Annotated in this window: 111 protein-coding genes (2 of these 111 only partly in view); 60 read left to right on the top strand and 51 right to left on the bottom strand. The window is 28.8% G+C overall.

Annotation, left to right across the window (positions count from 1 at the left end):
- The 3 genes in view from modA to QML81_RS02900 are tightly spaced (at most 8 nt apart) and all read left to right on the top strand, a layout consistent with a single transcriptional unit that may run on beyond the window.
- Positions 1 to 473 carry the 3' portion of a molybdate ABC transporter substrate-binding protein gene (gene modA, locus QML81_RS02910; RefSeq protein ID WP_281951699.1) on the top strand. It extends 268 nt beyond the left edge of the window, so the window shows 473 of its 741 coding nt (coding positions 269–741); the start codon falls outside the window, past its left edge; its stop codon occupies positions 471 to 473.
- On the top strand, positions 466 to 1155 hold the full coding sequence (gene modB, locus QML81_RS02905; protein ID WP_281951698.1) for a molybdate ABC transporter permease subunit: 690 nt from the start codon (positions 466 to 468) through the stop codon (positions 1153 to 1155). Before modA ends, modB begins: the two co-directional genes overlap by 8 nt.
- An 8-nt stretch (positions 1156 to 1163) precedes the next feature.
- Entirely contained in the window at positions 1164 to 1970 is an 807-nt protein-coding gene (locus QML81_RS02900) for a sulfate/molybdate ABC transporter ATP-binding protein (protein ID WP_281951697.1), read from the top strand.
- Between the two features lie 2 nt (positions 1971 to 1972).
- Here QML81_RS02900 and QML81_RS02895 read toward each other — a convergent pair whose 3' ends face one another.
- The 3 genes from QML81_RS02895 to QML81_RS02885 are packed head-to-tail and all read right to left on the bottom strand — an operon-like array spanning position 1973 to position 3945.
- Positions 1973 to 3004 (bottom strand): Mrp/NBP35 family ATP-binding protein, encoded by a 1032-nt coding sequence (locus QML81_RS02895; RefSeq protein ID WP_281951696.1) that lies wholly within the window; start codon positions 3002 to 3004, stop codon positions 1973 to 1975.
- Between the two features lie 10 nt (positions 3005 to 3014).
- Positions 3015 to 3383 (bottom strand): hypothetical protein, encoded by a 369-nt coding sequence (locus QML81_RS02890; protein ID WP_281951695.1) that lies wholly within the window; start codon positions 3381 to 3383, stop codon positions 3015 to 3017.
- Positions 3370 to 3945: a hypothetical protein gene (locus QML81_RS02885; protein ID WP_281951694.1), complete on the bottom strand. Its 576-nt coding sequence runs from the start codon at positions 3943 to 3945 to the stop codon at positions 3370 to 3372. The genes QML81_RS02890 and QML81_RS02885 overlap by 14 nt, the downstream gene beginning before the upstream one ends.
- 284 nt (positions 3946 to 4229) lie before the next feature.
- Between QML81_RS02885 and QML81_RS02880 the strand changes: the two genes are divergently transcribed.
- The 22 genes from QML81_RS02880 to QML81_RS02775 all read left to right on the top strand — a co-directional run bounded on the left by QML81_RS02880 (position 4230) and on the right by QML81_RS02775 (position 30613).
- Positions 4230 to 5357 carry a sulfurtransferase gene (locus QML81_RS02880; protein WP_281951693.1) on the top strand — a complete coding sequence of 376 codons (1128 nt, stop codon included), beginning with the start codon at positions 4230 to 4232 and terminating at the stop codon, positions 5355 to 5357.
- Between the two features lie 12 nt (positions 5358 to 5369).
- A complete protein-coding gene (locus QML81_RS02875) occupies positions 5370 to 8279 on the top strand; it encodes a molybdopterin-dependent oxidoreductase (RefSeq protein WP_281951692.1) in 2910 nt (969 codons plus the stop codon).
- A 12-nt stretch (positions 8280 to 8291) separates the two neighbouring features.
- Positions 8292 to 9410: a 4Fe-4S dicluster domain-containing protein gene (locus tag QML81_RS02870; protein WP_281951691.1), complete on the top strand. Its 1119-nt coding sequence runs from the start codon at positions 8292 to 8294 to the stop codon at positions 9408 to 9410.
- Positions 9407 to 10624, top strand: coding sequence for an ethylbenzene dehydrogenase-related protein (locus tag QML81_RS02865; RefSeq protein ID WP_281951690.1), 1218 nt, complete (start codon positions 9407 to 9409; stop codon positions 10622 to 10624). The genes QML81_RS02870 and QML81_RS02865 overlap by 4 nt, the downstream gene beginning before the upstream one ends.
- Positions 10621 to 11037 carry a hypothetical protein gene (locus QML81_RS02860; RefSeq protein WP_281951689.1) on the top strand — a complete coding sequence of 139 codons (417 nt, stop codon included), beginning with the start codon at positions 10621 to 10623 and terminating at the stop codon, positions 11035 to 11037. Before QML81_RS02865 ends, QML81_RS02860 begins: the two co-directional genes overlap by 4 nt.
- 135 nt (positions 11038 to 11172) lie before the next feature.
- Positions 11173 to 11745: a TorD/DmsD family molecular chaperone gene (locus QML81_RS02855; RefSeq protein ID WP_281951688.1), complete on the top strand. Its 573-nt coding sequence runs from the start codon at positions 11173 to 11175 to the stop codon at positions 11743 to 11745.
- A 17-nt stretch (positions 11746 to 11762) separates the two neighbouring features.
- The gene (locus QML81_RS02850; RefSeq protein ID WP_281951687.1) at positions 11763 to 12818 is read left to right on the top strand and encodes a 4Fe-4S dicluster domain-containing protein; all 1056 of its coding nucleotides are present in this window, start codon (positions 11763 to 11765) and stop codon (positions 12816 to 12818) included.
- A 6-nt stretch (positions 12819 to 12824) separates the two neighbouring features.
- A complete protein-coding gene (locus QML81_RS02845) occupies positions 12825 to 13694 on the top strand; it encodes a vWA domain-containing protein (protein ID WP_281951686.1) in 870 nt (289 codons plus the stop codon).
- Entirely contained in the window at positions 13691 to 15208 is a 1518-nt protein-coding gene (locus QML81_RS02840; RefSeq protein ID WP_281951685.1) for a VWA domain-containing protein, read from the top strand. Before QML81_RS02845 ends, QML81_RS02840 begins: the two co-directional genes overlap by 4 nt.
- On the top strand, positions 15189 to 16274 hold the full coding sequence (locus QML81_RS02835; protein ID WP_281951684.1) for a hypothetical protein: 1086 nt from the start codon (positions 15189 to 15191) through the stop codon (positions 16272 to 16274). The genes QML81_RS02840 and QML81_RS02835 overlap by 20 nt, the downstream gene beginning before the upstream one ends.
- Entirely contained in the window at positions 16271 to 17185 is a 915-nt protein-coding gene (locus tag QML81_RS02830) for an AAA family ATPase (RefSeq protein ID WP_281951683.1), read from the top strand. Before QML81_RS02835 ends, QML81_RS02830 begins: the two co-directional genes overlap by 4 nt.
- A gap of 7 nt (positions 17186 to 17192) precedes the next feature.
- Positions 17193 to 18002 carry a DUF58 domain-containing protein gene (locus QML81_RS02825; protein ID WP_281951682.1) on the top strand — a complete coding sequence of 270 codons (810 nt, stop codon included), beginning with the start codon at positions 17193 to 17195 and terminating at the stop codon, positions 18000 to 18002.
- Positions 18002 to 18370 (top strand): hypothetical protein, encoded by a 369-nt coding sequence (locus QML81_RS02820; protein ID WP_281951681.1) that lies wholly within the window; start codon positions 18002 to 18004, stop codon positions 18368 to 18370. The genes QML81_RS02825 and QML81_RS02820 overlap by 1 nt, the downstream gene beginning before the upstream one ends.
- A gap of 117 nt (positions 18371 to 18487) precedes the next feature.
- Entirely contained in the window at positions 18488 to 21958 is a 3471-nt protein-coding gene (locus QML81_RS02815; RefSeq protein ID WP_281951680.1) for a hydantoinase B/oxoprolinase family protein, read from the top strand.
- A 73-nt stretch (positions 21959 to 22031) separates the two neighbouring features.
- A complete protein-coding gene (locus tag QML81_RS02810) occupies positions 22032 to 22919 on the top strand; it encodes a KaiC domain-containing protein (protein WP_281951679.1) in 888 nt (295 codons plus the stop codon).
- A complete protein-coding gene (locus QML81_RS02805; RefSeq protein WP_281951678.1) occupies positions 22920 to 23588 on the top strand; it encodes a bacterio-opsin activator in 669 nt (222 codons plus the stop codon).
- On the top strand, positions 23585 to 26953 hold the full coding sequence (gene rgy, locus QML81_RS02800) for a reverse gyrase (protein ID WP_281951677.1): 3369 nt from the start codon (positions 23585 to 23587) through the stop codon (positions 26951 to 26953). Before QML81_RS02805 ends, rgy begins: the two co-directional genes overlap by 4 nt.
- A 147-nt stretch (positions 26954 to 27100) precedes the next feature.
- Positions 27101 to 28012 carry a polyphosphate kinase 2 gene (gene ppk2, locus QML81_RS02795; RefSeq protein ID WP_281951676.1) on the top strand — a complete coding sequence of 304 codons (912 nt, stop codon included), beginning with the start codon at positions 27101 to 27103 and terminating at the stop codon, positions 28010 to 28012.
- Positions 28013 to 28020: 8 nt separating this feature from the next.
- Positions 28021 to 28707 carry an SDR family NAD(P)-dependent oxidoreductase gene (locus QML81_RS02790; RefSeq protein WP_281951675.1) on the top strand — a complete coding sequence of 229 codons (687 nt, stop codon included), beginning with the start codon at positions 28021 to 28023 and terminating at the stop codon, positions 28705 to 28707.
- 14 nt (positions 28708 to 28721) lie between these two features.
- Positions 28722 to 29474: an aspartate dehydrogenase gene (gene nadX, locus QML81_RS02785; protein ID WP_281951674.1), complete on the top strand. Its 753-nt coding sequence runs from the start codon at positions 28722 to 28724 to the stop codon at positions 29472 to 29474.
- On the top strand, positions 29474 to 30157 hold the full coding sequence (locus QML81_RS02780) for a DUF434 domain-containing protein (RefSeq protein WP_281951673.1): 684 nt from the start codon (positions 29474 to 29476) through the stop codon (positions 30155 to 30157). The genes nadX and QML81_RS02780 overlap by 1 nt, the downstream gene beginning before the upstream one ends.
- The gene (locus QML81_RS02775; RefSeq protein ID WP_281951672.1) at positions 30158 to 30613 is read left to right on the top strand and encodes a heme-binding domain-containing protein; all 456 of its coding nucleotides are present in this window, start codon (positions 30158 to 30160) and stop codon (positions 30611 to 30613) included.
- A 30-nt stretch (positions 30614 to 30643) separates the two neighbouring features.
- On the opposite strand, the gene QML81_RS02770 is transcribed toward QML81_RS02775, so the two are convergent.
- The 5 genes from QML81_RS02770 to ppk2 (QML81_RS02750) are packed head-to-tail and all read right to left on the bottom strand — an operon-like array spanning position 30644 to position 33962.
- Complete coding sequence (locus QML81_RS02770) at positions 30644 to 31204, bottom strand: hypothetical protein (protein WP_281951671.1); 561 nt, start codon at positions 31202 to 31204, stop codon at positions 30644 to 30646.
- Between the two features lies 1 nt (position 31205).
- Positions 31206 to 32231, bottom strand: a complete 1026-nt coding sequence (gene amrS, locus QML81_RS02765) for an AmmeMemoRadiSam system radical SAM enzyme (protein WP_281951670.1) — start codon at positions 32229 to 32231, stop codon at positions 31206 to 31208.
- A 57-nt stretch (positions 32232 to 32288) separates the two neighbouring features.
- The gene (locus QML81_RS02760; RefSeq protein WP_281951669.1) at positions 32289 to 32879 is read right to left on the bottom strand and encodes a flavin reductase family protein; all 591 of its coding nucleotides are present in this window, start codon (positions 32877 to 32879) and stop codon (positions 32289 to 32291) included.
- Positions 32879 to 33193 carry a hypothetical protein gene (locus QML81_RS02755; protein WP_281951668.1) on the bottom strand — a complete coding sequence of 105 codons (315 nt, stop codon included), beginning with the start codon at positions 33191 to 33193 and terminating at the stop codon, positions 32879 to 32881. Before QML81_RS02755 ends, QML81_RS02760 begins: the two co-directional genes overlap by 1 nt.
- Before the next feature lie 10 nt (positions 33194 to 33203).
- A complete protein-coding gene (gene ppk2, locus QML81_RS02750; protein WP_281951667.1) occupies positions 33204 to 33962 on the bottom strand; it encodes a polyphosphate kinase 2 in 759 nt (252 codons plus the stop codon).
- Positions 33963 to 34026: 64 nt separating this feature from the next.
- On the opposite strand from ppk2 (QML81_RS02750), the gene QML81_RS02745 reads away from it, so the two are divergent.
- Complete coding sequence (locus tag QML81_RS02745; RefSeq protein ID WP_281951666.1) at positions 34027 to 34347, top strand: hypothetical protein; 321 nt, start codon at positions 34027 to 34029, stop codon at positions 34345 to 34347.
- A 6-nt stretch (positions 34348 to 34353) separates the two neighbouring features.
- Here the strand turns inward: QML81_RS02745 and QML81_RS02740 are convergent, their stop codons facing one another.
- The 12 genes from QML81_RS02740 to QML81_RS02685 all read right to left on the bottom strand — a co-directional run bounded on the left by QML81_RS02740 (position 34354) and on the right by QML81_RS02685 (position 47277).
- Positions 34354 to 35808 carry a TrkH family potassium uptake protein gene (locus QML81_RS02740; RefSeq protein WP_281951665.1) on the bottom strand — a complete coding sequence of 485 codons (1455 nt, stop codon included), beginning with the start codon at positions 35806 to 35808 and terminating at the stop codon, positions 34354 to 34356.
- A complete protein-coding gene (locus QML81_RS02735) occupies positions 35790 to 37109 on the bottom strand; it encodes an NAD-binding protein (RefSeq protein ID WP_281951664.1) in 1320 nt (439 codons plus the stop codon). The genes QML81_RS02740 and QML81_RS02735 overlap by 19 nt, the downstream gene beginning before the upstream one ends.
- 60 nt (positions 37110 to 37169) lie before the next feature.
- On the bottom strand, positions 37170 to 37817 hold the full coding sequence (locus QML81_RS02730; RefSeq protein WP_281951663.1) for a MarC family protein: 648 nt from the start codon (positions 37815 to 37817) through the stop codon (positions 37170 to 37172).
- A gap of 25 nt (positions 37818 to 37842) precedes the next feature.
- Entirely contained in the window at positions 37843 to 38922 is a 1080-nt protein-coding gene (locus tag QML81_RS02725; protein ID WP_281951662.1) for an ABC transporter permease, read from the bottom strand.
- Positions 38919 to 40034 carry an ABC transporter permease gene (locus QML81_RS02720; protein ID WP_281951661.1) on the bottom strand — a complete coding sequence of 372 codons (1116 nt, stop codon included), beginning with the start codon at positions 40032 to 40034 and terminating at the stop codon, positions 38919 to 38921. Before QML81_RS02720 ends, QML81_RS02725 begins: the two co-directional genes overlap by 4 nt.
- Complete coding sequence (locus tag QML81_RS02715) at positions 40034 to 41650, bottom strand: ATP-binding cassette domain-containing protein (RefSeq protein ID WP_281951660.1); 1617 nt, start codon at positions 41648 to 41650, stop codon at positions 40034 to 40036. Before QML81_RS02715 ends, QML81_RS02720 begins: the two co-directional genes overlap by 1 nt.
- Positions 41631 to 42851: an MFS transporter gene (locus tag QML81_RS02710; protein WP_281951659.1), complete on the bottom strand. Its 1221-nt coding sequence runs from the start codon at positions 42849 to 42851 to the stop codon at positions 41631 to 41633. Before QML81_RS02710 ends, QML81_RS02715 begins: the two co-directional genes overlap by 20 nt.
- 39 nt (positions 42852 to 42890) lie before the next feature.
- The gene (locus tag QML81_RS02705; protein ID WP_281951658.1) at positions 42891 to 44048 is read right to left on the bottom strand and encodes an HlyD family secretion protein; all 1158 of its coding nucleotides are present in this window, start codon (positions 44046 to 44048) and stop codon (positions 42891 to 42893) included.
- Complete coding sequence (locus QML81_RS02700; protein ID WP_281951657.1) at positions 44045 to 45700, bottom strand: ABC1 kinase family protein; 1656 nt, start codon at positions 45698 to 45700, stop codon at positions 44045 to 44047. The genes QML81_RS02705 and QML81_RS02700 overlap by 4 nt, the downstream gene beginning before the upstream one ends.
- Positions 45700 to 46002, bottom strand: a complete 303-nt coding sequence (locus QML81_RS02695) for a phasin family protein (protein ID WP_281951656.1) — start codon at positions 46000 to 46002, stop codon at positions 45700 to 45702. Before QML81_RS02695 ends, QML81_RS02700 begins: the two co-directional genes overlap by 1 nt.
- A 17-nt stretch (positions 46003 to 46019) precedes the next feature.
- The gene (locus QML81_RS02690) at positions 46020 to 46613 is read right to left on the bottom strand and encodes a hypothetical protein (protein ID WP_281951655.1); all 594 of its coding nucleotides are present in this window, start codon (positions 46611 to 46613) and stop codon (positions 46020 to 46022) included.
- Between the two features lie 73 nt (positions 46614 to 46686).
- A complete protein-coding gene (locus tag QML81_RS02685) occupies positions 46687 to 47277 on the bottom strand; it encodes a TetR/AcrR family transcriptional regulator (protein ID WP_281951654.1) in 591 nt (196 codons plus the stop codon).
- 97 nt (positions 47278 to 47374) lie between these two features.
- Here QML81_RS02685 and QML81_RS02680 point away from each other — a divergent pair, with 97 nt between their 5' ends.
- Genes QML81_RS02680 through QML81_RS02665 form a run of 4 tightly spaced genes read left to right on the top strand, consistent with a single transcriptional unit; the run spans position 47375 to position 51743 of the window.
- On the top strand, positions 47375 to 48490 hold the full coding sequence (locus QML81_RS02680; RefSeq protein WP_281951653.1) for an HlyD family secretion protein: 1116 nt from the start codon (positions 47375 to 47377) through the stop codon (positions 48488 to 48490).
- Positions 48491 to 48519: 29 nt separating this feature from the next.
- Positions 48520 to 48894 carry a four helix bundle protein gene (locus tag QML81_RS02675; RefSeq protein ID WP_281951652.1) on the top strand — a complete coding sequence of 125 codons (375 nt, stop codon included), beginning with the start codon at positions 48520 to 48522 and terminating at the stop codon, positions 48892 to 48894.
- Entirely contained in the window at positions 48887 to 50464 is a 1578-nt protein-coding gene (locus QML81_RS02670; RefSeq protein ID WP_281951651.1) for a DHA2 family efflux MFS transporter permease subunit, read from the top strand. The genes QML81_RS02675 and QML81_RS02670 overlap by 8 nt, the downstream gene beginning before the upstream one ends.
- Positions 50454 to 51743, top strand: a complete 1290-nt coding sequence (locus QML81_RS02665) for a TolC family protein (protein WP_281951650.1) — start codon at positions 50454 to 50456, stop codon at positions 51741 to 51743. Before QML81_RS02670 ends, QML81_RS02665 begins: the two co-directional genes overlap by 11 nt.
- A 5-nt stretch (positions 51744 to 51748) precedes the next feature.
- On the opposite strand, the gene QML81_RS02660 is transcribed toward QML81_RS02665, so the two are convergent.
- Positions 51749 to 52513 (bottom strand): undecaprenyl-diphosphate phosphatase, encoded by a 765-nt coding sequence (locus QML81_RS02660; protein ID WP_281951649.1) that lies wholly within the window; start codon positions 52511 to 52513, stop codon positions 51749 to 51751.
- Positions 52514 to 52534: 21 nt separating this feature from the next.
- Here QML81_RS02660 and QML81_RS02655 point away from each other — a divergent pair, with 21 nt between their 5' ends.
- Positions 52535 to 52984, top strand: a complete 450-nt coding sequence (locus QML81_RS02655) for an NUDIX hydrolase (RefSeq protein ID WP_281951648.1) — start codon at positions 52535 to 52537, stop codon at positions 52982 to 52984.
- Here the strand turns inward: QML81_RS02655 and QML81_RS02650 are convergent.
- The 8 genes from QML81_RS02650 to QML81_RS02615 form a co-directional block, all read right to left on the bottom strand.
- Entirely contained in the window at positions 52974 to 54770 is a 1797-nt protein-coding gene (locus tag QML81_RS02650; RefSeq protein ID WP_281951647.1) for an EAL domain-containing protein, read from the bottom strand. The two genes, QML81_RS02655 and QML81_RS02650, sit on opposite strands and share 11 nt — an antisense overlap.
- A 1-nt stretch (position 54771) precedes the next feature.
- Complete coding sequence (locus QML81_RS02645; protein ID WP_281951646.1) at positions 54772 to 55803, bottom strand: alcohol dehydrogenase catalytic domain-containing protein; 1032 nt, start codon at positions 55801 to 55803, stop codon at positions 54772 to 54774.
- Positions 55804 to 55806: 3 nt separating this feature from the next.
- Positions 55807 to 57681, bottom strand: a complete 1875-nt coding sequence (locus QML81_RS02640) for an EAL domain-containing protein (RefSeq protein WP_281951645.1) — start codon at positions 57679 to 57681, stop codon at positions 55807 to 55809.
- Complete coding sequence (locus QML81_RS02635; RefSeq protein WP_281951644.1) at positions 57678 to 58109, bottom strand: hypothetical protein; 432 nt, start codon at positions 58107 to 58109, stop codon at positions 57678 to 57680. Before QML81_RS02635 ends, QML81_RS02640 begins: the two co-directional genes overlap by 4 nt.
- On the bottom strand, positions 58106 to 59953 hold the full coding sequence (locus tag QML81_RS02630) for a TonB-dependent receptor plug domain-containing protein (protein ID WP_281951643.1): 1848 nt from the start codon (positions 59951 to 59953) through the stop codon (positions 58106 to 58108). Before QML81_RS02630 ends, QML81_RS02635 begins: the two co-directional genes overlap by 4 nt.
- A 51-nt stretch (positions 59954 to 60004) precedes the next feature.
- Positions 60005 to 61216: an ArsS family sensor histidine kinase gene (locus tag QML81_RS02625; protein ID WP_281951642.1), complete on the bottom strand. Its 1212-nt coding sequence runs from the start codon at positions 61214 to 61216 to the stop codon at positions 60005 to 60007.
- A gap of 300 nt (positions 61217 to 61516) precedes the next feature.
- The gene (locus QML81_RS02620) at positions 61517 to 62170 is read right to left on the bottom strand and encodes a response regulator transcription factor (protein WP_281951641.1); all 654 of its coding nucleotides are present in this window, start codon (positions 62168 to 62170) and stop codon (positions 61517 to 61519) included.
- Positions 62171 to 62288: 118 nt separating this feature from the next.
- On the bottom strand, positions 62289 to 63698 hold the full coding sequence (locus QML81_RS02615) for a DegQ family serine endoprotease (protein WP_345741156.1): 1410 nt from the start codon (positions 63696 to 63698) through the stop codon (positions 62289 to 62291).
- Between the two features lie 478 nt (positions 63699 to 64176).
- On the opposite strand from QML81_RS02615, the gene QML81_RS02610 reads away from it, so the two are divergent.
- Complete coding sequence (locus QML81_RS02610; RefSeq protein WP_281951639.1) at positions 64177 to 64938, top strand: inositol monophosphatase family protein; 762 nt, start codon at positions 64177 to 64179, stop codon at positions 64936 to 64938.
- Between the two features lie 107 nt (positions 64939 to 65045).
- On the opposite strand, the gene QML81_RS02605 is transcribed toward QML81_RS02610, so the two are convergent.
- Positions 65046 to 66293: an Nramp family divalent metal transporter gene (locus tag QML81_RS02605; RefSeq protein WP_281951638.1), complete on the bottom strand. Its 1248-nt coding sequence runs from the start codon at positions 66291 to 66293 to the stop codon at positions 65046 to 65048.
- Positions 66294 to 66362: 69 nt separating this feature from the next.
- Between QML81_RS02605 and QML81_RS02600 the strand changes: the two genes are divergently transcribed.
- From QML81_RS02600 to QML81_RS02580, 5 genes are read left to right on the top strand one after another with little or no spacing between them, the layout of a single operon-like run.
- A complete protein-coding gene (locus QML81_RS02600; RefSeq protein WP_281951637.1) occupies positions 66363 to 68447 on the top strand; it encodes an HAD-IIB family hydrolase in 2085 nt (694 codons plus the stop codon).
- A gap of 1 nt (position 68448) precedes the next feature.
- Positions 68449 to 69666: a glycosyltransferase family protein gene (locus QML81_RS02595; RefSeq protein WP_281951636.1), complete on the top strand. Its 1218-nt coding sequence runs from the start codon at positions 68449 to 68451 to the stop codon at positions 69664 to 69666.
- Positions 69666 to 70721, top strand: coding sequence for a galactose-1-phosphate uridylyltransferase (gene galT / locus QML81_RS02590; RefSeq protein ID WP_281951635.1), 1056 nt, complete (start codon positions 69666 to 69668; stop codon positions 70719 to 70721). The genes QML81_RS02595 and galT overlap by 1 nt, the downstream gene beginning before the upstream one ends.
- Positions 70666 to 72135: an alpha,alpha-trehalose-phosphate synthase (UDP-forming) gene (locus QML81_RS02585; RefSeq protein ID WP_281951634.1), complete on the top strand. Its 1470-nt coding sequence runs from the start codon at positions 70666 to 70668 to the stop codon at positions 72133 to 72135. The genes galT and QML81_RS02585 overlap by 56 nt, the downstream gene beginning before the upstream one ends.
- A gap of 9 nt (positions 72136 to 72144) precedes the next feature.
- Positions 72145 to 73386 (top strand): glycosyltransferase, encoded by a 1242-nt coding sequence (locus QML81_RS02580; protein WP_281951633.1) that lies wholly within the window; start codon positions 72145 to 72147, stop codon positions 73384 to 73386.
- On the opposite strand, the gene QML81_RS02575 is transcribed toward QML81_RS02580, so the two are convergent.
- On the bottom strand, positions 73370 to 74263 hold the full coding sequence (locus QML81_RS02575) for a patatin-like phospholipase family protein (protein ID WP_281951632.1): 894 nt from the start codon (positions 74261 to 74263) through the stop codon (positions 73370 to 73372). The two genes, QML81_RS02580 and QML81_RS02575, sit on opposite strands and share 17 nt — an antisense overlap.
- Positions 74264 to 74364: 101 nt before the next feature.
- Here QML81_RS02575 and QML81_RS02570 point away from each other — a divergent pair, with 101 nt between their 5' ends.
- Both QML81_RS02570 and QML81_RS02565 read left to right on the top strand, forming a co-directional pair.
- Positions 74365 to 75459 carry a PilZ domain-containing protein gene (locus QML81_RS02570; protein WP_281951631.1) on the top strand — a complete coding sequence of 365 codons (1095 nt, stop codon included), beginning with the start codon at positions 74365 to 74367 and terminating at the stop codon, positions 75457 to 75459.
- Entirely contained in the window at positions 75456 to 78281 is a 2826-nt protein-coding gene (locus QML81_RS02565) for an EAL domain-containing protein (RefSeq protein ID WP_281951630.1), read from the top strand. Before QML81_RS02570 ends, QML81_RS02565 begins: the two co-directional genes overlap by 4 nt.
- Here QML81_RS02565 and QML81_RS02560 read toward each other — a convergent pair.
- The 3 genes from QML81_RS02560 to QML81_RS02550 form a co-directional block, all read right to left on the bottom strand.
- Positions 78250 to 78729 (bottom strand): BON domain-containing protein, encoded by a 480-nt coding sequence (locus QML81_RS02560; RefSeq protein WP_281951629.1) that lies wholly within the window; start codon positions 78727 to 78729, stop codon positions 78250 to 78252. The two genes, QML81_RS02565 and QML81_RS02560, sit on opposite strands and share 32 nt — an antisense overlap.
- Positions 78719 to 79681 carry a DUF6781 family protein gene (locus QML81_RS02555; RefSeq protein ID WP_281951628.1) on the bottom strand — a complete coding sequence of 321 codons (963 nt, stop codon included), beginning with the start codon at positions 79679 to 79681 and terminating at the stop codon, positions 78719 to 78721. Before QML81_RS02555 ends, QML81_RS02560 begins: the two co-directional genes overlap by 11 nt.
- Positions 79682 to 79897: 216 nt before the next feature.
- Positions 79898 to 81295 (bottom strand): DEAD/DEAH box helicase, encoded by a 1398-nt coding sequence (locus QML81_RS02550; RefSeq protein WP_281951627.1) that lies wholly within the window; start codon positions 81293 to 81295, stop codon positions 79898 to 79900.
- Positions 81296 to 81527: 232 nt separating this feature from the next.
- Between QML81_RS02550 and QML81_RS02545 the strand changes: the two genes are divergently transcribed.
- Complete coding sequence (locus QML81_RS02545; RefSeq protein ID WP_281951626.1) at positions 81528 to 81794, top strand: HP0495 family protein; 267 nt, start codon at positions 81528 to 81530, stop codon at positions 81792 to 81794.
- Between the two features lie 2 nt (positions 81795 to 81796).
- On the opposite strand, the gene QML81_RS02540 is transcribed toward QML81_RS02545, so the two are convergent.
- The 4 genes from QML81_RS02540 to QML81_RS02525 are packed head-to-tail and all read right to left on the bottom strand — an operon-like array spanning position 81797 to position 84574.
- Positions 81797 to 82738 carry a hypothetical protein gene (locus tag QML81_RS02540; protein WP_281951625.1) on the bottom strand — a complete coding sequence of 314 codons (942 nt, stop codon included), beginning with the start codon at positions 82736 to 82738 and terminating at the stop codon, positions 81797 to 81799.
- Positions 82735 to 83805, bottom strand: coding sequence for an OmpA family protein (locus tag QML81_RS02535; RefSeq protein ID WP_281951624.1), 1071 nt, complete (start codon positions 83803 to 83805; stop codon positions 82735 to 82737). Before QML81_RS02535 ends, QML81_RS02540 begins: the two co-directional genes overlap by 4 nt.
- A gap of 12 nt (positions 83806 to 83817) precedes the next feature.
- Positions 83818 to 84303, bottom strand: a complete 486-nt coding sequence (gene moaC / locus QML81_RS02530) for a cyclic pyranopterin monophosphate synthase MoaC (RefSeq protein ID WP_281951623.1) — start codon at positions 84301 to 84303, stop codon at positions 83818 to 83820.
- Positions 84293 to 84574 (bottom strand): Dabb family protein, encoded by a 282-nt coding sequence (locus QML81_RS02525; protein WP_281951622.1) that lies wholly within the window; start codon positions 84572 to 84574, stop codon positions 84293 to 84295. The genes moaC and QML81_RS02525 overlap by 11 nt, the downstream gene beginning before the upstream one ends.
- Before the next feature lie 22 nt (positions 84575 to 84596).
- Between QML81_RS02525 and QML81_RS02520 the strand changes: the two genes are divergently transcribed.
- From QML81_RS02520 to ggt, 3 genes are read left to right on the top strand one after another with little or no spacing between them, the layout of a single operon-like run.
- Positions 84597 to 85040, top strand: a complete 444-nt coding sequence (locus tag QML81_RS02520; protein WP_281951621.1) for a hypothetical protein — start codon at positions 84597 to 84599, stop codon at positions 85038 to 85040.
- Between the two features lie 17 nt (positions 85041 to 85057).
- A complete protein-coding gene (locus tag QML81_RS02515) occupies positions 85058 to 86152 on the top strand; it encodes a carboxylate-amine ligase (RefSeq protein WP_281951620.1) in 1095 nt (364 codons plus the stop codon).
- Positions 86149 to 87663 carry a gamma-glutamyltransferase gene (ggt, locus tag QML81_RS02510; RefSeq protein WP_281951619.1) on the top strand — a complete coding sequence of 505 codons (1515 nt, stop codon included), beginning with the start codon at positions 86149 to 86151 and terminating at the stop codon, positions 87661 to 87663. Before QML81_RS02515 ends, ggt begins: the two co-directional genes overlap by 4 nt.
- Positions 87664 to 87674: 11 nt before the next feature.
- On the opposite strand, the gene mobA is transcribed toward ggt, so the two are convergent.
- The 3 genes from mobA to leuC are packed head-to-tail and all read right to left on the bottom strand — an operon-like array spanning position 87675 to position 90258.
- Positions 87675 to 88205: a molybdenum cofactor guanylyltransferase MobA gene (gene mobA / locus QML81_RS02505; RefSeq protein ID WP_281952031.1), complete on the bottom strand. Its 531-nt coding sequence runs from the start codon at positions 88203 to 88205 to the stop codon at positions 87675 to 87677.
- Positions 88206 to 88239: 34 nt separating this feature from the next.
- A complete protein-coding gene (sfsA, locus tag QML81_RS02500; RefSeq protein ID WP_281951618.1) occupies positions 88240 to 88989 on the bottom strand; it encodes a DNA/RNA nuclease SfsA in 750 nt (249 codons plus the stop codon).
- Entirely contained in the window at positions 88990 to 90258 is a 1269-nt protein-coding gene (gene leuC, locus QML81_RS02495; RefSeq protein WP_281951617.1) for a 3-isopropylmalate dehydratase large subunit, read from the bottom strand. It lies immediately after the preceding gene.
- A 456-nt stretch (positions 90259 to 90714) separates the two neighbouring features.
- Between leuC and QML81_RS02490 the strand changes: the two genes are divergently transcribed.
- The 5 genes from QML81_RS02490 to dxr are packed head-to-tail and all read left to right on the top strand — an operon-like array spanning position 90715 to position 94513.
- Positions 90715 to 90963 carry a hypothetical protein gene (locus tag QML81_RS02490; RefSeq protein WP_281951616.1) on the top strand — a complete coding sequence of 83 codons (249 nt, stop codon included), beginning with the start codon at positions 90715 to 90717 and terminating at the stop codon, positions 90961 to 90963.
- Positions 90950 to 91285: a type II toxin-antitoxin system PemK/MazF family toxin gene (locus QML81_RS02485; RefSeq protein ID WP_281951615.1), complete on the top strand. Its 336-nt coding sequence runs from the start codon at positions 90950 to 90952 to the stop codon at positions 91283 to 91285. The genes QML81_RS02490 and QML81_RS02485 overlap by 14 nt, the downstream gene beginning before the upstream one ends.
- Complete coding sequence (locus QML81_RS02480) at positions 91272 to 92600, top strand: NFACT RNA binding domain-containing protein (RefSeq protein WP_281951614.1); 1329 nt, start codon at positions 91272 to 91274, stop codon at positions 92598 to 92600. Before QML81_RS02485 ends, QML81_RS02480 begins: the two co-directional genes overlap by 14 nt.
- A gap of 52 nt (positions 92601 to 92652) precedes the next feature.
- Positions 92653 to 93414, top strand: a complete 762-nt coding sequence (locus QML81_RS02475) for a phosphatidate cytidylyltransferase (RefSeq protein WP_281951613.1) — start codon at positions 92653 to 92655, stop codon at positions 93412 to 93414.
- Between the two features lie 10 nt (positions 93415 to 93424).
- Positions 93425 to 94513 (top strand): 1-deoxy-D-xylulose-5-phosphate reductoisomerase, encoded by a 1089-nt coding sequence (gene dxr / locus QML81_RS02470; RefSeq protein WP_345741155.1) that lies wholly within the window; start codon positions 93425 to 93427, stop codon positions 94511 to 94513.
- On the opposite strand, the gene QML81_RS02465 is transcribed toward dxr, so the two are convergent.
- Positions 94451 to 95077, bottom strand: a complete 627-nt coding sequence (locus QML81_RS02465) for a glycerophosphodiester phosphodiesterase family protein (protein ID WP_281952030.1) — start codon at positions 95075 to 95077, stop codon at positions 94451 to 94453. The genes dxr and QML81_RS02465 overlap by 63 nt on opposite strands.
- A 154-nt stretch (positions 95078 to 95231) precedes the next feature.
- Here QML81_RS02465 and QML81_RS02460 point away from each other — a divergent pair, with 154 nt between their 5' ends.
- The 3 genes from QML81_RS02460 to tpx all read left to right on the top strand — a co-directional run bounded on the left by QML81_RS02460 (position 95232) and on the right by tpx (position 97548).
- Positions 95232 to 95960 carry a hypothetical protein gene (locus QML81_RS02460; protein WP_281951611.1) on the top strand — a complete coding sequence of 243 codons (729 nt, stop codon included), beginning with the start codon at positions 95232 to 95234 and terminating at the stop codon, positions 95958 to 95960.
- Positions 95938 to 96927 carry a tRNA (adenosine(37)-N6)-threonylcarbamoyltransferase complex transferase subunit TsaD gene (gene tsaD / locus QML81_RS02455; RefSeq protein WP_281951610.1) on the top strand — a complete coding sequence of 330 codons (990 nt, stop codon included), beginning with the start codon at positions 95938 to 95940 and terminating at the stop codon, positions 96925 to 96927. Before QML81_RS02460 ends, tsaD begins: the two co-directional genes overlap by 23 nt.
- Before the next feature lie 105 nt (positions 96928 to 97032).
- Positions 97033 to 97548 (top strand): thiol peroxidase, encoded by a 516-nt coding sequence (tpx, locus tag QML81_RS02450; protein ID WP_281951609.1) that lies wholly within the window; start codon positions 97033 to 97035, stop codon positions 97546 to 97548.
- Between the two features lie 17 nt (positions 97549 to 97565).
- Here the strand turns inward: tpx and QML81_RS02445 are convergent, their stop codons facing one another.
- Together QML81_RS02445 and QML81_RS02440 are read right to left on the bottom strand one after the other, a co-directional pair.
- Positions 97566 to 98339 carry a UDP-N-acetylmuramate dehydrogenase gene (locus QML81_RS02445; protein ID WP_281951608.1) on the bottom strand — a complete coding sequence of 258 codons (774 nt, stop codon included), beginning with the start codon at positions 98337 to 98339 and terminating at the stop codon, positions 97566 to 97568.
- A gap of 2 nt (positions 98340 to 98341) precedes the next feature.
- The gene (locus QML81_RS02440) at positions 98342 to 99205 is read right to left on the bottom strand and encodes a menaquinone biosynthesis family protein (RefSeq protein ID WP_281951607.1); all 864 of its coding nucleotides are present in this window, start codon (positions 99203 to 99205) and stop codon (positions 98342 to 98344) included.
- Between the two features lie 75 nt (positions 99206 to 99280).
- Between QML81_RS02440 and recA the strand changes: the two genes are divergently transcribed.
- From recA to QML81_RS02420, 4 genes are all read left to right on the top strand, one after another.
- Entirely contained in the window at positions 99281 to 100312 is a 1032-nt protein-coding gene (recA, locus tag QML81_RS02435; RefSeq protein ID WP_281951606.1) for a recombinase RecA, read from the top strand.
- Between the two features lie 123 nt (positions 100313 to 100435).
- Positions 100436 to 101704, top strand: coding sequence for a phosphopyruvate hydratase (gene eno / locus QML81_RS02430; protein ID WP_281951605.1), 1269 nt, complete (start codon positions 100436 to 100438; stop codon positions 101702 to 101704).
- A 5-nt stretch (positions 101705 to 101709) separates the two neighbouring features.
- Entirely contained in the window at positions 101710 to 101976 is a 267-nt protein-coding gene (locus tag QML81_RS02425; protein WP_281951604.1) for an FtsB family cell division protein, read from the top strand.
- Positions 101973 to 102428 carry an AMIN domain-containing protein gene (locus QML81_RS02420; RefSeq protein ID WP_281951603.1) on the top strand — a complete coding sequence of 152 codons (456 nt, stop codon included), beginning with the start codon at positions 101973 to 101975 and terminating at the stop codon, positions 102426 to 102428. Before QML81_RS02425 ends, QML81_RS02420 begins: the two co-directional genes overlap by 4 nt.
- A 217-nt stretch (positions 102429 to 102645) precedes the next feature.
- Here the strand turns inward: QML81_RS02420 and QML81_RS02415 are convergent, their stop codons facing one another.
- From QML81_RS02415 to topA, 4 genes are read right to left on the bottom strand one after another with little or no spacing between them, the layout of a single operon-like run.
- Entirely contained in the window at positions 102646 to 103788 is a 1143-nt protein-coding gene (locus tag QML81_RS02415) for a cation:proton antiporter (protein ID WP_281951602.1), read from the bottom strand.
- Positions 103781 to 104620: a biotin synthase gene (locus tag QML81_RS02410; protein ID WP_281951601.1), complete on the bottom strand. Its 840-nt coding sequence runs from the start codon at positions 104618 to 104620 to the stop codon at positions 103781 to 103783. Before QML81_RS02410 ends, QML81_RS02415 begins: the two co-directional genes overlap by 8 nt.
- On the bottom strand, positions 104620 to 105111 hold the full coding sequence (locus QML81_RS02405) for a metallophosphoesterase family protein (RefSeq protein WP_281951600.1): 492 nt from the start codon (positions 105109 to 105111) through the stop codon (positions 104620 to 104622). Before QML81_RS02405 ends, QML81_RS02410 begins: the two co-directional genes overlap by 1 nt.
- Positions 105108 to 107312, bottom strand: a complete 2205-nt coding sequence (gene topA / locus QML81_RS02400; protein WP_281951599.1) for a type I DNA topoisomerase — start codon at positions 107310 to 107312, stop codon at positions 105108 to 105110. Before topA ends, QML81_RS02405 begins: the two co-directional genes overlap by 4 nt.
- 90 nt (positions 107313 to 107402) lie before the next feature.
- On the opposite strand from topA, the gene QML81_RS02395 reads away from it, so the two are divergent.
- From QML81_RS02395 to asnB, 3 genes are read left to right on the top strand one after another with little or no spacing between them, the layout of a single operon-like run.
- Positions 107403 to 108197, top strand: a complete 795-nt coding sequence (locus tag QML81_RS02395) for a DegT/DnrJ/EryC1/StrS family aminotransferase (protein WP_281951598.1) — start codon at positions 107403 to 107405, stop codon at positions 108195 to 108197.
- A gap of 13 nt (positions 108198 to 108210) precedes the next feature.
- Positions 108211 to 109152 carry a magnesium transporter CorA family protein gene (locus QML81_RS02390; protein ID WP_281951597.1) on the top strand — a complete coding sequence of 314 codons (942 nt, stop codon included), beginning with the start codon at positions 108211 to 108213 and terminating at the stop codon, positions 109150 to 109152.
- 14 nt (positions 109153 to 109166) lie between these two features.
- Complete coding sequence (asnB, locus tag QML81_RS02385) at positions 109167 to 110882, top strand: asparagine synthase (glutamine-hydrolyzing) (protein WP_281951596.1); 1716 nt, start codon at positions 109167 to 109169, stop codon at positions 110880 to 110882.
- Here asnB and dcd read toward each other — a convergent pair.
- Positions 110877 to 111434 carry a dCTP deaminase gene (dcd, locus tag QML81_RS02380; RefSeq protein ID WP_281951595.1) on the bottom strand — a complete coding sequence of 186 codons (558 nt, stop codon included), beginning with the start codon at positions 111432 to 111434 and terminating at the stop codon, positions 110877 to 110879. The genes asnB and dcd overlap by 6 nt on opposite strands.
- 221 nt (positions 111435 to 111655) lie before the next feature.
- On the opposite strand from dcd, the gene accB reads away from it, so the two are divergent.
- Positions 111656 to 112126, top strand: a complete 471-nt coding sequence (gene accB / locus QML81_RS02375; RefSeq protein ID WP_281951594.1) for an acetyl-CoA carboxylase biotin carboxyl carrier protein — start codon at positions 111656 to 111658, stop codon at positions 112124 to 112126.
- A complete protein-coding gene (locus tag QML81_RS02370) occupies positions 112127 to 113464 on the top strand; it encodes an acetyl-CoA carboxylase biotin carboxylase subunit (RefSeq protein WP_281951593.1) in 1338 nt (445 codons plus the stop codon). It abuts the gene before it with no gap.
- 19 nt (positions 113465 to 113483) lie between these two features.
- Here QML81_RS02370 and QML81_RS02365 read toward each other — a convergent pair whose 3' ends face one another.
- Positions 113484 to 114677 carry a tetrahydrodipicolinate N-succinyltransferase N-terminal domain-containing protein gene (locus QML81_RS02365; RefSeq protein ID WP_281951592.1) on the bottom strand — a complete coding sequence of 398 codons (1194 nt, stop codon included), beginning with the start codon at positions 114675 to 114677 and terminating at the stop codon, positions 113484 to 113486.
- A 188-nt stretch (positions 114678 to 114865) separates the two neighbouring features.
- A protein-coding gene (locus QML81_RS02360; RefSeq protein ID WP_281951591.1) for a peptidylprolyl isomerase crosses the window boundary here: on the bottom strand, positions 114866 to 115343 show its 3' portion. The gene runs 353 nt beyond the window's last position; the window shows 478 of its 831 coding nt (coding positions 354–831); its start codon lies off the right edge, out of view; the stop codon is at positions 114866 to 114868.

Here is a 115343-nt window from a genome sequence, read left to right as displayed (position 1 = left end):
CTAAACCAAAAGTTTATGCTATTGGAAGAGTTGTGATATTTAGCAAAGATGCAGCAGATTTTTCAAAAGGTATATATATTGTTAAAAATAGTGATATAAAAAGTGTAGCGATAGCAAATCCAAAAACAGCTCCTTATGGAAAAGCAGCTTTTGAAGCATTGAAAAATGCAAAAATTTTAAATGATGTTAAAAGAAAATTGATCTATGCAGAATCTGTATCTCAGACATTAGCTTATGTTTTTAATGCTGCAGATTTAGGTTTTGTTTCAAAATCAGCTATGTATGCACCAAAAATGAAAAAATATAAAAAAAATGTAAACTGGATAGAAGTTGATAAAAATCTATATTCTCCTATAAAGCAGGGAGCTGTTATACTTAAAAATGCTAAAGAAAAAAGATATGCAAAAGATTTTTTAAATTTTATTATGAGTAAAAAAGCAAAAAATATTTTTAAAAAGTATGGATATGATTGATAAACTTTTAAGTATCGATTATGTTCCATTTATTCTTTCATTTAAATTGGCTTTTTTTACAACAACAATCCTTTTTATAATAGCTTTGCCATATTCATGGTTTTTATCTCAAACAAAATCAAAATTTAAACCTTTTCTTGAAGCTATATCTGCATTGCCTATCGTTTTACCACCTTCAGTTCTTGGATTTTATATTCTTTGGGCTTTATCTCCAAATCTTTTTATTGGAAGATTTTTCGAAAACTATTTTGATATCAAACTTGTTTTTAGTTTTGAAGGATTAATAGTTGCAAGCTGTTTATATAGTTTTCCTTTTATGGTTCAGCCTCTTCAAAGCGGATTTGAAAGTTTAAAAAAAAGTATGATAGAGGCTTCTTATATTGCTGGAAAGTCAAAGTTTGAGACACTATTAAGGGTTGCTCTCCCAAATATAAAGCCTTCATTGATTACTGCTATAATTGTTACTTTTGCACATACAGTTGGAGAGTTTGGAGTTGTTTTAATGGTTGGAGGAAGTATTCCAGGCGAGACAAAAGTTGCAAGTGTTGCAATATATGAGTTTGTTGAGATTATGGATTATGAAAATGCTCATATTTATAGTGCTATTATGGTTATTATAAGCTTTTTAGTTCTTTTAAGTGTTTATATATTTAATGCTAAGGCAAAATTGGCAAAAGTTTAGGAATATAAGTGATTGAGATAAATATAAAAAAGGATTTAAAAGATTTTTTACTCAATATTAATTTAGATATTAAAAATGGAGAGTTTTTAGCACTGCAAGGAAAAAGTGGTAGTGGAAAAACCACATTTTTTAGAATTTTGGCTGGTTTAGAAAAAGCTAAAGGTTCAATTGTTGTCAATGGTAAAGTATGGCAAGATAAAAATATATTTTTACCTCCCCAAAAAAGAGAGATTGGCTTTGTTTTTCAAGATTATGCTCTTTTTGAGAATATGACTGTTTTAGAAAATCTTCTTTTTGTAAAAAAAGATATAAAATTGGCAGAACATCTTTTAAAAGTTACAGAGTTAAATGATCTTAAAAATAGGTATCCTGCAAATTTAAGTGGAGGGCAAAAACAGAGAGTCTCACTTGCAAGAGCAATGATGAAAAAACCTAAAATTTTACTTTTAGATGAGCCATTGTCTGCTCTTGATATACAGATGAGATTAAAGCTTCAAAATGAGATAAGAGCTTTGCATGATGAGTTTGGAACTACAACGATAATGGTAAGCCATGATATTGCAGAAATTTATAAATTGGCAGATAAATTAGCAGTTATAGATAATGGAAAAATAGTTAAGATTGAGGATATAAAATCTTTAGCAAGTGAGGAAAATCTTTTTTTAGAGGGATATATTGTTGATATATTAGAAAAAGAGATAGTTTTATCTATAGGAAACCAGTTGATAAAAATTGAGAAAAAATTAAAAAATTTTAAAATTGGAGAGAGGATTAGAGTTTATGTGCCCAAAGAGGCTCTAATCCTCAATGAGTAATTTTATAAATTAAATTCAACATTTTTAAAAAGATTTTCTACGATATTTCTATAATAGTTTTTATGTTCAATCTCTCCCATAGCAACTGGAGGTGTTCCACTATCGCTAAACTCTCTTATTTTCATATCAAGTGGGATTTTTCCAAGGAAAGGGATATCATATCTAACTGCTAAACTCTCTCCAGCCCCATTTCCAAAAATATCATATCTTTTTTTTGTATCTGGAGCTATAAAATAGCTCATATTTTCAATTAATCCTCCAATTTTTACTTTGATATCTTTAAACATCATAATAGCTCTGCTTACATCATCTGCACTCACCATTTGAGGAGTTGTTACTAAAACTCCTGCCGTTATAGGTAGCTCTTGAGCCATGGTAAGCTGAATATCACCTGTTCCTGGAGGCATATCTATAACTAAAAAATCAAGTTCTCCCCAATCTACATCTTCTAAAAATTGAATCAATGCACTAACCGCAACAGAGCTTCTCCAAACAAGAGGAGTATCAGAGCTTGGTGTTGTAAGTCCAACACTCATAATCTTTATTCCAAAATTTTGACTTGGAATTATTTTATTGTTATCTCCCCATCTAAGCCTTTCATGATCAGTTTTTGTCATTCTTGGAACATCTGGTCCATAAACATCAGCATCAAGCAGACCTACTTTATATCCCTTTTGAGCTAATGCAATTGAAAGATTTACACTTACTGTGCTTTTTCCAACTCCCCCTTTACCGCTTGTTATAGCTATTATATTTTTTGCATAAGGGGCGCGATTGTTTGGTTTATGTGTTGAGCCATAATGGATATTTTTTTTAGGTTTTGTTTTTAATTTTACCTCAACACTAAACTCTTTTAAAATATCTTTTATGGCTCCTTCTATTATAGGAAAAGCTTCTTGATTTGCAATATTTAAAACAATCTCTAAATTTTTACCATTTTCTTTTATGCTATCAATGGTTTTTAATTCAACTATGTTTTTATCAAGTCCTGGATATTTTACAGATTCAAGTTTTTTTAATATATTTTTATTCATTTTGCCTCCGCTACTCATATATGCTCATTCTCGCTCTTTGTTTTATTAGCATATCCAAGCTTCTTAATTTTTGCATCCACTCTTTTATTATTTCACTTGAATTAGCAAATTCATCAGCTAACTTTTTATACTCATCGAATCTGCTTTTTAAAACATTAGATAATTCATTAAAAAATTCAGCCTCAATATTTTCTTCAATAGCTTTTGATAATATTTTTTTAAAAACAGTCTCTCTGTCAGCCAAATCTACATCTATTCCTATTTTTTTACCAAGCTCTATAAACTCTTTGTTTGTTATATATGTTCCACTAAAATGGAGTGCCAAAATCTGTTTTGTTAGCATAGAATATTTATCTATATTACTACTATTTTTTTTCATTTAACTTCTCCAATCTAATTTGTGCGGCTTTACTTACATCTATATCACTGTCATTAGCAAGTTTTTTTAATATCTCTTCTGTAGTTGATGGGTTTTCTGCAACTCTTAATCTTACCATTTTATCTCTATCATCAGCTAAAATATTTAATAATTTTATAGGAGTATTTGGATTTCCACTAAGTCCATCTCTCACAATTTTTTCATCATTAAATAGTCTATTTAATACATTTACAGGGGTATTTGGATTTGTTGCAACAAGGGCTCTTACTAAATTTATATCATCATGGCTAAGTTTTTCTAAAATCTCAGTTGGAGTGTGAGGATTTTTTGCAACAGCCCAACGACTTCCCATATCCTCAACTTGAGATAACTCTATTAAAAGTTCTGTCATTATTGGGCTTTTTCCTTTTTCTTTATCATAAACACTCGTTCTTTGGCTTAGATTCATTGCAACCATACCAACAATTTCCATATCATTTTTAAAGTTATAAAAAATCTCTTTTACTTTTTCAAGAGGAAGATTTTTATCTTCTAATAGTTCAATTGCCTCTTCTCTTGTCATTTTTATCCTTATTGTTATTTTTAATACTTAACACTTAGCTCTTAACGCTAAATATTACCAAAAATTTTTTTGATGTCAATTATCAGTTTTTTTTGGGTAATAAATAAAATTTATTGAATAAAAAATAGTTTTTGTATGAAAATAGAGCAAAAATGATATTTCATAAAACAAAAGAAGATAATTTAAGAGTTATTTAAGAAAGTAACTTCTAAAATGAAGTGAATGTACGAAAGCCCCGAATTTACGGGCATAAGTACAAGTGATTTTACTTATAAGGAGAAGTAATGAAGAGGTTGTTGCAAGCCATTGTTTTGTTGGCTCTCATCGCTGGAGTCTCTTTTGCATCTGAAAAATTAACAATCAGTGCTAAAGAGGCCTATAAGCTTATTGGTAAGCCAGGTGTTATGTTTGTAAACGGTGATAGTGAAACCGCTTTTGAAAATGGGCATATTAGAGGTTCTGTTAATATGTATGCACATCATCTGCACCATTCTGATATTATGGGAAGAATGCCATGTGCACCACTATTTCAATGTCCAAAAGATGCAGAACATTATATTGGAATGCATGGTATAGATAATGATACTATGGTTATTGCTTATGACAACTTTAGAGGTCCAAATGCAACTGGAGTTTTGGCATTTTTTAAAAGTTATGGGCATAAAAAAGTATATGTTCTTGATGGGGGAGTTGAAGCTATAAAAGCCCTTGATCCAAATCAGCAAAAATATGACAAATTAAAAGCTGAGTCAAGAAAGGTAAAAAAAGCATATAAAAAGGCAAAAAAAGCTGGCAATATGGATGAGTATAAAAAATTAAAAGCTGAGTATAAGTCTATTAAAAAGAAAATGAAAGAGCTTGCTAAAAAACTAATTATTCAAAGAGGAATAAAAAAAGTTGATTTAGGACATGGGCATCATGCATATTTGTGTCCAGAAAAAGAGGCAAAAATTACTCCTAAACATTATCATATAGATAAAAAACATATAGATTTAAGCTGGGTTGCAGGAAAAGATGAGGTTTATAGAGCCGTTTTAGATAGATTAAAAAATGGTGATAAATCTAAATATGTAATTATTGATACAAGAAGTATGATTGAGATTATTGGCGAGAGAAAAATGGATAATGTTGCAAGAGGTGGACATATTCCAACTGCAAAATTTATAGAGTGGAAAAATATTACAGATTTTAAAAATAAAAAAAGTTTTAGAGATTTAAAAGAGTTAGAAGCTGTGTTTAAAAAGTATGGTGTTACTAAAGATAAGACAATTTATGCATATTGTCAAGTTGGAACAGGAAGAGGCTCTGATATCATCACAGCATTAAAACTGTTAGGTTATCCTAACGCCAAAGTATACAGTGGTAGCTGGGATGAGTGGGGCAACGATATGAATCTACCTATAAGAAGATAAGGAGTTGGTCTAATGAGTACTACAGTAAATAAAAAAAGAAGAGATTTTATCAAAGTATCAAGTGCAACTGCAGCTCTTGTTGCAAGTAGTGGAAGTCTTTTTGCAAAAACTAATGTAATTAGTGTAGAAAATGGCAAACACAACTATCCAAATACTACATATACTGAGCAAATGTATAGAAATGAGTTTGGATTTACATATGGGAAAAAAGAGGAGCATGGTTTTGCTTATCACTGTGTTAACTGTCAGGGAAACTGTGCATGGGAGATATGGTCAAATAATGGTGTAGTAACAAGAGAAAACCAAAGTGCAAGATATCCTAGAATAAATCCAAAAATTCCAGATTTTAACCCAAGAGGATGTAATAAAGGTATCCAACATTCACAAGTAATGTATGAAAAAGATAGAATCCTTTATCCTATGAAAAGAGTTGGCAAAAGAGGTGAAGGCAAATGGAAAAGAATCAGTTGGGATGAAGCAGCTGAACTTGTAGCACAAAAGATTTTTGATGTTATGACAGACCCAAATAAAGGTCCAGAGAGATTAATGGTACATGCAGGAACTGGTCTGCTTACTGAGGGTAGACGTGGGGCTCCTCTTAGATTTTCAACTCAACTTGGTGCTTATAGAATCTATCCAGCTTCATATCTTGGAGATATGTTTAGTGGAGCAGCTATTGCATATGGCGAGGGTAATGTTGGATGTACATACGATTTTATGTATCAGGTAGATAGTGCAATATTTTGGGGAGCAAATCCGAGTGTATCAAGAATTCCTGATGCGCACTTTGTGTGGGAAGGAAAATATAATGGTGCAAAAATTATTGTTATAACTCCAGAATTTAACGCATCAGCAAAATCAGCTGATCTTTGGATACCAATAAAACCTGGAACAGACCAATTTTTAGCAATGAGTGTAATGTATGAAATCATTAAAAATAAAATATATAAGCCAGGATTTATGAAAATCTATACAGATTTACCATTTTTAGTAAGGCTTGACAATAAAAAATTATTAAGAAGAGCTGATATTGAGCATGCTAAAAATGAGGAAGAGCATGAACATTATGAAGCTCAATTTTATACAATGAATAAAAAGACTGGAAAAATTGCTCTAATGCCAGGTAGTCATGGTAGTGAGCATAAAACACTAAAAATTGATGAATTTGGTATTGATCCTGAACTTGAAGGGGAGTGGGAAGTAACTTTAAAAGATGGAGAAAAGGTAAAAGTTACAACAGTATTTGAACTTTTAAAGAAAAATGTAGAGCAGTTTAGCCCTGAAGCTACAAAAGATATAACTGGAGTGCATCCTGATACTGTTAAACTATTGGCTAAAGAGATAGCTCTTCCAAAAGTAGTGGAGATTACAACAGGCTTTAGTTTAAATAAATATTTCAATGGTATTTTAAATATATGGAATATATCTTCAATTTGTGGATTGACTGGGCGTCTTGGACCTTATGGCGGTTTAAATACTGAAAATGAGTTTAGTTTAAGTGGTCTTGGAACACTTAGTGGTTTTGGTGGAAAATATAAGCCAAGATTTGGCTCAGGATTTGTTGGTGAGTTTGTTTTTGGAGATGGATTAAAAACTTTTAAAGAATATTTTAGTGATGAGGATGTAAAAAGAGCAACAGGTGGAAAAGTAAGTAAAGATGAATATATAAAAATCATCGAAGAGGCGTTAAAAGGTGGAGAGGATGGTAAAGACCATGAAGAGGGTGAGCCATACTATAAACCGTGGTGGACTCCTGAAGTTGCTTTAATCGTAGCTGATTCAAAATTTAGAAGAAATAAAGGTAGCGAATATAGAAAAGCATTTTTAAATAAAACAAAATTCTTTGCTTATGTTGATTATAAAATGAGTGAAGCAGCAATGTTTGCTGATGTATTGCTTCCTGCAAAAAGCCATTATGAGGTTTATGATATTAGAACAAGCCCAGGATATCATAGATTTACAAACCTTGCACAGCCTATTGCAAATATGAAGCCAGTTGGTGAAGCAATGGATGAATGGAGTATGTTTGCGCTTCTTGCTAAAAAACTTGAAGAGATAGCAAATAGACCAGAAAACAGAGCAAAAGCAAAAGTAAAAGATAGTAAGAAATATGCAAGAACTGGTTATAGAGATTTAGCAAACTTTTATAAAGAGTATACAAATAAAGATGAAGAGTCTGAAGCTGCAATGGAACCATATTTAGGAACAGATAAGCTTGCAGTTGAAGCAGCTCTTGAAAAGTGTGAGCAGTATGCTCCATGGACTATGGAGAAAATGTATAAAGCGGGTGGTTTTTTACAACTGAATGAAAAAGCAGCTAAATTATCACCACTTTATGCAGATAGACCATATAACTCTGGAGAATTTACTCTTTTTAAAATGGAGCCATTTGAGACATTAACTGGTAGACAAACTTATTATGTAGACCATCCAACATATTTAAAACTTGTTAATGGAACAAATTATGCTCTAAAACCTATCGCACCACAAAACAAGAAAAATCCATTTATGCTTATGACTCCACATGCAAGATGGTCGATTCATAGTAACTGGAAAAATTCTAGAACACTTCAAAGATTACAAAGAGGTGTTCCATATGTTGCCATTAATAGAAAAATTGCCCAAATGAAAGGCATAAATGATGGAGATACAATAAGAATCTTTAATGAACTTGGCGAATTTTATGCAATGGCAAAAGTAAGTTCATCTGTTGCCCCTGATACTTTAGTTATGGAGCATGGTTGGGAGCCATATCAGTATCTATTTAATAAAGGGCATAATGAGTGTGTTCCAACAGCATTAAATCTATTAGAGCTTTCTGATGGTTGGGGACATCTAAAATTTGGTGGTCTTTGGGATGGAAACCAGTATGCCTATGATGGGGCTGTAAATATAGAAAAATCTACGAAGTTTAAGTATTAATAGGAGTTTGGCATGTCAAAAAGACAATTAGCGATGGTAATGGACCTTAACAAATGTATAGGTTGTCAAACTTGTACAGTTGCTTGTAAAACACAATGGACCAATAGAAATGGTCGTGAATATATGTATTGGAACAATGTTGAAACATATCCAGGTGAAGGATATCCAAAAAAATGGATGGAACTTGGTGGGGGCTTTGATGCTGCTGGAGATTTGCAACCTGGAATCATTCCAAGTATAGAATCAGATTATGGTGTACCTTGGGATTATAATTATGAATCATTGGCTGAACAAAATCTACTAAGTGATTCTCCAGAGCCTGGATTTAAACCAGACAGTTCTCCAACTTGGGGACCAAATTGGGATGAAGATCAAGGTGCTGGAAATTTCCCAATGGATAACTACTTTTTCTATTTACCAAGGATTTGTAACCACTGTACAAATCCAGGATGCCTTAGTGCATGTCCAAGAGATGCAATATTTAAAAGAGAAGAAGATGGTGTAGTTTTAGTTGATCTTGATAGATGTCAAGGATATAGATACTGTATAGCTGGATGTCCATATAAAAAGATATATTTTAATCCAAAAATATCAAAAAGTGAAAAATGTATTTTATGTTTCCCAAGAGTTGAGCAAGGGCTTCCGCCAGCATGTGCTCAAAGCTGTGTTGGAAGAATTAGATTTGTTGGATTTTTAGATGATGAGGAGAGTCAAGTATATAAACTTGTTCATAAATATAAAGTTGCTTTACCTTTAAGACCAGACTATGGAACACAACCAAATGTTTATTATGTTCCGCCAGTTGAAGCTCCTCCTAAATTTGATGAAAATGGAAAAATAATTGAGGGAAGCGATAGAGTTCCTGTTGAAGAGCTTGAAAAACTTTTTGGTCCGGCAGTTCATGATGCAATGAAAACTATTAAGGCTGAAAGAGAAAAAAGAAAGAAAACAGGAAAATCTGAACTTATGGATATATTAATTGCATATCAACATAAAGATATGTTTAGATTGGATAATGACTATTATCAGCAGGTAGCTCGTGAAAAAGGCATGAAGCCTTTAGCACCAGTTGATGAGAGATATGTAGCTGGCAAATATACTAAAATCACTTCATTTAAGGTGAACGCATGAGAAGAGTAAGTAGATTATTAGCAGCCTTGAGTTTGGCTGCAACGGCAGTATTGGCAGGTAATGTGGTTGAAGCAGTAAAAGTAAATGCTGATCTTTTAAAGCTTAAATGTGGAAGCAAAGTTATAATGAAAAATGCTAAATTTAGCGAAATAGTTGTATATCCACAAAAAACAGTTACTTTAAATGATAAAAAAGCAAATGAGATAAATAAAAATTCAAAAGCTAAAAAAGTAGAAGTTGCAGCACTTTATGATGGTAAAAATGTAGCGGTTATTGTTAGATGGCCTGATAAAACAAAAAATATCCAAAAAGGGTATAAAAGCGATATTTATGCGGATGGTTTTGCAGTACAATTTGCAAATAAACCAAAAGATGTAAATAAGCTGCCTTATATTGGAATGGGGAGTAAAAATAGGCCAGTTGTTATATATCTTCAAAAAGCTGTTGAAAAAGTTTATGAACCAAATGGAAATGGAGTTGTTGGATATCAAGTAAATCCACACAATACCAATAGATTTGGCAAAGATTTAGAAAAGTTTGAAAAAAGAGTAGAACAACTTGCAATAAAAGATTATCAAAGAGCATTCATTAGTGAAGGCTTTAGAAGTATGACTGAGATTAAAGATAACTCAGCTAAATACAGTGCAGATATGCATTATGTTGGTAAAAAAGGTGGAATGTGGGGTGGAATGGTTGTAAGGCCGCTTAAAGATAGTTATCTTAATTTAAATAGCGGAGCTTTTCCAGTAGCAGTTGCTATATGGGATGGAGAAAAATTAAATAGAGATGGACTAAAGCATCTTTCAGGTTGGATAGCTGTTAAGCTTCCAAATGGTGGTGGAACTGATCTAGTTAAAGCTACAAATGAGATAGTTAAAGGTGATGTTAAAAAAGGAAAAGAGTTAGCTTTAACAAATTGTGCAAGTTGTCATAGATGGAGAGGTGCTGAACAGGCTCCTATGTATATGGCTCCAGATTTAAGCAATATTGGTGGCCAAGCAACTGCAGGATATATAAGAGAATCAATTGTTGATCCAAATGCTGTAATAGTTCCTGGATACAATAGAAATTCTCATCCAAATTTTGCTTGGTATAGTGTGGATGATAAAGGAAATAGAACTTCTGTAATGCCTCCATTTGACTGGATGGATAAGAAGTCTTTAGATGATTTAGTAGCATATATGCAAACACTTAAAGCGGAGGTAGAGAAATGAAAAAGCTATTTTTAACTACCTTGCTTGGACTCTCTTTGGCATTGAGCCTTAGTGCAAGTGGAAAAGGAGAGTTTGAGAAAAAAGGTTTTTTAACAACTAAATGGTGTGCTGAGAATGATCTATTTGCTGATTGTAGATTGGAAACTTATCACTGTGGAAGTGAAGGATGCTATAAAGAATGGCTTCCAGGTGAGCCTGAAAAGATGGAGATGGTTCTATTTGTTCATGATGAAGGTAAATTTTATGAAATTGATCCTTCTAAGGTAAAAGTTAGCGAACTTTTGGAAAAAGCTGCAAATAGAAATGAAGTTACAATTATTGGTGAACTTGAAAGTGATGGAAAAACTATAAAAGCTATTGAGTTTAAAGCCCCACCACCTCCTAAAAAGTCATTCTTTAAAGGGTGTTTATAATCTAAAACCGCATTTAGCGGTTTTAGATTTGTATATTTGTGTATTAGTATATTGGTATATTGATTTTAAATTGAAATTCTGACAAAAATTTACTAATATACCAATATACTAATATACCAATAACAAGGATTATTTTTGGATAATAAAACAAAAGCTTTTGTATATGCATTTTTATCAAGATGTTACGAAAAAGAGCTTGATTTAAAAGCTATTAAAGATTTAAAAAACAGTATTGAGCTTCTTGAAACGATAGGAGAAGATAGTAAAGAGTGGTTTTTAAGTAGTGATGATGAAAAGATTTTAGAAGAGTTAAATATAGATTTTAGCTCAACTTTTTTGTTAAATTCTCAACCTGTTGAGACACTTATAGAAGATAGCAAAGGTGAGATATTAGTTGGGCTTCAAAATCCAGTTATGCAGTTTTATTTTACTCATGGATATGAGATAGATATGAATAAAACTCAGATTCTTGCTCCTGATCATATATCAATAGAGCTTGGTTTTATGCAAAATTTAAACTATAGAGGCGAAAAAAAAGCAGCATTTGATTTTTTAAAAGAGCATCTATTAAGATGGATACCACCATATTTAATAGGAGTTAAAAGTTTGATTCAAACCCCTTTTTATAAAGATTTAGCTGATTTTACAATTGAATTTTTGTTTAGTGATTATGAAGAATTGAAAGAGGAATTGGAAGTTGGGAATTAGGAATTTGGGGTGAGGAAATGAATATATATAAACAAAATACAGATATTTTTGAGTTTGATAGATTAAAATGTTTAAGGACTGATTATTATCATAATAACTGTAGCGAGTGTATAGATATATGTCCAGAAAATGCATTTATTTTTGATAGAGGAAAATTAAAGCTTGATGAAAAAAGTTGCAAAAATTGTGGAGTTTGTGTTGGAGTTTGTCCAAGTGAGGCTTTGAGTGTAAACTTTTTTGATCCAAATGGATATATTGTTTCATTAAATGATAGTGAAGTTTTTCTCTCTTGCAAAAAAGATACTCCTTGTTTGAGTATATTTAGTACGCAAAATTTTATAACTTTAGCTTTGAGAAAAGATAAAGTTAGTTGTGATCTATCTCATTGTGAAAATTGTGAATTAAATAAAGAAAATAAAATATATGAATCAATAAAAAACAGAATTGATGAGGCAAATAGATTTTTAAAAGAGTCTAAATGTGATAAAAAAATAGAGATAAAAAAAATATCACAAGATTTAGGCAGAAGGGCTCTTTTTAAAAAGATGTTTAATAATGTTAAAGAGTTAAGTGGTGAGGGGATAGATATAAAATCTTTAAGCAATGTGCGAAATAGAATCCCAATAAAAAATATACTGCTTAAAAACTCTATTAAAAAAGAGATAGAATCTATAAATAATAGCAGAATAAGCACAAACTACTCCTTTTTATCAAATAAAAAAATTGATTTTGATTTATGCAATAACTGCTCGGATTGTGTTAAATTTTGTCCAACTGATGCACTTTTTTATTCAAATGATTCAACAACTATATGGTTTCAAGCAGGTAAATGTATAAGTTGTGGCATTTGTAACAATATTTGTGAGCCAAAAGCGATTGATAATGAAGAAAATATAGATTTAATAGAGTATGCTTTTGATAGAGGAAAAAAACTAGTTGAGCATAAGCTCGAAATTTGCAGTGAATGTAAAACCCCTTTTGCTTATAAAGGAGGGGAGTTAATTTGTGATAGATGCAAAAATTTTGTGAATGATTTTGGTGATATTTTTCAATTGGCTTCTGATATGGAGTAGAAATATTTGAATATTAGTTTTGATTATCCGATTTTTTTTATTTTTTTAATATTTTTAATCTGTTTTTATAGATGCAAAAGAGAGAAGTTAAAAATATATTTTTCTAAAACATCTCTTCTTCCAAAAAAAATAATAGGCAGAAAAAATTTTTTGCCTATTTTAATTTTTTTATCCTCTGTTTTAGCTCTTGGTTCTCCGTTTTCATATGACTCTATTTTACAAAATCCAAAAAAGGGCAGAGATTTAGTTATAGCTCTTGATGCAAGCGGCTCTATGGGCTCAGAGATGGATGGTAAAAGTAAATTTGAATTGGTTTTAGAGCTTGTTAAAAAATTTTTGCAAACAAGGTATGATGATAATGTCGGTTTTGTAGTTTTTGGTAGTTTTGCCTATCCAGCTTCTCCTATTACATACGATATTAAAGCACTACAATTTATTTTAAACTATCTTGATATTTCAATTGCTGGAAACAATACAGCCATTGGTGAAGCGATAAAGGTTAGTGTGGATCTGCTTAAAAAAAGCAGTGCAAAAGAAAAGGTTATTATTTTATTTACTGACGGATATCACAATAGCGGATATATCTCTCCAAAAGATGCCCTAAAAGAGGCAAAAAAGATTAATGCAAAGATTTATACTATTGGAATTGGAGAGGAATTTGACAAAAATCTTTTAAAAAAGATTGCCCAAGAGAGTGGAGGAAAAAGTTTTAGTGCAAAAAACCAAGAGGATTTAAAAGAGATTATAAATGAGATACAAAAGCTTGAAAAAAGTCCAATAAGAGCTGGTGTTTATCTAAATAAAAAGGCTCTTTTTGAGTATGCTTTGATTTTTTTGGCTCTATTATTGTTAATAGATATAAAGAGGAAAATATGAGCTTTGAGTATCCATATATACTTTTTTTGATATTTCCAGCAATTTTACTTATATTTTTAATAAAAAGAGGAAAAGCTGAGAACTTTTTTAATCCAAAAATAGTTATAACAAATCAAAGCTCAAAAGATATTTTGCTTCCTATTGTTTTGGTTTTTGTGATTATATCTATGGCAAGACCTGTTATTTATGAAGATTATTTTAAAAATAAAAATCTAACTCCACTTTTTATAGCTATAGATTTTTCCAATTCTATGATGGCAAATGATATAAAACCAAATAGATTGGAAGCTGCAAAAAATATTGCAAAAGAGTTAATCAAAAAAAGCAGTTTTAAAAACTCTATTATCATTTTTACCACAAACCCTCTTATAATCTCTCCTCCAACAAGTGATAAAGAGGCAAGCTTTATGGCCTTAAATTCGATTGATCAAAAAAATATTTTAACAAAGGGAACAGATTTTAAAAAGCTTTTTGAGTTTGTTGGAAAGTTTAATGGAGAAAAAAATTTAGTGGTAATCTCTGATGGTGGGGATTTTAAAAATGTTGACGAGTTAGAAAATATTTTAAAAAAGAAAAATATAAGAGTGTTTGGCATAGGGGTTGCAACAAAAACAGGAGCATTAATACCCACTAATGATGGATATCTAAAAGATGAAAACAAAAAATTAGTTGTTAGTAGATTAAATGAGAATTTTATAGAGCTTTCAAAAAGATTTGGTGGATTTTATGAGAAAAACTATATAGATATTTTAGATAATATTAAATCAAAAGAGAAAAGCTATAAAGAAAGAAGAAAGATAGAGCTATTTTTTATACCTTTATTGGTAGCTTTTTTTATATTTATACATATTTATACAACAATTTTTGAAAAGATAAAGATAAAAAAGATTTGGGTAATTTTTTTGGCTATCTCTTTAAAAGCTTCTATAATAGATGAATATAAAATAGAAAAATCTTATGAATATATAAAATCAAATAGATTCAAAGAGGCAAAAGAGCTTTTAAAAGATATTTCTTATCTTGAAGCTAAGTATGCTTTAGGAGTTGCATATTTTAAAGATGGTGATATAAAAAAGGCTCTAAATATTTTTAAAAGTATTAAAACAAAGGATAGAAGTATTAAGCAAAAACTCTATTTTAATATCGCTTTATGTTACGAAAAAGTTAGAAACTATGAAGAGGCATTAAAATATTTTGTAAAATCTTATCAATTAAATCAAGATAGTAAAACTTTTGAAAAGATAAAAAAGTATGTTTTTATAAAAAATGAAAAAAAACTTCTTCTTCCTTTTTCAAAACAAAAAAATATCTCAAAAGAGAGCAAAAAAAATTCAAAAAAATCAAAAAGTGCAGGTGGAGCAAATATAAATATCGCTTTGCAAAGCGGGGCTTCAAAAAATGGAAAAAAAGAAAAAGGTTCCGCTTTATCAAAAAAAGCAAAAGCAATGCCAATTAGCTCAAAAGTTTATGAACTTATAAATAAAGGCTATATAGATGAAAAAAATCCTTGGTAGCATAATTTTATTAATCTCATTTTTATATGGTTATGAGATAGAAGTATTTAAAACCAATCCATTTTTAAAAGAGCCAGTTTTACTAAAACTAAAATATTTTGATAAAGATTATAAAGAGATAACCTGGGTTAAATTTGAGCCAAAAGATAGTAGTAGCTATGAGAAAGTCTTTTTAAAAAAGAAAATTAAAGATGGAGAATATATTTTTGAATATCTGCTTTTTCCTATAAGAAGCGGAAAAGTTAAAATTGATTATGTTTTAAAAATTAAAAAGGCGCCAGTTGAGGAGATTAGAAAAGATATATTAGGAACGGGGTATGAGCAGACAAACCCAATTGAGGGTAAAATCTATTCATTTGAGGTTACACCAACTATATTGGATGTAAAAGATGTAAAAAGTGTTGATCTTTATGGAGATTTTTCTTTAAAAGAAGATGTAGATAAAAAAGAGGCAAACTCATATGAGCCAATCTATTTTACACTCACCTTAGAAGGATGCGGCTATGCCCCTAAGATAGATGATATTTTCAAAGAGATAAAAGGTGTAAAAATATTAAAAGATAAGCCAATAAAAAATATTTCATATTCTAAAAATGGCGCTTGTATTAAATATATCTATAATTATGCTCTAATTAGCAAAAGTAGTTTTAAAATTCCATCTATAAAATTAAAAGAGTTTGATTATAAAGACTATAAAACATTATCTACAAAAAGTTATGATATAAAGATAATTCCCCCAAAAAATCTTGTAGATAAAATTGATGAGCCGAGAAAAATTGTTCCAGTTTTTGACAGATTTAAAAGCTTATTAGTATATCTTTTTATTTTTATATCTGGAATTTTGACAGGGGTTATTTTGTATCTTCTTTATAGAAAAAAAAGAGTGGAAGAGATAATTTTAGCAAAAGATGAAAAGGAACTTTTATCAATTTTGGCGATTAAATATCCAGACTCTTTAGAAAATTTAAAAAAAGAGTTAGATGAAGCAATTTCTCAAAAAAGAAAAATAAATCTTGCAAAAATAAAAGCTAAAATCATTAAAGAGATAAAAAAGGAAAAAAGATGATATATCAGGATTTAAAGAAAGAGATAAGAAAAGTTATTGTTGGTCAAGAGGAGATGGTAGAGTCTATCATCATAGCTTTGCTTAATGAATCTCATCTTTTAATTGAGGGAATGCCAGGGCTTGCAAAGACTACAACAGTTAAGACTCTATCTCAAATTATAGGGCTTGATTTTAAAAGAGTTCAATTTACGCCTGATCTTTTACCAAGTGATATTTTAGGAGCGCAAATATATAATCCTGCAAAAAATGAGTTTTTTATTAGAAAAGGTCCAATATTTACAAATCTTTTGCTTGCTGATGAGATAAATAGGGCTCCTGCTAAAGTTCAAAGTGCTCTTTTAGAGGCTATGCAAGAAAGGCAGGTAACTATTGATAAATATAGCTATCGGTTAGATGAGCCATTTTTAGTTATGGCAACGCAAAATCCAATAGAGCAAGAGGGAACATACAATCTTCCAGAAGCGCAGCTTGATAGATTTATGATGAAGGTAAAAGTTGGATATAACGATTTTGATGAGGAGTTTGAGATTATAAAAAGAGCTGAAGAGGGGTTTTCAAACAAGACATCTGAGATCTTAACAAAAGAGGATATTAAAAAAGCAAAAAAAGATGTTGAGAGTATTTTTATAGATGATGAGTTAAAAAGATATATACTAAAGATAGTTTTTGCAACAAGAGAGCATAAAAGTTTAATGTTTGGAAGTAGCCCAAGGGGAAGTATTGATCTATTAAAAGCATCAAAAGCAAAAGCCTATCTTGAGGGAAAAGATTTTGTTACACCAAAAAATATTTTAGAGATTGCAAAGCCTGTTTTAAGACATAGAGTTATTTTAACATATGAAGCAAGAGCAAAAGGAGAAGATGCAGATACAATATTAGATGAGATTTTAACAAAAGTTCCAATTCCGTAGGTGAAAGATGGATATAAATAGATTAATTATAAAAACAAAAAAAGATATTTTTTCAAAAAGTAGTGGCATATTTAGTGCAAAAACTGCTGGTGAGGGGTATGATTTTTATGAGTTAAAAGAGTATGATTTAAACTCAGATGCAAGAAAGATAGATTGGCTTATTAGCGCTAAAATGCAAAAGCCATATGTTAGGGTATATCAAGAGGAAAAACTTAGAAACATAGTTATTATTTTTCTTCTTAGTGGTTCACTATTTTTTGGTGCAAAAAGATTAAAGCTTGAGACATTAGTTGAAATTTTTTTGCTTCTTGGATTTAGCGCATTAAAAGAGAGAGAAAAATTAACTGCTATAGAAAAAAACAATCTAAAATATATAAAAAATTTTTTTGATTTAGAAGATTTTGCTAAAAATATTGATAATAAAAATATTATAGGACTAAAGCCAGATTTTAAAGATATAAATGAGCTTTTTTATAAAATAAGAGAAAAATCTTTGATTGTTTTTTTGGGTGATTTTTTATATGAGATAGATTTAAGTCTGTTTGCTAAAAAGCACGAAGTTATAGCTTTTGTTGCAAGAGATAGTATTGAAAAGGGATTTTATAAAGATTTAGAATTTGAAAGTGTCGATAATGAGAGTTTAAAAAAATCAAGTTTGAGCTTAAGAGGAAAAGATTTTAAAACATATGGAAAAAATATTGAAAAAGTTTTAGACAAAAACTATATAAATTTTAGAAAAAATGGTATAGATTTTTTAGAGATTTTTGATATAGATGATACTTTTTTAAAACTAAATAGATTTTTTATAGGAAGATGATGGAACTTTTACCTTTGCCAAATTTTCATCACGAGATTTTTATCTTTTTAGGTTTATTATTTATCATAACTATTTTTTATCTTTTAAAACCGCAAAAAAAAGAAAAGATTAGATTAAATACAAAAGATGATATTTATGAATTTTCTATAAGATTGCAAAAATTTAAAGATAGTGATGAGGTAAAAGAGCTTTTAAAAGAGCTTGAAAAGTATAAATACTCAAAAAATCCACCAAAACTACCAAGAGATTTAAAAAAAAGAGCTTTAAAGATTTATAAAAAATATAATAAAACTAATAAAGCAGATTATCTAAAAAATAAAATCATAAAACTATTTTCATATCTAAAAATATCAACTCCTTTTAGATAATATTTTTAAATCTCTTATTAAAAGCCGGACTAATATTGCTACTATTTTCATAAATACTTCTTTTAGGTTCGTATAATTATAATATCAATAATTAGAGTTTCTACATAAAGGCGGCTTATGTTAAAAATTGCAATTGATAGGGGAGGAACATTTACTGATATTTATGCAAACTATAATGGAAAAGTTTATGTAAAAAAGATTTTAAGTGAGAGTGAGCATTATGAAGACTCAAATAGTGAGGGAATTAGACTTATTTTAAAAGAGATTTTTAATAAAAAACCTGAATTAATAGATTTAGAAGATTTTGAATGGATAAGATTTGGGACTACTGTTGCAACAAATGCTCTTCTTGAGAGAAATGGAGAAGATGTTACTCTTTTTATTACAAAAGGATTTAAAGATTTACTGAAAATTGGTTATCAAAATAGAGAAGATATTTTTGTTCTTGATATTAAAAAACCAAAACCTTTATATAAAAAAGTAGTTGAGATAGATGAGAGAGTATATCCAGAAGATGGCTATTTTGAAGTTTTAAAAGAGTTGGATGAAAATATTGAATTTAAAGATATAAAATCTTTAGCAGTTTTGTTTTTGCATTCATATGGATTTGATAAGCATGAAAAAAGAGTTAAAGAGTTAGCTATAAAAAATAAAATAGAAAATATATCAATATCAAGTGAAGTCTCATCTTCAACAAAGGCCGTTGAAAGAGGAGATACTGCTGTAGTAGATGCATATTTGACTCCTGTTTTAAAAAGATACATAAAAAATATAGTGAAAAATTTCAAAGGTGATTTAAATAAATTGTATTTTATGAAATCAGATGGAAATCTTTGTAAAAGTGAAGATTTTAGAGGAAGTGTTGCACTATTAAGTGGTCCTGCAGGAGGTGTTGTTGCTTTAAAATCCATATATAAAGGCACTCCTTTAATAGGTTTTGATATGGGTGGAACAAGTACAGATGTTAGTAGATATGATGGTAAAGTTGAATTAAAATATTATGATGAGATTGCAGGAGTTAAGGTAGCAGTTCCAAGTGTAGATATTCATACAGTTGCAGCTGGTGGAGGAAGTAGACTTTTTTATAAAAATGAGATGTTTGTTGTTGGGCCTGAGAGTTCAGGAAGCAATCCAGGGCCACTTTGCTATGGGAAAAATGGGTATTTGAGTATTACTGATGCAAATTTAGTAACTCAAAGACTTGAAGTTGATTTTTTCCCAAAAATATTTGGTAAAAATCAAAATGAACCATTGAATATAAAAGCTGCTAAAGAGGGTTTTGAAAAGTTATCAAAAAAGATAAATAAAAGCATTGAAGAGATAGCTGAAGGCTTTATAGATGTGGCAAATGAAAATATGGCAAATGCTATAAAAGAGATAACAATTAAAAAAGGGATAGATGTAAAAAATCATATTCTTTGCTCTTTTGGAGGAGCAGGTGGACAGCATGCTGTTGGAGTAGCAAGAAAACTTGGAATAAAAAAGATTTATATACATAAAGATTCAGGAATATTATCAGCCATTGGCATAGCAAATGCAGATATTGTAAAAACATATCAGAAAAGTTTTGATAAAAGAGTAAAAGAGATAGATTTAGAAAAAGAGTTTAACAGTTTTAAAGATAGCGCCGATGAGATAAAAAAGAGTCTATTATTAAAGTATGAAGGAACACAAAATATTATAGAGGTTGAATATAAAGATAATTTTTTTGATGATTTTTGCGAAAAACATAAAAAGATTTTTGGATTTTTACTAAAAAAAGAGGTTATAGTTGAATCTATAAAGATAGATTTTATTAAAAAAAGCAAAGTTTTAAATAGAAAAAAGTTAAGAAAAAAAGATGTAAAACCTGTCAAAGAGAAAGAGATTTTCTTAAATGGTAAATGGCAAAAGGCTAAAGTTTATAAAGAGATATCTCCACAATTGAAAATAGAAGGGCCTGCTTTAATAATTCAAGAAAGCTCAACCATACTTCTTGATGAAAAGAGTTATGCAAAGATAGATGATTATGGGGATATTCATATTGAGCTTGAAGATTTAAAAGAGAAGGAGAAAATTAAAGAGGTTGAGATATCTCTTTTATCCAATAGATTTAAATTTATTGCTACAAAAATGGGAGAGATTTTACAAAAGACTGCAGTATCTACAAATATAAAAGAGAGATTGGATTTTTCTTGTGCAATTTTTGATAAAGATGGAAATCTAATCTCAAATGCTCCCCATATACCGGTGCATCTTGGCTCAATGAGCAGTGTTGTGAAATCTATTATAAAAAAGTTTGAAGGAAAATTTAGAAGCAAAAATGTTAGTTTCATAACAAATGTTCCATATGAAGGAGGCTCGCATCTTCCTGATATTACAGTAATAACCCCTTTTGTTCGAAGTGGGACTTCGAACAAAAGGGAGGTTCTATTTTGGGTGGCAAGTAGAGGGCACCATGCAGATATTGGAGGGATAACACCTGGTAGCATGCCACCTTTTTCAAAAAACCTACATGAAGAGGGAGCAATTATTGAAGCTTTTGAGGTTGTAGAGGATAAAGAGTTTAAAGAGAGTGTATTAAGAGCGATATTTGAAAGTGCAGGGGCTAGAAATATTGAAGATAATATAAGTGATATAAAAGCTCAAATTAGTGCAAATATGGCTGGAATTGAGGGTGTAAAAGAGTTGATTGAAGAAAATGAAGAAAAAGTTTTTTGGTATATGAAAAAGATTCAAGAGATAAGTGAAAAAAAGGTTAGAGATTTTTTTAAAAATTTAAAAGAGAAAATTTTTATGGCTCAAGACTATTTAGATAATGGAGCAGCTATAAAATTAAAAGTAGAAATTGATAATTTTGGAAATGCAGTTTTTGATTTTAGGGGTTCTTCTTATGAGCTTATATCAAATCAAAATACACCATTTTCAGTTGTTAAATCTGCGGTAATTTATTCTATTAGAGTTATGTTAAATGAGGATATTCCTTTAAATGAAGGAATTATAAAACCAATTAAAATATTGGTAGATGAAAATTCGATTTTAAATCCATCTTCTGATAGCGCTATTGTAGGTGGCAATGTTACTACATCACAAAGAGTTGTAGATGTAATTTTTAAAGCTTTTAAGGTATCTGGAGCAAGTCAAGGGTGTATGAATAATATCATTTTTGGAGATGATAGTTTTGGATATTATGAAACTATAGCAGGAGGAGCAGGAGCAACTAAAAATAGTGATGGAGCAGATGGTGTTCATACCCATATGACAAATACAAAAATAACTGATGTTGAAGTTTTGGAAAGAAACTATCCTGTAAAAATTAAAAGGTTTGAATTAAGAAAAAATAGTGGAGGAGAGGGAAAACACAAAGGAGGAGAAGGGGTAGTTAGAGAGTTTGAGTTTTTAAAAGCTTTAAATTTATCTATTTTAACTGAGAGAAGAGTATTTTCTCCTTATGGAATGGATGGTGGAGAAGATGGTAAAAAAGGAGAGAATCTATTAATTAGAGATAAAAAAATTTATAATTTAACATCAAAAGCATCTATTAAAGTAAAAAAGTTTGATAGGCTTGTTATAAAAACTCCAGGTGGAGGTGGATTTGGAAAAAAATGAAAATGATACTTTTGTAGCTTTACTTAAAACATAATTTTGTTATAATCTTTTAAAATATGCTAAAGGAGCAGATATGGCTCAAAGCGAAGAACACTATTATAAAGAGCCCCAAGTAATAAAAGAGGGAATTTTAGTTGGTAGCAAAGCTTTAGAAAAGGCTCCAGAGTTAGAAGGTGTTCCAACTGGAATAGAGGGATTGGATGATCTTTTTTTTACTGTTAAAGAGGTAAAAAATGAGCTTAAAAAGGTTCCTTTAGGAGGAATTCCTAAATATAGTGTATTTAACTTAACAGGTGTTAATGATACTGGGAAATCATTAATGGTAGAACAGTTTGCTGTTGAGCAAGCAAGAAAAGGGAACAAAGTTGCATTTATAACTGTTGAGACACCTGCAAATTTTGTAATAGCATCGATAAAATATAGAGCCTTAGCAATGGGCTATGATTTTAAAAAATTTGAAGATAATATTATAGTTATTGATGCTGCATCTCATACTCCTCTTAGAGAAAATATACCAGACCTGCTTGCTACATTAGCTTTTGCAATAAAAGAGTATAAGATAAAATTTACTGTTATTGATTCAATAACAGGTCTTTTTGAAAACAAAGAGATGATGGCAAGAAGTATTGTAAGAAGAGTTTTTAATTTCATGAAAAAATGGTATCAAACAGCACTTTTTGTTTCACAAAAAAGAAGCGGACATGAAGAACTTAGCTCTGAAGCGGCTGGAGGTTTTGCAGTAGGACATATAGTTGATGGAACTATGGTTTTAGCAAAAGAGTTGATAACTAGTGGGTATGCTGCAAAATTATATAAAGCAAATATAGGTGATATAGTGAGACTTTTTAGAATAGATGGCTGTAGAATGAGTGGACATGATACAAGAACACATTTTATGCAAATAACTGATACTGGCATTGTAAAAATATTGGGACCAATATCACAAAACAAGGAGGCGTAAATGGCTATAGTATTAACAGGAGCCGGATTAAATATAGATGAAAAAGGTGTTGAAAGATTGGTTGAGAGAGTTTTTTATAAAGCAATTGATCTATTGGGTGGATTAAAAAAACTTGCAGAATTTAGAACTTTAACTTGGCTTCCAAGTCTTGCAAGAGCATCTTTTGCAATTGTTTTAAGAGAGGAATATCTAAAAACTGAAGATGATATTGCAGATTACGTTGGTCTTACAAGAAATACTGTAAGAAATATTTTAAGAGCAGATCCTGAAGCTGCTATGTATAAAATTGAGCATATTGATGAACTAACTTCTGAAGAAAAACAGCAGATGAAAGTGCATACAGCTGGAGGAGTTGCTAAACTTGCATATAAACTTGTAAAAGAGGGTCAAGATTCACAAACAATGCTTGAATTTTGTCATGAAATAGCTGGTGAAGTTATTAAAGCAGCTAAATGTGAAGCTCCTTGGGCATATGTAGTTTTAAAACATACAAAAGGTATAAGCTATCCAATTGCGAATAGTCAAGAATTGGAAAATCTATTAAAAGGTATAGATATAAAAGGATATGATGGTTTAGATGTTGCAAAAAATTTAAGTTATCCTATAAAAAATCCTGCAAATTTACTTCATGAAATTAAAGAGTTTCTATTGAGTCAAGGAAAAGAGTGATACCTCTTATTTATAAAAATATGTGCCCTAATTGTAAGGGCGATATTTGCAGTGAGAGGCTTTTAAAGGGCTTAGTATGTAAAAAATGTTTACCAAAAGAGGTAAATGATCCTTGCAATGAGCTCAAAAATGGAGATTTTTTAAAAGTTTGCGAACTTCAAAAAGAGGTTGAAGAGTTTAAAAAATATTTTAAAGAAAAAATTGGATATGAGCCAAGAGAGCTACAATTAATGTGGGCTAAGCGCCTTTTATTAAATTTATCATTTGCTCTATTGGCCCCTACTGGTATTGGCAAAACCACTTTTGGACTTTTAGTTGCAAGTTTTTTAAAAAAGAAAAACAAAAAAAGCTATCTTATTTTTCCAACTACTCTTCTTGCAAGAGAAGCTTATAAACGCTTAGAGCAAATGGATGAAGAGACTCTTTTTTATAATTCAAGAGCTTCAAAAAAAGAAAAAGATGATGTTAAAAAACGTATTGAAAATGGTGAGTTTGATATTTTAATTACTACAACTCCTTTTTTATATAAAAATTATGAAATTATTCCAAAAGTTTTTGATTTTGTTTTTGTAGATGATGTGGATTCTATTTTAAAATCGGCAAGAAATATAGACAAAATTTTACTGCTTTTAGGTTTTGATAATGAAGATATTCAAAAAACTTTAGAATTTATAAAATATAAATCCCTTTTAGTAAGAAAAAAAAGAATAAATTGGGAAGAGTTTGAAAATAAAAGAGCCGAGATTGAAAAAATCGCTCAAAAAAGAGACTCTATACTTATAGTATCAAGTGCAACTGCAAATCCAAAAAGCAGAAGAATCCTTCTTTTTAAAGAGCTTTTAGGTTTTGAAGTAAGCAGGCCAAGTATTACTTTAAGAAATATAGAAGATATATATGAAGAGCCAAAAGATTTATGGGATGAAAGTATAAATAAAATAAAAGCTTTTGGAAAAGGTGGTCTTATATTTCTTCCTTCGAATGCAACAAAAGATGAACTTAATAGATATTTAAATTTTATCAATCAAAAAGGTATAAAAGCTGTTAGTTATGAAGAGTTTAAAGAGGAAGATTTTAGGGAAAAAAAAGTAGATGTTGTAGTAGGATTTGCGAGTTATCGCAATCCATTGGCAAGAGGTTTAGATCTTCCAGATGTTGTAAGATATGCTATTTTTGTTGGAGTTCCAAAATTGGAATTTAGCCTTGATTTGCAAAAACCAACCTCTTTATATTTTTTCCTATTAGCACTAATTCCTGCACTTAAAAGTGAGCCATTTTTTGAAGAGGCTTTAGAAAATATAAACTATTTAAAAAAAGTAGCTTTTATTCCAGTTTCAAAACTTTCGCAAAATGTAAAAGAAAAAATTGAGAATATTTACAATTGGATCTATAATAAATTGAGTGAAGATTTTATTCAAAAAATAAATGCTAATCCAGATGTATCATTAGTTAAAAATGAAAATTTTAAAGTTATAACAGCAGATGTAACAGGTTATATTCAAGCAAGTGGGCGAACAAGTAGGCTTTATGCTGGTGGCCTTACAAAAGGGCTTAGCTTTTTATTAGTTGATAGTAAAAAAGCTTTTAAAAGTTTGCAAAAAAAAGTTAAATGGTTTAGTGAAGATATTAAGTTTAAAAAAGTTGATGAGGTTGATATAGAAAAGATTTTAAAAGATATTGACAGTGATCGTCAAAAGATAAAAAAGGCTATGCAGGGGAGTTTTAAAGAGAGTAAAGATTTTTTTAAAACAGCTCTTGTGATTGTTGAATCTCCAAATAAAGCAAAAACTATTGCTAACTTTTATGGTAAACCATTAGTTAGAGAGGCAAAAGGGTTAAAAGTTTATGAGATAGCAAAAGAGGATAAAATTTTAAATATCACAGCATCCAAAGGGCATGTTTTTGATTTAGGATTGAAAGATGGATTTCATGGTGTATTGACAAAGCCAGGTTTTATTGAAGTTTTTGAGCCAATAGATGAATCAAAGCTAAAAATTATGGAAGCTATTAGAGAGCTTGATATTGAAGTAGGTGAAGTTTTTATAGCAACAGATCCGGATACAGAGGGAGAAAAAATTGCATATGATCTTTTTTTAAATAGCCGCCCATTTAATCTCAATATAAAAAGAACTGAATTTCATGAAGTAACAAAATGGGCTTTTGATAATGCTTTAAAAAATGCAAGAGAGGTAGATGAAAATAGAGTAAAAGCACAATTGGTTAGACGTGTTGCTGATAGATGGATAGGTTTTGAAATTTCAGAGTATCTGCAAAAAAAGTTTAATCAAAAAAGTTTGAGTGCAGGAAGAGTTCAAAGTGCTGTTCTTGAGTGGATAGTATTAAGAGAAAAAGAGGTAAAACAAAAAATATATGTTGTAGAAGCTCTATTTGAAAGATTGAAAGCAGAATTTATTTTCGAAATTAAAGATGATGCAAAAAAATTTTATAATTATTTGGAAAAAGTTGAACTTAAATTTTTAAAAGAGGAAAAAAAAGAGCTTTTTAGAGTCCCTTTTTCTACTGATGCTATGTTATATGAAGCATCTTCAAGACTTCATTTTTCTCCACAATTTACAATGCAACTTGCTCAAGATCTATTTGAAGCAGGTTTTATAACTTACCATAGAACAGATTCAATAAGAGTAAGCCCGGCTGGACTTGCAATAGCAAAAGAGTATATTAGTGAGCATTTTGGTGCAGAGTTTTATAAACCAAGAAGTTACAAGTCTTTTGAGGGTGCACATGAAGCTATTAGGCCAACACGAGCTATGGATAAAGAGGAGCTTGAAGAGTTTATGAGATTGCAAAACCAATTCCCTTCGCAAGCTCACTTAAAACTATATGATCTTATTTTTAGAAATTTTATTGCTTCTTGTATGAAAGAGGCAGTAGTGTTAGAAATATATGCTAAAGTTTTAGCTTTAAATAAAGAGAGCGAAATTAGTTTTTATAAAGAGATTATCAAAGATGGAATAAATTTAATTTGGCCAATTGAAATAAATAATGTAAATGAGGGAGTTTATGAAGTTCAAAAGAGTTTTATTTCTCGTTCAAAAACTCCAAGATACGGCTATGCGCAAATAATTAAAATGATGAAAGAAAAAGGAATTGGAAGACCTTCAACATATGCAATTACAATAGAAAAGCTACAGCAAAGAAGATATATTTTTCAAAAAGGTGGAACCCTCTTTGCCACTAAAAAAGGTTTAATGGTTTATGAAGAGATTAAATCTCATCCAAAATTTTACTATTTTGTGAATGAAAACTATACAAAAGAGTTAGAAAGTATTATGGATGAAGTGGAAAAAGGGAAAATAGATTATAAAAATATTTTAAAAAATCTATATGATAAGGTAAAAAATCTATAAATTTTTAACAAAATTTTATTTTTTAAGATATATAATTTATTTAGGGCGGAGAAGAAAATATTAAAGTTAGCTTCTAATTTTGCTAACTCTCTTTATTGTTAAAGAGACTCCATACTGCAAATTTAATAATCCAAATAAAGGGGAGGAATGATTACTTTATATGAAGATCTCTATTTTTTAAAAGAGAGAATTCAAGAACCAGAATTAAAGAAAAAATTAGAAGACCTTGAACAGCAGCTTCATCTACTTAGAACAAAAACTGGTCTTAGACAGTTGGTAAAAAAGAAAAAATTAAAAAAAGCAGTTGAATATGTAAAATATGAAAATGAACTAATAAAGCTTCAAATAGAGCTTATAAAACTTCAAAATTGGGTATATGAAAATAAAAAAAGAGTTATGATTATTTTTGAAGGGCGTGATGCTGCAGGAAAAGGTGGATCGATAAAAAGATTTACAATGCATTTAAATCCAAGAAAATACAGAGTTGTTGCACTTCCAGCACCTACTGAAGTTGAAAAAGGACAGTTCTATTTTCAAAGGTATTTCCAACATCTTCCAAATCCTGGAGAAATAGCCTTTTTTGATAGAAGCTGGTACAATAGAGCTATAGTCGAGCCTGTTTATGGATTTTGTACAAGAGAGCAATATGAAAAATTTATGAAAGAGGTACCAGAAATTGAACATGCTTTAATTGATGATGGAATCATTCTTATTAAATTTTGGTTTTCAATATCAAAAGAGACACAAAAGAAAAGATTTGAAGAGAGAATGAAAAATCCATTAAAACAGTGGAAATTAAGCCCAGTAGATATGAAAGCACAAGAGTTATGGGATAAGATAACATACTATAAAGAGGAGATGTTCTCAAGAACTCATACTTCATATAGCCCATGGATCATAGTAAATTCAAATAATAAAAAATTAGCAAGACTTGAATCGATTCGATATGTATTAAATCAGATACCATATAAGGGTAAAGAGGAGGCAAAAGTATCACTCCATCCAGACCCTGATATTGTACAAAGATATCATAGAAGAAATATTCAAATAGATGCATAGGAGAGAATATGAAAATTTTTATAACCGGAATTGGTAGCGGTCTTGGCAAAGCTTTGGCACAGGAGTACTTGGAAGCTGGTGAGAAAGTTTATGCTTTAAGTAGATATATGCCAAAAGAGTTTGAAAAGTATGATAATTTATATTTTTATGAACTAAATCTATTTGCGACAGAAGAGATAAAAGATGCTCTTAATAATCTTTTAGGTGAATGTGAACTTGATATCGCAATTTTAAATGCGGGAATTTTAGGTGAGATAAAAGATATGAGTGATACAAGTTTACATGAGATTGAAGATGTGATGAAGCTAAATGTATATGCAAACAAAGTTATACTTGATTTTCTAAAAGGTGTTGCAGTTAATCAGATAGTTGCAATAAGCAGTGGTGCAAGCATAAGTGGTGCAAGAGGCTGGAATGCTTATTCGTTAAGCAAAGCCGCTTTAAATATGCTTATAAAGCTATATGCTAATGAGATGCCAAATACACATCTTATATCTTTGGCTCCTGGACTTATTCAAACACCTATGATGGAGCATATATTAAAATATGGTGATGATGAGAAATATCCAACAATTAAAAGATTAAAAGAGTCAAAAAGGCTAAATCCAAGAGATGCAGCAAAACTTTTAATAGATAGTTTTAAAAAATTATTGGAATATCCAAGTGGTGAGTATATAGATATAAGAAATATGTAATATTGGAGGCTATCTTGAAATTAGGAATAATTGGATGTGGAAATATTGCCTCAATTATAAGTGGTTTTAAATTAAATTGTGAAGTTGTTGCATTATATGATAGACATTTAGAAAAAGCAAAAAAACTTGAGAAAGCTTTTGGGGCAAAAGCTTATGAGAGCTTTGATGATTTTATAAAACAAGACTTTGATACAGTTTTAGAGACAGCTTCATATGAAGCGGTAAAGACTCTTTCAAATAAAATTTTAGAAAAAGGTAAAAATCTTATTATATTAAGTAGTGGTGCTTTAATGGAAGATGATTTTAGAAACTCCCTTATAGATAAAGCAAAAGAGAAAAATCTATTTATAAGAGTTCCAAGTGGAGCTCTTTTTGGAGTAGATAATGCAAAAGTTTTATCATTTACAAATCCAAAAAAAGTTTTTATAAAAAGTGTAAAAAATCCAAAAGAGTTTGGACTTAAAAATGAAAAAAAGCTTGTCTTTAAAGGAAAGGCAAGTGAATGTATTAAACGTTTTCCAAAGCAGACTAATGTAACTGTTACTATCTCTATAGTTACAAACTATAATGCCGATGTTGAAATATGGGCTGACCCTGAAGTTGAGCATAATATTCATGAAGTAGAATTAGAGGGTGTATTTGGAAAATGCAGTATTAAAATTGATAATCTCCCAAGCGAAAAAAATCCTAAAACAAGCTATCTTGCGGCTTTAAGTGTTGTTGCTTTGATAAATGAAATTGATAACAATTTTATAGTTGGCACATAATGAGGCATAGGGGAGCTTTTGACACTTCAAAACTGTTTAAAAATTTAGAAAATTTAAAAAAAAGTGTATATGATGCAATTTTTTTAATAAAAAGAGGATATAAAAAAGATAGTGTTATAGATTTTGTTTCTAACCATTATCAATTATACTCGATACAAAGAGATGCTCTTTATAAAGCTGCTACAATAAAATATAAAAGAGGTGTTAGGTCTATCAAAAATAAAAAGGTTTATATTGATGGATTTAATATATTGATAACTGCCGAAACTGCTCTTGCAAAATCTATAATAATAAAATGTTATGATGGATGCTATAGAGATTTAAGTTCTGTTTACGGAAATTATAGATTTGTATTTGAAACAGATGAAGCAATAAAGTTTTTATTTAATGCTTTAAAAGTTCTTGAAACAGAAGAAGCTATTTTTGTTTTTGATAAAAAAGTATCCAATAGCATAAAACTCTCAAATAAAATTCAAGATTTAGCAAAAAAAGAGAATTTAAATATAAAGGCTGTTGCAATAGATAAAGTTGATAGATTTTTAAAAAACCAAAAAGATATTGTAATAACTTGTGATAGTGCAATAATTAAAGATTGTAAAAAATGGTTTAATATAAGCTCGTTTTTATATGAAAAGTTGTATAAAAGTGCAAAAATTTTAGATTTAAGCTTAAAAGGGGGATAAATGAAAAGTTTTTTATATTTTATAGGGGTATTGATTGTGATTTTTGTAATATTTCAATTTATTCCATCTTATGAAAAAGCAAATCCAACTTTTGATAAAACTAAAGAGATTAAAATTTCAAAAGATTTAAAATCAATTTTTAAAAAGAGTTGCTATGATTGCCACTCCTTTGAGACAAACTGGCCATGGTATGCAGATGTTGCTCCAATGAAATGGGTTGTTAGAAGAGATGTTGTTGAAGGTAGAAAAGCACTTAATTTTTCTATCTGGGATAGTTATCCTAATGCAAAAAAAGAAGAGCTTAAGAAAAAAATATTTAGAAGTATAAATCTTGCGATGCCTCTACCTCAATATCTATGGCTTCATCCAGATGCTAAACTAAGCAGTGATGATAAAAAGAAGGTTCAAAACTGGGCAAGTAATGGAAAAGGTTATATAAAAATGGAGGTTAGATAAATTTAATAGCATCTATTTTTTATAGGTGCTTTAAGTTTGAAGTTGTTTTAACTCATCTTCAATTCCATAAGAAAAATTAAAAAACATAATCCCATCAAAAAAGATATTTGCACCAACAATTAGTTTTAAAAGCCAATAATTTGTTAATGGCCAGCCAAAGACTATAAACATAGCAAGAAGTATAGAAAAAGCTCCACTATATATAATATATCTATATTTTTTTAAGGGTTTATAGGATATACCTATTGCTGATTTTATAAATCCATCGAGAAAAAGATAAAAAACAATTGTTATCAAAATAGCTAAATCATGTTTAAGAGGAAGAGTTAGAAAAACTAATCCAGATATCAGAGGTATCAATGGATGAAGAATAGATAATCTATTCTCATAATAGTTTTTATATAAAATAAAAGCAATCAATATACCAGTAAAAAATAGAAATAGACCTATAAATATATCTATTTTGATATTTGGAAATATGACATTTGCTAAAATAGCAAGTGAGCCCAAAAGGGCTAAAGAGATTCCAACTTTTTTGGAATAAAGATTTATATTTTTTAGTGTTTCTTTTTCAAACATATGAGGATTCATTTTATTTCCATACTCCTGGAATATGTGTTCCACATTTTGGACAGTTTCCATCTTCAGTTAAATGGTTATGTACAATCTCTCCAATATAGCCATATCTATCAATTACTTTAAAGCCACATTTTGGACAATAGGTACTTTCTCTATCTTCATCTGGATAATTTCCTACATATATATATTTTAATCCCTCTTCTTTACCTATCTCATAAGCTCTTCTTAAAGTTTCAATTGGAGTAGGGGGCCTATCAAGCATTTTATAATCTGGATGGAACCTTGATATGTGCCAAGGCATATTTGGATCAACATCTGCTTGAAATTTTGCAATATCTCTTAACTCTTCATCACTATCATTGATACCTGGAATTATAAGCGTTGTTGTTTCTATCCAAATACCCTTTTTATGGGCGTATTTTATTGCTTCGAGTACTGGTTTTAATCTTGCACAGCTTATTTTTTGATAGCTTTCATCCTTAAAAAATTTAATATCTATATTCATGGCATCTATATAAGGAGCAAGCTCATCAATAGCCTTTCTTGTTTCAAATCCGCTTGTTACATATATATTTTTTAAACCTTTTTCTTTCGCTAGTTTTGCAGTATCGTATGTATATTCAAAATATACAATTGGTTCATTATATGTATATGCGACAGATTTGCATCCAGTCTCAAGAGCTAACTTTACAATGGTTTCAGGCATAAGTTCTTCACCAAATACTTCAAAATTGTGTGTTTGAGGATGCTGACTTATCTCCCAATTTTGGCAAAATTGACAACAAAAGTTGCAGCCCACCGTACCTATAGAAAAAACTTTAGAATTTGGTAAAAAATGAAATAGAGGCTTTTTCTCAACTGGATCAATATGGGCAGCTGCAGCAAGGCCATATACGGTGGATTTTAGTTTTCCATCTTGATTTACTCTTACTCCACATTTTCCATACTCGCCAGGCTCTAATTTACATGCATGAGCACATGCTAAACATACCACTTTTCCATCTTTAAGCTCTTTGCTAAGCCATGCATCAGCTACCATCTTTTCTCCTTTTGTAAAGCTTTCATATATAATATATTATACCATAATAAAAAAAATTTAAGTTATTTTAGGAGGTTCTATTTTTTTATTGCATAAAGCATACTCTTTTCCAACTCTTGCAATAAGTTCAAGTTCAATATAATATTTTTGAGGATCACTTACAAATTTATCATTAACAAAATATTTTTTAATCTCTAAAATCACAGGAATAGTTTTACTATCATCTAAATCAATTTTTTGATAAAAATTGCAAAAAAATGATGCTGGAGAATCTTTTATCATAGGTGGAAACTCTTTAAATATTTTTTCTGTTTTTATATCAAAAACATCAGCTTCACTAACATTATAAGGCAGCTCTTTTGATGATAGATGCATCTTTTCTAAAAGATCAGGTGAGACCAAAGAGATAGTGCATTTTTTTGTTTGAAGAATATTTTTTAAAGTGTCTTTTAAAGAGCCATCTTTTTTGTGACCAATAGAAACGATTAAAGTAGCAGGATTTGAACTTAAAGCTGAAAAATAGCTAAATGGAGCAATATTTAAAGTTTCATTTTCTGTAACAATCCATGCAATAGGCCTTGGAATAATAGAGTGACTCATTATTTTATATCTATCACTAAAAGATATATTTTCAAAATCTACAATCATTATATGATCCTTTCATAGTACTCTTTTATATCTTCTACAATTAAACTCATCTCTAAAAAAATAGAATAGTATCTATTTTTGGGTGTGATTTTACTTTTGCTCTTTTCATAAGAGAGCCATAAATCCTCAACAATATCAAAATCTCCATATTTTAGAGCATCTAATGTTTTGGCAGCATCTATGAAGCCTTTTATAACAAAAGAGCTCTCATCATTGCAAAAATTAAGGCTATCTTGCAATATTTCAACTGCCTCTTTAAAATTTTCTTCATTTATGGCATCAATATATTTAAACATATATTTTTCAATGTGCATATTTTCTCCTTTATGGGGCAATAAGTCCTTTTTCATAGCAACTTTTGTCAAATTCACATACTATATTGGGATCATATACAAGTAGTTTTTCATCTTTTTTTGGATAGTCTTGTCTGCTTAAAAAGTGTTTTATACAATTAATTCTTGCTTCTTTCTTATCATCTGCTTTAATAACAAACCATGGAGCAAATGCAAAATGTGTGCGGGCAAACATCTCATCTCTTGCTAATGAATACTCTTTCCAAAGTTTTTGAGCCAGTTTATCTATAGGACTTATCTTCCATTGTTTTAAAGGATCTTTTTTTCTCTCATCAAGCCTTCTTTTTTGCTCTTCTTTTGTAATATCAAGATAATATTTTGTAAATTTCATTCCATCATGAACTATTAAATGTTCAAAATTTGGCACCTCTTCCATAAATTTTTCATACTGCTCTTGTGTGCAAAATCCCATAACTTTTTCAACTCCAGCCCTGTTATACCAGCTTCTATTGAAAAATACCATCTCACCCCCACGAGGAAGATAGTGGATATATCTTTGAAAGTACCAATATTTTTTATCAAGTTCAGTAGGTTTACTTAATGCAACAACTCTTGTATCTCTTGGGCTTAAATGTTCAGTAAATCTTTTTATAGTTCCATCTTTCCCCGCGGCATCGCGTCCTTCAAAAATTGTACAAACTTTAATATCTTCTTTTATAACATGGCTTTGAAATTTTACAAGTTCAACTTGTAGATAGTACAGTGTTTTTTTATACTCTTTTTTATTCATATCTTGCCTTTAAGAAAAATATGCTATATTTAATTATAATATAGTTAACTTAAAGGCATTTATGATGAAAAAGGTTGTTTTTATTTTATTGCCATTTATACTTTTGGCTGATACTATTATCAATACAAGCGTAGGGTGTCCTGATTTAAAAGATATAAAGGCTATAACTTCTCTTGCAAAAAAAGGAGAAGATGTAAATTTAGAAATTATAAAAAGGGGATGCAGAGTTTTTTATCCAAAAGAAAAAGTAAAAGCAAGATTAGATATAAAAGAGAAAGATGGATTTATTCAAATTGAGTTTTTAAAAACTGGAGATTTTTATTATATAAAGAAAAAAGATGTAAAGATAGAACAGCCTGGAAGAAAAAATATAATAAATTTTTAAACTATTTTAAAATTTTTTCCAAAACTCTTTTGAAAAAAGAATAACAAATGTATAAAATTCTAATCTTCCAATAATCATAAAAATAGATAAAACTACTTTTTCAAAATCACTAAAAAAAGAGAAATTATCAGCAGGTCCTACATGTCCAAAACCAGGGCCAATATTTCCAATACATGCAATTGATGCAGAAAATGAGGTTAAAAAATCATATCCTTTTGCATATAAAAAAAGTGTCAAAAATATATTAATTATAACAAAAAGCAGAAAAAAACCACTTACGCTATTCAATATTTTACTTGTTATTCTATTTTTATCAATATAAACTCCAATAACAGCATTAGGGTGAAGATTTTGTTTAATTTGTGCAAAAAGATTTTTAAAAAGGACTACATATCTTATTACCTTAACGCCTCCAGCAGTACTTCCGGCATTCCCTCCTACAAACATTGCTAAAAAAATAAGAGATACTGCAATTTGAGACCATTTTGAATAATCAGTTGATGCAAAACCTGTTGTTGTAAGGATTGAAGATATTGTAAAAAAAGCATGTGTTGCTGAATGAAAAATAGTGTCTTTTCCTATATAAAAGTGAACAGCTGTTAAAGATATTGCAAGTATTAAAAAAATTATTGTATACCATTTTACCTCTTCACTGAGATATCCACTAAAATCTTTATGAAAAATTCTCAAATGTGCTAAAAAGTTTATTCCACTTAAAAACATAAAAATTGTGGTTACCCATAATATAAAATAGTTATTTCTCCAATGGCCTAAACTATCATTCATAGTAGAAAAACCACCAGTTGATATTGTTGAAAAAGCGTGATTTATAGCATCAAAAAGGCTCATTCCCCCTATATACAATAAAAAAATATCACATATAGTTAAAAGAAGATATATTCCCCATAATCTTATTGCAGTATCTTTTATTTTTGGAGTTAATTTTTCGACATTTATTCCAGTTGCCTCAGCTTTAAAAAGAGTTAAAGAGCCTGTTGGATTTATAAGAGTTAATAGTCCAACACCAAGAACTATTATTCCCATTCCTCCAAGCCAGTGAAATAGGCTTCTTAGCATTAAAGTAGTTTTACTTAAACTCTCTATATCACTGTATATTGTTGCTCCGGTAGTTGTAAATCCACTAATTGCTTCAAAAAAACTATCAGCAAAAGAGATATTAGAAGTTATGTGTAAGGCTATACCGCCGCCGATTCCTAAAAGTATCCATACAAGATTAACAGCAAAAATACTCTCTTTTATATTCATTTTAAAATGGTGTTTTGATAAAAAAGAGAAAATTAAAAAATTTATTCCTAAAAAAATAAGATTAAAAATAATATATTTTTTTATAGGTTCATTATAAACTAAACCGGTTAATAAAGGAATTATAAAAAAAATTGATACGCCAATTCCTATTGCTGAGATGAATTTTAGAATATTTTTTATAGATTGGATATCCACCTGTTTATTTTTCCTTCAAGATATGATTTTAAAAATACAACTATAATATCAGCCTCTTTTAATTCTATTTTATGGTCAAATTTTTTTATTATTCCATCTCTTATAAAAAACAGAAGAGAATCTTCCATTTTTAAAGGCTTAATTGTTTTGCCAATCAATGGTGAATTTGGAAAAATTTTTCTCATAAATATTGTTCCTCTTCCACCACAAAAATGTTTTTCGGTAATAATATTACTTGAGCCTATCTTTTCCAAAATAGAATAATATGCACTTGTTTTTGGTCCTCTAACTGCTATGATTCCTAGTTTATGCATTAGATTATAAAACTCTATATTATTATTTATAGCAACAGTTTTTTTAACATTATACTCTTTAGCCTCTAAACATCTAATGATATTGTCTTCATCATCATTGCTTGTTGAAATGACCATATCTGCGTTTTTAATATTTTCCTCTTCATATATTGTATGTTCAATATATTTGCTATTTATTATCATTGCTTTATCTTGTAGAGCTTCTGAGGCTTTTTTGCAAAGATTTTCATCTTTTTCTATAATCTTAATATCAACTTTTTTTTCTAAAAAAACTTTTGCTATCTCTATTCCTAAAAGGTTGGCTCCAAAAATTGCTATTTTTTTAATCTCTTTAGGGGCTTTTTTGTTTAAAATTTGACAGATATTTTTTATTTCTTTTTCATCTCCAAAAATATAAACAAGATCGTTTTCTTGCAGTTTTTCATTTTCATTTGGAATAAAAAATCTTTTCTCTCTTTCTATACCAACAACTACAATTTTTTGTGAAATAATTTTTGAAATTTCTGTAATTTGAGGTTCTGTTATCTGGAGGGATACTAATTTATATGGAGAAAAAATGAAATCTTTTATATTATTTGCTTTTGGAAAATCAATTAGAGATTTTATAGATTTTGCGGCTAAAACAAAAGGGAAAACTGCCTCATTAATATTTAATTTTTTAGAAATTGAGCTTTTTGCAAAATATGGATTTCTAAGCCTTATGATCTTTTTTTCAACATCTATAATATCATCAGCAATCAAAGTTGATAAAATATTTGCTTCATCATTGTCAGTTACTGCTATAAATATATCAAACTTACTATCAATGAGAGATTTGAAAGTATCGGGGTCTTCTATATTACCAAAAATTGGCATAACATCTAAAGATTCAGAAAGCCTACTTAATGCATCTTTATTTTTATCTATAATATGTATATTGTGCTTAATAGATAAATTTTTTGCAAGTCTAAAGCCAACTTGTCCTGCACCAGCTATGATTATATTCATTCTCTTTTTCTCTTTTTTTGATTATGATATCAAATCATTTTAAAAAAAATATAAAATTGTTTAACTACTCATCCATAATCCTTTAATACCACTTATAAGAAATTGAGAAGCAATTGCACCTACAATTAATCCCATAATTCTAGTTAATATTTTAATTCCTGTAATGCCTAATGCTTTATTTATAAATCCTGCATATTTAAGAATTAAATATGTGATTAATGATGAGATAAAAATAGCTAATGATAATATTAAATAAGAGATAATTGAGTTAAATTGAGTAGTGTTATTATGATTTAATACAATTATTGTGGCAATTAAACCTGGTCCAAACAGTATAGGAATACCTAAAGGAATGATTGATATGTCATCTTTTTCTTGAGCTTCTTCATTCTCTTCTGGTGTATGTCTTGCTTTAGTTGGATGACCGTATGCCATATTGATTGCAATGAGCATTAAAATTGTACCTCCAATTACTTTTATTGAAAGCAGATTTATTCCAAAAAATTTAAACAGATATTCTCCCAAAAAAAGTGTTAATAAAGATGCGATAAATACAACTGCAGTTGCTTTTTTTGCAACAGGGATTATATTTGTTGAAGTTGGAGGAGTAATCATTGATATCATAATACTTGCCGCAGCTATTGGATTAATGATAGTTATAAGTGCGATAATATCATGTAAAAATGTATAAAAATATGTATCAGTCATATTATTCCTTTAATTATCTGAAAAATTAAAATAGTTTACCAATTTTTCTAAATCCATAAATATATAATATAAGTCCCAATATTGTAACTCCAGTAAAATATGGCCATAAATCAATAAAAGATGTACCTCTAAAAAAGATGCTTTCACTTCCTTCTATATAATATCTAAGAGGAGAAAGAAGTGATAATTTTTGCAAAATAGGGTGCATTGCATATATTGGAGTCCAAGCCCCGCTTAGAAAGATAAGCGGCATCATGATGATAATTGAAAGTTGTGCTACTTGCATAACTGTTTTAGAGACTGCTGCAACAAAAAGCCCAATTCCTGCACTGCTAAAAGCATAAAGAAATGTAAGAAGTATAAATGCCCAAAATGAGCCATTGAGCGGAGTATCAAAGGCTGAAATAACCACAAGTCCAACAGATATTACACTGCCAGCCAATACAATTACAACTTGAGAGATAGTTTTTGCCAATATTGTTATTTTAGCATCTACTGGCATTAAAAGCATAATATCCCAAGTGCCATCCTCTTTCTCTTTTACAAAAACAACCGCAGTTAAAATAACAATTAAAAGAGTAATAACAGACAAAAGCTCAGTCAAAGAGATGAACATATGAGTATTTGCATTTTGATTAAAAAGTTTATGAGTTTTTAATATTAGTGGAAGGTTAATGTTTTGAAAATCAAGAACAATATTTTGCAAGTATGTAAGGGTTATAAAACTTTGCGCTGCAGCTGTGGCATCAAGTAAAAGATTAATTGTTGCAGGTTTTTTTTGAGCATAATTTATTGCAAATTCTCTATCAAAAATAATACCAACAGTTATCTCTTTGTTAAAAATTGCTTTGCTTAACTCTTTTTGGGATAAAAAACGTTTTGGTATTTTAAATTCTGGAGTATGAAGTTTTGAGAGTATCTTTTGGCTTATTCCTCCACCTGTCTCATCAACATAACCAATTGCTACATTTCTTGGTTTTACCTCAATTCCAGCCCCGGCAATATAAACATCCAGAGTAAAAGAGTAAAGCACTACTAAAACAAGCATTGTTGAGCGTAAAAAAGTTAGAATTTCTTTACTAAAAGTAAATAAAAAGGCTTTCAACGCATCTCCTTTTTAAGAAGAAAAACACCTGTTAAAAAATAGAAAAGAAAAAACAGAATCAATATAAAAAGGTAAAAAACTATTTTTAAGGAGTCTAATCCTTGTCCAATTAAAAAGGTATCATAAATTATATGATTATAATACATAACTGGAAAAAGATGGGCCTCAATATAGGATTCTCCCTTCATTGAGGAGATTGGCATTATAATTCCGGAATATAAAAATCCAGGAATAATTGTGACAATTACTGTCAATACAACTGCTACAATTTGTCTTTTTGTTATTACAGATATTAAAAGACCAATGGATAAGCTTATTAAAATATATATTTCACTTACAAACCAATATAGGAAAAAATTTCCACGAAAAGGAAGATTAAAAATATAAATAGCTATTAAAAAAAGAGTGAATATATTTATAGAGTGGAGTAAAAATACTGGAATTAGTTTTGCTGCTAAAAATTCGCTCTTTTTCAATGGAGATGCATAAAAGTTAAAAATTGTACCCTTTTCTTTCTCTTTAACAATCAAAAGAGCAGATAAAATTGCTGGAGCAATCAATAAAACAAGACCAATAAGTCCAGGAACTATAGCATCTTCATCACGCATGGCTTGATTAAAAAGATTTCTTTGATTGATTAAGATTTGAGGTTTTTGTCCTATCTTTGATGCAATATCCCTTGCGGCATTTAATATAACTCCTTCAATATATCCCTCAATTGTCATTGCTCGCATAGGAAAAGATCCATCTACAAAAATTCCTAGCTCACTTTTTTGATTATGCAAGAGCCTTCTTTCAAAAGAGCTTGGAATTATAAGCAAAGCATCGATTTTTGCCTTTTTTATTAATTTTAGCGCTTTTTGTTCACTTAAATAAGAGATTTTCGGATTAAAATATTTTGAGTGTTCAAATTTGCTAATTAGTTCTTTTGAATATTTACTATTATCATTATCTAAAATTAATAATCTCGCGCCAGTTACTTCCATTCTTATTCCATATCCAAAAAGAAAAAGGACCATTGCAGGCATTAGATAGACCATTATGATAAGTTTAGTTCTAAATAGCTCAGTAAACTCTTTTTTTATATAGGCTTTTATTGTTCTTATTTTCATTATTTTGTCCTATAGTAGTAGAGAAATATATCTTCAAAACTTTTAGCATTTGGATGCTTTTTATAAAGGTTATCTACAGTGTCATCAACAATTTTTTTGCCTCTTTTAAGTACTGCAACCCTATCGCAAAATTCAGCTTCGCTCATATAGTGTGTTGTTATAAGAATTGAAATATTCCATCTATTTTTTAGTTCTCTTAAAATCTCCCAAAACTGCGCTCTTGCAATTGCGTCAACTCCACTTGTCGGTTCATCTAAAAAAAGAACAACAGGCTCATGTAAAAGTGCGGCAGCTACCGAGAAACGCTGATTTACTCCTAATGGCAATATTGATGGAAAATCATCCAAATACTCTTCAAATCCAAGCTCTTTTGCATATCGATTAATTTTTTTCATAGCTTTCAATGCATCTATTTTATGCATATTTGCAAAATATATAAGGTTTTCTCTTACAGTCATATCATTATAAAGAGCAAAACGTTGTGAAACATAACCGATTTTTGCTTTTAACTCTTGACGATCTTTACCGCTTTTTATACTCTTTCCAAGAAGTTTTAACTCTCCTTCATCTATTTTATAAAGACCCAAAAGCATTTTGATAAAAGTTGTTTTTCCTGCTCCATTTGCTCCAAGAAGGCCAAGAATTTCACCTCTTTTTAATTTTAAATCGATATGGTCATTTGCTATAAATTCTCCAAATTTTTTTGTAAGAGATTTTGCTTCCATAACTATAGGAGGGATATCTATTTTTCTTTTTCTATCTTCAATTTCAATTTTTGGAATAGTTTTGTTTTTTTTAAGTGCATTAACAAAAAATATATCTTCAAGCGAAGCTTTGGCGTGAGGCATTTCAAGGGGAGTTAGAGAGTAACTTTTTTTATGAATATTTAAACAATCTTTACAATCAAATTTATCATATACAAAAGGGGCAATTGAATCAACCAAATTTTGAGGTTTTCCTCTTGCAATTATTTGTGAATCATCAAAAAGAAGAACTTTATCCATTTTTTGTGCCTCTTGCATATAAGCAGTACTTACAAGAATGACTGTACCTTCTTCTTTTCTAATATCATCTAAAATTTTCCAAAGTTCTAATCTGCTTAGAGGATCAACTCCTGTTGTTGGTTCATCTAAAATCAAGAGTTTTGGGCGGTGTAAAAGAGTACAAATTAGAGATAGTTTTTGGCGCATACCGCCACTTAAGTTTCTTGCAACTCTATTTGTAAATTCTGCAAGGCCTGCCATTTCAAGAAGTCTTTGGCGATAAGAAAAAAAACTGTTATCTTTTTTTATAGATCTTATATCTGCAAAAAAGTCAAGATGCTCTTTAACTGTTAATGTATCATAAAGGACAAGGCCTATACCTTGAGGCATAAGGCCGATATCTTTTTTTAAAACTTCTGCTTCTTTTGGGGAGTGATATGAAAAATTATTAAATATTATCTCTCCTTCAAAATTTATCACTCCAGCAATTGCATGCATTAAAGAGCTTTTTCCTGAACCATCAGCTCCAATAAAACCTATTATCTCTTCACTATCTGCTTTTAAAGAGGCTTTTTGAATACCAATATGTTTTTTATATTTAACGGTAACATCTTTAACTTCTAAAAGAGCCATAATTTTTACCCAAAAAAAGAATTAATAAAAAAAGCGCTCCACAAAGAGAAAATATTATTGCATTATTCATACCAAAATGTTCCCAAATTAGGCCACAAATGTAAGCTCCAAGTGCTCCAAAAAGTGCAACTCCCGCATAAAATACTCCATACACAGAGCCTTTATTGTCGCAAAAAGAAGCTATAAAAGCTCTATTTGCATTAAGAGTAGAGACTGTAAAAAGTCCCAAAAAAGCATAAGATATCCAGGTAAAGATTGGCTTTTGAAGCCATAATAGTAAAAGAGCTAAAATTGCACTTATATACCCTAATGCCATAACTTTATTAACACCAAATCTATCTATCCAGATGCCAAAAATATAGCTTGTAACTGTTTGTGTTCCTGTAGAAACCATAAATAAAACAGGTATTAGCATAACTGCAATTCCAACACTTTTTGCCTGCATTGTAAAAAAAGCCTCATTAAACATAAAAAATATAAAACCAAAATAAAAAAACAGTCTCTTTATAGCTTTTTTATCTTTTTGTGTTAGTTTAAATTTGGTTTGTTTAGGCTCTTTTTTAATATCTTTAACAAAAAATATAACTAAAAAGAGTCCAATAAGGCCTGGAATAATAGTAGCTAAAAATATTGAGCGAAGTATTTTTTCCTCTTCACCAAAATAGTATAAAAGTAAAAATACAATTATTGTTCCGCTCATCTCTCCAGCAATATCAAGTGTTTTATGAAAACCAAATGTCTTTCCAGAAGCTTTTTTTTTACTATATGAAGCAATCATTAGATCTTTTGGAGCACTTCTTAGTGCTTTTCCAAGCCTCTCTAGCCCTTTAAGGGCTGCAACGCTTTTATAGGAGTGGCTAAAGCCAATAAGAGGTTTGCTTAAAGCTGAGAGTGCATAACCGCTTACTACCAATGGTTTGACAATTCCATATTTATCAGATATATATCCAGATAAAAGTCTTAGGGCATAAGAGATAAAAGTTGCAATTGCTACAATAATTCCAAGCTTATCAACCCCTTCATGAAGAGTCACTACTACAAAAATAGGAAGTATTGGATTTATCATAGCCGAAGCCATATCGGTAAAAAAACTTACCCAACCAAGGACTATAACATTTGGGTCAATTTTTTGGACATTGGACATTTGACATTGGACATTTAAATTTTTTGATTCTTCTAAATCATCAAATTTATTTTTCACAATTTTCTCCTCCAATGTCTAATGTCTAATGTCCAATGTCTAAATTTTTGGTATCTCATTTAAAGATTTTGGCAAATTTTTTCCATCAATAGAGATAACACCAATAGCAGGAAGTCCAAGTTTTAGTAAAGGATTTGGATTTAAGGGTTTTAGATGCACTTCATAGACTCTTTGGATTCTATCGCTTCTAACAGCTACCTCTTTTGGAGTAAATTCAGCTTTTTGTGCAATGCGTACTACTTCAGCTTGTATTGGTTTATTTGGATAGGCATCAAGAAAAATAACAGCTTTATTATGAAGTTTAATTTTACCATTATTTATGGTATCTACAAAGATTTTAAGATATAAAGTTTTTGGATCAATTAGTGTAGCTACCACCATACCAGATCCCAATACCTCACCAGCATTTGCTATTTTTTCAACAACATATCCATTTAACGGGCTTTTTATTGTTAGCTCTGAGATAATAGCTTCAATTTGTTCTTTTTGAGCTTTCAAAGATGCAATCGCTTTTTTGAGAGCATCAAGACTTTCTTTCAAAGCATCAAGACTTTTTTGTGCAGCTTTAGCATCTAAAACATTACTTTTTGCAATAGCAATAGCTTGCAGAAGCTGGGCTTTTTTTGCTTCAAGCGCTTTAAGGCTGTTTTTGTCTGTTTTATATTTTAGTGCAATCTCTTCAAATTTATGTTTTTGAATAAGCTTTTTTTTGTATAAATCTTTTAGGCGTTGATAATCTTTTTTATCTTGATTAATAACCTCTTTTTGTGATGCTATTGCGCTTAAAAGCTCTTGAAGCTGTTTTTGTTTAGCATTTAAAGCAGATTTTGCTTTTTTTAAAATTTGTGGAATTTTTGTCTTATTTATATTTAATTCAATCTCTTTTGCTTTAAGCTCTTTATCTTTTGCTTCTATCTGCTTTTGAATAGCCTCTTTTTGCTTTTCATACTCCTTGCTTTCCAAAATAGCGACAATATCACCTTTTTTTATCTTATTTCCATCATTAAAAAAGATTTTTTGTACTCTTCCTGGATATTTTGTATTAAGATTTACCAAATCTCCATCAAATCTTCCTACTCCTTCTATTAAATTTGGTGGTAATTTTTTTGGATGAAGTTTTATATAAATAAGAGATGCTGCCAAAATAAATAGAGCAAGTGCAAAAAAACCCACCCAATATTTTTGTAAAATTTTCATAATCTACCTCTTTTATAAATTGAATATATTAAAACTCCTCCCATGATTATTGCAGTTATAAAGCCTGCAAGGCCAAATATTGGAATATCATAGATTAAAGGTGGGGTATTTGATAAAAGCAAAAGTGCTGAGCCAATCAAAATGGAAGACACAACAATTGCTAAAGAGAGGCGATTTGATGATTTCTCGATAGTCTCTTCCATCTTTTCAAGTCCAACATGTTCAAATTCTATTTTTAAATGCCCGCTTTTCATTTTATCTACAATTGCTTTTATATCAGCTGGAAATTCTCTTAAAAAGTCTCCAAACTCTTTTGGCATTTCAGAAGCTTTTGATAAAAAGGCATTTATAGAAAAATACTCTTTATAAAAATTCATAATAAAAGGTTTTATCTCTTGTGCAGCATTAAATTCTGGATCCAGTGCTTTTCCAACTCCTTCAATGGTAATAAGAGCTTTTACAAGAAGGTAATTATTTTCTCTAAAATAGACTCTGTATCGACTCATCAAAGAGATAACATCATTTAAAAGAGCTTTTAAATTAATCTCTTTTAAAGAGCCATAAAAATATGTTCTAATAACATCACCCATATCTTTGCTAAAGGCATCAATATCAAGATTTTCATTTTTTATTTTAGAAAGTTTAAGTATAGAGAGTGCTGCCTTTTCCTCTTCCTCTTTTACAACATAATAGATCATATCAACAAAATGGCGTCTATCTTTTTCTCCAATACTTCCCATCATTCCAAAATCGATAAATGCAATTTTTTCATTCTTTAAAACAAAGATATTTCCAGGATGGGGATCCGCATGAAAAAATCTATATTCAAAAATCTGTTTACAAAGAAGATCAAATCCATTTTTTGCAATTGTTTTTGGATCTATGCCCATATCCATCAAATCTTTTATATTTGATACTTTAATTCCATCAATAAAATCCATAGTTAATATTTTTTTTGAAGAGAACTCTTCATAAAGTTTTGGAACAAAAATTTTCTCTTCATTTTCAAAATTTTTAGAAAATCTTTTAAGATTTAAAGCCTCTTTTTTGAAATCAAGCTCTTTTTTAATAGTTTTTTCAAACTCTTCAATTATTGCAATAGGAGAATCAATGCCGTATTTATAAAGTTTATCTTCTAGTAATAGAGCAATCTTTTTCATAATAGCAATATCGGAAAAAATAGTCTCTTCAATGTCTGGTTTTAAAACTTTTATAGCAACAACTTCACCGCTTTTTAAAATACCTTTATATACTTGCCCAAGCGAAGCTGAAGCAAGAAGTTCAAGATTTCCTGCAAAAATATCTTCAACACTTTTCCCAAACTCTTCTATAAAAACAGGGCGAATCTTTTCAAAAGGAAGAGGTTTGACTCTATCTTGAAGTTTAGAAAACTCATTTGCAAGGTCTAAAGGAATTAAATCCGGCCTTGTAGAGAGGATTTGAGCCATTTTTATAAATGTTGGCCCAAGCTCCTCTATAGTTTTTCTTATTCTTTCATTTCGACTTAGCTTTTTATATTCATATTTTTTGGGAATAGAAATTTTTATATATTTTTCTAATCCCATTTGTGCAACTAAATCATAAAAACCATTTTTTGCCAAAATAAGAGCTATATCTTTTAGTCTTTTAAGCTCTTTTATAGTATTAAACATTATTTTTTCTCAATTAGCTCTTTTAACTCTTTTATCTCTTTTTTTAAAGCATTAATATCATCTTTTGTTGCTATTCCAAGCTCTTTTAAGGCTTTTTGCACCTCTTTTTGTATTGTTTTTTCAAACTCTTTTTGGCTTTTTTGTGCCTCTTTTTTCCACTCTTCTAACTGCTTTCTTGCTTCCTCTTTACTCATTTCGCCTTTTTTGACAGCCTCATCTATAAATTTTTCAGCCTGCTCCTTTGCAAGAAGCATGCTTCCTATTCCAAATTTAATAAAATCCACTGGTCCCATTTTTTCCATTTTTACTCCTTTTAATGCTATTTATTTTCTTCAAGCGCTTTTTTTGCTCCCTGTATTGCCCCTTCATATGCACCTTTGGCAATTCTTATAATCTTTTCTGCAAATTCTGATGCTTTTTTGCTTAAAGAGTCAGCTTCTTCTTTAGCTTTTTTATTTAATTCTAAAGCTTTTTGTTCTAATTCAAGTGCTTTTTGCTTAATCGTATTTTTAGTTTCTTCTTCCATATTTTTTGCAGCTTCTTTGAAACCTTCTGCTGCTTTTTGGAGCTGCTGGGCTAATAGCATTCTCTCTTCTTCAGCCTTTAGTTTGAGTTTTAACATTTCATAATCAATTGCACTGAGCCTATCTTGCGCCTCTTTTTCAATAGCACCAATGATTCCATTTAGTGTCTCTTCAATTTCTATTTTTTTAACATATCCTTTAACTTCCAATTCCAATAATATGTCATGAGCCATTTTTTTGATATCTTCACTAGTAGCTTTTGATTTTTCTAAAGCTTCTTTTATTGTGTTTTCAACTGTTTGGCGAATCTTTTGTGCTGTGACTTCCTCTTTTTCTTTAAGTACTTCGATATCTTTAATGATATCCTCTTTTATTTTGTTAATATCCATATTCTGTCCTTTTTATTAATTTTTGGTAAAAGTCACCATAATCTATAATATAAGATATAGATTAGGCTAACTTCTACTTTTCAACTCCTTTTAAAAAAATATCAACTGCTCTATTTACATCTTCTTCTAAATCTCCTCCATGCATTATCCAATATTCCACATACCCATTTGTAAAAGAGTGAAAAAGGTAAGAAAGTTTCAAAAAATTTTTCTCTTTCAATGGTTTTATTTTATCTAATTCTTCAAACCATTTAGCTAAAAGTAGATGTAATGGCTCTAACAGTTTATATTGAGATTTTCCCATTTTTAAAAAAAATAGGGGATCTCCCATTAAAGGATCTTCAAGAGCTTTTCTTTTTTCACTAAAAATCTCAAATTTAAGTTGAATATATTTTAAAAGACAATCTTTTTTATTTTCACTATTTTCACAAATTTTTAAAATTTTTTTATAAAACATTTCTATTTGGTAGCCAACATAAGCTAAAAAAAGCTCCTCTTTTGAAGAAAATAGTTTATAAAGTGCACCTATTGAGATACCAAGTTTTTTAGCTATATCTTGCATTTTAAGATGAGAAAAACCCTCTTTTTCAAAAATATCAGAAACCTTTTGTAAAATGAGCTCTTTTTTTGTCTCTTCAATTTTTTGTTTTAATATCTCTTTCATACTTATCCTACTAGTATTGTTTTGAAACATTATAACTCAGCCAATCTTAATAAAAAATTATATATCATTTTTGTGAATCTAATTCACTGGAGAGATTATGGCAAAAAAGATAGGAACAGCAACTATTTTATTTTTAATCTTTACTTTTGGTTATATTGGTTTTGATTATCTTCATTACAGAAAAATAAATGCTGTAAGTGATGCTGCTTTTATCAAAAGTGATAAGCTTGTTACTCTTAATTTTAAAGTTGGCGGAAAAGTTATTAAGATGAATAAGAAAGAAAATGACAGTGTTAAAAAAGGAGAACTTTTAGCAAAAATTGATCCAACTGATTTTATAAATATAAAAGAGAAACTTATTTTCCAAAAAAAAGCTTTAAAAAAGCAGATTGAATCGATGGAGTTAAAAAAGAAAAGACTCAAAAAAACTCTAAAATTAAAAACTCAGATAGCAAAAAAAGATATTGAAGCACTTAACAAAGAGATAAAAGCTAAAAAATTTCAAATAGAAGCAAATCTTGATAGATTTGAAAAATTAAAAAAAGATGAAAAACGTTTTTTTGAACTTTTTCAAAAAAAATTGATTTCACAAGATAGATATGAAAAAATTCATACTCAAAAGTTAGCTTTGCAAAAAGAGATAAAAGCTAAAAAACTTGGAGTTTTTGCTCTTATAGAAAAGCAAAAAGAGGCAAAGAAAAATTTTGAATTAAATAAAAACGAGCAAAAAGTAGTATTAGAGTTAGAAAAAAATATAAAATCTTTAAAAGAGAAATTAAATGCTTTAAAAAAATCGATAGAAGAGATTGGTTTAAAGCTATCTTATACAAAACTTTATGCTCCATTTGATGCAGTTATAGCTAAAAAATTTTTTGATGCTCCAAAAGTTGTAAAAAAAGGAGAGCCAATTTATGCACTAACTGACCCAAAATCATTATATTGTGAAGTACTGCTATCTGAGAAGAAATTAAAAGGAGTAAAGCCTGGAAATAGTGTAAAAATTGAAGTTGATGCAATACCTAATAAAACATACACCGGAGTTGTTGAATCAATCGCTCCTACATCTGCATCTACTTTTAGCTTAGTTCCAAGAGATATAGCAAGTGGGGAGTTTACAAAGCTTGATCAAAGATTTAAAGTTAGGATAAAGCTTGACAATATCCAAGGACTTAGAGCTGGAATGGGGGCAAGTGTGGCGATAAAAAGAGAATAGTCGTTAGTCATTAGTCATTAGGAGAAGAAATGAATAATAAATTGGGTAAATTGGAAATTTATCAAAAATCATTGAAACTAAGTGAAATGGGATGGGAGATTTTTAAAATATTGCCAAGGCAGTATCAATTTGATATAGGAAGCCAATTTTTAAACTCTTGTGATTCTATTGGAGCAAATATAGCAGAAGGGTATGGGAGATACCATTATAAAGATAAAATTAAGTTTTATTATAATGCAAGAGGTAGTTTATGGGAAGCTAAACATTGGCTTTTATTGCTTTATAAAAGAAATTTTATAAAAAAAGTTGAATTCGAAGAAATTTTAAATATATTAAATGATTTAGGAAAACAGATAAATAATTTTATAAAAACAACAGGTAAAAAAAGTAGTACTAATGACTAATGACTCAATGACTAATGACTTAATGTCCAATAATAAAAACCCTTGGGACATCACACCAGCTCAAAGAGCTATATTTTCCATCATTGTAATGACTGGTGCTTTTATGGCTATTTTGGATACTACTGTTGTAGATGTGATTGTTCCAAAGCTAACAGGCCCTTTAGCTACTGATATGTATGGGGTGCAATGGATTATAACAAGCTATATGATAGCTGCTGCTATTGGGCTTTTGATAACTGAGTGGCTTATAAAAAATTATGGAGCAAAACAGATATTTTTAGCTGGTGTTGCTCTATTTGGGGCCGCTTCTTTTGCTTGTGGTATAGCAAACACTCTTGAAGAGATGATAATTTTTAGGGTTATTCAAGGTGTTGGGGAAGCTTTTATTATGGTGACAAGCCATATTATGATATTTAGCTATTTTCCGCCACATCAGCAAGGGCTTGCAATGGGAATATTTGGACTTGGAGTTAGTTTTGCTCCTGCTCTTGGTCCAACAATAGGTGGATATTTGACTGAATTTTATAACTGGAGAATGGTCTTTTTTATCAATGTTCCGGTTGGAATATTGCTATTAATTTCAGGAATCATTTTTTTGCCAAAAGAGACTCTTTTTGAAAAGTTAAAATTTAACTTTATTAGTTTTTTGTTTCTTAGTTTTGCTACCGTTTCGCTTTTGATAATGCTATCTAAAGGGCAACAGTTTGGCTGGTTTAGCAGCTCTTTTATAGGGATTTTACTATTTTGTTCAATTATTGGCTTTTTATTATATGCTTTAAGCGAAATTCATTCTAAATATAAACTGATAGACTTTTCTCTATTTAAAAATCCTGTTTTTAGCAATGGAATGATGATCTATTTTTTTATTCTTGGCTTTTCTATGTATCAATATTTCTATCTTCTACCAATATATTATGAGAAAATTAAGATGCTACCAACTTTAGATGCCGGAATTGCTGTTTTTGCATTTGCTGTATTTATTGGAATCTTTTCTCCCCTTGCTGGAATGCTTGCTGATAAAATAGGAGCTAAAAAAACGGTAGCTATTGCAGCTTTTTTTTATGTAAGCACATCTATAATTTTATTGCCTCAGCTTAATTATTATACACCTATTCATCAAGCTATGCTTTTAACAATCCCATTTGGAATAGGTATGGGGCTATTTTTTGCTCCTGTAACTGTAATGGTGCTTCAAAATGCTCCAAAAGAAAAAGGAGAGCTTGCAATTGTTTTGATGGATTATTTTAGATTTGTTGGTGGAAGTTTTGGAACGGCACTTGCTACAAACAATATGGAATATTTTAAAAATATGCACTTTTTAAGGATGAATGAGATTCAAAATTATGAATATGTTGATAATTTTCTTCATAAAATGCAAAATTTAGCAGGAATTGGCTGGGAGCAAATTAGAATTGTTTTTGGAAATTATGAAGAGTTTATGAGTTTTAATTATGGTTTTTACAATACATTTATGCATGCAGGATATTGGGGGATTTTTGGAACAATTTTTGTAATGCTTTTGTTTGTAAGATTTAAGAATATAAAAGAAAGGATAGAAAATGAGATATAGCATAATTTTATTTTTATTTTTCAGTGCTACTCTTTTTGGTGAAGACTATTTTGAAATTATAAAAAAAGTAGATAACTCTTTAACTATAAAAAGAGCTAACTATCTTGTAAAATCGGCTAAAAAAATGCTTAAAGCAAAAGAGGGGAAAAATCTTTTTAGTATTGATGCATCTTTGCAGGCAGTTAGGCTTAAAGAGACACCTACTATGTATATGCATATGCCATTAACTCCGACATCAGCTTTGCAGGTTGGAAAAAAAGATAATTTTCAAGGAGAAATTAGTTTAACTTATCCACTATTTAGCGGTTTTGCTATAACTTCTTTGATAGATAAAGAGAGATTAAATTATGAAAGGGCAAAACTTCAAAAAATGGATATAAAAAGAAATCTATATCTACAAACAACAAAACTTTATAGTGCTATATTTTCTTTAAAAGAGGCTCTAAAAGCTCAAAAAAAAGCAAAAGAGGCTATAAATTTAGCCTTAAAAAAAGCAGAAGCTTTTTATGAAAAAGGCCTTATAGCTCCCTCTGAAGTTTATAATATTGAAGCTAAAAAGTATGATATTGATGCTCAAATCATAAAAACAAAAAGCGAGATTAAAAAACTTTTAAATACTCTTTCATATCTGTTAAATTCGAAAATAAAAGATATTGAAAATTTAATTGATATCAAAATACCAAATAGAGAAAAACTTATAGATACTGCTTTAAATCAAAGAGAAGATATTTTATCTATAAAAAAGGCTCTTTTAATGGATAAAATGGATGAGAAAATAATAAAAAGCAAATTTTATCCACAAATAGCTTTAACTCTCTCATTTAAAAAACAAGGTGATAGTTTAAGATTGAATGGGGATGGATATACAAATGCAGATAAAAGCTATATAGGTGCAGTTATAAAATATAATATTTTTAATGGATTTTCAGATAAAAACACACTTGAGGCTGCAAAAATAAAAACTTTAGCTAAAACTATAGAGCTAAATGATTATAAAGAGAGGGTAAAAAACGATATAAAAAATGCATATATAGATTTAAATGCTTTAAAAATAAAACTATTAAGCATAAAAGCTGAAGTTAAATCAAGAAGGGAGTATTTCAAACTAACTCTTGGAAGATTTGAAAATCAGCTCTCAAGTGCAGATGAGCTAAGCCGCTCAATTGCTGATTTAGCAGCGGCTAAAGCAAAAGAGGCAGCAGTGAAATCTGATATTTTTAATCAAAAGGCAAAAATATATTTACTTGGTGGATTAAACTATTTTGAAAAAAATTTTTAAATGCTTCATAATACAAAATTTATAAAAAGAAGCCCGATTATAATTCTATAAATTCCAAAAGGAATAAATGTATGTTTTTTTATGAAATTTAAAAACCATTTTATGATTATTAAAGCTACAAAAAATGAGGTCAAAAACCCTACAGTAAGAGCAGTAATATTTGATAGTTCAAATTCATTGAAATGTTTTAAAATATCATATCCAGTTGCAGCAAACATTGTAGGTACTGCAAGTAAAAAGCTAAATTCAGCTGCAGCTTTTCTTTTTAAACCAATTAATAAACCACCTATAATAGTGGCTCCGCTTCGTGAAGTTCCAGGAATCATAGCAAAAGATTGAAAAATTCCTATTAAAAATGCTTGTATATAAGAGACATTTTCAACATTTTCTATATGATGCTCTTTCTCTTTATAAAAATATTCTACTAATAAAAAAATAACCCCACCAATTACAAGCATATAGGCAACAGTTGATGGAGCAAATAGAGATTTTATAATTTTATATAAAGTAAATCCTAAAATTCCTGTTGGAATAAAACCTACAATCAATTTTTTCCATAAATTTAGATTATGAAAGATTTTATCTTTAAAGGCATATACTACAGCTAAAATTGAGCCAAGTTGAATAATAACTTCAAAACTTTTTTGAAAAGATGTTTGTTCAATTCCCATTAGCTTAGATGCTAAAATCATATGTCCCGTAGAAGATACAGGCAAAAATTCTGTCAATCCTTCAACTATTCCAAATATAATTGCTTGTATAATATCCATATATCGCCTTTAGGAAGATTTATGAAAATCAGTGCGGGTATTTTACCATTTAAAAAAGAGAATAATAAATTAAAAGTCTTTTTAGTTCATATGGGAGGACCTTTTTGGGCAAAAAGAGATAGTGGTGCATGGAGTATTCCAAAAGGCGAGATTAAGGAAGATGAGAGCTTGCTTGAAGCAGCAAAAAGAGAGTTTTTTGAAGAGACAGGTAAAAAAATAGATGGAGATTTTATTGATTTAAAAGATGCTAAAACTTCAAATAAGATTATCCATATATTTGCAATAAACAAAGATATTGATACAGATATTAAATCAAATTTTTTTGAAATAGAGTGGCCTCCAAATTCTGGTAAAATTAAAAAATTTCCAGAAGTTGATAAGGCTAAATGGTTTGATATCGATAAAGCTTATGAGAAGATAGTAAAAAGCCAAAGAGTTTTTTTAGATAGATTAAAAAAGATTATTGCTTAATAATTTCATGAAGCGGTTTTGGCTTTTCAATATAAAATCCTTGCAAAAAATCCACTTTTGTTTCTAATAATTTTTTATATATTTTTTCATTTCCTACACCTTCAGCTGTTGTTTTTATATTTAAAAGATTAGCAAATTCTACTATAGTTTTTAGTATTGTAAAGGAGTCTTTATCTGTATCAATGTTTTTTGTCAAACTCATATCAATTTTAAGATTATCGATATTAAAATCTTTTAGAACAGAAAAATTTGAATAACCTTTTCCAAAATCATCAAGAGCGATACTACATCCAATATCTTTTATTTTTTTAATAAAATTTTTAACCTCTTCAATATATTCATAAATATCTTCAGTCTCTAAAATTTCAAACTGGATATTTTTTGGGTTAATATTTTTCTCTTTTATAAGAGTTTTAATAAAATCTGTAATATCTTCTTGTAAAATATCATAAATATCAATATTGATAGATATTTTTTTTGATAATTTTTTTATTGCATCTATTGATTTTTCAATCATTTTATAATTTAGTTTTTTATATAAACCTTTGTTTTTAGCAATTTCAATAAACTTTATAGGAGAAAATATTTTTTCATCTACTACTATTCTTAAAAGTGCTTCAAAATATAGTGTTTTAGCCGTTTTTTTGTCTATTATTCTTTGGAAAAATGGAACTATTTTATCATTTTCAAGAGCATCAATTAAAATTTTAAAATACTCAATCTCCTCTTTTAAAATAGGCTCAATATCTTTATCATAAAAAGAAATCTTCTTTTTACATTTTTTAAATGATAGATTTGAGATTTCTAATATCTCATCTATATAATTTTTAAATACAATAATTTCAAAATCAAGCTTTGGCTGGATATACTCTTTTGTTTTTTTATTGTATATCATTAACTTTTTATCTATTTCTTTTGAAAAATTATCTAATATTTCATTTAAATGATCATTTTTAAAAACTATTGCAAATCTATCACCATAGATTCTATATATTTTTGATTCTTTAAAAATTTTCTTAAATTTTTCAGATAGCTCTTTTAATATTATATCACCAATATAGTTTGTATAGAGTTCATTTATTGATTTAAAATTTTTTATATTTATAAACAAAAAAGAGCTATTTTGAAAACTATCAATATCTTCTAAAAATTTACTTCTTGTATAAAGACCTGTTAATTTATCTATTTCATAGAGCATTTTTGCTTCATATAATGCATTTAGCCAAAGAAGCCTTGATTTTATAACTTTTTTTAAAAATGTATCTATTTGTTGCTCTTTTTTTAAAATAATTGTATAAAATCCTATCTTTAAAGCATATAGTTCTCCTTCTCCTATGGAAAAAGAGATTTCATCAACTTTTTTTAATTTTTTTAAAGTGGTATTAATAGTGAACTTATCAATTCCACTATTAAAAAGTATTTCATGATTTTCAAAAATTACAAAATTTATGTTCGAATCTTTTAAAAAAGAAAAAGAGTCTTCAATACTTCCTTTTTTTGAAAATAATAATTCATTAGAATTTAAAATATTTTCCAACTCTTTTTGCAAAATTTTTAGTTTTTTTAAATCTTCTATAGTTTTTTCATATTTTAAAAGAAAGTTTGATAAAAACAGTTTTATTTCATATAAAAATTTTGGATCTATCTCTTTTTTGTATGTAAATATAAAATTTTTATTTATAGGAAAAAATTTTTTATATTTTTTAAAATCAAATTCCTTTTTTTCAACTATATTTATCTCATCATTTAATATTTTTGAAAGCAAAATTTCAAGCTCTTTGATCATACTAAGACCTCACTACTATTCTTGTAAAACTCTCTTTATCAACTTCGGCTCTGTAATATCCATCTTCTATTATATTTTTCAAATCAATAAAATCTAAAAAAATTTTAAAATCAGTTTTTATAGTTTTTAAAACTTCTGGCAAAATTTTTACATCATTTGAGTTATAAGTAATAGATTCAATAATACACTGCTCTTTTAAAAGCAAATTGGAAGGTATAAGTTTTATAGGATGAAAATATGTACCGATATTTAAAAGGGCAGAGCCTTTTTTTAAATAATTTTGTCCCTCAATAAATGCAGGTATTTCTATAAGTGTATCTATTCCGGCTGCATCTATTACCATATCATATTTTTTAGAAATCTCATCTTTTTTTACTGCTTTAAAACCAGCTTTTTTTGCTCTTTTTAATCTTGCTTCTAAAATATCGTTTATCTCAATATTTGCTTTGAAAAAATCTTTAAATACTGAAGCAACACTAATTCCAACAGCTCCAGCACCTAAAATTAAAATATTTTTATCTTTAAGATCAAAAAATCTTTTAGCTTGATTTGCTGCATGTATTCCTACTAAAATCGGCTCTATAAAAGTTAAAAGCTCTCTTTTTTCAATTTCAATAATATTGTTTTTATTAACTACACTATATTCACAAAATCCACCATCTGCACCTAATAGTCCATGATATGCCATTTTATCGCAAAGATGTTCTTTACCACTTTTGCAATATTCACATTTACCACAAGATATAAGAGGCAAAACTGCCACCTGCTTGCCTATAAGATTTCTATCCACATTTTCACCAACTTCTTCTATAATTCCTCCATACTCTTGGCAAGGTATTAAAGGTATTGATTTATTTGTTAATGGATGTGGCTCTTTATTTATAATAAATGGTCCCTCTACAAACTCATTTATTTGGGTTTGGCTTATTCCAGCATCACTAACTTTTATCAAAACTACATCTTTTTTTGGTTTAGGTTTTGGGATATTTTCAAGTCTAATATCTCTTTGTCCATAAAATCTTAAAGCAAGCATTTTTTATCCTATGATTTGAGGTTGAGGTTTTCCTAATAGATACCCCTGTGCATATTTTATATTTAAATTTTTTAAAGTGTTTAAAATATTTTCATTTTCAACAAATTCTGCAACAATTTCTATATTTGCTTCTTTGGCGAAAAAAACTATTGAATTAACAATAGAAAAAGATATTTTTGAGCTATTTATCTCTTTTATTAATGACCCATCTATTTTTAAAATATCTATCGGTAAATATCTAAATATGCCAAAATTTGAATATCCACTTCCAAAATCATCAATTGCAATATTTACTCCATATTTTTTAAGTTTTAAAAGTTTATTGGATAAATTTTTCTCTTCACTTAAAGCTTCATTTTCTAAAAGTTCAATAATTAGATAATTTGCCAATTTTATATTTTTTTTTATCTCATTTTCAATTATGTTAAAGATTTTATTATCCTGTATATCAGAAAAATTTAAATTTATACTTATTGTTTTTTGAGTTTTTTTAATTGTTTCAAATACTATTTCAAGGATTTTTTTTGTTAAATTATTATAAACTGTAGTAAAAGCAATTTGTCTTAAAAAACTATTTGGATAGATAACTGTTCCATCAGTATCAATTAATCTAACTAATGCTTCGTAGCTTTTGATTTTATTATTGATTATGTCATATATTGGTTGGTAATGAAGAATGATTCTATTTTCCTCAATTGCCTCTTTTACGAAATTTATATCTTTATCTACTATTTTTATAAAATTACTATTTTCGTCTTGAATTATTTTGTTTCTACCACTTTTTTTAGCTATATATAGCATTTCATCAGCTTTTTTTATCGCATCTGTAACTTTTTTATACTTTTCAGGATATGATATAACACCAATTGAAACTGTTATATTTATTCTATTTTTTTTATTAATATTAAAAGAGGTTTTTTCAAAAGTTTCTCTAATCCTCTCTGCAATTTTTATTGGATCTATACTACTATTTTCTTTATTTAAAAATATTAAAAACTCTTCCCCTCCATACCTTATTATAATATCGCTATCTCTTAAAATTCTTTTGACTATAGTTGAAAACTCTCTTAATACTATATCGCCTACTTTGTGGCCATAATTATCATTTATCTTTTTAAAATGGTCTATATCAACCATAAGTATAGAGTATTTATTTGGGTCAAAACTATTCAAAAAATCTCTTAAGTATGTTCTATTATAAGCTTCCGTTAAAGGATCAATTATTGCTAATTTTTTTGTTTTATAATATAGATAAAATTGATAAATTAAAATTAAAAAAATTATAAAAAAGGTAATAAAAATATATGAAAAAATCTGTTTTAGAGGAGACAATATATCTGAAATTGTTTTTGGAAAATCACTTGTAAAATCTATAGCAATTATTCCATCTACATTGCCATTCTTTACAATAGGTTTTAGGTAAGTTATATATAAAAATTCAGAATTTCTATGTTGTATAACTTTATCTTTTTTTGTTTTATAAACTAAATCCCACTCTTTTTTATCAACATCAAGTTTTTGATCAAATTCACCTTTATCTTCTTTACTTCCATCAAGAAGATATCTATATTTTCCTTTTTTGTCTCTATATAGTATATATACATATCTATTTGGATAAGATACACTCAAAGTTAGAGCATTTTGAAGAAAATCTCTTAGTTTTTTATCTTCTTTTAACTCTTGATAAAGGTTATTGGCATAATAATTTTTAATAAAAAGATTTATGTTATTTGCAGTATCTTTTACATGTTTTAAAAAAAGAGTATTTAATTTATTAGTTAAACCTTTTTCTATTGTGAAAGTTGAAATATATAAATAGACAATGAGAATAGATATAAATGCAATTAAAATTGCCAACACTTTATAAATATGTCTCAAACTCTATCCTCTATATATTTGTTAAATTCTTTTGGAAGAGAAATATTAAATTTTTGAAGATTTTTTCTTAAAAAGATTATGTTTGGTCTTCCTTTTTGCCAAAAAAAACCACCGATAACTCTATTTTGATAATTTTTTATTAAAGAGTATTTACCAACAAATATAATAATCTTATCTGTTTTTATATCTTTTAAACTCTTTTCATGGAAAATAAATAAAATATCAGAGTTTTCATAATTATCTGTTATTTTTGCAAAATCTATTTTTTTAAATATTGAAACTTTTTTATTATCATCAACCCAAATTTTAACTGTCTCTTTTTTAGGAAATATCGATTTTATAATAGTTGAGTATATTTCTCTTTCGATATTTTCTACAGATGCAAAAAGATTAAAAAAAATTAATATAATTAAAAAAAACTTTTTCAAAATGTATACTCCATATTAAAAATAAATCTATGATCAAATACAGGATAAATATTTGCTGTTTTTCGATATGCTTGTTTAAAACCTTTATTTAATATATTCTCTCCTCTAAGTCCAATAGATAAATCTTTATTTATAAAATATTTTATTGATGAAGTAAAATCCAAAGAACTATCAATCTTTTGATTATTATAAAAATATGAGTTTTTATATGAAAGTTCATTATATAGATAAAAATCTTCTATTTTATTAAACACTCTTAAAAAAATTTGTATATCTGGAGAAAGTTCATTTTGATTATTTTTATATTTAACAAGATTAAAAGATAGTTTATTATCCAAATCAAAATTATAACCATATTCAAATTCATAAAAATTGACTTTTACTTTTTCATTAAAATTTATAAAGCTTTTATTTAAATAATCAAAACTTATTTTATTTTTAATAACTTTTTTTCCAGCTTTTAAAGAGATTTTATATTTTTTATTTGTATATATAGATTCAAATGTTAGAAAATTTATATTAGGAAATTTTAGATTTGGATTGGATTTAAACGGTAGATCATTTTGCGTATATAGCTTATAAAATTCAATAGGAAGATAGGTTTTTGTATAAAAAAGCTTTAATTTTAAATTATTTAATCTTTTTACAAATCCTATTTTTGATATTAATTTGTTATGAGATTTTATATCTTTATTATATCTATAAAAATCTCCTTTTAATAATAAAAGTGACATAAAATCATCTGAAAATTTGTGTCTATTTTCAAAATATAATGAGTATAGATTTAATGAGTTTTTAGGATTTATATGAAATTGATCAAAGTGGCCATTTTCTTTATAAGATTTATATTTATAAAATCCTCCAAAAACAAAATGATCATTTTCTTTTTTTATCTTTTTTTCTCCAAATATAGAAAAAATATTATCTTCAAAATCGATATTATATATATTTACATACCCTTTTGAAGTATAAACTCCATCTCTATCTCTATATTTTCTTTTATATTTTAAATTATCAAAAGAGATTCTAAATTTTATATCATTAATATATTTTTCAATATTTATATATCCATGATATGCATCCAATCCTCCGCCAGTTGGATGATATAGTTTACCATTTCCTAAATATGGGTCTTTGTCTATTTTTAAATATCCACTCTCAATATTTATATCTTTTCTTTTATAATTTCCAAAAAACATATAATCTTTATAATCTCTTGTAACTGCAAATCCATCATTTTCATATCTTTTAGAATTGAAATCTTTAGCATGAGCATATATAAAAAACTCATTATCAGTTCCGGTTTTAGCCAAATAGCTATCAAAAGAGCTACTTCCTAAGCTATCTTTAATTATTCTAATTTTTTTACCCTCTTCTCTACTTGGGAGTTTTGTATATAATTTTATGATAAGTATTGCTGTTTCGCTTCCAAACTCGATAGATGAAGCACCTTTATAAATTTCAATATGATCAAAAGCTTCAATAGGCATATCTCCCCAAATTAAAAGAGCACTTCCGAAAGAGGTACTAGTTAAATCGTGATTATTTATATATATCCTTACTGCTGTTTGATTTACATAACTTCCAGAAGCTTGTGTAAATAGAGGTGTATAGTTTGGAGTAAAGGTATAATTTAATCCAGGAATCAATTTTAAAATATCTTTAAGGCTTGAGCCTTGCATCTTTTCTAAATCTTCTCTTGTGAAAATATGAACTATTCCTGCAGTGTCTATTTTTGTTATTTTTGAAAGTTCAGACTCTTTTTTATATTTTTCAAGTAAAACATCAAGATTTTTGGCAAAAATAGTTATGAAGCTTAATAGTAAATATAAAAATATCTTCATTTTTTATCCTAACTTTTATTTTATTATATTTGTTTTATTGTTAAATAAAATTTAATATAAATGAATTATAAATATATTTCTATTATCGGAATATTTATAAGAAAGTTTAAAGTTGTGAAGTTTTAATATGGAGTTTACAAGATATAGTCCTAAGCCAAAACCAGAGTTTTTGCCCTCTTTAGTAAATGGTTCAAGATAATAGTTAAACTCTTTTTTTAATGGTTTGCCTTTATTAATAATATCAATTTTATCTTTATAGACTGCTATTTTTACTTGGTTATCTTGTGAATATTTTATTCCATTTTCTATTAGATTTTTTAAAGCAATACTAAAAAGTTTGTAATCAGCCTCAATTTGAGGATTGTCATAATATTTTATAATAATCTGTTTTTTATCAAAAAGCCCTAGATTTATAGCCTCTTGTAAAAAATCTTTTATATTTTTTTTAACCTTTTTTATTTGAATCTTGCTATCTATTGATTCAATAGCTGCGATTTCATTTATAAGAGAGTTTAACCTTTCAAATATAGAGATAAGCCTATTTCTTTGTTTTTCATTTTCAACCATTTCTGCAACGATTCTTCCTTTTGTTATAGGAGTTTTTAGTTCATGCATAATGTTTCTAAGCAGAAGTTTTCTTGAATTTAGCATATTTTTAACTGCATCTATTGAGTTTTTAAGGTTTTTTGCAACTTCTGTTATTTCACTGCTTCCTTTTATATCAAGATTTAAATTCATCTCTCCTTTTGAGAACTTTTTAAGTTCATTTTCTATTTTTTTAAGAGGTCTAAGTTTTAATATTACGCCAATATAGACAAGAAAAATAAGTAAAATTACAATAGAAAAGATAAAATAGATAAAAAAATCATCAATTTCCAAACTTGATAGATCTTTTAATAATAAAGAGTTTCCAAAACTTTGAATAAAGATATAGTTTTCATTTTTATATTTTAAAAGCCAAATATCTCCAATTTCACTGGATATTTTTTTTATCTTTTTTGAATTTTTTAAAATATTTATAGCCTCTTTTGCATAAAAAATGGGCTCTAAATCTATCTTTTTTAACTCTTTTATAAGCTTATTTGGATTTTTAATATTTTGAAGTTTCCATGGAAGCGTATTTGATATAAACTCAAATCTTTTATCAATTTGAGTTTTTTTATTTATTTTTTCATATTTTAGAAAAAGATAAAAAGAGGCAGTAATTGCTAAAAATGCAATTAAAAAGATAAATGTGATTGAGAAAAATATTGATCTTTTCATATGTTTTCCATGATTTGTGATTAGATATTGGTCATTAGACATTAGTCATTGAGTCATTGGGAATTAGGAATTAGGAATTTGGAATTGATGTTGAGTGCTAAGTGCTGAGTTTTTTATATCCACTATCACCTAATCCCTTCAACCTTCAGCCTTCAACCTTAATATTAAATGTGGGTGTGAGTTTTTAGTCCATAACAAACACAAACACTATCACTATCTACTAACACTAAAAACCAATGTCTAATGTCCAATGACTTAATGACCAATGACCCTCTAACTCACCTAACTTACCCTACTCACCTAATTTACAAACTTATACCCTACGCCTCTTACTGAGCGGATATATTTTGGATTTTTGGGGTCATCTTCAATTTTTTGTCTAATCCTTCCAATGATAACATCAATGCTTTTTTCACTGGAATTTGGATTTATTAAATCTATATTTTTTATTAGCTCCTCTCTAGATACTGCTCTATTTGGATGCTCAATCAAATAGGACAATATTTCATATTCTGCAGGAGTTAATTGTAAAATTTTTCCTTTTAATTTTATCTCATTTGAATCTTTATCGATAAAAAAATCTTTTTGGCTTTTTTTTTCTCTTCGTCTTGTAATAGCTTTTAGTCTTGCTTCAAGCTCTCTTGGATTGTATGGTTTTGGAAGATAATCATCTGCTCCAAGTTCAAGGCCAATAATTTTGTCAGTTAGATCACTTCTTGCACTTGATATTATAATAGGAATATCACTAAATTCTCTAATTTTTTTTAAAATCTCCAATCCATCCATATCAGGAAGTGTTAGATCTAAAATAAGTGCATCAAAATTTTCTATTTTTAACGAAGAGAGTGCAATATATGGATCTTCAAAGTTTTTAACTTTTATATTATGTTTATTTAAAAATTCACTTAATATTTCTGAAAGTTCAATATCATCTTCAATCATTGCTACTTTCAATTTTGTCCTTTTAGAAAGCTATGTAGGCGGTGTATTAGCATATTGGTATATAGGAGGATGAGATGAGATAATATGCTAATACACCAATATGCTAATAGTGGACTGGGAAAACCCAGACCTATTTCAATACAAGAATCAAAGGATATCCTTGTCTATTTATATAGACTCTTTTTGGACCTTTATATTTTTTAATGGCCTTTTTAAAATCATCTATATTTTTTATATCCATATCTTCAATAGCTTCAATAATATCCCCTCTTTTAAAGCCAGCTTTTTCAGCTTTACTCTCTGGGGTAACTTCAGTAACCAATACACCTTCAATATCTTTAGGAATATTATACAATCTTCTTGTATTATCATCAAGGTTTTTTAATTCAAGGCCATATGTTTCACTTTCAACAGATTCTTTTGAAGATTCTGGTCTTTGTTTTAATGTAACAATAGTTGTATAAACTTTTTTATTCCTTTCATATTTAATTTTTACTTTTTCTCCTGGTGCTTTTGAACCAATTAAAGTTTTTAGTTCATTTGCATCATCTACTTTTTTGTCATCAACCTCTAGTATCAAGTCTCCTCTTTTTAAACCTGCTTTTTGAGCTGCTGAATCTTTGGCAACATCGACAATTACAGCTCCATATTTATGCTTGTAAACCTCTTTTAAACTGCCTTTTAAATCTTCTATTATTACACCTAAATATCCTCTTTCAATTTTACCTTTTTCAACAAGTTTTTTAACAACATCTTTCATCATATTTACAGGAATTGCAAATCCGATACCATTATTGCCACCACTTCTTGTAATAATAGCACTGTTTATTCCAACAAGAGCTCCTCTGCTATCAACCAGAGCCCCACCAGAGTTTCCAGGATTTATAGCTGCATCTGTTTGTATAAAATTTTCATATGTATTGATACCAACATTGCTTCTATTTAAACCTGAAACTATACCTTGTGTTACTGTTTCTCCAACTGCAAAAGGATTTCCAATTGCAAAAACAATATCACCAGTTTTTAATTTTGATGAATCACCAAGTTTTATTGGTTTTAGATTTTTTGCATCAATTTTAATAACAGCAATATCTGTTAATGGGTCTTTTCCTATAATTTTTGCCTTATACTCTTTATCGCTACCTGGAATAGTTACAGTTATCTCATCAGCATCGTTTATTACATGATTATTTGTTACAATATATCCATCTTGACTGATAATTACCCCTGAACCAAGTGATCTTTGTATTCTATCTTTTGGTATTCTATCTTTAAACAGTGGGCCAAAAAATTGTCTAAAAAATGGATCATTAAAAAATGGTGATCCCGCAAAGTTTGGAGTTTTGACTCTTTTTTTTGTAGAAATATTTACAACGCTTTCTTTTGCCTCTTTTATAGCATCATAAAATGATAAAACAACATTTTTATCACCTTGAGGCATAACTCTTTTAAACTCTTTTGGCGCTTCATTAAATGTAATAGTAGCAGCAGATAAAATAAGAGCAGTTGCTATTGATAATATTAGAGTTTTTTTCATAATTTATCCTCCATTTTTATTTTATAAAAGATTCAAAAGGGAGTAAGAAAACTTTTGAATCTTTTAGTAATGAAATGATATTATATTTTTTGTAAACAAAATTAAATGAAAAGTAAATGAAAGGTAAATGGGATGTATGAGGAGGCAAGGTGTAAGTGAGCGAGGGCAAAGCGGAGCTTTGAACAAGCAAACTGTTTTGCTTGTGTCCCGAAGCGAAGACGAGAGTATATGCGAAGCCGAAATTCAAGGAATTTCGTGTCTGAGCATACGAACAGCTGGTTTACATTGACGAAAATCAAGCGAGCGAAGCGAATGAAAATTTTCGGTTAAATTTAAGGTTGAAGGCTGAAGGATAAAAGGTTTAGTGATAGTGGATAGTGATAGTTAAAAATTAAGTACCAATTCCCAATTCCCAATGACTAATAACTAATGACTAATGTCCAATGTCCAATGTCCAATGTCTAATGTTAAAAGGAGCTTTATGCTAAAAGATATTGTTAAAGAGGCTGGAGAGATTTTAAAATATGGCTATTTTCATAAAAAGAAGGTAAATTTTAAAAGTGAGATTGATCTTGTAACTGAATATGATGTAAAGATAGAAAAATTTTTAAAAGATAGATTATCAAAAATATATCCAGATTATGAGATAGTTGCTGAAGAGAGTTTTAAAGGAAGTTCTATTCCTAAAAAAGCAATCTTTATTGACCCAATTGATGGAACAACAAATTTTGTACACTCCATTGCTTATGTTTGTATATCTATTGGGATATATATAGATTCAAAACCAGTAGAAGGGATTGTTTATAATCCTATTTTAAATGAGCTTTTTTGGGCTAAAAAAGATGTTGGAGCATTTTTAAATGATGAGAGAATTTTTGTAAATAATAGCAAAGATTTAATTAGTTCACTAATTGCAACAGGATTTCCATATACAAAAATCAAAAGAGGAAAAGATTATAGATGGGTTATAGATACTATGGCAAATCTACTGCCTTTTACAAGAGATATAAGAAGACTTGGTTCAGCTGCTATTGATTTAAGTTATGTTGCATGTGGAAGATTTGCAGGATTTTATGAAGTTAATTTAAAACCTTGGGATGTAGCAGCTGGGATTTTGCTTGTTGAAGAGGCTGGAGGAAAGGTAACTAATCATTTAGGAAATGAGTATAAATTTGGAGATATTATTGTTGCCTCAAATGGAATAATACATAAAGAACTCATTGATAAAATGGCTTCTTATTAAGGCCTGTCACCAAATATTTCAATAAATAAAATACCAGCAACAAAAACTAAAAATAGCCATTCTGGAGTCTCTTTAATTAGATAAATTATTGAATCCATAAAGCGCCTTTAAAAGATTTCATAAAACATTATAGCAGTTAATATAGAAGTTATGAAAAATGTAAAAATAGAAAAGATATTGTTAAATTTTGTATTTTTAAAATCACCCATTATTTTTTTATTATTACTTATGCTTAATACTATTAAAATTAAAAAAGGAAGCATTATCCCATCAAGAATTTGTGAATAATATAGCGCATCAACAACTGATATTGAAGACAAATCTATAAAATCTCCAATTATAAGTGCGCCCAAAAATACTGTATAAAAACCTTTTGCATCACTGACTTTATTATCCATACCCTCTCTCCAGCCAAAAGTATCAGCTATTGCATAAGCTGTTGATCCAGCCAAAACAGGTACTGCTAAAAATCCAGAAGCTAAAACTCCTATACTAAATAGAATAAAAGAGTATTCACCAGCTATTGGTTTTAAAGCAAGAGCGGCATCTTTTACAGTCTCTATATTATTTACTTTTCCATACAGCGTGGCAGCTGCAGCTACAATTATAAAAAAATCAAGAGCACTTGAGTATATCATTCCAACAACTGTATCAAAGGATGCTTCTTTTGCTTGAACTACTGTTCTGTGTTCCTCTTTTTCTTCTGAAGCTTGCCAAAAAAGAAGATATGGAGACATTTTTGTACCAAGATAACCAAGAGAAGCCATAATAAAAACTGACTCAATAGGAAGATGAGGTAAAAAAGTTCCAATAAGAAGACTTTTTAAATCTGGATTTGCTAAAATGGCTGATAATATATATACACTTAAAATCAGTGTTAATAAAAGAAAAACTTTTTTAACTGTTTTATACTGCTTAAACATTACAAGATAAGCAATAATACCGGTTATTGGTATAAGAAAATAGAGACTATCATAACCTGTGGATATTGCAAAAATTTCAGCAATGGCATTTAAATCTGCCCCTATTGTAAAAATATTTGCAATTGAAAGAAATAAAACCATCAATATTGTATATTTTTTTCCATATAAAATATTTGTAATTTCTGGAAGACTTTTTCCAGTTACTATAGCTATTTTAGAGACACTATCTTGAATAGCAATCATCATAGGAGCAGATAAAAAAGCAAGCCATAAAAGATGAAAACCAGTTGTTGCCCCAACAACCGTACAAGTTACAATTCCAGCAGGATCATCTCCAGCCCCACCTGTAATGATTCCGGGCCCCATCTTTTTTATTTTTTCTCTATTTTCTCTTATCTCATCTAAAATTTTCTCTTTTATTCTTTTTTTCAATACAGCCCTTTATAAAAATCTTAACTTATTAGATTATAATATATTTTGATATAAATTTGAGGTTTATTTATGAAAAGTAAAAAATTATTAATATTTACAGACCTTGATGGATCGCTGCTTGATCATGACACATATTCATTTGAGGGGGCAAAAAAGGTTTTAAATAAGATAAAAAAAAGGGATATTCCTCTTATTTTAACCTCAAGTAAAACAAGATTTGAGATTGAAGAGATAAAAGAAAAACTCCAGATTGATTTTCCTTTTATTTGTGAAAATGGCGCTGCAATATTTTTCCCAAAATATTTAAAAAACTATCTTCCAAAAGAGGCTAAAAAAATAGATAAATATTATGCGATTGTTTTAGGTGAAGAGTATAAAAAGATTTTAGAGTTTAAAAAAAGATTTAATATTAAAGGATTTAGTGATTTAAGCGATGAGGAGGTTGCTAAATTAACAGGTCTTGATATAAAAAATGCAAAAAATGCTAAAAAAAGAGAATTCAGTGAGCCATTTTTGCTTGAAAATGAAGATTTAGAAAAAATTGAAAAAGAGGCTAAAAAATTTGGTCTTAAAATAACAAAAGGTGGAAGATTTTTCCATATTATAGGAATCAATCAAGATAAAGGAAAAGCATTAAATATAGTAGCTAATATTTATAAAAAATATTTCAATCAAGATATATTGGTTGTGGGAGTTGGGGATAGTAAAAATGATATAGAGATGCTAAAAAGTGCAGATATCCCTATACTTATTAAAAAATTTGACCAATCCTATGAGAATATATCTTTAAAAAATCTTATAAAATCAAAATATCCAGGTAGCAAGGGCTGGGGAGAGTGTGTTGGTGTTGTTTTAAAAAGAGAGGATGCCAAAGATATTTTTTTTAAAGCAGTTGAAGCTGTTTTGCCACAAAATGTCATTAAAGATAGTGTTAAATTAGATAAAGATACTCTTTATATAAAAAATAGAAAATATGAACTTAAAAATTATAAAAATATATATATTTTAGGAGCTGGAAAAGCATCAGGAAAAATGGCTGAAGCAATTGAGGCTATTTTAAAAGAAAAAATAAAAAAAGGAATTGTTATTTCAACTGAGGAAAAAGATATTGGAAATATTAAAATTTTAAAAGGTTCACACCCAATTCCAGATGAGAAAAGCTTTAATGGAGCAAAATCTATTTTAAAACTTGTTGAAAAAATAGATGAAAATGATTTGGCTATATTTCTTTTATCTGGTGGTGCTTCAGCACTTATGGAATATACTATCCCTCCAATTTCATTGCAAGATCTTCAAAAAACAAATGAGCTATTATTAAAAAGTGGTGCTGATATTGATGAGATAAATATTGTTAGAAAACATATCTCCATGATAAAAGGTGGAAAACTTGCAACAAAATGCAAAAGCACTGCAGCAGTTTTAGTCATATCAGATGTAATAGGTGATGATTTAGAGGTTATTGGTTCAGCACCATGCTATATTGATAGATCAACTTTTGAAGATGCAAAAGAGGTACTAATAAAATATGATATTTTAAAAAAAGTGCCAAAAAGTGTAATAGATGTTATAGAAAATGGAATAGAAAATAAGATAGATGAGACTTTGAAAATTAAGAAAAAAAATATAGAGCATTTTATTTTAGCTTCCAATAAAATTGCTTTGAATGCTGCAAAAATAGAGGCAAAAAAACTGGGCTATAAAGCCTATATTGTTACAGATAAAATGTGTAAAGAGGCTAGAAATATAGGCGAAGATATCATAAAAAGAGCAAAAAAGGTTACATATTTTAAAGATTTTGTCTGGCTTTTTGGAGGAGAAAGTGTAGTGCATGTAAAAGGAAAAGGAAAAGGTGGAAGAAATCAAGAGATGGCATTGGCAGCTTTGAAAGAGATAGATGATTATGAAAATATTGAGTTTTTAAGTGCCGGGACTGATGGGATAGATGGAAATAGTAATGCTGCTGGAGCATTAGCTGATTTTAAAATATATGAAAAATCAAAAGAGTTAAATCTTGATATAGATAGTTTTTTAGAAAATAATGACTCTTTTCATTTTTTTGAAAAATGCTCAAATCTTTTAATAACAGGATATTCAGGAACAAATGTTATGGATATAGCAGTACTTATAAAAGAGGAGCCCAAAAGAAAGGAATAATATGGGAGATTTTTTTCAAAATGGAATAATAACAACACTTTCAAAACTTGGCAATAAGGATTTTTCAGGGATTGAAGAGGAGCTTTTAGAGTTTTCAAAAAGAAGAAATATGGTACTTTTGCTGCCTGCTTTATATAGTGAATTTGAAAATCCTGCTATGCAAAGAATTATAGAAGAGCTAAAAAATGTTAAATATATTCATAAAATAATTCTTGGTCTTGATAGAGCGAGCAAAGAGCAGTTTGTCAAAGTTAAAGAGATAATGAGCCAAATACCATATCAAGTGGATATTTTATGGAATGATGGTCCAAGAATACAAGAGATTTTTGGATTTTTAAATAAACATGGTTTTGATTCTATTGAAAAGAGAGGAAAAGGTTTAAATGTTTGGATAATGCTTGGATATGCACTGGCTGAAAAGGAAAATTATGCAATAGCTTTGCATGATTGTGATATAGTCAATTATTCAAGAGAAATACCTGCTAAACTTTTTTATCCTATAGTAAATCCTACTTTAACATATGAATTTAATAAAGGCTACTATTCAAGAGTTACAAATAGACTTCATGGAAGAGTAACAAGGCTTTTTTATACCCCACTATTAAAATCGATAAAAAAAATTTTTGGAGAAAATAGATATATAGAATATCTTATGAGTTTTAGATATGCCCTTTCTGGCGAATTTGCACTTATTAGATCTCTTGCAAGAGGTATAAGGATCTCTCCAACATGGGGATTGGAGGTTTCAACATTAAGTGAAGTTTATAACAATACTTCAGTAAAAAGAATATGCCAAACAGAAATCATGCAAAATTATGAACACAAGCATCAAGCCCTTGGTAGTACAAAAAGCAATACCGGAATTGCAAGAATGGCAAACGAGATTGCTCAAAATCTTTTTAGATTAATGGCTCAGCAAGGAATGGTTTTTACAAAATATGATTTTAATTCACTTTTTAGCTGCTATTTTGATGAATCAAGATATGCAATAAGCCAATATGCTGCTATTAGTAAAATAAATGGTTTAGAGTATGATAGATACAAAGAGATTTTAGCAGCTGAAATTTTCCAAGAGAGCTTAAAAGAGGCTTCTATTAGATTTTTGGAAGATCCTTTAGGTGTACCGGCACTTTCTTCATGGAGCAATGTAAGAAGCGTTTTACCAGATATTGGAGAAATGCTAAAAAACGCAGTAAAAGAGGATAAAAAGGTAAAATAGTGAGTGAGATTAGATACGATAGATTAAAAGATAGATATGTTATAGTTGAGCCGGGAAGGGCAAAAAGGCCATTTGAAAAGTTTGAAATAAAAAAGTTTGAAAAGAGTTATGAGTCAATATTTGCATATGGAAAAGAGCATTTAACTCCGCCTGAAATTTATGCTGTTAGAGAAGATGGATCAAAACCAAACTCTCCTGGATGGAAAATAAGAGTTATACCAAATAAATATCCTGCTTTAAAGAATGAAATTTTTAGAAAAAATAAAAAATGTATATTTGAAAGTTTTAATGGTTATGGCTTTCATGAGATTGTCATAGAGACTCCAGATATTTGTAAACAGTTTGAAAGTTTTACAATTGATGAGTTTTATTTATTATTGAAAACATATCAAAAAAGATTAAATTCATTATATGAAAATGAATATATTCAATATGTTCATATATTTAAAAACAGAGGTTATGAAGCTGGAGCCAGTATATTGCATTCTCATTCTCAGATTTTAGCTCTTCCATATATTCCTACTCAGATAAAAACTATATTAAATCAAAGCGAAAAATATTTTTCCAAAAAAAATAGATGTCTTCTTTGTGATGAGATAAAATGTGAGCAAAAAGAGAAAAGTAGAGTGATATATGAAAATGAAAAATATATACTTTATGCTCCTTTCGCATCATTTTATCCATATGAGATGAAAATTGTTCCTAAAAATCATTTTAGTGATTTTGGAAAGTGTGATAAAAAGGATATAAAGCTTTTATCTGAAATTTTCAAAGAGGCTTTTTTAAGATTGGAAAAAATAGCAAAAGAGATACCTTTCAATCTAATACTTGTCTCTTTGCCAAAAAAAACAGATGAAGCTGAAAAATATTTTCATTGGCATTTTGAAATATTGCCAAGAATTAATATATTTGGTGGCTTTGAACATGGAACACTTGATACAATTAATGTAGTTGAGCCAGAAAAAGCTGCAGAGTTTTTAAAAAATATAAAGGTCGGACATGAAAAGAGTATTGCTGGTTTCGGCAATATTACCTATCGTTATAAAAAAGAGTAATGAAGGTTTTATAATAAAAAAGAGCCCAGGTGGTCTTATTAGGGCTATAGAGCAGGTATCAAAATTTATGGATGTTTCTTGGATTGGATGGCATGGATACTCTAAATTAACATCTCAAATTAAAGATATAATAAACAATGAGAGCCAAAAAGAAAAAATAAATATGATTCCTGTTGAGCTTAATAAAGATGAGATTATAAACTTTTTTCACGGCTTTTCTAATATTACTCTTTGGCCACTTTTTCACGAGTTTGTAGATTATGCTTTATTTGAAGAAAAATATTGGAAATTTTATAAAAAAGTAAATAAAAAATTTGCACAAAAAATAGTAGAAAATTGTAATAATTTTGATTTTATATGGGTTCATGATTATCAATTTTTATTACTTCCAAAATATATAAAAAAGATCAAAAAAGATAAAAAAATTGGTTTTTTTCTTCATATTCCTTTTCCAAATCCAGAACTTTTTATAAGATTGCCTTGGAGAGAGTCTTTGCTTAAAGGGCTTTTGGATTATGATATCTTAGGATTTCAATCATATAATGATCTTGAAAATTTTATAAATTGTTTAAAGCTTTTCTTTGAAGATATAACAATTAATTATGAAAAAGATTTCTATAAAATTGTTTATAAAGAAAATGTAACAAAAGCAAAAATTTTTCCTATCAGCATAGATTATCAAAAATATGAAAAAGCAAAAGATCTTGAAATTACTAAAAAAATTGCAAATAATTTATTAGATATTTATAAAGGTAAAAAGATTGTATTTTGTGCAGATAGATTAGATTTTACAAAAGGGCTTTTAGAAAAGATAAAAAGTTATGAAACATTTTTAGAAAAGTATCCACAATTTATAGGAAAAATTGTTTTTATTGAAGCTGTTAGCAAAAATATAAAAAAAGCAAAAGTTTATAAAGAGTTAGAGGAGAAATTTTTCAAGGAGTGTGAAAGAGTTAATGAGAAATTTTCTAAAAACAGTTATAAACCTATAGTTGTTTTAGATAAGAGGCTAGATTTTAATACTTTGGTAGCATATTATAATGTTGCAGATATATGTTATGTTTCATCTATAAAAGATGGTATGAATTTAGTATCAAAAGAGTTTATAGCATCTAAAGAAAAAGACTCTTTTGGTGCTCTTATTTTAAGTGAATTTACAGGAGCAGCTCAAGAACTCTATAAAGATGCTTATCTAATTAATCCTTTTGATTATGATAGAAATAGCGATATAATTTATAAAATATTAAATGAAAATAAAGATTTAATTAAAGAAAAATTAAATAGTCTTCAAAATCATATTAAAAAATTTGATATAAAATGGTGGAGTGAAAGTTATATAAGATTTGTTGATGGCCAAACTTTAAAAGATTCGCCTTCTCTTTTAAAAAAAATTCCACTGCATGAAAGATTATAAGGATATAAAATGAGAAAATATAGAGTAATAACAGCCTTAAGAGATGATGCAAGAAAGGCAATTGAAAATTTAAACAGTGCAGATATAGTTATAGGAATACCAGCATATTATAGTCAAAATACTATTTCTCATGTGATAAAACAGGCTGCTTTTGGGCTTGAAAAATATTATCCAGATTGTAAATCTTTGATATTTGTTGCTGATGGCGGCTCAACTGATGATACAAGAGAGGAGGCTTTAAATACTGTAATAGATAGCTTTAATATAAAAAAACTTGTTTCCATTTATAGAGGTATTCCTGGAAAAGGATCAGCAATTAGGGCAATATTTGAAGCTGCACAGTTTTTACAGGCAAAAAGTGTTGTGCTTTTTGATTCTGATTTAAGATCAATCATACCTGAATGGATTAAAAATATGGTTGAACCAACTCTCAATGGTTATGATTATGTTGCTCCATTTTATAAAAGATATAAATTTGATGCAACTATAACAAACACAATAGCATACAATCTAACAAGAGCTCTTTATGGAAAAAGAATAAGACAGCCAATAGGAGGAGATTTTGCTTTTTCAAATAGAATGGTTAAAGAGTATATGGAAGAGGATGTTTGGGAGAGTGAAATAGCAAAATTTGGTGTTGATATTTGGCTTACAACTACAGCTATTGTGAAAAATGCCAATATTTGTGAAGCAAGACTTGGTGCAAAAATTCATAATGCGAAAGATCCATCAAGCGATTTAAGTTCTATGTATAGAGAGGTTGTTGGTACTATATTTAAACTTAGTGAAAAATATGAAAAATTTTGGAAAAAGATAAAAGGTTCAAAATCTGTACCTATAGTTGGTGAAGATATAGGAGAAGAACCAGAACCATTTGAGATTGATATTGAAGGGCTTATAGAATATTTTAAAATAGGATATAACAATTTTGGAGTTTTATGGGAAAAGATTTTAGATAAAAATGATTTTAAAAGAATATCTTCTCTTGCTAAAATAGATAATAGTAAAAATTTTATTCTTGAAAATAGCTGCTGGATAAGGATAGTTTATAGTTATATGGCAGCTTTTCATAAAACACCAAGACAGGAGATGAAACTTCTTGAAACAATGATACCTCTTTATAATGCAAGAGTAGCATCTTTAGTAAATGAACTAGATGGAAAATCTTCAACAGAAGCAGAAGAGTATTATGAAAAACAGGCTTGTGAATTTGAAAAAATGAAAGATTATCTTATCAAAAAGTGGGATTGATATTTTTTTCAAAATCTAAAAGAGCCTCTTTTGCCAGTTCTTTCCCTAGTTTTATAAGTTCTTTAGCTCTATGAAACTCATAAAACATTGCACTATCTTTTGGGATTTCTATAATTATATCTGGTCTGTAGCCGGCTATTTTATAGTTTGAGAGAATATTTTGCATAGTATCGATAGACCTTGAAATTATAGAAAGATAGTTTAACTCCTTTTCTTTTTCAATATTTTCAAACTTTTTTTGAGCATTTTCTAAAAGCTCTTCAAAAAAGTTTTTTGCTCTCTCTTTTTCTTCTTTCTCTTTTTTTGAAAGTTTTATATGTTTTAATAATGGCTTATTGCTGTTGAGATTAATAGCAATAGTCAAATCACAAATCTCACTCATTACCGGAGCAATAGGAAGAGGATTTACAATTCCACCATCTACAAAAACTCTTCCATCTATATATTTTGGTGTAAAAAATGTGGGAATTGCAATTGAAGCTCTAATGGCATCAATGAGTTTTCCTTTTTGAAACCAGACCTCTTTTTGTTTAAAAAGATCCGTTGCAACTGCAGTAAAATCTATAGGAAGTTCTTCTATTAATATATCGCCGATTATTGATTCTAATTTTTCAAAAACTCTATCACCTTTTATAAGGCCAGATGGAGCAAAAGAGATATCTAAAAGCTTTATAACATCTAAAAAATCTAAAGTCAACACCCAATTTTTATATTCGTCAAGTTTTCCACAAGCATAAAGTCCCCCAATTAAAGCCCCCATGGAAGAGCCACTGATCGCTACTATTTCATAACCTCTTTTTACTATCTCTTCAATTGCTCCAATATGAGCATATCCTCTTGCTCCTCCGCTCCCAAGAACAAGTGAAATCTTTTTCATTGAATTCCTTACATTAATTTTTTTGTAATAACTTTGTCATAAAAAATCTTTATTATAAACCGATAATATATAATGATTTTAGCATATTTATGGATGAAAAAATGAATGTAAATATATTAGATCTATTAAATGTTATTAAAAAAGAGAAAGATTTTTTTGAAAAAGAGAAAAATAATTTTGTAGAAAATTTTGCAAAAGAGCTTTTTAAAGAGGTATCAAAAACTAAAAACAAAATTTTATCAATAAATACCCTCTTTACTATAGGTGAAAAGCTTTATATATTACTTTTTTTATATAAAAAAGATCCCCAAAATGAACTATATAATTTTTCATATAAAGTTGCGAAAAGTAAAATTGATCTTAAAAAAGTGCTTATTAAATCTACAATGAGACTTACAAGAGACTTTATAGATTATACATTGAAAAAAAATGAAGATTATGAAAAGATAAAAACTCTTTTATCTTTAATTGATATCTATCTTGTTAATGTTGATAGGGCTTATGCAAAATATTATGAAGAGATAGAAGATGAGTTAAATCATGTAAAAAACAACAAAAAAAGAGAGGATGAAGAGTTAATTATATCTCTAATTCAAAATATTATAAAAAATGATAGAAAAGTTGTTATTTTAGATTTTTACAAAGAGGTTCCAGTTAGCTGTAAATCAATTATTAAAAGGTTAGAAAAAAATTTACTTTTTTTAGATATCCAAAAATGCAATTTTAATATTTTTAAAGAGAATAAAGAGATATTTTTAAAAATAGAATCTTTCCCAAAATCAATTAAAGCAAAAATAAAAAGCATGAAAGAGTTTGAATATATCGAGATAAGTGATTTTGAGTTTACTGAACTTCCTCAAGAAAAAAGAAAATATGTAAGAGTACAACCAAAAGAGAAAATTTTAGTAAAAATTGAAAAAAATGGAACAAAAATAGACGCTTTAATCAATGATATATCAATAGGAGGTATAGGTATTTATGCTGATTCTATTGAGGATTTAGAGCCTAATGATGATGTTTTAATAAAATTTGAGTTAGGTGAAAATAAGATAGCTATTAAAGGAATAGTTAAATATAGTTTAATAGATTTGAAAAAAGTGGGAATTGAGTTTATTTTGATACCTGAACTTGAAAATGAGATTGCAGAATATGTATTGGAAAGAGAGTTTGAAATAATAAGAGAGCTTAGAATATGAAGATTTTTACTCCTTCTATAAATTTTTTTGGAAAGCTAAGTTTTCAAAAAAAGATTGTAGTTATGATGATTGCTGTTTTATTGCCATTTATAATGCCTTCTTATGTTACATACAAATCTTTTTTTAATAATTTAAATCTTGTAAAAAAAGAGATAATTGCTACTAAATATTTGAAAGTTTTCAAAGAGCTTCTGGTTTTGATACCTAAACATAGAGGAATGATGGAAGGATTTTTAAAAGGAGAGAAGGGTTTTGAAAAAGATATAAAAAAAAATGAAAAAAAAGTTGATTATCTTTTTCAAAAGATAAAATTATTAGATAAGAAATCAGATCTTTTTATCACAGATACAAAAAGATATAAAAAAATTAAAAAATTATGGGAAAAAGTAAAGATTGAAAATATTAAAAATAAAGATATTAGTTTTGAAATTCATACAAATATTGTTAGAAATATTATTAATTATTTAAAATATATTTCTTATATTTTGAATATAAGACAAGATAAAGGTGCTTCTAATCAATATATAATTTCACTACTTTTTGATACGATCCCAAAAATTGAAGAGTATTTAGGAAGAGTAAGAGGTACTATTACAACAATTACTATCCAACAAAATTTTAGTGAAGAAAATATTGAAAAAGTACATAATATGAAAGCACTTCTTTTTGCAGAACTAAAATTTTTTTCTGATGTGATAGGCAATATAGAATTATATGAAAAAAATAAAGTTTTAAAAGATAAATTTATAAATTTAAAAGAGAATATTTTGAATCTTATTTTAATAACTGAAGAGATAGTTCATCAAAAAAAAGTTGTACCACCAAAAAAGTATTTTAATCAAGCGTCAAATGTTATCAATAATATTGATCAATTTTATACATTTTTATTAAACCACTTTCAAAAAAATTTAAAAATTAAAGAAAAAAAAGAGATTGAAAAAATTATTTTACTATCGATTTCTCTTTTATTTGTGTTTTTAGTAACAAATTATCTATTTTTGGGATTTTATTTTTCTATAAGCAAGCCTCTTGAAAAGTTTAAAAAAGTTATACATAAATTATTAACAGGGAATTATTCAGTATCTGTTGATGTTAATACTCAAGATGAGATGAGAAATATTGCATTTGCTTTTAATGAAATGATAAAAAAAATTAAAAGAAATATCAATTTTTTGAATGGATATAAGTTGGCTCTTGATGGTGCCACCTTGGTTACAAAAGGTGATATAGAAGGAAAAATAACTTATGCAAATAAAGAGTTTTTAAAAGTAACTGGATATAAACTTGAAGAGATTTTAAATAGACCCCATTCAATATTAAAAGATCCATTAACTCCAGAATCTATTTATAAAAATCTTTGGGATACGATTTTAGATAAAAAAGTATGGAGAGGGATTTTAAAAATAAAAACAAAAGATGGTAAAACACTTGTTACAAAAAGTACAATTGTTCCTATATTGGATGAGAATAAAAATATAAAAGAGTTTGTTGCTATTAGAACAGATATAACTGAATTAATAAAAGCTCAGGAAAAAATTAAAAGGATGCTATATTTTGATAATTTGACCTTTTTGCCAAATAGAGTAAAACTTTTAGAAGATTTAAAAAAAGAAAAACCATATGGTATCGCGATATTGAATATTGATGATTTTAGACAACTAAATGATGTATTTGGCTATGAGGCTGGAAATTTTGTCCTAAAAAAATGCGCAGAAATTTTAAAATCTTTTCAAACAAAAGATTGTAAAGTTTATAAACTTTCATCAGATGAGTTTGCATTAATATTTTTTAAAAAAAAAGAAAAAGAGAAAATGTTAGAGAAAGTTTTAAATGTGATAAATATTTTAGAAAAATATAATTATATATATGAAGGATATAACCTTAAAATCTTACTAAGAGCTGGAGTTGGTGTTATTGAAAATGGGAATGAAAATATTGAAAAAATCTTACTGGATGCAGATACATCAGTAAAAGAGGCAAAAATCAAAAAGAAAAAAGTAATATATTATAAAGAATCTGAGAGTGCACTCAAAGAATATATAAAAAAACTTGAATGGGTAGATAAGATAAAAGATGCAATAAATAATGATAAAATCGTTCCATATTTTCAACCAATTTTAAATAATAAAACAAAAAAGATTGAAAAATATGAAGTACTGGTAAGATTAATAGACAAAGAAGGAAAAATAGTTTCTCCTTTTTTCTTTTTAGATATTGCAAAAGAGGCAAAACTATATAATGATATAACAAAAATTATGATCAAAAAAAGTTTTGAAGTATTCAAAGATAGAAAAGAAGAGCTATCAATAAATCTCTCAGTGCAAGATATTTTAGATAAAGATACTTCAAAATTTATAATAGATATGATTCAAAAATATAATATGGAAAATAGAGGCGAGCTTGAAAAGGAAGAGAAACAGGGTTTAACAAATTTTGTTATTGAGATAACAGAGAGTGAAGAGGTAGAAAATTATGATTTGATCGCAGAGTTTATAAAAAAGATAAAAGAGTATGGTGGACAAGCTGCAATTGATGATTTTGGAACAGGTTATTCAAATTTTGTCTATATTCTTAATATGGGAATAGATTATTTAAAAATTGATGGAAGTTTGATAAAAAATATTTTGATAGATGAGCGATCTGAAACTCTTGTAAAGGCAATAGTTCATTTTACAAGAGAGTTAGGTATAAAAACAATAGCAGAATTTGTTAGTGATAAAGAGATACAAGAAAAAGTTGAAAAAATGGGAGTAGACTATTCTCAAGGATACTTTATCAGCGAACCAGTTCCTAAAGAGAAATTATCCCCTTCTCAATTATAATAAGATAACTTCTTACCTCTTTTACTCCTCTTGTTTTAAGTGAAATATCTATAATTTTATCTGCTATTTCTTTAGATGGAACTTTTCCATATAGTTCAACAACTTGGTTATTTGTAACAATTAAAATATTCCCTAGAGATATCTCTTTTTCTATTGCAACTTTATATTTAATCTGTGCAGTTATCAAAAAGTCATTTCTTTTTTCTACTGGAAGAGAGTTTTTTACAATTTTATGATAAAGCAAAAAGCTTTTTTCATCTGCAGGTAATACTTTTTGTTCTGTTTTTGTTAAAGATTCTATTATCTCTTTTGATTTTTCAAACATCTCATAAGCTTGCTTTAAAATCTCTTGAGTAGTTTTATTAAAATCTTCAAATTCATTATTACTAGCAAAAATATTTGAACTCAAAAATATAGTTATGATAAAAATAAAAAATCTATTTTTCATTTTTTTCCTTATTTATTGCTTCTTTTGCACCTTTTATAGCTCCATTGATAGCAGCTTTTGCCATCTCAAAAACTCTAAGACCAAGTTTTTTCGCATCTTCGGCTTTCTCTTTAAATATAGATGTTGTTGATTTTGCCTCATTTGTAAAATCTGAAAATTTTATTTTAAATATATTTATAGCATTTTGTGCTTCATGTTTTAGCCTATATATTACACTTTCAAGCTCTTTTGATATTTCTAATATTTTCTCTTTTATTCCAGCATCACTTTTATATGCTATATCTTTGATGCAAGATATATAGATTTGATCTATATTTTCGAGATCTTTTACAATTTTGTCATAATTTTCAAAAACAAGCTCTCTTGCTTCTATTGGAGTAAATTCTATAGATTCTTTAAATTTTTCAATCGATTTTGATATACCTTCTTTTACTCCAAATATTGTTCCTCTTAAAATTTCATCACTATAATTAATAGAAACACTTGCAATTTCAGAGGCAACTTGTAAGATAGTTTTAGCCACATCTTCAATATGCTCTTTGTCTACTTTTGTATCAATAGTTTCAAAAGTGAGATTTTTTGTTATCTCTTTTATAGTTTCTTCTAAATCTTCATTTTTTTCTATAGCTGTAATAAAGGCAGCTTCTGTTGTTTCTTTTAAAATTCCTAAAAACTCTAAACTTTTTAGTTTATTTTTTTCTATTATTTTTATAAGTTCATATCTTTTTTCATCTTCAAGTTCTTGTGCTAAATTTTCAAGTAGTTTGAAAGCATCATTAAGTCTATTTTTAAGATCCTCTTTTTCATGTTCTATTTCTCTGTTTATTTTATCAATTTCAGATATTAACTCTTCAATTTTTTTCTCTTTTTCAGATTTGATATCTTCAATAATTGTAGAAACTGCTTTTTCTAAATCCTCTTTTGTGATAGCCTTTTTGATAAGTTCTTGCATTGCCAAGCCTTCTTAGTTTTAAATATTATATCAAAACCTATTTGAAAGAAAATAGATGATAGTGGAATGGAACATAAATGGTAAGATATTAGGTAGTGAAGCTTTGAAGCAGTAAAGGAGTTAGAGATGAGTAATTGGTATATTGGTTATTAGTTATTGGTAAAAATTATATTTCTAATCTAATATACTAATATACCAATAACCAATTACTAATATTTAATGTCTTCTTGTACTTCTTCTTCGTCCTCTATTAAAAGAGCCTCTTCTTTTTGGTCTTTTAGCTTCATTTTCAAATTGAGAAATAAGTTTTTCAATCTCTTTTTTGCTTTTTCCAATTTTCTCTTTTGGGCTTACTTTTTCATTTTTTATAACCATAGAGGCTAATTTTAATGCTGCAGTTGAAAGATCAATTTCGCCCTCAAGTAGATTTAAAAGTTCAATTGCCTCTTTACTTATTTCTTGAGAAAGTATAGTCTCAAGTGTAGTTTTTTGTTTTTTCATTTTTAATTCGCTTGAAGTTGGAATCTCTTTATTAATTAGAGCACTTCCTACCTCTTTTTGAATTTTTAGCAACTGTTTAAATTCATGAGGAGTAACTATACTAACTGCTATTCCTTCGCGTCCTGCTCTTCCTGTTCTTCCTATTCTGTGAACATAACTTTGTGGGTCAAAAGGAATATGATAGTTAAAAACATGAGTAACATCACTGATATCAAGTCCTCTTGCAGCAACATCTGTAGCTATTAAAATTTCACCATTTCCTCTTTTAAAATTTTTAATAACCTCTTCTCTTTGTCTTTGTGCTATATCTCCATGAAGCGCTAATGAATTAAATCCTTGGGAATTTAAAAACTCATTTAATCTATCAACTTCAACTTTCATTCTACAAAATATAATGGCTTTTTTTGGATTTTTAAAATCTAGAAGTCTAATAAGTGCTTCATCTCTCTCTTTTTCATCAACAACATAATAAAACTGTTTAATATTTACATTTGTAACCTCTTTTTTTGTTATAGAGATAAATTCTGGATTGTATAAAATTTTTGATGCTAACTCTTTTATCTCATTTGGCATAGTTGCACTGAATAAAAGTGTCTGTCTATTTGATGGTAAAAATTCAAAAATCGCCTTTATATCATCTAAAAAGCCCATATCAAGCATTTCATCTGCTTCATCTAAAACAACAAAGCTTGGATTTAACTCTATTTTCCCGCTTTTTAATAGATCAAGAAGCCTTCCTGGAGTTGCAATAACTACAGAAGCATTTTCTATATGATGAAGTTGCCTTGAGTATGAACTTCCACCATAAACGGTAGCTGTTTTTATACCTAAATATTTTCCAAGTCTAAAAATTTCATCACTTACTTGAGTTGCAAGCTCTCTTGTTGGAACAATAACCAAAGCTTCAACTTCGCCATTTAATTCAAGCATATTTAAAACTGGAAGTGCAAATGCTGCAGTTTTCCCAGTTCCTGTATGAGCCTGGCCTACCATATCTTTGCCAGATAAAATTACTGGAATTGCCTCTTTTTGTATTGGGCTTGGCTCTTTAAATCCAGCTAAATCTATAGCTTTTTGGATTTGGGGTTTAAGATTAAAATCTTGAAAAGTCATTTTCTCTCTTTATAAAAAATTTACCTTCGATGTGCAATTAATGTCGATTCAATCAAAAGTCACATCTAAAGCAAAAATTTTGCGAGAAGTTTTATAGAGGTGATAAGGGGATCGAATCGTAAACTTTAGCGCCTATCAAAGGCATGAGCGCATTATATCTTAATAACCTTAACAAGACTTAAGCTTTTAAGAGTAATATGTTATAATGAAAATAAATATAATAAGGAGATAAATGAAAGAGTTAAAAGATTTTGAACAAAAAGTTCAAATAGAGTATCCAACAGTATGGAGATATAAAGTTATTGGAGAAAATGCAAGAAAAACAAGAGAAGCAATACAAAGTGTAACAAATAGACCATGTACCATAACTTTTTCAAAGCAGAGCAAAAGAGGAAAATACCAAAGTTTTAATGCAGATATATTGGTTCACTCTGAAGAAGAGAGAGAAATTATATTTAAAAAATTAAAAGCCCATGTTGATATTAAAATGGTTTTATAGCTTTATTTAAGAAATTCAATTTTTGGGCATTTTTTACTATCAAAATCTATTTTGTTTCCATTAGATATTGAGTGCCAACCTGTTTTGGTTTTTTTCTCGCAGATAGATTTTTTATTTGGAAATTGGAGTTTTGAAAAACAAAGTGGAGCGATATTTTTGGGATCACACTCTTTAGATAGATAAAAAATCATCTTTCCACCTTTTGAAAGGTTGGCAATCTCTTTTAGATCATTTTTTTGTAATCCCTTTATAATTTTTTGTTTTATGAGATAATTTAAAAGATTTTTTATCTTTTTAGAAATATTTTTATCAATTATAGTTATACTATTTTCAAAGTATGTTTCATTTTTATTTTTTATTTCATCATAATTTTCTGGAAATTTTGCACCATAAACAACTTTTTTCAAAAGTTCATTAATTTTTGCAAGAGTTTTTTTAGCCTCTTGGATATTTTTAAAATCTCCTTTTGCGTCAATATCGGTTTCAAGTGCGATATTACTAGGAGAAATCCATTTAAGATGCCATTTTACAAAATTTATATCATCACAACCTTTTTGACAGATTATTTTAGAGACAAATTGCTGGTCAAGCTTTCTATATAAAATTTCATCTTCATAATTTTCTTTTTTATTCATACACTCATGAAAAGTTTCCCAGCTTTTTATACACTTTTTATTTTTAAACCATGGACTAAGGTCGATACTTGTATAGATTTTATTTACATATTTTTTAGAATAAAGCATTATATGAAGTTGTGGAATATTTTCATATAAAAAATCTATGTTTTTAAATCCTATATTGTTAGCAATCTCTTTTAAATTATCTTTTTGCTCTTTAATAGTAGTTATTCCAGGTTTATTAAAATATATATCAATCCTATCCATTAAAGGAGGACAGCTTAAAAGAAATGTTGTTAAAAAAATTAATATTGTTATCTTTTTCATTTTATCAGTTTTATTTCCACTCTTCTATTTTTAGCTCTTCCTTCTGGGGTATCATTGCTTGCAATTGGATTATTTTTGCCTTTTCCTATGATTTTGAAAAGATTTGGATCAATATTTTTACAATAGATAAGATAGTCTGCAACTGATTGAGCACGCTGAAGAGACAGTTTAAGATTATATTGATCGCTTCCAATATTATCAGTATATCCTGTTACAACAATCTGTTTTACACTATTTTGATGAATTATATCTCCAATAATATCTAATGCCTCTTTTGCCTTAGACTTTAATATAAATTTATTAAAATCAAATAGAACCTTTTCAGGGATAGTTAGTTTTAAACCCTCTTTTATCTTTTTAACTTCAATTCCCAATTTTTCAGGTGTTGGTTTTTTTTCCTTTTTTGTATATTTTGCAACTTTTATATTACTAAGAAGTATATCAAATGGTTTTGGAGCCAATCCCCATCTGTACCATTTGATAGCAATTATTGGTTTATCTAATTTTAAAGGAGCAAAACCAATGCGTTTTCCATTGAGAAAAATACGTAATTGGGATCTTCTTGCTTGTATTGCAAAATTAAATGCTTTTTTTGGACATTTTCTAAGTGATTCTTTTATAACTCCAAGACCTATTAATTTTATATTGCAATTCATTGGATCTGCATCTAACTTTAACGTTTTAAAAGCTTTTACTCCAGGTTTTAATGGATCTTCTGTAAATAGTTCAAATCCTATCTCAACATCTCTATATTTATATGGTAATAAAGTAAATTCTATTGAAAAATCATCTTTTCCAATATCTATTTTTTTTGTTAAACTAAAAGAATTACTATTACTTCCACCAATCCAAATATGATCTTTATATCTTACACACTCTATCATTCCCTTTATATCGTCAAACTCTTCTGGAGTCTCACCAACAGGGCATTTTTTAAAATCAGTAAAAAATATGATTTTGTCACCTGATTCAAATTTGTATTTTTTTGATGAAGTTATCAACTCTTGTGAAAGCAAAAGATTTGGAAGAATTAAAAATATGCTTATCCAATAAATAATCTTTTTCATTTTTCATCCTTTTTATATATTTTTTCGGATAAAATCTCCGCTTTTGCCTCCACTTTTTTTCTCTAACTGAATATTTTCTATAATCATGCCTTTATCAATAGCTTTAACCATATCATAAATTGTCAAAAGCCCTATACTAACACCTGTTAATGCCTCCATTTCAACACCAGTTCTTCCTTTTAATTTGCATGTAACATAGAGTTTAAATCCTGGAAGATCTGGTAACTCTTCAATATCACAATTTATAGATGTCAAAAGCAAGGGATGGCACATAGGAATTAGATCCGGAGTTTTTTTTGTTCCCATAATAGCTGCAACTACTGCTGTATGAAGTACGGCTCCTTTTTTTGTAGTTTGATTTATAATGGCTTCATACGCCTCTTTGCTCATTTTTATAATTCCGCTTGCTACTGCAACCCTCTCAGTTTCATCTTTTATTCCAACATCTACCATTTTGGGTTTATTTTTTTCATCTAAATGTGTCAAGTTAGATTTCATAATCAACAACCTTTGTTTTTGTATCATTTGCTTTAAGCCATTTTACTATTTCTTGATGGTATGGATGGACTCTATATTTTTCTAAATCCTCTTTTGTTTCAAATATAGTAACTAAAGCCAAATCGTAACTTCTATCACTTCTTGAAAAATCAATACCAACCTCTATATCTTTTAAAAATTCAATATTTCCTTTCATACTTAAAAGTTTCTCTTTAGCTATTTTTGCTAAACTAAAATCAGGGAATTTCATAAATACAATATGTTTAACCATTCTATTCCTTTAGGAGAAAATAATGAAAAAACTGCTTTTATTTATTTTACCACTATTTATATTTGCATCAGATAAAGTTTGCACAAAATGCAATCTCAATAAAGCTCAGATGAAATGTAACTATTATGTTGCAAAAAAAGGAGATACCTCAAAAGTAAATGAGTGTAAATTTTATGCAGATTATTTAAACAGTACAAAAGTTTATGGAAAAGCTGCATGGTATTATCTTTTATCAAAAGAACCAACTAAAGCGCTTGAAGCTGCCAAAAAGGCAGTAGAAATGGGAGAAAATTATGCTTATGAGTATATGGCAGAAGCTCAGCTTCTTTTAAAAAAGCCAAAAGAGGCAAAAAAGAGCTTTACAAATTTTAAAAAAAGTGTAGGCGATAATACTTTTTTTACCTCTAAGCACTTTGCGATTTTAAAAAAAATCTATAAAAACTTCAATGAAAATGAGTTGCAATAATCTATAAAGATTTGGTAATGATTGATACAAATTTTAAGCCGTCAACTAGGGCTTATAGTGTTGGAGCAGAATTAGAAGTAAGACTTGTAGATAAAAAGAGTCTTGAAGTTGTGCCATTGGCTCCAAAAATTTTGAATTCTCTCTCGATGGATTTGCGCCCTTTTATTCATAAAGAGCTGCTTGAGAGCATGGTGGAGCTTGTCACTCCTGTATGTTCAAATTCTAAAGAGGCTGTTCAAAAATTACAAGAGTTGGCGCACATTGTTGATAAAAAGGCAAAAGAGAGCGGAGCATGCATTACAGCTCTTGGAACCCACGCCTTTGAAGAGCGCCTTCGTGATGAGATAACAAAGGACCCTAGATATATATCCTTTTTACATGAACTTCAATATGTTTTGAGAAAATTTCTCATATGTGGATTTCATATTCATGTAGGTATGCCTGATCTCTCAAGTGCATTGAGAGCTTTTAATTTTAGTATCAACTATCTTCCTCTCTTTTTAGCTTTGAGTGCAAGCTCACCTTTTTATAACGGTGAAAATACAGGGCTTCTCTCTTTTCGCACAAAAATTTTTGAGATGCTTCCAAGAGCTGGTATTCCAGAATATTTTGATTCATTCAAAGAGTATGTGAATCTTTTTGTTATTTTAGAAAATGCAAATATGGTCAAATCTATCAAAGATGTATGGTGGGATGTTCGGATACATCCAGATTTTGGTACTGTAGAGCTTCGAGTATGTGATGCATTGCCAGATTTTGAAAGGATTGAACTACTTATATCACTTTTTAGAGCACTTTGTCTTTATGCTCAGAGTGCTCCTTTGGAAAAACTTCACCATCAAATTCATAAGCAAAATAAATGGGATGCTGCGCGCCATGGACTAAGTGGTATTTATATTCAAAATGAGCGTTCATTATCTATCCAAGAGTTTGGTCTTGAAACTCTTTATCGCATGGAAAAAGAGAGAGTTTTTGATGAACTAGGCGAAAAAGAGAAACTCTCTTCTTTGATAGCTCTTATGCATAAAAAAAATATTGCACAGGAACTTATTGACATCTATAAAAAAACAAAGGATTTAAAAAGAGTGGAACAAAGAGGAATATTAACATGAGAGGAGTTGTAGCAGCTGGAGATCAAAATAGTGCAGAAGCTGCAAAAATTATCTTACAAGAGGGTGGTAACGCTTTTGATGCTGCATTGGCAGCTATGTTTGCAGCTCCTTTAGCTGAGCCTGCATTGACAAGCCTTGGTGGTGGAGGCTTTATGCTCTGTGGAAAAAAAGATCAAGAGCCAAAACTGTATGATTTTTTTGTAGATGTTCCTCCTAAGCGGATCAATCATCCTCAATTTTATCCTATATATGTAGATTTTAAAACAGCTGTGCAGGAGTTTCATATAGGTGCAGGCTCTATTGCCATTCCTGGAGTAATTAAAGGAATAAGTACAATTCACTCTAAATTTGCAACTATGCCGATGCAGCGTATTATTGAACCAGCAGTGAAATATGCAAAAGAGGGTATTAAACTCTCAACCATGCAAGCTGGGTTTGTAAAACTTTTAGAACCTATATTTATAGCCACTTCAGAGTCGCAAAAAATATATGCTCCTAATGGAAATCTTATTGATGATAAAACTCCTTATAAAAACGAAGATTATGCCAAATTTTTGGAAAGTTTCGCACATGAAGGAGAAGGGCTTTTTTATAATGGAGAGATAGCTCAAAGTATAGAAGAACTTATGCTTAAAAGTGATGGATTTATTAGAAAAGAAGATCTACAGCGATATAAAACTTTTGAAAGAGATCCTATCAGAATTAATTTTTGTAATAGCACAATTTATCTCAATCCTCCCCCTTCAAGTGGTGGTATCTTGATAGCTTTTGCGCTTTCACTTCTTAAAAATGCATCTTTTGATACATTTGGATCTATGTCTCATTTACGAAATATCATAGAGGCTCAAAGAATAAGTGCCGATTTTAGAAAAGAGCAGGTAGATTCTTTTTTACACGAAGTTGGTTTAGAAAATATTTTAAAAGATAAAAATATTATGCAAGGCTATAATGAAGGATTTAAAAGCAGAATCAATCTATGGGGAAATACAACTCATATTAGTGTCATAGACAAAGAGGGAAATTTTGCATCTGTTACAACGACAAATGGCGAAGGTAGCGGACACATTATCCCAAAATGTGGCATTATGCTCAATAATATGCTTGGAGAAGAGGATCTCAATCCTCACGGTTTTTTCTCTTGGCCAGCTTATGTGAGGCTTCCTTCCATGATGAGTCCAACTGCAATCTACAAAGATAAAAATCCTTTCTTGATTTTAGGAAGTGCAGGAAGTAATAGAATTAGAAGTGCTATTTTACAAACAATCATCAATATTCTTTGCTATAAAAAAAGTGTTAAAGAAGCTGTAGAGCTTCCAAGGATTCATCTAGAAAATCAAGAAGTTTTTATGGAGCCTGGTTTTGACACAGATATTATAGAAAAGGCAAAAAAACTTTATAAAGTTCATCTTTTCCAAGAGAAAAATCTCTTTTTTGGAGGCGTTCAAGCAGTTACTAATTATGGCGATGGTGCAGGTGATCCAAGAAGAGGAGGAGTTGTTGTAGTTGTTTAATTACAAAAAATTTATAATTTTTGCAAAGCTTTTTCAAATTCATGTGGATAGTTAAGATTGAGAAATTTTTCTTCATCTTCAAATTGAATAAAATTTGTATTTGCCTCTTGTAAAATTTTATTTAGTTTATAACTATTATTTGATATTGCCTGTTGAATATAAGAAAGTATAGATTTATGATATATTCCAATCAATGGATGAGTATAATTTGTCTTTGCAATAGTAGCATCAACCTTATCGTTATCAGCTTTAATCAATCTATTTATAATATCTTCATCGATAAATGGAGCATCAACACTAATTGCAAAAAATTTATCTACTATTTTAAAAATATCCAAAAAAACTGGTGTGGGAGCATAAATTTTTGAACTATCTATAATAAGCGGGGCATCAAAATCAAATTTTTCCTCTTTTGTTGAGATATAAACCTTTTCAAAAATTGGCAATAATCTATCATATTGATATTTTATTAAAGATTTCCCTTTAAAATCTAATAAAGATTTATCTTTTCCCATTCGGCTGCTTTTGCCACCAGCAAAAATAACGCAAACTATTTTCTATCCTTTAGCGAATTTTTTAAATTTTATCAAAATCTCTGCAAAGTTTTAACTCTCCATCATAGATAATATTTAAATCATTATCTATCTTTATAAAAAAACCTTTAAATATAACCTTATTTTTTAATGCTTCTTGAAAAAATTTCTTAAATTCTAAATCTATTATTGGATGAGGTTGAAAACATCTACATTTTCTAACCGCCATAATTAAAATATATGCCTTAAATCCATTTTTTACAGCATCAATTAAATCTTTTATATGTTTAGCCCCTCTTTTTGTTGGAGCATTTGGAAATAGACAGATACCATTTTCAACTAAAGAGCACCCTTTTAATTCCACAAACCCTTCAACTTCGAAGTCCAACTTTGAAGTTTTAATATAAAAATCCAATCGGCTATTTTTATATTTAACTTCGTTTTTTATTATGTTGGGAATAAAACCTAAAACTCCATTTTCTATAGCTTTTTTTGCAATTTTTGAATGAAGCTTTGTATTTATTAAAACCCACTCATTTTTAACTTCGAAGTCCGACTTCGAAGTTGGCATTTTTACTGCAATAAGAGTGAAATCAGTTTTTAATCCATCTCTATTTTTTAGTAAAAGTAGTTTTCTATTTGGAATTAGTATCTCTTCTAATCTTCCAGTATCTGCTATGTGGACTTTAACAATTTTTTCATTAACTTTTGCAGTAGCTAAGAAGCGATTTTCTCTTTTAATAAGAAAGCCTATAGTTAGGCTTCCTAATGTTTTTAAATCAAAAAGAATCAACTATGCTATCTCTCTTGGGTCAGCAATCTTTCCTGCAACTGCGCTTGCTGCGGCAACTGCTGAGTTTGCTAAATATATTTCACTTGTTCTTGCTCCCATCCTTCCAACAAAGTTTCTATTTGTTGTTGAAACACATCTTTCATTGTCTGCTAATATCCCCATATATCCGCCAAGACAAGCCCCACATGTAGGGTTACTTACAACTGCTCCTGCATCAATTAATGTATCAATAATTCCAAGTTTTTCTGCCTCTTTTAAAATTTTTTGAGTTGCAGGTGTTACTATCAATCTTGTGTGGCGAGCAACTCTTTTTCCTTTTAAAATCTCAGCCGCAATTTTTAAATCGCTAAGTCTTCCATTTGTACAGCTTCCAATAAATACCTGATCAACTTTTAGATCCATCTTAGCAGCTTCACTTATAGCTCTTCCATTTGATGGAAGGTGTGGAAATGCTATAACTGGTTCAAGATTTTCTACATCAATTTCAATTGTTTGAATATAGTTTGCATCTTCATCAGAGTAGTGAAATTTTGGCTCATGTTTTAGCTTTTTATCAGCTAAAAACTCTTTTATAACCTCATCTACTGCAATGATACCATTTTTTGCGCCAGCTTCAATTGCCATGTTGCATAGACTAAATCTATCGTCCATATTAAGATATTTTATACTATCTCCAGTAAATTCTAAAGCTTTATATAATGCTCCATCAACTCCAATTCTTCTAATAAGTTCTAAAATGATATCTTTTCCATATATAAAATCTCCAGGTTTTCCTTTTAATATAACTTTGATAGATTCTGGAACTTTGAACCAGTTAGTTCCTGTAATCATAGCAAAGGCAAGGTCAGTTGAGCCCATTCCTGTTGAAAATGCTCCTAATGCTCCATGTGTACAAGTGTGAGAATCTGCTCCAATTATTACATCTCCTGGAACTACAAGTCCTTTTTCAGGTAAAAGTGCATGCTCAATTCCCATATCTTTTTCATCAAAAAAATATTTTAAATCATGCTCATATGCAAACTCTCTGCTTATTTTTGCTTGATTTGCACTAGCTATATCTTTTGCAGGGATAAAATGATCCATTACAATTGCAAAATTATCTGGCTTTGCAAGTCTTTTAGCGCCACTTTCTCTAAATGCTTTGATAGATATAGGAGTTGTAATATCATTTCCTATAATCATATCTATTTCACATCTTACTATCTCTCCAGCTTTTACTTCTCTTCCTACATGTTCGCTAAAAATTTTTTCAGTTATAGTCTGACCCATTATTTTCCTTTTAGAAAAATTTTTGATATTTTAGCATAATGTAGAGTTAGACATTGGACATTAGTCATTGGTCATTGGTCATTAGGAATTAAGAATTGGCTTTCTTTTTCCCTTCTTTCTTCAACCTTCTGCCTAAAAACTAACCGAAAATTTTCATTCGCTTTGCTCATTTGATTTTATTCAAGGTTAACAAACCTTTCGTATATTCGTCATTAAAATCCTTGATTTTAGGACTCACATATACTCAAGGCTTTCGCTTTGGGCATGGACAATAAGCAGTTGTTGTCCTAAAGCTTCGCTTTGCCCTTGCTCACTTCACAGCTTCTCCTCTTTCCTTTTACCTCCTTACCGCCTTATCACCCACTTTCTCACTCAACTTACTCACCATATTCATCTATTTTATATTTTTAAAATATGATATACTTATAAGTAAAATATCTATATGGAAGGTTTATTATGATTAAAATAAGTATAAGTGAGATACAAAAAAAGCCATCAATTTTTAAAAGTGAAGAGATTTTAGATGTTATAGATAAAAGAGACCATAAAGAGATAGGTGTTTTTATTCCAAAAAAATATGAAAAATATTTTAAAAAAATTATAGAAGAGATTGAAAAAAGTAAAAAACTTGATATTTTAAAAAAAATAAAAAAAATAGATAAAGATATGGATATATGGGATGAGGTAGTAGATGATGGATTATAAAAAAGGAGATATTGTTTTAATAAATTTAAATCCTAAAAAAGGTGAAGAAGTTGGAAAAATTAGACCAGCTATTATTATAAGCGATGATTTACAAAATATTGAACTTGATGTAGTTATAGTAGTTCCGCTTTCAACTAAAATTATAAAAGATTCCTATCCATATAGGATAAAAATAGATAAAAGAGATGAATTAAAAAGTGATAGCGATATATTAACTTATCATATAAGAGCAGTAAGCAAAAAAAGAGTTTTAAAAAAGATTGCAAAATTAGACAATAATGAGATTAATATTTTAAAAAAGGCTATATGTGAAATATTATGAGTTAAAGCAGATTGTTGAATATTTGAAAAAATTTAAAAAAATCAGCGATATTGAAAGAGTTGATGATAATGTTATAAAAATAGTTTTTGATGAAGAGCCAATATATTTTGATTTAAGTAAAGGGGATTCAAAAATCTATAAAAGAGATGATTTTGTAAAAACAAAAAGATATAATGCCCCTTTTGATATTGTTCTTCAAAAAAGATTTAAAAAAGCAAAAATTAAAGATATATCAATTTTAGATAATGATAAAATCATCAAAATTACCACTATCTCAAGCTCTTCTTATAAAGAGATAAAGACCATATTGCAGCTTGAATTTACTGGAAGAAATACAAACGCAATAATTTTAGATGAAAATGAAAATATATTAGAGGCTCTAAGACATATAGATATTTCAACTTCATTTAGAGAAGTTAAACCTGGCAAAAAACTTCTTCCACTGCCACCTCTTAAAAAAATTTCAAATGAGGATAAAAAAATAGAAAATATAGAGAAGTATCTTTATGAAGTTTTTCAAAATAGTTTACAAAAAAAATTAGACTCTTTAAAATCAGTAAAAATTTATACTATAAATAAACAGATTGAAAAACTAAAAAATTTGTTAAATTCTCTTGAAAATGAAAAAGATCTTCAAAATTTAGCTCAAATAGAGGAGATGAAAGCAAATCTAATTTTAGCCAATCTTCATAATATAAAACCCTATGATAAAGAGATAAAACTTAAAGATTTTGAAGGAAAAGATATAACTATACAAATTCCACCAAATATAAAAAGCACCTCTCAGATTGCAGATATTTTTTTTAATAAAGCTAGAAAATTTAGACAAAAAGCAAAAAATATTCATATAGAAAGAGAAAATTTACATTCAAAAATACTCTTTTTAGAAAGAATGAAAAATAGAATAGAAAATGCAAAAAATATAGAAGAGATTGAGATTTTATTTCCTAAAAAAGAGAGCCAAAAAAGTAAAAAGGTTAAATTTAAAAATTATGAAAAGTTTATAATTGAAGGTTTTGAGATATATATAGGCAAAAATGAAAAAGGAAATATTGAAATTTTAAAAAAAGCAAAAGCAAGCGATATCTGGATGCATTTAAAAGATATTCCTTCGGCTCATATTATTATAAAAACAAATAAGCAAAACATTCCTCAAAATATTTTACAAGAGGCTGCAAAATTGTGTGTTGATTTTAGCGTAGAGCAAAAGGGTGATTATTTAGTAGATTTTACACAAAGAAGAAATGTAAAAATTATAGAAAATGCTCATGTGAATTATGTAAATTATAAAACTATAAAGGTGAGGAAGGTATAATTTTATTAGACAACAGATAAAAGTCTATAGACAATAGTATAAAAGGCTAATAATGTTTAATTTAGTAAAAGAAAACTCTCAAAGATTTATAACTGGAACCATTTTACTTGCAGTTGTTTTAGCTGTTGGGCTTATAGATAACTATTTTTTAACATGGCTCTTTTTTGGTGTAATTTTTATGTTCGCTTTTTATGAGACACTGAAACTTTTAAAGATGGATAGTCACAACAATCTTTTCTTTTGGGCATTAATGATATGGATAGTTGCCTATTTTTATCCAAATCCAGATGATCTATTTTTTGTTATAGCAATTATTTTTGCTTCATTTTTGGCATATCATAAAGATTATGATTTAAGAAATTTTTTGCCATTTTTATATCCAACCTCATCATTTTTATTTCTTTTAGCGCTTTATCACGATTTTGGAATGGATTCTCTTATTTGGCTGTTGATTGTTGTTGCATCAACAGATATTGGAGCATTTTTTATTGGAAAATTGATAGGTAAAACTCAATTTAGCAAAACCTCACCAAATAAAACTTTAGAGGGTGCAGTCGGAGGAGTGGCTTTAGCGACCTTTTTGGGAAGTTTTTATGCTCTTATTTTGGTAGATTTGCCATATGCGATTATTATTTCTTTATTGGTTTCAATCGCTTCAATTTTTGGAGATCTTTTTGAAAGCTATCTTAAAAGAAGAGTAAATGTTAAAGATAGTGGAAATATTTTGCCAGGTCATGGTGGGATCTTAGATAGAGTTGATGGATATCTTTTTGCAGCTCCAGCTATGGTAATTTTATTAAGAGGTCTTTTATAAATTGAAAAGTATAGCGGTTCTTGGCTCAACTGGCTCAATTGGTGTTAATACACTAAATATTGCAAGAGAGTTTGATATCTATCCTGAGGTTCTAGTTGCAGGAAACAATATAGAGCTATTGCAAAAGCAGATTGATGAATTTAATCCAAAAATAGTAGTTGTCGGTAAAAAAGAGCATAAAGATAAGATAAAGCACAAAAAAGTTTTATGGGGAGAAGAGGGAATTTTAGAAGCACTTGAACTTTGTGAATCAAAATTGATAGTTAATGCTCTTGTTGGTTTTTTAGGGCTAAAGCCTACATTAAAAGCGATTGAGTTAAATAAAGAGGTGGCTTTAGCAAATAAAGAGTCATTAGTAGTTGCTGGAAAATTTATCGACACAAAAAAGATAACCCCAATTGATAGTGAGCATTTTGCTCTTTGGTATATATTAAACTCTTCACAGCTTCACAGTTTTACAGCTTCACGCCTAATAATTACTGCAAGTGGAGGAGCATTTAGAGATTGGCCAATTGATAGATTAAAAGATGCGAAACTTGAAGATGCTCTAAAACATCCAAACTGGTCTATGGGTAAAAAAATAACAATAGATAGTGCAACTATGGTCAATAAACTATTTGAACTTATTGAGGCTAAATGGCTTTTTGATACAAAAAATCTTGATGCGATTATTGAGACAAAATCGATTGTTCATGCAATAGTGGATTTTGTTGATGGAGGCTCTTTAATGCATGCTGCAGTTGCAGATATGAGGCTACCTATTGCTTATGCAATTTTGAAAAAAGTTGAAAAAAATATTGTAAAAAATATAGATTTTACACTTGTTAAAAATCTTGAATTTAGAAAAATTGATAGTTTAAGATATCCTATATGGGAGATAAAAGATCTTCTTTTACAAAAAAGCGATCTTGGTGTTGTTATAAATGCTGCAAATGAGGTAGCAGTCGAAGCATTTATAAATTCAAAGATAAACTTTTTAAAAATTAGTGAGATTATACTAGATTCTATTTATGCTTTTGAAAATGTAAAAGCCTCATCAATTGATGATATTTTTATAATTGATAAAGAGGTTAGAAGTTTTGCTAAATCTTTGATTTAATAAATCTTCAAATATAACAAAATCATAAAAAAGTTCATATTTTTTTAACTCTTTTTGATTTTTAACTGTCCAAATTATTAATGGATATTGATTTTTAAAAATCTTTTTTATTTTGATAATTTTTGATTTATGAACTATTAAAAAATCTGGGTTAATTTTTCTTATCTCTTTTTTTAATTTAATTATATTCAATAGTTTTTCTTCACCAAATATATAGCCTTTTTTATTAAATTTTACATATTTAATAATATTATTTTTTGAAATAAGAAAAATTTTGTTTTTATGATTTATAATTTTTCTAAGAAGATATAAAAAGCTTCTTTTTTTCTCTTTTATCTCTATAAACATAAAAGTTTTTCTATTTTTTAGTTTTATAATATCTTTTAAAAGAGGTATCTTTTCATTGGTATTAAAAAGATTAAATTTTTTTAAATCACTATATTTTGTAAATTCAATAATTTTATTTTTATTGCATACTCTTTTTAAAGATTTATCATGAAAAACAACAATTCTTTCATCTTTTGTTAGTCTTACATCAAATTCAACGCTATATCCTAAATCGATAGCTTTTTTATAGAGAAAATACTATTTTCTGGAATTTTTCTATTATCAAAAATTCCTCTATGGGCAATAAATAGTGTTTTTTTCAATATTTTCTCCATAAGGTATAATTTCATATTGTCTAAGATAGTTTATATTATCAAAAAGGATTTAATTTATGTTTAGAGTTTTATTGCTTATTTTTCTTCTTTTATTTGTTGGATGTGAGCAAAAAGATACAAAGTTAGAAAATAAAAGTAACTATTTACAAGAGAAAAAGGCAAAACTTGATGAAAAAATAGCTCAAGCAAGAGCAAAAGCTGATAAAGAAAAGGAGTTAGCTCTTTTAAAAATGAGAAAAAGACTCGAAGAGCTTTCACTAAAAAGTGGGCAAACCGAAGCTCAAAAAGAGATTGAGATTGCAAAAATAAAAGCACAAAAAGAGTTGGAAATTCAAAAAATCCAAAAAGAGTTAAAACTAAAAGAGCTTGAATTGCAAAAAGAAAGACAGAAAATTGAATTAGAAAATCAAAAACTTTTAGCTCAAAAAGAGATAGAGGTTAAAAAAGAATTTTTAGTTTTTTCATTAATTGGACTTATTTTAATCATTTTGGCAATTTTAACTGTTTTATATTTTTACAAAAAAAGAAAAGACAAAATTATTGCCTATCATGATAATTTAGAAAAATATTTTAGAATGAAAGAGAATGAAGCAAAGGTTGCAATTGCAAATAAGATAATAGATACAATTGCTGAGGGCAAACTATCTCCTGAGCAAGAACAAAGACTCTTAGGAGTGTTAAAAGGGGATTTAAAAGAGTTGCCAAAAGATATAGAAAAAAAAGATGAAGTAGTTGATGCTTTGATTGAGGAAGGAAAAGAGAATGATTCTAAGCATAGAGAGTAGTTGTGATGATAGTTCTATTGCTATAACTGAAATTGAGAGTAAAAAGCTTATTTTTCATAAAAAGATATCTCAAGAGAGAGAACACTCTATTTATGGAGGAGTAGTTCCAGAGCTTGCAAGCCGTCTTCATGCCGTTGCTCTTCCTAAGATTTTAGAAGAGACAAAAGAGTTTTTCCCAAAATTAAAAGCAATTGCTGTAACTAATGAGCCTGGACTTTCTGTAACACTTATGGAAGGCGTTATGATGGCTAAAGCTTTGAGTCTATCTTTGAATCTTCCTTTAATTGGAATAAACCATCTTATTGGCCATATATATTCACTATTTATAGAAAAAGAGGCTGTTTTGCCAAAAACAGTTCTTTTGGTCTCTGGCGGTCATACAATGATTTTGGAAGTAGAAGATTATGAGATTGTTAGAGTTGAAGCAAAAACATTAGATGATAGTTTTGGTGAGAGTTTTGATAAAGTTGCAAAAATGTTAAATCTTGGCTATCCAGGAGGACCAATTATAGAAGAATATGCAAAAAAAGGTGATTCTAATAGATTTGATTTTCCAATACCACTAAAAAACTCTTCTAAAATAGCATTTAGCTTTTCTGGACTTAAAAATGCTGTAAGACTGAAAATAGAGGAGTTAAAAACTTTAAGTGAGCAGGACAAATATGATATTGCAGCATCTTTTCAAAAAGCAGCAATTTCTCATCTTTTACAAAAAACAAAAAGAGTGTTTGATATATTCAAACCAAAAGATTTTGCAATAGTAGGAGGGGCAAGTGCAAATCTTGCTTTAAGAAAAGCTTTTGAAAATGAGTGTAAAAAAAGAAAAATTAATATAGAGTTTGCCGATTTGAAATTTTGCAGTGATAATGCAGCAATGATAGGGAGAGCAGCTATTGAGGCATATAAACTAAATAAATTTAGTGATCCTCTAGCCTTAAAAGCAAATCCAAGAAGCACAATTTTTTAAGAAAAACTTATAAAAGAATCAATAAAATTAATTAAGACAAATTTTATCCGATTTAGTTATAATTTTGTTACAAACTTTAAATTAATCAAAAATAAGGAGAAAAAAATGGCTACTGTTACATTAAAAGGTAATCCAGTAAAGTTAGAGGGAAATGAAATAAATGTTGGAGATAAAGCTCCTGAGGCTACAGTTGTTACAACTGACTTACAAGAGAAAAAAGTTGGTGGAGCACAAGGAAAAGTTCAAATGATTGTTGTTGTTCCATCTCTTGATACTCCAGTTTGTGCAACTGAAACAAGAAAATTTAACGAGCAAGCTGCTAACATAGAGGGAGTAGATGTAACTGTTGTATCAATGGACCTTCCATTTGCAAGTAAAAGATTTTGCTCAACTGAAGGTGTTGAAAACTTAACAGTTGCAAGTGATTATAGAAATAGAGATTTTGGCGAAAAATATGGGGTTGTAATAGCGGAAGGACCATTAAAAGGAATCTTAGCTAGAGCAATTTTTATAATTGATAAAGATGGAACAGTTGTTTATAAGCAACTTGTACCAGAAATTACTGAAGAGCCAAATTACGAAGAGGCACTTGAAGCTGCAAAAAAAGCAGCACAAGCTTAATATTAGGGGCTTTGCCCCTAAATGATAATAATTTCTTCTTCCAGTTTAATTCCATACTTTTGTAAAACTTTCTCTTTTGCCATATTAATTAGTTCCATTGCCTCTTCAAATGTTCCATTTCCAAGATTTACCAAAAAATTTGCATGAATATTGCTAATTGCCATATTTCCAACTCTTTTTCCTTTTAGTCCAACCTCTTCAATCAATCTCCCAGCAAAATTTTCTTTAGGATTTTTAAAGATACTTCCAGCACTTGGCTCTTTTGGCTGATTTTTGCGCAAATTTATTAATTTTTTTCTAAGCTCTTCATTAAATCTATTTTCCATTTTAAAGCCAGCTTCATATATGATATTTTTGATGTCTGTTTTTCTATATTGCATATTTATATTTTCTTTTTCTATTTTTCCTTTATATGTTCTTACCCATTTTAAAATATTTTTAATCTCATACTCTTTTACACCAGCATTCATCTTTATTGCTCCACCAATTGAGCCTGGAAGATGGCTCAAAAACTCAAAACCTCCAATATTGTGCTTTTTGCAAAAAGATACAACTTTTCCAGTTGGAGTTGCTGCGCCTATGATTAATTCATCATTAACTATTTTTATATAATCAAATTTTTTTGAAAGGGTTGCTAATTTTGGAGGAGTGTTTGATATTAAAATATTGTTAGCTTTTCCAATAAGAAAATATTGTTCATATTTTTTATCAATTTCTTCAATTATTTCTACTTCAATTTTTGGACCAATTTTTATAGAAGAGTATTTTTTAAAATCTATTATTTTTTTCATATTTAGCTATACCTTAGTTTTTCATACTCTTTTGGAATCAAATAATCATTTACATCTATAGGGCAATTGTAAAATCCGCTATTAAAACCTATCTCAAAAAGTCTATTTATAGCTTTTAATTGTATTTCATTTAAAATAGCTGAATTTTCATTTGCATAAAGGTTAAGATAGATATCCAATTTTTTATCATCTATTCTAACGAGATTTCTCTCAAGAAGCATTTGTGAAAGAAGTTTTTTATGAGAATTTGCAATTTTTACTGCATCTATTAACATCTGTTCACTTTCAATTGCTTTATTTAAAGGAAGCGACCTTCTAAGTGCCATTCCGCCAAGAGGCAGAGGAAGCTCTTCTTTAGCAAGCTCTAGCCATATATCCCAAATCTCTTTTTCAACCTCTAAAGAGCTATCAAAATCTAAAATCGATTCATGTATCAAAACACCCGCATCAACAATTCCATCAACTACAGCTTTTTCTATATCTAAAAAATTCATATATATTGGCTTTGCATCAGGATATGCTATCCTAAATAGCATAGCATTGGTAGTATATTTCCCGCTTAGTGCAACTTTGAAATCTTTTTTTAATTTTTTCCCTCTTTTTTTTATGAGTTTTGGTCCATAACCTTCGCCAAAACTAACTGCAGTTCTCAAAAGTGCATACTCATCTTTTATATACGGATATAAAGCGAAACTTATTGCAGTAATATCATAAAAGTTTTCTAATGCCTTTTCATTTAAAGTTTCAATATCAAGGGCTATATTTTCAAATTTTATATTTTTTGAGCTAATCCATCCAAATTTGATAGCATAATACATAAAAATATCATCTGCATCAGGTGAGTGAGCAACAGTATATACTGACATTAACAACCTTTAATTTTTTATGGATATTTTACTTAAAAAAAGCTAAAATATAAAAAAAATTAAAAGAGGTATTAAATGGATCCAAATAAACAAAAAGCATTAGAACTTGCAATTAAACAGATTGATAAAGCCTTTGGTAAAGGTGCATTGGTAAAACTTGGAGAAAAAGAGATTGAACCAATTGCATCAATTAGTACAGGTTCACTTGGACTTGACCTGGCCCTTGGAATCGGGGGAGTTCCAAAAGGAAGAATCATAGAGATTTATGGGCCTGAGAGTTCAGGTAAAACAACTTTGGCTTTACAAATCATTGCTGAAGCGCAAAAAGATGGTGGAGTATGCGCTTTTATAGATGCTGAACATGCTTTAGATGTGCTTTATGCAAAAAATCTTGGTGTAGATGTTGAAAATCTACTTGTTTCTCAGCCAGATTTTGGAGAGCAAGCTTTGGATATTGTTGAAACTATAGCAAGAAGCGGTGCTGTTGATGTGATTGTTATAGACTCAGTTGCAGCATTAACTCCAAAAGCAGAAATTGAAGGTGAAATGGGTGATTCCCATATGGGTCTTCAAGCAAGACTTATGAGCCAGGCTTTAAGAAAATTAACAGGTGTTCTTCATAAAATGAATACTACGGTTATTTTTATCAATCAGATTCGTATGAAAATAGGCGCCATGGGATATGGAACACCAGAAACTACAACAGGTGGTAATGCATTGAAATTTTATGCATCTGTTAGAATAGATGTAAGAAGAATAGCTACATTAAAACAGGGCGAAAATCAGATAGGAAATAGAGTTAGAGCAAAAGTTGTAAAAAACAAAGTTGCTCCACCATTTAGACAAGCCGAATTTGATATTATGTTTGGAGAGGGTATCTCAAAAGAGGGTGAAATTGTAGATTATGGAGTTAAACTTGATATTATAGATAAAAGTGGAAGCTGGTTTAGTTATAAAGATATTAAACTTGGCCAGGGAAGAGAAAATGTAAAAGCTTACTTAAAAGAGCATCCAGAAATTTCAAAAGAGATAGAAAGTGAAATCAAAAAAGCTATGGGAATCAATGATAGTTTGATGATGGTTCCTGAAAATGAGATAGAAGAATAGATTGGTTCTTAGTTCTTAGTTCTTAGTTATTGGTTATTGGTATATTAGGAAAAGCTTCGTATCTAAATTATGTCAATACACCAATAATTAATGTCCAATGTTAAAATTTAAAAAGGAGAATTGATGGTATATATAGATAATATTTTTGCTCAAGAAGTTTTAGATAGTAGAGGAAATCCAACAGTAAAAGCAACAGTTGTATTAAGTGATGGGACTATGTCAAGTGCTATTGTGCCAAGTGGTGCAAGTACAGGAAAAAGAGAAGCATTAGAACTTAGAGATAATGATGAAAGATTTAACGGAAAAGGTGTTTTAAAAGCTTGTGAGCATGTTGATGTTGATATTGCAGATGAGCTTGTTGGGCTAAATCCATATAATCAAGCTGAAATAGATGCTATTTTAAAAGAGCTAGACGGAACTGATAACTACTCTAAACTTGGTGCAAATGCAGTATTGGGAGTTTCAATGGCTGTTGCAAGAGCTGCAGCAACAAGCCTTCACCTTCCATTATATAGATATCTTGGAGGTTCAAATGGTGTTATCCTTCCAACACCTATGTTAAATATCATAAATGGTGGAGCTCATGCAGATAACGATGTTGATCTTCAAGAATATATGATTATGCCTACTGGATTTGATGATTTTAAAGAGGCTCTTAGAGCAAGCAGTGAAATATATCATACATTAAAAAAACTTCTTGCAAATGATGGTCATCCTACAGCTTTAGGTGATGAAGGAGGTTTTGCACCAAATTTTAAAAACAATTCTGAGCCAATAGAATATATTTTAAAAGCTATTGAAAAAGCTGGCTATAAACCAGGAGAAGAGATTGTAATAGCACTTGATGCAGCAAGTAGTGAATTTTATAATGATGGGAAATATGAGTTAAAAGGCGATAAAAAAATCTTAAGTAGCGAAGAGCTTGCAGAGTTTTATGAAGATTTAGTAAATAAATTTCCTATTGTATCTATAGAAGATGGTATGGCTGAAGATGATTGGGAAGGTTGGAAAATATTAACTCAAAAACTTGGGAGTAAAATACAGCTTGTTGGTGATGATCTTTTTGTTACAAATAAGAAAATATTAGCAGAAGGTATTGAAAAAAATATTGCAAATGCAATACTTATAAAGCCAAATCAAATCGGAACTGTTACTGAAACTATGCAAACAGTTAGACTTGCTCAAAGAAATAGTTATAACTGTGTAATGAGTCATAGAAGTGGTGAAAGCGAAGATGCTTTTATAGCTGATTTTGCAGTTGCTTTAAATACTGCTCAGATTAAAACAGGTGCCCCGGCACGTGGTGAGAGAACAGCAAAATATAATAGACTACTTGAAATTGAAAGAGATCTTTTATATCCAGAATATATAGGTAAAGAGCTTTTTAGATAAACATTATGAGATTAGTTGATGATTTAGTTAATTTTAAAAAAAATCAAAAAGAGATATTTTTTGATATTTTAAAAGTGTTATCAGCTTTAATGCTGATAATACTTTTAGGTGTTTATATTGGCAATCTTCTTTTTGGAAAAAACTCTGTTGAGGTTCTTTTTGAACTGCAAAATAAAAAAGAGGCGCTAAAAAGAGAAGTTCAAAGATTAAAAGAGGAAAATGCAAAACTTCAAAAAGAGTATTTTGAACTAAAGCAGTTGGAGCCTGAATGAAATATTTTATAATTATTTTTTTGCTTCTTTCTTTATATGCAAGAGAAAATCCTTTTGAACCAGTAACTAATACAAAGCCTGTGAAAGTAACTAAATCTAAAAAAATTAGTAGTGAAAAAGAGTTTGCAATTGCAAAAGTAGAGATTCCTAAAATAAAACCTTTTAAATGGATAAGTATTGAGTTAAGCGATAATTATATTGTGTTTTTAACAAATGATAAAATTAAAAAAATATTTTCTATTTCAAATCCAGAAAAAATTGTTTTAGATTTTAAAGCAAAAAGATCTTTTCCGACAAAAAAAATAGAAAATTTAGATAATAAAATTGTAGAAAATATTATTTTAGGTTCTCATAAAAACTATTATAGAGTTGCTATCAAATTAAAAAGAAAAGTAAAATATAAAATAAAAAAAGAAAAAGATAAAATTGAAATAGAATTTGTTAGTAAGTAGTAAAAAGCAGTGAAATAGGATAGTGGAATAGGGGTATAGTGGAATAGCGGGATAGGTGATAAACAGTGATCATGTGAAGCAGTGAAGCTGTAAAGCGGAGAAACGGGATAGCAGAATAGTGGAGAAAATTATAAGTTTGAAGAAAAACTAATTCCCAATGACTAATGTCTAATGACTAATGTCTATTGTCTATTGTCTAATTACTAATGACTATTTATTATTTTATTTTTTGTATTACTTTTATAGCCGACATTACTATTATTACTTCAAAAAGACTTGCTAAAATAAAAGCTAAATAGTGAAAACTGTCTATACTTTTTGCATGAAATGCCAAAGTTGCAATTGCTACAAGAAGAGTTAAAGGCATAGAGTGGGAGAGTCCAAATAAGATTGAATCTTTTAAATTCAATATTTTAATAAAAACAGATGAAGCTAATACTCTTATTAAAATCATTAAAAAAGTTATCTGTGCTGCTTTTTCTAAAAGTCCCTCCATGAAAATTGCTTCAAGTTTAAATGAACTTCCAGTATATATAAAAAATATAGGAACAAAAAATCCAAAACCAAAAGAGGATAATTTATGAGGCAGGGCTTTTTTATGTTCAAAAAAAGTTGCTATAAAAATACCAGCAATAAAGGCTCCAAAAGCTACTTCAAGTTTTAAATATAGCATAATTGCTAAAAATAGGAAGAAAATTCCCATTGAAAGTCTTATGTCTTGTTCCTCTTTATCAATTCTTGGCATAAGAGTTGTTTTGAGTTCTGGATACCACCAAAAGAGTATTTGTAAAAGTTTAAAAACTCCAAGAATAATCAATAAAAATAGGAAAAGATAAAAAATAGTTTCATAAAACTCTATTCCATAGCCAAATTTAAAGCCCGCACTAATTATAGTTAAAACAGCAATACTAATAACTTCTCCCAGTGAGCCTATTGTAATAGAGATATCTAACCACTTTAAATTTTTTCCATACTCTTTTCTTAGAGCTGCTATAAGTCCGACTGAAATTAGTGGAAAAATAACAATAAAAATGTTGCTTAAATTTAAATATTTTACAATTACAAAAGAGAAAATATATAAAAGGGCGGTATAAAAAAGCCCTCTTTTTAATATTTTTTTATCAACTTTAAAAATTTTTTTTAGATCAACTTCAAGACCTGCAAGAAACATAAGGTACAAAAAACCAAACTCCGCAACAATTTCAAAAAGTTTTATATGATGTAAAAGTCCAATTGTACCAGCTAAAGAACCTAGTATTATTTCTAAAACACTTGTAGGAGCTTTTAAAAGCTTTGACATAAAAGGGGTAACAAAAATAAGTAAAGATAGAGTTATAATTATTAAAATTTCATTATTCATGACAACTTTTTGCTATTTCATATCCCAATTTTTCTAATGTTTTTATATCTTTTGAAGGCTCATTTCCTTTTGTTGTTAGATAATCTCCAACTACTATAGAGTTTGCTCCAGCTTCAAAAATTTTTGGCCAATCATCACCAAATACAAGTTCTCTTCCTCCTGCTACCATAATCATAGCATCTTTTAATACCTCTCTTGCTTTTTTTATAATTTCTAATGCATCATTTTTATCCATAATCTTTTGAGGAAGTGGAAGTGCAGGATTTGGATGAAAAAAATTTATTGGAACACTCATAGGTTTTAGTGATGCTATCTCATTTAATAATTCAATTTGCTGCTCTTTGCTCTCACCAAGCCCAAAAATACCACCTGTACAAAGATTTAGTCCAGCCTCTTTTGCATTAAGACATGTTTGATATCTCTCTTCCCAAGTATGAGTTGAGCATATATTTTTATAAAAGCTTTTTGAGCTCTCAAGGTTATGGTTATAATTTTCAATACCACACTTTTTTAACTCTTTTAATTGCCAAATCTCAGCAGTCCCGTTACATCCTATCAAAGATATATCTGGCACCTCTTTTTTAACAGCTGTCGCAGCTTTGCAAACAAAATCAAGTATCTTATCATCAATTCCGCGTCCTGCTGTTACTAAACAAAATCCTATCGCTTTGGCAACTTTTGCCTTTTTTGCCTCTTGAACAATAGTTTCTATAGATTTATATTTATATCTTGGAATATCGGCTCTATATTTTGTACTTTGTGTACAAAATGCACAATCTTCAGCGCATACACCACTTGAAATATTGCTTATAGCACATAAATATACTTTCATTAACAAACCTTTTTTTCAATCCAAAGCTCTTTTTCTAAATCTTTATGTATATAATTTACCTCAAAACCATCTAAATATAATAATGCGCACTCTATTTTTGGTTTTTCTCTTGCACAAACCTCTCCAGGATTTATATATAAACTTTTTTGTTTACTGCATTCAAATTTGTGTAAATGTCCATAAATTATAACATCACTATCTGGAGTTAGAAAATATGGCTGATGCATAAGTTTAAATGTGGTATCTTTAATTTTAAAGTAGTATGGCTGAGTTTGTATATTTAAATTTTTATGCTCTTTTTGAATATTTGTATCAGTATTGCCTAAAACTGCAACAGTTTTTATATCTAAACTATCTAAAAAATTTGCAACATCTTTTCCAATATCGCCAGCATGTATTAAGTAAGAGATATTAAACTCTATTAACTTATTTATAGCCTCTTTAGTAAGATCTACTCTATTATGGGTATCTGAAATTATCCCTATTTTCATATCTCTTCTCTATATTTGCACTTTATGCATTCATAAATCTCTTTTTTTCTATATGTTCTTTTTGCCATTAGATAATTGCACTCTGGACATTTTTTATTTACAGGTTCATATTTTGATACAAATGTACATTTTGGATAGTTTGCACATCCATAAAATTTACCTCTTTTTGAAAATCTCTCAACTATATCTCCTCCACATTCTGGACATTTTACATCAAGTTTTTTTGGTTCGCTTTTCTTTAGGGGTTTTGTATTTTTACATTTTGGATAAGCACTACAAGCTAAAAATTCGCCTCTAGGCCCTCTTTTTACAACCATTGGTGAGCCACATTTTTCGCAAACCTCTTCAGAAGTCTCCTCTTTTTTCTCTTCTTTTTCCTCTTTTTCTATCTGTTCAGTGTATTTACATTTTGGAAAGGCGCTACAAGCTATAAATTCGCCAAATCTACCGCTTCTTTTAACAAGTTCAGCTCCACATTCAGGACAAGTTCTTCCAACAGGAATTGCAATTTTTTGGCTTTTTATCTCTTTTTTCCCTTTTTCTATCTGACTAATAAATGGTTCATAAAAATCCCATAATACTTTTTGCCAATCTTTTTTTGCTTGAGCAATTTCATCAAGTTCCTCTTCCATTTTAGCAGTAAACGAACTATCTACTATATTTGGAAAATGCTTTTCTAAAACTTCAATAACTTTAAATGCTGTTTCTGTGGGAATAAGCTGTTTTTTTTCTATTTTTATATAGTCTCTTGCTTGTAAAAGTGCAATTGTTGGTGCATAAGTTGATGGTCTTCCGATACCTAAAGATTCTAATTTTTTAATTAAACTTGCTTCAGAATATCTTGCTGGTGGTTCTGTAAAGTGTTGAATCGCTTCTATTTTAGATAGATTTACACTCTCTCCAACTTCTAACTCAGGTAGAAGTTTTTCTTTTTCAGCCCCGCCTAAAATTTTATAAAAACCATCAAAAACAAGTCTTCTCCCATTTGCTTTAAATACTCCATCTTTTGAAGAAAAATAGATAGTTTGAGTCTCAAAGATTGCATCTTTTGCCTGAGAAGCCAAAAATCTATTATAGATAAGGGTGTAAAGTTTTAATTCATCAGGTGTTAAATAATTTGCAGCAATTTGTGGTGTAAAATCAATCATAGTTGGCCTAATAGCCTCATGAGCCTCTTGAGCCCCTTTTGCTTTAGTTGTATATATTTTTGCATTTTTTGGAAGATACTCTTTCCCATAACTTTTTTCTATCTTTTCTCTTGCAGCCTCAATTGCCTCTTTTGCTATATTTAGGCTATCTGTTCTCATATATGTTATTACACCTGTAATTCCTTTATCAGTTTGGACACCTTCATAAAGTTTTTGGGCTATCATCATAGTCTTTTTTGGAGAAAATCCTAGCTGAGTAGAAGCAGTTTGCTGCAGTGTTGATGTCATAAAAGGAGCTGGTGATTTTGTAGTTCTTTGTTTTTTTTCTATTTTTGATACAGTGAAGGTTTCATTTTTCAGTGTATCAACAATATTTTTTGCCTCATTTTGCTCTTTTATAGATAGTTTTTCTATTTTTTTACCTTGAAATTCAACTAAAATGCTATCTATAATTTCATTAAATTTTGCCTCAATACTCCAATACTCTTGTGGTACAAAAGCTTTTATCTCTCTTTCTCTATCAACAACAAGTTTTAATGCAGCACTTTGTACCCTACCAGCACTAAGTCCTCTTTGAATTTTATTTGATAAAAGAGGGCTTAATTTATATCCAACAATTCTATCAAGTAGTCTCCTTGCTTGTTGAGCATTGACTCTATTCATATCTATTGATCTTGGATTTTCTAGAGCCTTTTTTATTGCATTTTTTGTAATCTCATGAAATACGATTCTTGGAAGCTTTTCAGGCTCTTTTCCAATAGCTTTAGCTATATGAAATCCTATTGCTTCACCCTCTCTATCTTCATCTGTTGCAATATAGATGGTATCACTCTTTTTTGCAAGATCTTTTATCTGTTTTACAACCCCAGAGTGCTCTTTATCTACCCTATATTGGGGTTCAAATTTTCCCTCTTCTATTTTAATTCCAAAACTGCTTTTTGGAAGATCTCTAATATGACCTTTTGAAGCAATTACTTCATAATTTTTTCCAAGAAAATTTTTTATTGTTCTTGCTTTTGCAGGTGATTCAACTATTATTAGATTTTTTCCCATATCTATCCTACAGATTTTTTTCGCTATTCTAACATAAAATTTAATATAATGATATCGGTTATTGATATATAATATATGTAAGGAAGATTTATGGTTTTATACTCTAAAAATATCCAGATTTTGTATATGGCATTATTGCATGCCTTTGGATATAAAAAGATAAAATTAAATCCTATTTCTCCTACATTTTTTGCAAATATAGCAAAAATTTTAAATATTGATATAGAATATGTAGATTCAAAATTTGATTTTTCAAGCAGTGCAGATATTATTCATAATTTTTTTGAGACTTTCATACCAAAATCTGATATTGTTTTTCAAAATTTTGGAGAAAATATAGGTGAGGCAAAAGTATTTGTAAAAAAATATAAAAACTGCATAAAGGCTGAATTTTTCGATAAAGAGATTTTTGAAAAAACTAAGCTTTTTTTAAATGGCGGAATAAAAAAAGCAAAACTTTGGAATTTTGATGTAATTTCTTTAGGAATAAAAGATATTGCAAAACCTTGTGATGTAGAAAATTTAGATGAACAGATTAAAAATTCAAATGAAATGGTTAAATATTTTAATGAAAAATTTCAAAACAGTCCCTATTTTGATATATTAAATATAGGTAATAAAACATTAAAGAAAAGTTATCCAATATTATTAAAGCCCTCTTTATATTGTCCAAAAGAGGATATTTATCAAGAGCTTTTAAATAAAAAAATTGATGTTAAAGTTAGATTTAAACCTTTATATAAAATTACTCTTTTTAAAAGTAAATCTTTGCCAACGTGTGAAGAGTTATATAAAGCAGTATTGATTTTACCTCTTAAAGAAGATATTGATGATGATGTTTTGAAAATATTTGAAAAATATAGATATAGAGGTTGTATATTTTAATAAAAGGAAAACGATGTATGTTTTTGCTGATAAACTTTATAAAAAAGGTGAAGATGAGATAAGTTTAGAAGTTGGAAAAAAGCAGATAGTATTTACTACAACTAAAAATAAAAATATTTTAGATTGGCTGTTAGAAAATGGTTTTCATGAGAGTTTCATTGAAGATATTAAAAGTGAAGACCAAAGTGTTGCTTATGAAGAGAATGAAGGATTTAAGTTAATTATTTTAAAATTTTTCAAGCCTTCAAAAGAGGATGAACTTCTTTTTGAAGATACAAACATAGTTTTGATTATTACAAAAGAGAAGCTAATTTTCCTTTCAGAATATGAAGATGTAACAAAAAAGATGGTTGGAAGATTTTATAGAAGATACAAAGCAACTGACTCTATAGAGTATTTAACATATATAATTATGGATATTTTGATAGATAATACTATGGGAATAGTTGATTTTATAGATGATAAACTCGAAGAGATTGAAGATAATATTTTTGATAAAGAGGTAGATGAAGATGAGATTCAAAAAAGATTATATTTTGCAAGAAGAAGTTTAAATAGAATAGCAAAACAAAGCGTACTTGAAAATGATATTATAAATAAGATATATAATCACTATCCAACTGCGATAAGAAAAAAGTTAAAATTTGAATTTATCGATTTAAAAGAGCATCTCTCCTTTTTAATAAACGAATCTAAATCATATCTTGAAAGAACAGGCTATCTGCAAAATCTTTTGATGGGTTTTTTATCAAATAGGATGAATCAGGCAATGCAAAGACTTGCTGCAATATCTTTGATATTTTTACCATTAACATTTATTGTTGGAAATTATGGGATGAATTTTAAATATATGCCTGAACTTAACTGGAAATATGGATATTTTTATATTTGGGGTATAAATTTAATAATTGGGTTTTTAATTTATAGATGGCTAAAGAGAAAAAAATGGATTTAAGGTGCTCTTAAATAATGTGTGGCTTTTTAGGAGTTGTTGGAAGGTATGATGAAAAAAGAGCAAAAGAGTCTTTAAATCTTTTAATTCATAGAGGAAAAGATTTTCAAGGATTTTATAAAGATAAAAATATCTTTCTTGGTCATAATAGATTATATATTTTAAATAAAGATGTAAATCAGCCTTTAATAAAAGATAATAAAGTTTTAGTTTTTAATGGTGAGATATATAACTATAAAGATTTTGATGTATTAAGTGATACTGAAGCTATTATTAAAGCTTATCCAAATTTTGAAAAATTAGAAGGAATGTTCTCTTTTGGGATTTATGATAAAAAAAATCTATATCTTGCAAAAGATATTTTTGGGAAAAAACCACTCTATTTTTATAAAAATAGTGAAATTTTTATTTTTGCTTTAGAGATAAAAGCAATTTTGCACTATATAAAAAAGGCAGAATTTAATAAAAATGCTCTAAGCTGCTATCTATCATTTGGCTCCATTCCTAATCGCTCAACTTTTTATAAAGATATCTATAAGATTAATTCAGGAGAGATTTTAAAATTTGATATTGAAAATTTTTCATATGAGATAGATAGATTTGATACTCTTTTAAAAAAAGAAAATGGCGATATCGAAAAAATTTTAATAGATTCAATAAGAAAAAGATTGCAAGGAGATTTTGAAGTTGCTTCACTTCTTAGTGGAGGAGTTGATAGTTCTTTAGTTAGTGCATTAGCTAAACAAGAGCAAAAAAAACTCACTACCTATTCTATTGGATATAAAGAGGAAAAATATAGCGAATTAAAATATGCAAAAATTGTTGCTAATCATATAAAAAGTGAGCATAAAGAGTTTATTTTTACAAAAGATGATTTTTTTGAAAGTTTTGATTTTTTAATAGATCATTTTGATGAGCCTATTGGGGATAGCGCAAGTTTACCTCTATATTTTTTATTTAAACAGATTAAAAAAGATGGATTTAGAGTTGTTTTAAGTGGAGAAGGGGGAGATGAAATTTTCTTAGGATATCGCCAATATTTTGAGTTTTTGGATCTATATAGAGCTAAAAATTTAAAATATAAAAATTGGCTAAAAAACTATTTTAAAAGCAACTTTAGTCCAAATAAGGAGTGGGAGTGGTATAAAAGGGTTTTTAATGATGAGGTGATTTTTCGCTCAAGTTGTGAAGTTTTTACAGACCTACAAAAAAATCTCTTTTTAAAACAAAATGTTAAAGATAATGAGTCGCTATTATGTATAAAGGGACATCTTGATGAGTGGAGAAATAGCAATTTTGAAAAAGAGGTTGATTTTTTTACCTTTTTGGATTTAAAAGTAAGACTTGAATCTCTTTATCTTAAAAAGTTAGATATGGTAAGTATGGCAAATACAATTGAAGCAAGAACGCCTCTTCTTGATAAAAGATTATTATATGCTGCATTTTCAAAAAAAAGAGATAAAGAGCCAAAATATATTCTAAAAAAAATTGCAGCTAAATATATACCAAAAGAGATTATTGAAAGAAAAAAGAGAGGCTTTTCATATCCACATATGGAGTGGCTCAAAAATAGCCAATATATTTTAAAAATAGAAAAAATAAATAAAGAAGTGAGATTTTTTAAAGAAGAACAGCTTAAATTTTTGATAAAAAATGCCAAAAGAAACAGATTTTCTCGTCACTTTTGGCTTGTATTGGCATTTTTACTATGGTTTGAGAGAAGATTTTTATAATATTTTTGGAAGAGTTATTCCTCTTTGTTTTTGATATTTTCCTTTTTTATCTTTATAGCTTATTTCACAATCTTCATCACCTTCTAAAAAAAGAACCTGTGCAATTCCTTCATTTGCATAAATTTTTGCTGGAAGTGGAGTTGTGTTTGATATCTCAATTGTAATATGACCTTCAAATTCTGGCTCAAATGGAGTAACATTTACAATAATTCCACATCTTGCATAAGTACTTTTTCCTAAACATATTGCCAAAACATTTCTTGGAATTCTAAAATATTCTACCGTTCTAGCTAATGCAAAAGAGTTTGGAGGAACTATACAGACATCTCCTTTAAAATCTACAACATTTCTCTCATCAAAATGTTTTGGATCAACAACTTCTGCATTAACATTTGTAAAAATTTTGAACTCATCACTTACTCTTATGTCATATCCATAACTACTAAGTCCGTAACTAACTACGCCTTTTCCTATTTGTTCCTCGCAAAAAGGCTCAATCATTTTCTCTTTTAGTGCTTTTTCTCTAATCCAACAATCTGCTTTTAATCCCATTGGAACCCTTCAAATTAAAATATATATTTATAAAATTTATGATATTATAGCAAATTAAAATTAGTGTAATTAGGAATTGGGAATTTGGAATTTGGTTAAATTAAAATACTCAAGTGATTAGATGATCGGAATTTATCTAATTTGTTTTTCAACTATATTAACTAATTCCCAATTTCCAATTCCTAATTTCCAATTATAAACTTTCAAACTAAGGATTAGCAATGGATTTTAAAGAGATAAAAGAAATAATAAGGATTTTTGATAAAAGTGGGCTAAACAAACTAAAAGTTAAAGATAAAGATTTTGAAATATCTTTGCAAAAAGGTTTTGAAACAGCTTTGCAGCCATCAGTGCAAGTAACACAGGCACCAACACAAACTCCTTCAGCACCTGTTGCACCATCTGTTACAACTGAGGTTTCTAAAGAAGAAAAAGCTGAAGCACCTAAAAAAGGCGAATATATTACTTCTCCAATGGTTGGAACATTTTATAGAGCACCAAGTCCAGACTCTCCTCCTTTTGTAAAGGTTGGAGATAGAGTAAGCAAAGGGCAAACTATAGGAATAATTGAAGCTATGAAAATATTTAATGAGATAGAGGCTGAGTTTGATTGTAAAATTTTGGAGATTTTAGTTGAGGATGGACAGCCAGTAGAATATGATATGCCACTATTTTTGGTTGAGAGGCTCTAAATGATAAAGAAAATATTGATTGCAAATAGAGGAGAGATCGCACTTAGAGCTATAAGAACAATTAAAGAGATGGGTAAAGAGGCAATTGCTGTTTACTCTAGTGCAGATAAAGATGCACATTATTTAAAACTTGCTGATGCTGCAATCTGCATAGGCCCAGAAAAAAGCAGTGATAGTTATCTTAATATTCCTGCAATTATAAGTGCAGCAGAAATAAGTGGATGCGATGCAATTTTTCCAGGATATGGTTTTTTAAGTGAAAATCAACAGTTTGTAGAGATATGTAATCTTCATGATATTAAATTTATAGGACCATCTTTAGAAGTTATGCAGCTTATGAGCGATAAAAGCAAAGCTAAAGAGGTTATGAGAAAAGCTGGTGTTCCAGTGATTCCTGGAAGCGAGGGTGCAATTAAAGATATTGAAGATGCAAAGAAAAAAGCAAAAGAGATAGGCTATCCAATCATTTTAAAAGCTGCTGCTGGCGGTGGTGGAAAAGGTATGAGAGTAGTTGAAGATGAAAGTTATATAGAAAATGCCTTTTTAGCAGCTGAGAGTGAAGCAATAAGTGCCTTTGGTGATGGAACTATTTATATGGAAAAATTTATCAAAAACCCAAGGCATATTGAAGTGCAGCTAATTGGCGATTCTCATGGAAATGTTATTCATTTAGGAGAAAGAGACTGTTCACTTCAAAGGCGTCATCAAAAAATGCTTGAAGAATCTCCAGCAGTACTGCTTGATGAAAAAACAAGAGAAAATCTATTGCAAACTGCAGTAAAAGCTGCAAAAGCTATTAAGTATGAAGGGGCCGGAACTATTGAGTTTTTAGTTGACGCAGATAAGAACTTTTATTTCATGGAGATGAATACAAGGCTTCAAGTAGAACATCCTGTTAGTGAAATGGTAAGTGGAGTTGATATTATTGAGTGGATGATAAGAGTTGCTCAGGGAGAAAAGCTTTTTTCTCAAGAAGATATTGAGTTAAAAGGGCATGCAATTGAGTGTAGAATAAATGCTGAAGATCCAAATAGATTTATACCAAGCCCAGGAAAAATAAAAAGTTGGATTCAACCTGGTGGAAAAGATGTAAGAATGGATACCCATGTATATGCTGGATATATCGTGCCTCCGTATTATGATTCAATGATAGCAAAACTTATAGTTTGGGGAGAAAATAGAGAAAAAGCTATAGCTAAAATGAAAAGATGTTTAAAAGAATTTGAAGTTACAGGTATTAAAACAACTATAGATTTTCACAAAAAATTGATGGATAATCCAGATTTTATATCAAATAATTACGATACAAAATATATTGATGAGAAATTTTTAAAGTGAGGAAAACTTCCTCACTTATTTAATGAAGTTCTTCGTTTAATTTAACCTCTTTATTACTTCTAAAAACTTTCATTTGTCCAGTAGTGCTATCTTGTCTAAAATGAAGACCATTTAAACCAGCAAGTTCTCTTCCTTTAAAAATCTCTTTATATTCAGCTTTCCACTCAGGATTTGCTTCTTTAATCTCTTCAAAAGATTTTTCACTCATGAAAAATTTTGTTCCTTCTAATACTGCTATTCCAGCATCAACAATACATCCGTCACCAAGGGGAATACCAGTTACTGAATTTGCTCCAAGAAGACAGTTTTCTCCTATGCTTATTGGATTGCCACTTGTTCCACTAAGAACACCTAAAATACTTGCTCCGCCTCCAATATCGCTTCCTTTTCCAACAACTGCACTTGAACTAATTCTTCCTTCAACCATTACAGGACCAAGAGTTCCAGCATTGAAATTTATATAGCTAGCTCCTGGCATTACTGTAGTTCCAGCAGCAAGTTGTGCACCAAATCTTACTTTAGAGCTATCAAGTATTCTTGTGTTATCTGCAGGAATTATATGTTGTAAAAATCTTGGAAATTTATCAACAGAGTCAATTACTGGATATTCACCATTCATTTTTAGTTCAATCTCATTTTCTCTAAGCCAATCAAGCTCAATTGGAGTGTTGCCGCTCCAAGCCACATTTGAAAGTATTCCAAAAGCTCCATTTAGATTTACTCCTCTAAGAGGTGCTTTACCTGTAGAGAGTGCATATAGTTTTAGATAAACAGATTCAACTGTTTTTGGAGCTTCATCTTCAAAAATGAATACAATTTTAAATTTATCGCATTCATAATCAATTAGAGAATCAAGCATTTTAATTATTTGAACATTTTTATGACTATCTCCCTTTGCTTCACTTAAAAAAGGTGCAAATGCATTCAAACAGTTATCAACAAAATCTCTTGTAACATCAAATACAGCTTCACTTGAGTTTTTATCAAAACCAAGTCCACACTCATCAAGAGCTTTTAAAAATATTGCTGCAGAGCCATAATTTTCTTTCCAGTTTATTACTGGATAGACTGCCTGTAAAATTTTATCTGGGTTTTTTTGTCCTCTATCAACCCTTGCTATACCAAAACCTAATGGCTCTTTATAAATTTCACTACTTTTTATCTCTTCAACATATTTTGAAAAATCATCTTTTGTCGCAATTATTGGTAACATTTTTCTCCTTTGTATTTAGTTGAGTAGAGTGAGTAAGTAAGTTGAGTAAGGTGAGTTGGAATGCAGTAATCGGTATTTAGCGTTAAGAGCTAAGTGTTAAGAATTAAGTTTAAAAGTATAATTATGACTAAATTCTTAGCTCTTAACTCTTAGCTCTCACTCACCATACTCAACTTACTCAACTTATTTCATGGTAGTCTCAATACCTTTATCTTTGCACTTACTTTTAATTTTGCTAAATACTCTTTTATAGCTTTTTCTCTTTTTTCTTCAATCATTTTTGATAAAACCATATTTTTAGCTTGCTCATATGGAATTGGGGTAATATCTATTTTCTTTTTTACAAATATAGTTAGAAACTGTTTTCCAAATGGAATAATAGGAGTAAAACTTCCCTCTTTAGTATCTTTTAAAAGAAAAGCAATTTTTGGATTTATTTGCGAAAATTCTACTTTTTCTTCTCCTATTTGTATACCAGGAATGGAAATCAAAGGATTTTGCATAATTTTTTGTAAAGATGCTTTATCTTTTGATATATATTTTACTATTTCAACATATTTTGGCAAAGAAAACTCTTCTAAATGTTTTTTATAATACTCTTTTATCTCTTCTTCATCTGGACGAGTAAGTTTTGTTGCTGCAATTTTTTTAAAAAATTTCTTTTTT

Source organism: Nitrosophilus kaiyonis (assembly GCF_027943725.1).
GTDB classification, from domain to species: Bacteria; Campylobacterota; Campylobacteria; order Campylobacterales; family Nitratiruptoraceae; genus Nitrosophilus_A; species Nitrosophilus_A kaiyonis.
The sequence above is the reverse complement of the archived record's forward strand: the minus strand, read 5'-3'. Positions and strand labels throughout refer to the sequence as shown.

What these genes read in the sequence shown, in the direction of transcription:
- modB (WP_281951698.1), top strand. Translation starts at nt 466, where the DNA reads ATGATTGATAAACTTTTAAGTATCGATTATGTTCCATTTATTCTTTCA.
- QML81_RS02895 (WP_281951696.1), bottom strand. Translation starts at nt 3,004, where the DNA reads ATGAATAAAAATATATTAAAAAAACTTGAATCTGTAAAATATCCAGGA.
- QML81_RS02890 (WP_281951695.1), bottom strand. Translation starts at nt 3,383, where the DNA reads ATGAAAAAAAATAGTAGTAATATAGATAAATATTCTATGCTAACAAAA.
- QML81_RS02885 (WP_281951694.1), bottom strand. Translation starts at nt 3,945, where the DNA reads ATGACAAGAGAAGAGGCAATTGAACTATTAGAAGATAAAAATCTTCCT.
- QML81_RS02880 (WP_281951693.1), top strand. Translation starts at nt 4,230, where the DNA reads ATGAAGAGGTTGTTGCAAGCCATTGTTTTGTTGGCTCTCATCGCTGGA.
- QML81_RS02875 (WP_281951692.1), top strand. Translation starts at nt 5,370, where the DNA reads ATGAGTACTACAGTAAATAAAAAAAGAAGAGATTTTATCAAAGTATCA.
- QML81_RS02870 (WP_281951691.1), top strand. Translation starts at nt 8,292, where the DNA reads ATGTCAAAAAGACAATTAGCGATGGTAATGGACCTTAACAAATGTATA.
- QML81_RS02865 (WP_281951690.1), top strand. Translation starts at nt 9,407, where the DNA reads ATGAGAAGAGTAAGTAGATTATTAGCAGCCTTGAGTTTGGCTGCAACG.
- QML81_RS02860 (WP_281951689.1), top strand. Translation starts at nt 10,621, where the DNA reads ATGAAAAAGCTATTTTTAACTACCTTGCTTGGACTCTCTTTGGCATTG.
- QML81_RS02850 (WP_281951687.1), top strand. Translation starts at nt 11,763, where the DNA reads ATGAATATATATAAACAAAATACAGATATTTTTGAGTTTGATAGATTA.
- QML81_RS02840 (WP_281951685.1), top strand. Translation starts at nt 13,691, where the DNA reads ATGAGCTTTGAGTATCCATATATACTTTTTTTGATATTTCCAGCAATT.
- QML81_RS02835 (WP_281951684.1), top strand. Translation starts at nt 15,189, where the DNA reads ATGAAAAAAATCCTTGGTAGCATAATTTTATTAATCTCATTTTTATAT.
- QML81_RS02830 (WP_281951683.1), top strand. Translation starts at nt 16,271, where the DNA reads ATGATATATCAGGATTTAAAGAAAGAGATAAGAAAAGTTATTGTTGGT.
- QML81_RS02825 (WP_281951682.1), top strand. Translation starts at nt 17,193, where the DNA reads ATGGATATAAATAGATTAATTATAAAAACAAAAAAAGATATTTTTTCA.
- QML81_RS02820 (WP_281951681.1), top strand. Translation starts at nt 18,002, where the DNA reads ATGGAACTTTTACCTTTGCCAAATTTTCATCACGAGATTTTTATCTTT.
- QML81_RS02815 (WP_281951680.1), top strand. Translation starts at nt 18,488, where the DNA reads ATGTTAAAAATTGCAATTGATAGGGGAGGAACATTTACTGATATTTAT.
- QML81_RS02810 (WP_281951679.1), top strand. Translation starts at nt 22,032, where the DNA reads ATGGCTCAAAGCGAAGAACACTATTATAAAGAGCCCCAAGTAATAAAA.
- QML81_RS02805 (WP_281951678.1), top strand. Translation starts at nt 22,920, where the DNA reads ATGGCTATAGTATTAACAGGAGCCGGATTAAATATAGATGAAAAAGGT.
- ppk2 (WP_281951676.1), top strand. Translation starts at nt 27,101, where the DNA reads ATGATTACTTTATATGAAGATCTCTATTTTTTAAAAGAGAGAATTCAA.
- QML81_RS02790 (WP_281951675.1), top strand. Translation starts at nt 28,021, where the DNA reads ATGAAAATTTTTATAACCGGAATTGGTAGCGGTCTTGGCAAAGCTTTG.
- QML81_RS02780 (WP_281951673.1), top strand. Translation starts at nt 29,474, where the DNA reads ATGAGGCATAGGGGAGCTTTTGACACTTCAAAACTGTTTAAAAATTTA.
- QML81_RS02775 (WP_281951672.1), top strand. Translation starts at nt 30,158, where the DNA reads ATGAAAAGTTTTTTATATTTTATAGGGGTATTGATTGTGATTTTTGTA.
- QML81_RS02770 (WP_281951671.1), bottom strand. Translation starts at nt 31,204, where the DNA reads ATGAATCCTCATATGTTTGAAAAAGAAACACTAAAAAATATAAATCTT.
- amrS (WP_281951670.1), bottom strand. Translation starts at nt 32,231, where the DNA reads ATGGTAGCTGATGCATGGCTTAGCAAAGAGCTTAAAGATGGAAAAGTG.
- QML81_RS02760 (WP_281951669.1), bottom strand. Translation starts at nt 32,879, where the DNA reads ATGATTGTAGATTTTGAAAATATATCTTTTAGTGATAGATATAAAATA.
- QML81_RS02755 (WP_281951668.1), bottom strand. Translation starts at nt 33,193, where the DNA reads ATGCACATTGAAAAATATATGTTTAAATATATTGATGCCATAAATGAA.
- ppk2 (WP_281951667.1), bottom strand. Translation starts at nt 33,962, where the DNA reads ATGAATAAAAAAGAGTATAAAAAAACACTGTACTATCTACAAGTTGAA.
- QML81_RS02745 (WP_281951666.1), top strand. Translation starts at nt 34,027, where the DNA reads ATGAAAAAGGTTGTTTTTATTTTATTGCCATTTATACTTTTGGCTGAT.
- QML81_RS02735 (WP_281951664.1), bottom strand. Translation starts at nt 37,109, where the DNA reads ATGAATATAATCATAGCTGGTGCAGGACAAGTTGGCTTTAGACTTGCA.
- QML81_RS02730 (WP_281951663.1), bottom strand. Translation starts at nt 37,817, where the DNA reads ATGACTGATACATATTTTTATACATTTTTACATGATATTATCGCACTT.
- QML81_RS02720 (WP_281951661.1), bottom strand. Translation starts at nt 40,034, where the DNA reads ATGAAAATAAGAACAATAAAAGCCTATATAAAAAAAGAGTTTACTGAG.
- QML81_RS02715 (WP_281951660.1), bottom strand. Translation starts at nt 41,650, where the DNA reads ATGGCTCTTTTAGAAGTTAAAGATGTTACCGTTAAATATAAAAAACAT.
- QML81_RS02705 (WP_281951658.1), bottom strand. Translation starts at nt 44,048, where the DNA reads ATGAAAATTTTACAAAAATATTGGGTGGGTTTTTTTGCACTTGCTCTA.
- QML81_RS02700 (WP_281951657.1), bottom strand. Translation starts at nt 45,700, where the DNA reads ATGTTTAATACTATAAAAGAGCTTAAAAGACTAAAAGATATAGCTCTT.
- QML81_RS02695 (WP_281951656.1), bottom strand. Translation starts at nt 46,002, where the DNA reads ATGGAAAAAATGGGACCAGTGGATTTTATTAAATTTGGAATAGGAAGC.
- QML81_RS02690 (WP_281951655.1), bottom strand. Translation starts at nt 46,613, where the DNA reads ATGGATATTAACAAAATAAAAGAGGATATCATTAAAGATATCGAAGTA.
- QML81_RS02685 (WP_281951654.1), bottom strand. Translation starts at nt 47,277, where the DNA reads ATGAAAGAGATATTAAAACAAAAAATTGAAGAGACAAAAAAAGAGCTC.
- QML81_RS02680 (WP_281951653.1), top strand. Translation starts at nt 47,375, where the DNA reads ATGGCAAAAAAGATAGGAACAGCAACTATTTTATTTTTAATCTTTACT.
- QML81_RS02675 (WP_281951652.1), top strand. Translation starts at nt 48,520, where the DNA reads ATGAATAATAAATTGGGTAAATTGGAAATTTATCAAAAATCATTGAAA.
- QML81_RS02670 (WP_281951651.1), top strand. Translation starts at nt 48,887, where the DNA reads ATGACTAATGACTCAATGACTAATGACTTAATGTCCAATAATAAAAAC.
- QML81_RS02665 (WP_281951650.1), top strand. Translation starts at nt 50,454, where the DNA reads ATGAGATATAGCATAATTTTATTTTTATTTTTCAGTGCTACTCTTTTT.
- QML81_RS02660 (WP_281951649.1), bottom strand. Translation starts at nt 52,513, where the DNA reads ATGGATATTATACAAGCAATTATATTTGGAATAGTTGAAGGATTGACA.
- QML81_RS02655 (WP_281951648.1), top strand. Translation starts at nt 52,535, where the DNA reads ATGAAAATCAGTGCGGGTATTTTACCATTTAAAAAAGAGAATAATAAA.
- QML81_RS02650 (WP_281951647.1), bottom strand. Translation starts at nt 54,770, where the DNA reads ATGATCAAAGAGCTTGAAATTTTGCTTTCAAAAATATTAAATGATGAG.
- QML81_RS02645 (WP_281951646.1), bottom strand. Translation starts at nt 55,803, where the DNA reads ATGCTTGCTTTAAGATTTTATGGACAAAGAGATATTAGACTTGAAAAT.
- QML81_RS02630 (WP_281951643.1), bottom strand. Translation starts at nt 59,953, where the DNA reads ATGAAGATATTTTTATATTTACTATTAAGCTTCATAACTATTTTTGCC.
- QML81_RS02625 (WP_281951642.1), bottom strand. Translation starts at nt 61,216, where the DNA reads ATGAAAAGATCAATATTTTTCTCAATCACATTTATCTTTTTAATTGCA.
- QML81_RS02610 (WP_281951639.1), top strand. Translation starts at nt 64,177, where the DNA reads ATGCTAAAAGATATTGTTAAAGAGGCTGGAGAGATTTTAAAATATGGC.
- QML81_RS02600 (WP_281951637.1), top strand. Translation starts at nt 66,363, where the DNA reads ATGAAAAGTAAAAAATTATTAATATTTACAGACCTTGATGGATCGCTG.
- QML81_RS02595 (WP_281951636.1), top strand. Translation starts at nt 68,449, where the DNA reads ATGGGAGATTTTTTTCAAAATGGAATAATAACAACACTTTCAAAACTT.
- QML81_RS02585 (WP_281951634.1), top strand. Translation starts at nt 70,666, where the DNA reads ATGAAAAGAGTATTGCTGGTTTCGGCAATATTACCTATCGTTATAAAA.
- QML81_RS02580 (WP_281951633.1), top strand. Translation starts at nt 72,145, where the DNA reads ATGAGAAAATATAGAGTAATAACAGCCTTAAGAGATGATGCAAGAAAG.
- QML81_RS02575 (WP_281951632.1), bottom strand. Translation starts at nt 74,263, where the DNA reads ATGAAAAAGATTTCACTTGTTCTTGGGAGCGGAGGAGCAAGAGGATAT.
- QML81_RS02570 (WP_281951631.1), top strand. Translation starts at nt 74,365, where the DNA reads ATGAATGTAAATATATTAGATCTATTAAATGTTATTAAAAAAGAGAAA.
- QML81_RS02565 (WP_281951630.1), top strand. Translation starts at nt 75,456, where the DNA reads ATGAAGATTTTTACTCCTTCTATAAATTTTTTTGGAAAGCTAAGTTTT.
- QML81_RS02560 (WP_281951629.1), bottom strand. Translation starts at nt 78,729, where the DNA reads ATGAAAAATAGATTTTTTATTTTTATCATAACTATATTTTTGAGTTCA.
- QML81_RS02555 (WP_281951628.1), bottom strand. Translation starts at nt 79,681, where the DNA reads ATGCAAGAACTTATCAAAAAGGCTATCACAAAAGAGGATTTAGAAAAA.
- QML81_RS02550 (WP_281951627.1), bottom strand. Translation starts at nt 81,295, where the DNA reads ATGACTTTTCAAGATTTTAATCTTAAACCCCAAATCCAAAAAGCTATA.
- QML81_RS02545 (WP_281951626.1), top strand. Translation starts at nt 81,528, where the DNA reads ATGAAAGAGTTAAAAGATTTTGAACAAAAAGTTCAAATAGAGTATCCA.
- QML81_RS02540 (WP_281951625.1), bottom strand. Translation starts at nt 82,738, where the DNA reads ATGAAAAAGATAACAATATTAATTTTTTTAACAACATTTCTTTTAAGC.
- QML81_RS02535 (WP_281951624.1), bottom strand. Translation starts at nt 83,805, where the DNA reads ATGAAAAAGATTATTTATTGGATAAGCATATTTTTAATTCTTCCAAAT.
- moaC (WP_281951623.1), bottom strand. Translation starts at nt 84,303, where the DNA reads ATGAAATCTAACTTGACACATTTAGATGAAAAAAATAAACCCAAAATG.
- QML81_RS02525 (WP_281951622.1), bottom strand. Translation starts at nt 84,574, where the DNA reads ATGGTTAAACATATTGTATTTATGAAATTCCCTGATTTTAGTTTAGCA.
- QML81_RS02520 (WP_281951621.1), top strand. Translation starts at nt 84,597, where the DNA reads ATGAAAAAACTGCTTTTATTTATTTTACCACTATTTATATTTGCATCA.
- QML81_RS02515 (WP_281951620.1), top strand. Translation starts at nt 85,058, where the DNA reads ATGATTGATACAAATTTTAAGCCGTCAACTAGGGCTTATAGTGTTGGA.
- ggt (WP_281951619.1), top strand. Translation starts at nt 86,149, where the DNA reads ATGAGAGGAGTTGTAGCAGCTGGAGATCAAAATAGTGCAGAAGCTGCA.
- leuC (WP_281951617.1), bottom strand. Translation starts at nt 90,258, where the DNA reads ATGGGTCAGACTATAACTGAAAAAATTTTTAGCGAACATGTAGGAAGA.
- QML81_RS02490 (WP_281951616.1), top strand. Translation starts at nt 90,715, where the DNA reads ATGATTAAAATAAGTATAAGTGAGATACAAAAAAAGCCATCAATTTTT.
- QML81_RS02485 (WP_281951615.1), top strand. Translation starts at nt 90,950, where the DNA reads ATGATGGATTATAAAAAAGGAGATATTGTTTTAATAAATTTAAATCCT.
- QML81_RS02475 (WP_281951613.1), top strand. Translation starts at nt 92,653, where the DNA reads ATGTTTAATTTAGTAAAAGAAAACTCTCAAAGATTTATAACTGGAACC.
- QML81_RS02460 (WP_281951611.1), top strand. Translation starts at nt 95,232, where the DNA reads ATGTTTAGAGTTTTATTGCTTATTTTTCTTCTTTTATTTGTTGGATGT.
- tsaD (WP_281951610.1), top strand. Translation starts at nt 95,938, where the DNA reads ATGATTCTAAGCATAGAGAGTAGTTGTGATGATAGTTCTATTGCTATA.
- tpx (WP_281951609.1), top strand. Translation starts at nt 97,033, where the DNA reads ATGGCTACTGTTACATTAAAAGGTAATCCAGTAAAGTTAGAGGGAAAT.
- QML81_RS02445 (WP_281951608.1), bottom strand. Translation starts at nt 98,339, where the DNA reads ATGAAAAAAATAATAGATTTTAAAAAATACTCTTCTATAAAAATTGGT.
- QML81_RS02440 (WP_281951607.1), bottom strand. Translation starts at nt 99,205, where the DNA reads ATGTCAGTATATACTGTTGCTCACTCACCTGATGCAGATGATATTTTT.
- recA (WP_281951606.1), top strand. Translation starts at nt 99,281, where the DNA reads ATGGATCCAAATAAACAAAAAGCATTAGAACTTGCAATTAAACAGATT.
- eno (WP_281951605.1), top strand. Translation starts at nt 100,436, where the DNA reads ATGGTATATATAGATAATATTTTTGCTCAAGAAGTTTTAGATAGTAGA.
- QML81_RS02425 (WP_281951604.1), top strand. Translation starts at nt 101,710, where the DNA reads ATGAGATTAGTTGATGATTTAGTTAATTTTAAAAAAAATCAAAAAGAG.
- QML81_RS02420 (WP_281951603.1), top strand. Translation starts at nt 101,973, where the DNA reads ATGAAATATTTTATAATTATTTTTTTGCTTCTTTCTTTATATGCAAGA.
- QML81_RS02415 (WP_281951602.1), bottom strand. Translation starts at nt 103,788, where the DNA reads ATGAATAATGAAATTTTAATAATTATAACTCTATCTTTACTTATTTTT.
- QML81_RS02410 (WP_281951601.1), bottom strand. Translation starts at nt 104,620, where the DNA reads ATGAAAGTATATTTATGTGCTATAAGCAATATTTCAAGTGGTGTATGC.
- QML81_RS02405 (WP_281951600.1), bottom strand. Translation starts at nt 105,111, where the DNA reads ATGAAAATAGGGATAATTTCAGATACCCATAATAGAGTAGATCTTACT.
- topA (WP_281951599.1), bottom strand. Translation starts at nt 107,312, where the DNA reads ATGGGAAAAAATCTAATAATAGTTGAATCACCTGCAAAAGCAAGAACA.
- QML81_RS02395 (WP_281951598.1), top strand. Translation starts at nt 107,403, where the DNA reads ATGGTTTTATACTCTAAAAATATCCAGATTTTGTATATGGCATTATTG.
- QML81_RS02390 (WP_281951597.1), top strand. Translation starts at nt 108,211, where the DNA reads ATGTATGTTTTTGCTGATAAACTTTATAAAAAAGGTGAAGATGAGATA.
- asnB (WP_281951596.1), top strand. Translation starts at nt 109,167, where the DNA reads ATGTGTGGCTTTTTAGGAGTTGTTGGAAGGTATGATGAAAAAAGAGCA.
- dcd (WP_281951595.1), bottom strand. Translation starts at nt 111,434, where the DNA reads ATGGGATTAAAAGCAGATTGTTGGATTAGAGAAAAAGCACTAAAAGAG.
- accB (WP_281951594.1), top strand. Translation starts at nt 111,656, where the DNA reads ATGGATTTTAAAGAGATAAAAGAAATAATAAGGATTTTTGATAAAAGT.
- QML81_RS02370 (WP_281951593.1), top strand. Translation starts at nt 112,127, where the DNA reads ATGATAAAGAAAATATTGATTGCAAATAGAGGAGAGATCGCACTTAGA.
- QML81_RS02365 (WP_281951592.1), bottom strand. Translation starts at nt 114,677, where the DNA reads ATGTTACCAATAATTGCGACAAAAGATGATTTTTCAAAATATGTTGAA.